Source organism: Amycolatopsis sp. CB00013, from assembly GCF_001905755.1.
Classification (GTDB): domain Bacteria; phylum Actinomycetota; class Actinomycetes; order Mycobacteriales; family Pseudonocardiaceae; genus Amycolatopsis; species Amycolatopsis japonica.
Window position 1 is genome coordinate 2,113,947 of record NZ_LIWC01000001.1, and the last position, 89,386, is coordinate 2,203,332.

At 69.3% G+C, this 89,386-nt stretch carries 74 protein-coding genes, 1 rRNA gene and 1 pseudogene (1 of these 76 running past the window's edge); 19 read left to right on the forward strand and 57 right to left on the reverse strand.

Features of this window, described 5'->3' with window-relative positions:
- A protein-coding gene (locus tag AMK34_RS09420) for a class I SAM-dependent methyltransferase (RefSeq protein WP_073844367.1) crosses the window boundary here: on the reverse strand, positions 1-609 show its 5' portion. It extends 117 nt beyond the left edge of the window; 609 of the gene's 726 nt are visible here — the first part of the coding sequence; its start codon is at positions 607-609; its stop codon lies off the left edge, out of view.
- Positions 610-742: 133 nt separating this feature from the next.
- Between AMK34_RS09420 and AMK34_RS09425 the strand changes: the two genes are divergently transcribed.
- A complete protein-coding gene (locus AMK34_RS09425) occupies positions 743-1,975 on the forward strand; it encodes a glycosyltransferase family 4 protein (RefSeq protein WP_073844369.1) in 1,233 nt (410 codons plus the stop codon).
- A gap of 925 nt (positions 1,976-2,900) precedes the next feature.
- On the opposite strand, the gene AMK34_RS09435 is transcribed toward AMK34_RS09425, so the two are convergent.
- Together AMK34_RS09435 and AMK34_RS09440 are read right to left on the reverse strand one after the other, a co-directional pair.
- Positions 2,901-3,080: a hypothetical protein gene (locus AMK34_RS09435; RefSeq protein WP_037348252.1), complete on the reverse strand. Its 180-nt coding sequence runs from the start codon at positions 3,078-3,080 to the stop codon at positions 2,901-2,903.
- Positions 3,081-3,083: 3 nt separating this feature from the next.
- Positions 3,084-4,775 (reverse strand): hypothetical protein, encoded by a 1,692-nt coding sequence (locus AMK34_RS09440; protein ID WP_073844371.1) that lies wholly within the window; start codon positions 4,773-4,775, stop codon positions 3,084-3,086.
- A 69-nt stretch (positions 4,776-4,844) separates the two neighbouring features.
- Here AMK34_RS09440 and AMK34_RS09445 point away from each other — a divergent pair, with 69 nt between their 5' ends.
- Positions 4,845-6,059 carry a lipopolysaccharide biosynthesis protein gene (locus tag AMK34_RS09445; RefSeq protein WP_073844722.1) on the forward strand — a complete coding sequence of 405 codons (1,215 nt, stop codon included), beginning with the start codon at positions 4,845-4,847 and terminating at the stop codon, positions 6,057-6,059.
- A gap of 5 nt (positions 6,060-6,064) precedes the next feature.
- On the opposite strand, the gene AMK34_RS09450 is transcribed toward AMK34_RS09445, so the two are convergent.
- Both AMK34_RS09450 and AMK34_RS09455 read right to left on the reverse strand, forming a co-directional pair.
- Positions 6,065-6,970 carry a hypothetical protein gene (locus tag AMK34_RS09450; protein ID WP_038511673.1) on the reverse strand — a complete coding sequence of 302 codons (906 nt, stop codon included), beginning with the start codon at positions 6,968-6,970 and terminating at the stop codon, positions 6,065-6,067.
- A 149-nt stretch (positions 6,971-7,119) separates the two neighbouring features.
- Positions 7,120-11,037 carry an alpha-(1->3)-arabinofuranosyltransferase gene (locus AMK34_RS09455; RefSeq protein WP_073844372.1) on the reverse strand — a complete coding sequence of 1,306 codons (3,918 nt, stop codon included), beginning with the start codon at positions 11,035-11,037 and terminating at the stop codon, positions 7,120-7,122.
- A gap of 40 nt (positions 11,038-11,077) precedes the next feature.
- Between AMK34_RS09455 and AMK34_RS09460 the strand changes: the two genes are divergently transcribed.
- Positions 11,078-11,782, forward strand: a complete 705-nt coding sequence (locus AMK34_RS09460) for a class I SAM-dependent methyltransferase (protein ID WP_073844374.1) — start codon at positions 11,078-11,080, stop codon at positions 11,780-11,782.
- Here AMK34_RS09460 and AMK34_RS09465 read toward each other — a convergent pair.
- From AMK34_RS09465 to AMK34_RS09485, 5 genes are all read right to left on the reverse strand, one after another.
- Positions 11,776-13,521, reverse strand: a complete 1,746-nt coding sequence (locus tag AMK34_RS09465) for a hypothetical protein (RefSeq protein WP_073844376.1) — start codon at positions 13,519-13,521, stop codon at positions 11,776-11,778. The genes AMK34_RS09460 and AMK34_RS09465 overlap by 7 nt on opposite strands.
- A gap of 8 nt (positions 13,522-13,529) precedes the next feature.
- Entirely contained in the window at positions 13,530-15,113 is a 1,584-nt protein-coding gene (locus tag AMK34_RS09470; RefSeq protein WP_073844378.1) for a substrate-binding and VWA domain-containing protein, read from the reverse strand.
- A 217-nt stretch (positions 15,114-15,330) separates the two neighbouring features.
- Positions 15,331-17,445 carry a putative bifunctional diguanylate cyclase/phosphodiesterase gene (locus tag AMK34_RS09475; RefSeq protein ID WP_073844379.1) on the reverse strand — a complete coding sequence of 705 codons (2,115 nt, stop codon included), beginning with the start codon at positions 17,443-17,445 and terminating at the stop codon, positions 15,331-15,333.
- A gap of 105 nt (positions 17,446-17,550) precedes the next feature.
- Positions 17,551-18,600 (reverse strand): alpha/beta hydrolase, encoded by a 1,050-nt coding sequence (locus tag AMK34_RS09480; protein WP_143202363.1) that lies wholly within the window; start codon positions 18,598-18,600, stop codon positions 17,551-17,553.
- A 76-nt stretch (positions 18,601-18,676) separates the two neighbouring features.
- Positions 18,677-20,020: a cytochrome P450 gene (locus AMK34_RS09485; protein ID WP_073844381.1), complete on the reverse strand. Its 1,344-nt coding sequence runs from the start codon at positions 20,018-20,020 to the stop codon at positions 18,677-18,679.
- Between the two features lie 171 nt (positions 20,021-20,191).
- On the opposite strand from AMK34_RS09485, the gene AMK34_RS09490 reads away from it, so the two are divergent.
- Positions 20,192-21,004 (forward strand): SAM-dependent methyltransferase, encoded by an 813-nt coding sequence (locus tag AMK34_RS09490; RefSeq protein ID WP_073844382.1) that lies wholly within the window; start codon positions 20,192-20,194, stop codon positions 21,002-21,004.
- An 85-nt stretch (positions 21,005-21,089) separates the two neighbouring features.
- Here AMK34_RS09490 and AMK34_RS09495 read toward each other — a convergent pair whose 3' ends face one another.
- The gene (locus tag AMK34_RS09495) at positions 21,090-21,578 is read right to left on the reverse strand and encodes a hypothetical protein (RefSeq protein ID WP_038511650.1); all 489 of its coding nucleotides are present in this window, start codon (positions 21,576-21,578) and stop codon (positions 21,090-21,092) included.
- A gap of 123 nt (positions 21,579-21,701) precedes the next feature.
- Between AMK34_RS09495 and AMK34_RS09500 the strand changes: the two genes are divergently transcribed.
- On the forward strand, positions 21,702-24,509 hold the full coding sequence (locus AMK34_RS09500; RefSeq protein ID WP_198941649.1) for an AfsR/SARP family transcriptional regulator: 2,808 nt from the start codon (positions 21,702-21,704) through the stop codon (positions 24,507-24,509).
- 20 nt (positions 24,510-24,529) lie between these two features.
- Here the strand turns inward: AMK34_RS09500 and AMK34_RS43415 are convergent.
- Positions 24,530-25,534 (reverse strand): annotated as a pseudogene (locus tag AMK34_RS43415) (MFS transporter); the annotation flags it as partial.
- A 96-nt stretch (positions 25,535-25,630) separates the two neighbouring features.
- Between AMK34_RS43415 and AMK34_RS09510 the strand changes: the two are divergent.
- The gene (locus AMK34_RS09510) at positions 25,631-26,542 is read left to right on the forward strand and encodes a LysR family transcriptional regulator (RefSeq protein WP_073844384.1); all 912 of its coding nucleotides are present in this window, start codon (positions 25,631-25,633) and stop codon (positions 26,540-26,542) included.
- Here AMK34_RS09510 and AMK34_RS09515 read toward each other — a convergent pair.
- The 8 genes from AMK34_RS09515 to AMK34_RS09550 all read right to left on the reverse strand — a co-directional run bounded on the left by AMK34_RS09515 (position 26,523) and on the right by AMK34_RS09550 (position 37,716).
- Complete coding sequence (locus tag AMK34_RS09515; protein ID WP_073844386.1) at positions 26,523-27,320, reverse strand: alpha/beta fold hydrolase; 798 nt, start codon at positions 27,318-27,320, stop codon at positions 26,523-26,525. The two genes, AMK34_RS09510 and AMK34_RS09515, sit on opposite strands and share 20 nt — an antisense overlap.
- A 69-nt stretch (positions 27,321-27,389) precedes the next feature.
- Complete coding sequence (locus AMK34_RS09520) at positions 27,390-28,538, reverse strand: epoxide hydrolase family protein (RefSeq protein WP_073844388.1); 1,149 nt, start codon at positions 28,536-28,538, stop codon at positions 27,390-27,392.
- Between the two features lie 342 nt (positions 28,539-28,880).
- Positions 28,881-31,223 (reverse strand): polysaccharide lyase 8 family protein, encoded by a 2,343-nt coding sequence (locus tag AMK34_RS09525; RefSeq protein ID WP_073844390.1) that lies wholly within the window; start codon positions 31,221-31,223, stop codon positions 28,881-28,883.
- Between the two features lie 106 nt (positions 31,224-31,329).
- The gene (locus AMK34_RS09530; protein ID WP_073844392.1) at positions 31,330-32,790 is read right to left on the reverse strand and encodes an aldehyde dehydrogenase (NADP(+)); all 1,461 of its coding nucleotides are present in this window, start codon (positions 32,788-32,790) and stop codon (positions 31,330-31,332) included.
- A 14-nt stretch (positions 32,791-32,804) separates the two neighbouring features.
- Positions 32,805-33,950 carry a hypothetical protein gene (locus AMK34_RS09535; RefSeq protein ID WP_073844394.1) on the reverse strand — a complete coding sequence of 382 codons (1,146 nt, stop codon included), beginning with the start codon at positions 33,948-33,950 and terminating at the stop codon, positions 32,805-32,807.
- Between the two features lie 4 nt (positions 33,951-33,954).
- The gene (locus tag AMK34_RS09540; protein WP_038511628.1) at positions 33,955-35,211 is read right to left on the reverse strand and encodes a glucarate dehydratase family protein; all 1,257 of its coding nucleotides are present in this window, start codon (positions 35,209-35,211) and stop codon (positions 33,955-33,957) included.
- A gap of 2 nt (positions 35,212-35,213) precedes the next feature.
- Positions 35,214-36,158, reverse strand: coding sequence for a 5-dehydro-4-deoxyglucarate dehydratase (locus tag AMK34_RS09545; protein ID WP_038511625.1), 945 nt, complete (start codon positions 36,156-36,158; stop codon positions 35,214-35,216).
- A gap of 46 nt (positions 36,159-36,204) precedes the next feature.
- Positions 36,205-37,716, reverse strand: coding sequence for a sodium:solute symporter family protein (locus AMK34_RS09550; protein ID WP_038511622.1), 1,512 nt, complete (start codon positions 37,714-37,716; stop codon positions 36,205-36,207).
- Positions 37,717-37,870: 154 nt separating this feature from the next.
- Here AMK34_RS09550 and AMK34_RS09555 point away from each other — a divergent pair, with 154 nt between their 5' ends.
- Both AMK34_RS09555 and AMK34_RS09560 read left to right on the forward strand, forming a co-directional pair.
- Complete coding sequence (locus tag AMK34_RS09555; protein WP_037348214.1) at positions 37,871-38,677, forward strand: IclR family transcriptional regulator; 807 nt, start codon at positions 37,871-37,873, stop codon at positions 38,675-38,677.
- Between the two features lie 37 nt (positions 38,678-38,714).
- Entirely contained in the window at positions 38,715-39,539 is an 825-nt protein-coding gene (locus tag AMK34_RS09560; RefSeq protein WP_038511620.1) for an NAD-dependent epimerase/dehydratase family protein, read from the forward strand.
- Positions 39,540-39,739: 200 nt separating this feature from the next.
- On the opposite strand, the gene AMK34_RS09565 is transcribed toward AMK34_RS09560, so the two are convergent.
- Genes AMK34_RS09565 through AMK34_RS09575 form a run of 3 tightly spaced genes read right to left on the reverse strand, consistent with a single transcriptional unit; the run spans position 39,740 to position 41,392 of the window.
- Complete coding sequence (locus tag AMK34_RS09565) at positions 39,740-40,240, reverse strand: HIT family protein (protein ID WP_073844396.1); 501 nt, start codon at positions 40,238-40,240, stop codon at positions 39,740-39,742.
- 20 nt (positions 40,241-40,260) lie between these two features.
- Positions 40,261-40,863, reverse strand: a complete 603-nt coding sequence (locus AMK34_RS09570; RefSeq protein WP_073844398.1) for a TMEM175 family protein — start codon at positions 40,861-40,863, stop codon at positions 40,261-40,263.
- A 22-nt stretch (positions 40,864-40,885) separates the two neighbouring features.
- Entirely contained in the window at positions 40,886-41,392 is a 507-nt protein-coding gene (locus AMK34_RS09575; protein WP_073844400.1) for a DUF6790 family protein, read from the reverse strand.
- A gap of 57 nt (positions 41,393-41,449) precedes the next feature.
- Between AMK34_RS09575 and AMK34_RS09580 the strand changes: the two genes are divergently transcribed.
- Entirely contained in the window at positions 41,450-41,884 is a 435-nt protein-coding gene (locus tag AMK34_RS09580) for a MarR family winged helix-turn-helix transcriptional regulator (protein WP_073844726.1), read from the forward strand.
- On the opposite strand, the gene AMK34_RS09585 is transcribed toward AMK34_RS09580, so the two are convergent.
- Positions 41,866-42,579, reverse strand: coding sequence for a MerR family transcriptional regulator (locus AMK34_RS09585; RefSeq protein ID WP_038511612.1), 714 nt, complete (start codon positions 42,577-42,579; stop codon positions 41,866-41,868). The genes AMK34_RS09580 and AMK34_RS09585 overlap by 19 nt on opposite strands.
- 43 nt (positions 42,580-42,622) lie before the next feature.
- The gene (locus AMK34_RS09590; protein WP_073844402.1) at positions 42,623-43,231 is read right to left on the reverse strand and encodes a TetR/AcrR family transcriptional regulator; all 609 of its coding nucleotides are present in this window, start codon (positions 43,229-43,231) and stop codon (positions 42,623-42,625) included.
- 92 nt (positions 43,232-43,323) lie between these two features.
- Here AMK34_RS09590 and AMK34_RS43155 point away from each other — a divergent pair, with 92 nt between their 5' ends.
- Complete coding sequence (locus AMK34_RS43155; RefSeq protein WP_073844404.1) at positions 43,324-43,635, forward strand: hypothetical protein; 312 nt, start codon at positions 43,324-43,326, stop codon at positions 43,633-43,635.
- Entirely contained in the window at positions 43,632-44,252 is a 621-nt protein-coding gene (locus AMK34_RS09600; RefSeq protein ID WP_073844406.1) for a DUF3159 domain-containing protein, read from the forward strand. The genes AMK34_RS43155 and AMK34_RS09600 overlap by 4 nt, the downstream gene beginning before the upstream one ends.
- A gap of 43 nt (positions 44,253-44,295) precedes the next feature.
- On the opposite strand, the gene AMK34_RS09605 is transcribed toward AMK34_RS09600, so the two are convergent.
- The 11 genes from AMK34_RS09605 to AMK34_RS09655 form a co-directional block, all read right to left on the reverse strand.
- Positions 44,296-45,267 (reverse strand): peptidylprolyl isomerase, encoded by a 972-nt coding sequence (locus AMK34_RS09605; protein ID WP_073844408.1) that lies wholly within the window; start codon positions 45,265-45,267, stop codon positions 44,296-44,298.
- Positions 45,268-45,327: 60 nt separating this feature from the next.
- Positions 45,328-47,619, reverse strand: a complete 2,292-nt coding sequence (locus tag AMK34_RS09610) for a glycosyl hydrolase family 95 catalytic domain-containing protein (RefSeq protein ID WP_073844410.1) — start codon at positions 47,617-47,619, stop codon at positions 45,328-45,330.
- A 2-nt stretch (positions 47,620-47,621) separates the two neighbouring features.
- Entirely contained in the window at positions 47,622-49,901 is a 2,280-nt protein-coding gene (locus AMK34_RS09615) for a glycosyl hydrolase family 95 catalytic domain-containing protein (protein ID WP_073844412.1), read from the reverse strand.
- 128 nt (positions 49,902-50,029) lie between these two features.
- The gene (locus AMK34_RS09620) at positions 50,030-50,848 is read right to left on the reverse strand and encodes a tyrosine-type recombinase/integrase (protein WP_073844414.1); all 819 of its coding nucleotides are present in this window, start codon (positions 50,846-50,848) and stop codon (positions 50,030-50,032) included.
- A gap of 101 nt (positions 50,849-50,949) precedes the next feature.
- Positions 50,950-51,921, reverse strand: a complete 972-nt coding sequence (locus AMK34_RS09625) for a hypothetical protein (RefSeq protein WP_338020556.1) — start codon at positions 51,919-51,921, stop codon at positions 50,950-50,952.
- 157 nt (positions 51,922-52,078) lie between these two features.
- On the reverse strand, positions 52,079-53,416 hold the full coding sequence (locus AMK34_RS09630; protein ID WP_073844416.1) for a M1 family metallopeptidase: 1,338 nt from the start codon (positions 53,414-53,416) through the stop codon (positions 52,079-52,081).
- Positions 53,417-53,436: 20 nt separating this feature from the next.
- Positions 53,437-57,339 carry a Pls/PosA family non-ribosomal peptide synthetase gene (locus AMK34_RS09635; RefSeq protein ID WP_073844418.1) on the reverse strand — a complete coding sequence of 1,301 codons (3,903 nt, stop codon included), beginning with the start codon at positions 57,337-57,339 and terminating at the stop codon, positions 53,437-53,439.
- 247 nt (positions 57,340-57,586) lie between these two features.
- A complete protein-coding gene (gene der, locus AMK34_RS09640) occupies positions 57,587-59,056 on the reverse strand; it encodes a ribosome biogenesis GTPase Der (protein ID WP_073844420.1) in 1,470 nt (489 codons plus the stop codon).
- A 3-nt stretch (positions 59,057-59,059) separates the two neighbouring features.
- Positions 59,060-59,734 (reverse strand): lysophospholipid acyltransferase family protein, encoded by a 675-nt coding sequence (locus tag AMK34_RS09645; protein WP_073844422.1) that lies wholly within the window; start codon positions 59,732-59,734, stop codon positions 59,060-59,062.
- On the reverse strand, positions 59,731-60,435 hold the full coding sequence (cmk, locus tag AMK34_RS09650) for a (d)CMP kinase (protein ID WP_038511581.1): 705 nt from the start codon (positions 60,433-60,435) through the stop codon (positions 59,731-59,733). Before cmk ends, AMK34_RS09645 begins: the two co-directional genes overlap by 4 nt.
- Before the next feature lie 92 nt (positions 60,436-60,527).
- A complete protein-coding gene (locus tag AMK34_RS09655; protein ID WP_073844424.1) occupies positions 60,528-61,106 on the reverse strand; it encodes a TetR/AcrR family transcriptional regulator in 579 nt (192 codons plus the stop codon).
- A 92-nt stretch (positions 61,107-61,198) separates the two neighbouring features.
- Between AMK34_RS09655 and AMK34_RS09660 the strand changes: the two genes are divergently transcribed.
- The 3 genes from AMK34_RS09660 to AMK34_RS09670 are packed head-to-tail and all read left to right on the forward strand — an operon-like array spanning position 61,199 to position 63,292.
- Positions 61,199-61,591, forward strand: a complete 393-nt coding sequence (locus AMK34_RS09660; protein WP_073844426.1) for a DUF4267 domain-containing protein — start codon at positions 61,199-61,201, stop codon at positions 61,589-61,591.
- Positions 61,592-61,606: 15 nt separating this feature from the next.
- Positions 61,607-62,089 (forward strand): cation:proton antiporter regulatory subunit, encoded by a 483-nt coding sequence (locus AMK34_RS09665; RefSeq protein WP_037348145.1) that lies wholly within the window; start codon positions 61,607-61,609, stop codon positions 62,087-62,089.
- Positions 62,090-62,095: 6 nt separating this feature from the next.
- Positions 62,096-63,292, forward strand: coding sequence for a cation:proton antiporter (locus AMK34_RS09670; RefSeq protein WP_037348144.1), 1,197 nt, complete (start codon positions 62,096-62,098; stop codon positions 63,290-63,292).
- A gap of 74 nt (positions 63,293-63,366) precedes the next feature.
- Here AMK34_RS09670 and AMK34_RS09675 read toward each other — a convergent pair whose 3' ends face one another.
- Positions 63,367-63,996: a TetR/AcrR family transcriptional regulator gene (locus AMK34_RS09675; protein WP_073844428.1), complete on the reverse strand. Its 630-nt coding sequence runs from the start codon at positions 63,994-63,996 to the stop codon at positions 63,367-63,369.
- 69 nt (positions 63,997-64,065) lie between these two features.
- Between AMK34_RS09675 and AMK34_RS09680 the strand changes: the two genes are divergently transcribed.
- Complete coding sequence (locus AMK34_RS09680; protein WP_073844430.1) at positions 64,066-64,899, forward strand: class I SAM-dependent methyltransferase; 834 nt, start codon at positions 64,066-64,068, stop codon at positions 64,897-64,899.
- A gap of 60 nt (positions 64,900-64,959) precedes the next feature.
- On the opposite strand, the gene AMK34_RS09685 is transcribed toward AMK34_RS09680, so the two are convergent.
- The 7 genes from AMK34_RS09685 to xerD all read right to left on the reverse strand — a co-directional run bounded on the left by AMK34_RS09685 (position 64,960) and on the right by xerD (position 71,706).
- Positions 64,960-66,828, reverse strand: a complete 1,869-nt coding sequence (locus AMK34_RS09685; protein WP_073844432.1) for a Xaa-Pro dipeptidyl-peptidase — start codon at positions 66,826-66,828, stop codon at positions 64,960-64,962.
- 93 nt (positions 66,829-66,921) lie between these two features.
- Positions 66,922-67,674, reverse strand: a complete 753-nt coding sequence (locus AMK34_RS09690) for a pseudouridine synthase (RefSeq protein ID WP_005153474.1) — start codon at positions 67,672-67,674, stop codon at positions 66,922-66,924.
- Positions 67,664-68,332 carry an SMC-Scp complex subunit ScpB gene (gene scpB / locus AMK34_RS09695; protein WP_073844433.1) on the reverse strand — a complete coding sequence of 223 codons (669 nt, stop codon included), beginning with the start codon at positions 68,330-68,332 and terminating at the stop codon, positions 67,664-67,666. Before scpB ends, AMK34_RS09690 begins: the two co-directional genes overlap by 11 nt.
- The gene (locus AMK34_RS09700) at positions 68,329-69,264 is read right to left on the reverse strand and encodes a segregation and condensation protein A (RefSeq protein WP_038511564.1); all 936 of its coding nucleotides are present in this window, start codon (positions 69,262-69,264) and stop codon (positions 68,329-68,331) included. The genes scpB and AMK34_RS09700 overlap by 4 nt, the downstream gene beginning before the upstream one ends.
- Entirely contained in the window at positions 69,264-69,689 is a 426-nt protein-coding gene (locus tag AMK34_RS09705) for a hypothetical protein (protein WP_038511562.1), read from the reverse strand. The genes AMK34_RS09700 and AMK34_RS09705 overlap by 1 nt, the downstream gene beginning before the upstream one ends.
- A complete protein-coding gene (locus AMK34_RS09710; protein ID WP_038511561.1) occupies positions 69,686-70,711 on the reverse strand; it encodes a ParA family protein in 1,026 nt (341 codons plus the stop codon). Before AMK34_RS09710 ends, AMK34_RS09705 begins: the two co-directional genes overlap by 4 nt.
- A 92-nt stretch (positions 70,712-70,803) precedes the next feature.
- A complete protein-coding gene (xerD, locus tag AMK34_RS09715) occupies positions 70,804-71,706 on the reverse strand; it encodes a site-specific tyrosine recombinase XerD (protein WP_038511558.1) in 903 nt (300 codons plus the stop codon).
- A gap of 119 nt (positions 71,707-71,825) precedes the next feature.
- On the opposite strand from xerD, the gene AMK34_RS09720 reads away from it, so the two are divergent.
- Positions 71,826-72,311 (forward strand): DUF1707 domain-containing protein, encoded by a 486-nt coding sequence (locus tag AMK34_RS09720; protein WP_073844434.1) that lies wholly within the window; start codon positions 71,826-71,828, stop codon positions 72,309-72,311.
- Between the two features lie 78 nt (positions 72,312-72,389).
- Here the strand turns inward: AMK34_RS09720 and AMK34_RS09725 are convergent, their stop codons facing one another.
- Both AMK34_RS09725 and AMK34_RS09730 read right to left on the reverse strand, forming a co-directional pair.
- Positions 72,390-73,016 (reverse strand): NUDIX domain-containing protein, encoded by a 627-nt coding sequence (locus AMK34_RS09725; protein WP_037348129.1) that lies wholly within the window; start codon positions 73,014-73,016, stop codon positions 72,390-72,392.
- Positions 73,013-74,713, reverse strand: a complete 1,701-nt coding sequence (locus AMK34_RS09730) for a CTP synthase (protein ID WP_073844436.1) — start codon at positions 74,711-74,713, stop codon at positions 73,013-73,015. Before AMK34_RS09730 ends, AMK34_RS09725 begins: the two co-directional genes overlap by 4 nt.
- 88 nt (positions 74,714-74,801) lie before the next feature.
- Between AMK34_RS09730 and aroA the strand changes: the two genes are divergently transcribed.
- Positions 74,802-76,088, forward strand: a complete 1,287-nt coding sequence (gene aroA, locus AMK34_RS09735; protein WP_037348127.1) for a 3-phosphoshikimate 1-carboxyvinyltransferase — start codon at positions 74,802-74,804, stop codon at positions 76,086-76,088.
- On the opposite strand, the gene AMK34_RS09740 is transcribed toward aroA, so the two are convergent.
- Together AMK34_RS09740 and AMK34_RS09745 are read right to left on the reverse strand one after the other, a co-directional pair.
- On the reverse strand, positions 76,085-77,020 hold the full coding sequence (locus tag AMK34_RS09740) for a phosphotransferase (protein ID WP_073844438.1): 936 nt from the start codon (positions 77,018-77,020) through the stop codon (positions 76,085-76,087). The two genes, aroA and AMK34_RS09740, sit on opposite strands and share 4 nt — an antisense overlap.
- A 24-nt stretch (positions 77,021-77,044) precedes the next feature.
- Complete coding sequence (locus AMK34_RS09745) at positions 77,045-77,722, reverse strand: GntR family transcriptional regulator (protein ID WP_038511546.1); 678 nt, start codon at positions 77,720-77,722, stop codon at positions 77,045-77,047.
- Positions 77,723-77,869: 147 nt separating this feature from the next.
- Here AMK34_RS09745 and AMK34_RS09750 point away from each other — a divergent pair, with 147 nt between their 5' ends.
- The gene (locus AMK34_RS09750; protein ID WP_038511544.1) at positions 77,870-79,312 is read left to right on the forward strand and encodes an NCS1 family nucleobase:cation symporter-1; all 1,443 of its coding nucleotides are present in this window, start codon (positions 77,870-77,872) and stop codon (positions 79,310-79,312) included.
- Positions 79,312-80,022, forward strand: a complete 711-nt coding sequence (locus AMK34_RS09755; protein WP_073844440.1) for an aspartate/glutamate racemase family protein — start codon at positions 79,312-79,314, stop codon at positions 80,020-80,022. Before AMK34_RS09750 ends, AMK34_RS09755 begins: the two co-directional genes overlap by 1 nt.
- 19 nt (positions 80,023-80,041) lie before the next feature.
- Here AMK34_RS09755 and AMK34_RS09760 read toward each other — a convergent pair whose 3' ends face one another.
- The 9 genes from AMK34_RS09760 to rrf all read right to left on the reverse strand — a co-directional run bounded on the left by AMK34_RS09760 (position 80,042) and on the right by rrf (position 89,289).
- Positions 80,042-80,989: a copper transporter gene (locus AMK34_RS09760; RefSeq protein ID WP_037348119.1), complete on the reverse strand. Its 948-nt coding sequence runs from the start codon at positions 80,987-80,989 to the stop codon at positions 80,042-80,044.
- Positions 80,986-82,170 carry a putative cytokinetic ring protein SteA gene (gene steA / locus AMK34_RS09765; protein ID WP_037348117.1) on the reverse strand — a complete coding sequence of 395 codons (1,185 nt, stop codon included), beginning with the start codon at positions 82,168-82,170 and terminating at the stop codon, positions 80,986-80,988. Before steA ends, AMK34_RS09760 begins: the two co-directional genes overlap by 4 nt.
- Before the next feature lie 103 nt (positions 82,171-82,273).
- Positions 82,274-84,070, reverse strand: coding sequence for a DNA repair protein RecN (recN, locus tag AMK34_RS09770; RefSeq protein WP_073844730.1), 1,797 nt, complete (start codon positions 84,068-84,070; stop codon positions 82,274-82,276).
- Between the two features lie 104 nt (positions 84,071-84,174).
- Positions 84,175-85,086 (reverse strand): NAD kinase, encoded by a 912-nt coding sequence (locus AMK34_RS09775; RefSeq protein ID WP_037303235.1) that lies wholly within the window; start codon positions 85,084-85,086, stop codon positions 84,175-84,177.
- Positions 85,083-85,898 (reverse strand): TlyA family RNA methyltransferase, encoded by an 816-nt coding sequence (locus tag AMK34_RS09780; RefSeq protein WP_073844442.1) that lies wholly within the window; start codon positions 85,896-85,898, stop codon positions 85,083-85,085. Before AMK34_RS09780 ends, AMK34_RS09775 begins: the two co-directional genes overlap by 4 nt.
- A gap of 4 nt (positions 85,899-85,902) precedes the next feature.
- Positions 85,903-86,082: a hypothetical protein gene (locus AMK34_RS09785; protein ID WP_038511536.1), complete on the reverse strand. Its 180-nt coding sequence runs from the start codon at positions 86,080-86,082 to the stop codon at positions 85,903-85,905.
- Between the two features lie 76 nt (positions 86,083-86,158).
- Complete coding sequence (locus AMK34_RS09790; RefSeq protein WP_073844444.1) at positions 86,159-87,148, reverse strand: HAD-IIA family hydrolase; 990 nt, start codon at positions 87,146-87,148, stop codon at positions 86,159-86,161.
- Positions 87,141-89,012: a hypothetical protein gene (locus AMK34_RS09795; RefSeq protein WP_073844445.1), complete on the reverse strand. Its 1,872-nt coding sequence runs from the start codon at positions 89,010-89,012 to the stop codon at positions 87,141-87,143. Before AMK34_RS09795 ends, AMK34_RS09790 begins: the two co-directional genes overlap by 8 nt.
- Positions 89,013-89,172: 160 nt before the next feature.
- Positions 89,173-89,289: ribosomal RNA gene (gene rrf, locus AMK34_RS09800) — 5S ribosomal RNA — on the reverse strand.
- Positions 89,290-89,386: the final 97 nt, after the last annotated feature.

An 89,386-nucleotide genomic window follows, 5' to 3' on the forward strand; every position in this document is an offset into this window, starting at 1 on the left:
GGCGAGCGGCGCGGCCTTCCCCCACCGGATGGCCGCGCCCGCCGAAAAGGCGAAAAGGCTCTCGCCGAATTTGTTCTTCGGCTCCTTTCCGTTCTTTTCGACATAACGCCGCCGGGCGTAGTGGCCACCGAGGAAATGCCAGGGTGCCGTCTCGTGCCCACCCCACGGCGAATACCACGGCGTGAACGAGGCGAAAACCGTTCCGCCAGGTTTGGTCACGCGGCACATCTCGGCCAGCATGACCTCGGGTTCGGAAACGTGTTCGAGGACGTTCGACGAATAGCAGACGTCGACAGAAGCGGTGCGCACCGGCAGTTTTGTCCCACTACCGCGCACCATGTTCTCCCCGGCCTCGCCTCGCGCCGTCAGCTCTCCGACGTCGGGATCTATGCCCAGGTAGGTGGCTCCGGCGGCACGGAACGCGTCGGAGAAATAGCCGGGACCGCCGCCGACGTCGACGATCGTTCGGCCGTTCAACGGAGTGTGCTGCGCCAATTGCCGGACCGAGTCCTCGGCGAGCACCGAGTAGAAACCGTCCGGATCCGTCTGTTCGGTGAGAAAAGCCCGGAACAACGTGACCGATCTGCGCAAGGTGGCGCGATGAGGCATCGTTGCTGGGGTCACCGACCGATTACCGACCATCGAACCATCGCTTTCCGAGAATGATTCATCTACCGTGTACGCACCGGTAACCTAGCATTGTCGCTAACAGGTTGGGAGAACCACGATGGAAAGGCCACGTGTGCTGCTCGTCAACTGGCGCGACACCGGGCATCCGGAGGGCGGCGGCTCCGAGCGGTACGTCGAGCGGATGGCCGAAGGGCTCGCCAAGGCCGGATACCGGGTGGAGATCCAGTGCGCGGCGTACCCGGGAGCGAACGCCGGGGAATGGCGCGACGGCGTCCGCTATCGCCGCCGTGGCAACAAGTTCGGCGTCTACCTCCACGCTCTCCGGGCGATCCGGAAGGCACACGCCGACCTCGTCGTCGACGTGCAGAACGGAATGCCGTTCTTCGCCAGGCTCGTCGCGGGCTGCCCGGTCCTCGTGCTGGTGCACCACGTCCACAAGGAACAGTGGATCAGCGCGCTCGGCGAGACGCTGGGCCGCATCGGCTGGTGGATCGAGTCACGGCTGGCGCCGTGGCTGTTCCGCCACTGCCGCTACGTCACGGTTTCCGAGATCACCAAGGGCGAACTAGCGGGTCTCGGCATCGAAGGCTCGCGGATCACCGTGGTACCCAACGGTTTGGACACGCCCCCGCGCGGCAAGGCCGTCCGGGAGGCCGAACCGACACTGGTCGCGGTCAGCAGGCTGGTGCCGCACAAACGGATCGAGCACGCGATCGACGTCGTCGCGGAACTGTCCCGGCGCTGGCCGACGCTGAAGCTGGAGGTCGTGGGCCAGGGCCCGTGGGAAGAGGTCCTGCGCAAGCACGCCCGCGACAGGGGCGTCGAAGACCGGGTTCGGCTGCACGGGTGGGTGGACGAGGACGAGAAACACGAGATCCTGGAACGCTCCTGGCTGCACCTGTGCCCGTCGGTCAAGGAGGGCTGGGGCATCGTCATCATGGAGGCCGCCGCGCACGGCGTTCCGTCGGTGGCCTACCGGGCGGCGGGTGGCGTGGCCGAGTCCATTGTGGAGGGCAAGACCGGTCTGCTGGCCGACGACTTCGCCGATTTCACCGCGCAGGTCGACGGGCTGCTCGCCGACCGGGTACGGCGGACCGAGATGGGCCGGGCCGGTGTCACGTGGGCCGGCCTCTTCGACTGGGAGCACAGCGTGAACCGCTTCGAATCACTCGTGCGCGACGTGGCCGGGGTGGCCATCCCCCATCCCAGGGTCCTGACCTCGCAGGGCTTCCACGATCCCGTCGGCCAGGTCGGCCGTGGCGGCGTCGTCGAAGTCCTTGCGGCGTGCGCGCACGGTGACGGTGCTCGTCTCGCCGACGGTCACCGCGCCGAACGCCACGCCTGAGCGGCCGCTGGCGGCGGGATAGAACGCGATCGAGGTGACCGCGTCCGCCGCCGAAACGACGCCGAGGTTGGAAACGAGATAGGTCGAACCGAGCCTGCCCGCCAGCAGCCGGGTGCCCAGCCGGGCGATCCGGCTGCTGCGGGCGGGGAAATCGGGCTCCGGCGGCTGCGTGGCCAGCAGCGCGCCGACTTCGGCGACCGTGGGTTTCCCGCCGAGCCGCAACCGGAAGAACGCGCTGTCGTGCAAGGGTTCCGGGGCGGCGCCGCCCCGCCACGACGCGCCGACCGCGGCCACCACGCGGGCGGTTTCCTCGCCATGCCGGGCATTCCACGTCTCGGTCAAGTCCGCGGCGGCCGCGGCGAAGGCGGAGGACCCGAACCGTGAGCGCGGGAGGATCCTGGCGCTGAACACGTCCCCAGGGCCGCTTTCAGCCCGTTCCGGGGTGATTCTCGCCGGGGGCGCGAAAAGCGCTTCAGCGAGCCGCTGGAAGGCGGACACGAGAAAGGATCGGTCCGCCGTGCGGGCGCCGATCCCCTTGGCGGCGGACGAAATCGGGACGTCGAGGGCCAGGCCGAGGACGGCGAGCAGGCCGAGACCGTCGAGCGCGCCGTGGTGCGCGGCGATCAGCACGACCGGTTCGTCGGTGCCGACGGCGACGCGGAGCAGCGGGGCTCCGCGTTCGTACGCCGCCTCGGCGAACCGATCGCGGACCGCCGGAAGTTCTTCACCACGAACGGCTTCGACGTCCGGAGCGGCGCCCAGCCACGGCCGTTCCTCGACCGCGACCGCCAGCCGCATCCGCGCCTTTTCCGGCGTCAGAGCCGAAGACAGCCTCGCTTCCAGGAGGATGCTCCAGGAAACGGTGGGGTCGCCGTAGAGCCCGACGACCCGGCCGGCGTGGTCGGAAGCGAGCTCGGACACCGGCTCAGCGGTTGCCGTAAATGACGTGCTCGGGGCTCGAGTTCGGGTTGAACTGCTCCTTGATCTTCGCCTGCACCTGGGGTGCGGCGTCCGGATCGGCGGAGTTCGTCAGCGCGTAACTCCCCCCTGCGGCCGTTGCGAGCCCGATGATGACGGCGGCGGCCGCGCCGATGAGGGTGCCCAAGACCTACTCCTTCCGCGACAGGGAATTCCTGCGTCGGCTCAATGTACGCACCGGTAACTTGAGGCACAACAGTGCGGCCGCGATCGTCACCAGCGCTACTCCGTTTGCCAGCAGCACGGGAACCGGTGATCGCGTCCCGGTCACGGCAGGCTCACCGGGAGTGCGGTAAAGCGTCAGCCAATCACCGGACCACACCGGTTCCGCGCCGGTCAGCAACCGCGGATCGACCCGCCCCGGCGTCCCGTGTTCGACGAGGATCCAGCCGATTCCGGCCGCCGACAGGTCTTCCGGCGACTTCGCCGCACGGACACGGTCCATTCTGGAATCCTCGCCGGCGATCTCCTCGCCGCCGACCCGCAGCGTGTCGTCGACGAGCACGGTCTCGGGGAGTGCGCGTGGCGCCGGATCCAGCTGGGTCCGCTGGTCGTTCCAGGCGAAACTCCGGAACGTGGACAGCGGCAGTGCGACGACGTCGCCGGGCCGGTCGTCTTCGGCGAGCACCCGGTGGACGGCGGTCCAGTCGTCCGGGTAGCGCACCGCTTCGAGCCTTCCCCAGCCGCCCCACGCGAGATCGGGCATGGTGAGCAAGGGAAAGAGCGCGGCGGCCACGACGAGCGCCCCACGCGCCGTACCGGTCCGGAGACGCGCGGCGGCGGCCTCGACCGCGAGCGCGAAGCCGAGCGCGACCGGAAGCGCCCACCAGGCCGCCCATTTCTGCGCGTCCCGCAGCAGTCCCGCGCCGGGTACGTGCCCCATCGCCCAGGACAGCACGGGCTCGCCGAACGGCAAGGTCGCCAGCGCGGCGAGCACGACACCGAGAACCCCCAGCGCCAGCAACGCTCTCGCCGGCGGAGTGCCCCACTTCCGCGCCAGCGGGCGGAACCCGGCCAAGGCCACGGCGACCGTGACGAGGATCAGCACCGGCGCCATCGGCGCGCCCCGGCTGCCGGGGACGACGTCGCCGTTCCAGATCCCGCCGAGCCCGAGCACGCTCAGGATGGCCGGGCCCCAGCTTTCCGCGCGGGCGCTGAACGCGGCCACCCCGGCGGGATCGGACAGCGTCCCGCCGTCGTGCAGGAGCGTCGGCACGAGCCACGGCAGGTTGAGCACGACGGCGAGACCGAGGGTGTGGCCCAGTTTCCGCGGCCCGGCCAGCGCGATCGCGGTGAGCGCGGCCAGCACTCCGCCGGGTGGGGTGAGCATCGCGGGGGCGCAGGCGAGGATCAGCCGCGCGAGCGCCCTCGGTTCGTCCCGGCGCAGGAAAAGCGCGGCGCGCACGATCCACGGGAGGCACGCGTAGGTGAGCAGGAGCGGCCAATGCCCGATGAACAACCGCTCCGCGAAATAGGCCGTCCACGCGTAACCGGTGGCGGCGACGACGCGCGTACCGAGTTGCTCCGTCGGGACCAGCCGCGCTGCGCCGTATGCCGCCCCGAAGAGCGCCAGGAACAAGACGATTTTCTGGACTATGTCGCCGGGAACGAGGGCGGTCGCGAGTGCGATCACGGCGTCGGCCGGGACCGATCGCGGCAGCGCGGAACCGAGGCCGAGCGCGTCCGGGATCAGCGACTGACGCTGGGCGAACACCATGTCGTAGCTCAGGACGAAGCCGCGTCCGAGCACCGGCAGGAACACCAGCAGCGCCAGCCCCGCCGACACCGCGGCGAGGACGAGACGTTCGCGCCGTGCGTCCAAGTGCCCTTCCCTTTCCGCCTCGATCGCGGTTATGGTCGCGGAGATTACTCGCCGGTAATGGGAGCTCTGTTGAGCGTAGACGCCGAGGTCGACCAGACCAGGACCGACAAGCGTGTCGCGGCGATCCTCGTCTCGCTCGCACTGGCCGCGAACAACGCCGGCGCCTACGCGCTGAGTATCGTCGCCGCCCGGCTGCTCGTGCCGAGCGCGTTCGGTGAGCTGAGTTCGCTACTGGCGGTGCTGGTGATCGGCGTCGTACCCGCGATGGGGCTGCAGACCGTCGTCGCGCTGCGGGTGGCCCGGCTGCGTTCATCAAAGGAGTCGCAGGACAACGGGACGCTGCTCGCGCTCGGCCTCACGACGAGCGCCATCGTCGCGGCCATCGGGCTGATCCTGGCGCCGGTGCTGGTCTTCGTGCTGCACCTGGATTCGGTGGTGCCCGCGCTGCTGCTCGCCGTCACACTCGGACCGCTCACGCTGCTCGGCCTCTTCCACGGTCTGCTGCAGGGCAGCGGCCGGTTCGCGCTGCTGGCCGGGCTCATGTCGCTCGAAGGCGTGGGAAAGGTCGGCGGCTCGCTGCTCGGCCTGCTGATCGGCGGTGACGCCACCGGTGCGCTGGCCGGGACCGCGATCGGCTCGTACCTGGTGATCTTCTGCGGGTGGGTCCTCTGTGGACGGCCACGGCCCCGCAAGGCGGGCTGGCACGCGGGCGAGGTCCTGCACGCGGCGCAGGCGATGCTGGCGCTGGTCCTGCTGGTGAACCTCGACCTCGTGCTGGCACGCCACACCCTCCCCGCTGCCGAAGCAGGTGAATACGCGCTCGGCGCGATCGTCACGAAGATCGCGTACTGGCTCCCCCAAGCCGTCGGCGTCCTGGTGCTGCCCCGCTTCGCGAACGGCGACGACCGGCGCCGGATCCTGCCCGCCGCCCTGGCCGTCTGCGCTGCCCTGGACGCCTTCGTGCTGTTGGTTTCTTTTGCTTTCGGGTCGCGTCTGCTCTCGTTCATCGGCGGCTCCGGCTACGCCGCCAGCACCATGCCGGTCTGGCCGTTCGCCCTCGCCGGCTCGATGCTCGCGCTGGTGCAGATCCTGCTGTTCTCGCGCCTGGCCGCCGGAGACCGGCGGGTGACCGTGCTGATGTGGACGACCGTGGTGGTGGAGACGGTGCTGGTGACGACTTGGCTGCACTCTTCGGCCGCTCAGGTGGTGACTGTCGCCGCTTGCTGCGCCGGGGGGTTGGCGCTTTCTGGGGCTTTGTTGGAGCTGCGGTCGCGGAGGCGGTGAGGGACTCATCCGAGGTGCACGTCGGGTCGCGGACGACGCTGGGCACTGTGGAACGCGGCTCTGAGTTCATGGAGAACCGCGTCGGGTTCGGTCCGGAGGCGGGACGGCAACGTCTGGAGAACGACGATCCCGGCCGCGGCGTAGCGCGCGTTTCGGGCGAGGGTCGCACGGAAGTGGTCGCCTTTGGCGTGATAGCCACGGGAATCGACTTCCCAGGCGAAGCCGACCTCGTCGCACCACCCGTCCGGCTTCGCGACGAACCGGCCCGCCGCGTCGAAGACCTTCACATTCCACTGGAACTCCGGCAACCCCGACCGCTTCCACAGCCTCCACGCGTCGGCCTCGGCGACCGAATGCGCACCGCCCAGGATCGGAACCAGCGCCCGTAGCAGTCTCCCGTCGAATCGAGACCGCTCGTCGATCTCGACGGCGAGCGCGTGCGGCAGACAATGACGTTCTTGCACCGCTTCGGCCATCATCGCCACGACCGAGTCCGAATCGGAGGTTCGGCGGGCCGCGTCGATCACCGCGCGCGGCACGGGAGCGGTCGGGACACCGGCTCTGCTCAGCGGCGCGGGCAGCCGCCGCGTCCGTTCGATATGGACGAACCCCGTACTGGTGATCGCTCGTTCGGCGGGTACGAGGACATGCACGTCGTCGATATCCGGAAGGTTCCTCAGCCCGTACCGCCTGAGCGCGGGCACTCCTGTGAGCACTGAACCTTCCCGCGCCAGGAGCAGGCTCGCCTCGATCCGCTGTTCCTCGGTCGGCTCGCCGTTTCCGAGCAGCACGACTCCTGGCAGGAGCCTCCGCCAGACGCCGCCGGGCTCGCACCTGCGCCAGATGGTCCTCCTGGGCACGCCGAGCTCTTCGAGTCGCTTGACCGCGGCCACGGCCGGGCCGTTCGTCATCAGTGGGTGCTGTGCCCACTCCCCTCTTCGCACTTGATCAGCTTGAACCCGGCCACCGACAGAACCCGCGGATTTACGTCGTGACCGGTCCGGTGAAGCGGGGGTGTGTGGAAATAGGGACATTCAACGTCCCTATTTCCACACACCCCTCACGTTCCGTCACCTTCAGGCTCGCGGCCCGCGAACCAAGGCACACACATCGCCACCATCGCCGCCGCCGCCAGCAGCAGCGAAGCCTGCGTCACCGGCCCATAGGCCCACTCCTGCCCATGCCCCAGCAGCCGCCCCACCACCGCGACGAGCGTTCCCACGACCATCCCACCGAAAGCGAGATACCGCGGCGCGCGTTCGCTGAACTGGCGGGCCAAAAGGACGGCGATCAGCAACACGATCGGCAGCATCCCGCCCAGTACGGCCAGCAGTCCGATCAGGACCACCGGCACCACCGGCCCGGAACCGGCTTCCACCGAAATACGACGACGGCGGACCGGCCACAGCGCACCGATCAGCACCAGCAGGATCGCGACCGCCCCGATCAGCAGACCCGACCGGTACTTCCAGTCCGGCGTGAACTCCAGTCGCACCACGCCGCCGGAGCCCGCAGGCAGGATCCACGCCTGCTGCCAGCCGTCGACGCGCGTCTTAACCAGCGGGGTCCCGTTCAGCGAGGCGGTCCAGCCCGCGTTCGCGTTCTCCGGAACGGCCAAAATGGACTCGTCACCGCCCGCCACGGTGACCGATCGGGACGTCGCGTCCCACGAGTCCACGGTGACGGCGCGATGCGCGGCGGGCGAAACGGCCCGGCCGGCGGGTTTGAGCCAGAGGTCTTGGACCACGAAGGAGTCGGAACGGTCGGTCCGCAGTTCGTGCCCGCCCGCCGCCAGGTCCACGCCGCCCGCCGAATCGGGGCACGCGGACAGCGTCAGCGGCCGGTGCGCGACGAAGTCGGCGAGCGTGCCGCGCACCGAGGTGTCGTAGTCGAAGCCGTCCAGGCGGACGTTCGGACCCGATCCGCAGGCAAGGGTGAATTCCGCGGCCGGAGCGGGAAGTTCCGCACCGGTCAGGGAAAGACTCCCGATCCCGAGCGAGTTCCGGGTCCGCTGGTCGTCGTCGAGGCCGGCGAACGCGATCTTCAGCTGCGACGTCTCCATGGGCGGGAAAGTCGCCGCGCCGGAAGCGTCGAGTTCGACGGAACGGCTCGACGTCGGCGTGGTCAGTTCCAAGCGTGCGGGAGCACGCGAGTCGGCGGCGACGCGGATTCCGGAGATCGTCTGCGGTTTCGCCCAGTCCAGCGTCATCGTCGGTCGCAGGTCCGTGATGTCGGGCTGCCAGGCGGTCGCGGGATTCCCGTCCACCGCGGCGAACGCGCTCGCGGACGGATCCCCGCCCAGCTGCGACGTCGCCGAAACCTGCAAGCCCGGAAGCGCCACCGGGACCCGTCCACCGCCCGCCGGCAGCACGGTGCCGCCGAATTCGTAGGCACTCTGCGACGTCGTCGAGAACAGCCGCCGGATCCCGTCCGGTTCCTCCCCGTCGCGGCCCGCGTTGGGGTCGCAGCGATCGGGCACGCACGCGTACCGCGGCTGCTGCCCACGCGTGAACGCGAACCCCGGAGGCGTTCCCGTTCCGAGGTCCGCGGGGACTTCCAGCGCGCGTTGCGGTTCGACGCCGGGGATCTTCAGGTCCGAGATCCCGACGTTCCCGTCCTGTCTGCCGACCACGAGCGACAGCAACGTGATCCGCACCTTGCGCGTCACCCCCGCCGGCACCGGATACGTGTGCGCCCCCGCACCGCGGACGACCTGGTGATCGACGGAACCGTTGTCCGTGGTGATCCGGATCCTGGTCGGCGGCCAGCCGACGCGGATGTCGTCGACCATCGCGAGATCGACCGAGTTCACCAGCCGCGGGGTGTCGAGTTCGACTTCGAGCCACTCCCCGATCGGGCCGGTGAAGCTCGACGAATGCCAGGCGGTACGCGGATCCCCGTCCAGCGCGGCGAACGGCTGATGGCTCGGATCCGACCCGCCGAACGCGTCCGCGAACGAAGCCGCCGTCGACGCGGTGACCGAGCGGATCCCCCGGTACGCGGCCACGGTCTGGTGCTGCTCACCCGGAAACGGCAGGACGTCCAGCGCGGCTCGTTGCTGGCGCGGGGATTCCCCGGCGGTCAGGGTCTGGCTCAGGTTGTCCCGCACGCCGCCGACGTTGCGTTCGGCGCGGCGCAGCCCGTCGGTGACCAGCCTCGGCCCCGTCGGCGAGCCGCCGTCCCCGGTCAGCACCGTCGGCGTGCCGGGTTCGAGCTGCCCGGAGTTCATCAGCGGCAACAGGTTCTCCGGGCCGCCGCTCACCGTCGGAACGTCCTTCGTGGACGTCGCGGTGACGAGCGGCACCGGACGTTTCACCTCGAAGACCTCCAGCGGCCCGAACTGGGCCGACTTCTCGATCCCCGGCGATCCCGCCAGCCCGGCGCGCAACGTCGTGAAGTCGGGCGCGCCGACCTTGGCCCGGTCGACGTCGCCGCGCAGCAGCAGGAACCGGTAGCCCGACCGCGCGAGCAGCGCCGCGAGCCCGGGATCCCCTCTGCCGTCGGCCAAGGCCGCGTCGACCGAGTCCATCAGGCGGGTGTTGCCCTCCGAGCCCAACGGCACCTGGTTACGCACCGCCCACGGGCTGTCCGCGATGGCCTGCGCCGGTTCGTCCACCGTGCGGCCCCAGTCGTACTCGCCGAACCCGGTCGCGGGCAGCAGCAACGTGCGCGCGGTCGCGTCGGTCTTGGCGACGTGGCCCATCGCGTCGTACCAATACCCCGGCACCTCGTCCCAGCCCGGCCCCGGCCGCAGCGTCAGCAGCCACACCGGCGCGGCCATCGCCACGACCAGCAGGGCGCCCAATGCGGGCCGCAGATTCCGCCGCAGCGCTGGTGCGTAGCTCGTGATGCCGTGGACGAACGCCAGCATCAACGGCAGCCGCAGCACCGGTTCGAACTTGTGCACGTTCCGCAGCGGCGCGAGCGGGCCGTCGAGCAGATGCCGCACGGGTTCCGCCAGCGGGCTGTCGAGCGTCCCGACGTAGCCGACGGTCAGCAGTGTCAGCCCGGTCAGCACGCCGAGCACCAGGAACCGCCGTTCGGGCAGCCCACGCCGCGCGAGGCCGAACAGCCCGACCGCGGCCACCAGCCCGGTCGCCGCCATCAGCACCGGATTGTCGATCAGCGCCCAGCCCGAAGGCCACCACGGCGTGCCCTGCACGACATAGGCGACCCACTGGTTCGTGCCGCGCAGCACCTCGAACAACGACATCGGTGCCGTGGTGTTAGTCGCGGACTCGATGTAGTCGAGGAACGGCAGGCTGTACTGGCCGAGCAGCACCAGCGGCAGGAACCACCACAGCACCACGCCGACGACGAAGACGAACCACCAGATGACCAGCGCGACATGCGTGCTCCGCCATTTCCGGGTCAGCAGCCACAATCCCGGGAGCACGAGCGCCATCACGACCATCGCGCCGTTGATCCCGCCCATGCACAGCACGGCGAGCGCGGACAGCCCGGCGGCACGGCGCGGCGAGCCGATGCGATCGGCGAGGATCAACGGCAGCAGCACCCACGGCAGCAGGACGGCGGGCAGCATTTCCGAGGACAGCGAACCGATTTCGGTGACCATCCTCGGCGCGAGGGCGTAACCCACTGCTCCGATCAGCCGAGTCCGTTCGTTCCCTATTTTCAGCGCGCGGGCCACGAGCAGGGCACCGCCGAACGCGACCGAGAGCAGGATCGCGCACCACAGCCGCTGCGCGATCCACACCGGTATCCCGACGGCTTGGCACACCGCGAAGAACGGCCCCATCGGGAACAGGTAGCCATAGGCCTGGTTCTGCAGCTCCCCCGCCGTCGCCTGCGGATTCCACAGGTGCAGCGCCCGGCCGAGGAAGGCCAGCGGATCCACGGCGAGGTCGAGTTTCGTGTCGAAGGTCGTCCTGCCGGGACGCTGCACAAAGGACAGCACGGTGAGTGCCAGCACGATCCACGTGCTCGGCCTCTTCACGAGCGCGCCGGGGGTTACCATCCGGTAGATACTAGGCGGAAACGTGGCTACTATGCGCCCTATGACAGACGGTTTCGAAGAAGCGTGGTCGCTCGCCGAACCCGTCAAGGGCTGGATGACGCGGGATCAAGGCCTCGCCCTGTGGAACGCCGCGTGCCGGCTCGACAAGGGCGATCTCATCGTGGAGATCGGCAGCCACCAGGGACGTTCGACGATCGTGCTCGCGAGCGCCGCCCGCACGGTCGGGGCTCGGGTGGTCGCCGTCGACCCGTTCGTCGACGGCCGGTTGTTCGGCGGATCGCCGACACGCCAACGGTTCGAGGCGAACCTGAGAAAGGCCGGCGTCGAGGACGTCGTCGAGCTCGTGGCGGAGTACAGCACGAAGCTCCGACCACGCTGGGACCGTCCGATCCAGTTGCTCTACATCGACGGCAAACACGACTACTGGACCTACACCGACGACCTGCGCTGGTCGGCGAACCTGGCCGACGGTGGGGAAATCCTGGTCCACGACTGCTTTTCCTCGATCGGTGTCACCCTGGGCACGATCGCGAAAGTCCTCTTCGGACGGCGGTACACCTATCTGGACCGCGCGACCTCGCTGGCCCGGTTCCGGCTCTCCCCGCCGTCGGCGAAGGACAGGCTGCGCGTGCTCGCCCAGCTGCCGTGGTTCGCACGCAACGTCGGGATCAAGATCCTGCTGCGGCTGCGCCTGGCTCCCGTCGCGAAGATCTTCGGCCACGACAGCCCGTACGACCCCTACTGAGTGAGCGGTCTGCCGACGTCGACCTTGGCGACGCAGACGGGAGCCCCCTTGGCGGACAACTGAAAGCCGACCTTGTCGAACAGGCCCTCGATCGGCAGGTACATCGTGTGCAGACCGGGCTGGAACCACACCGGCACGCGGGTTCCGTCGCGATCCACGAACCCTTCGCCACCGTCCGAGGTGAAGTAGTCGATCCGGAGCAGGTACCGGCCGAGAACGGGCGTGTCCAACGGAACCCGCACCAGTTGCTCGCCGACGGTGTAGCCACAGCCCGGCACCGGGCCGGGCAGTCCGCGGGAAACCGGTTCCACGCCGGTGATCGTCCTCGCGGTGCCTGAATCGTCCAAAAGGGACATCCGGCTGGTCGGTTGATCGAACTGGAACCCGGGGATCAGGCCGACCACCCGGGAGGCGCGGGCGTTCTCGCCGAACCAGCCGTGCAGGACGTCGTTCGGTACGGCCGTGTCGAACAGGACGAGGTCGGGGTCGCGTTCGATCGAAGCGCGCGCGTTGGCGAGGAAATCCCGGGAATGTTCGAACCGTAGTCCGGGAGCCAGCCGGGAGAAACCCACGGCGGAACTCGCGATCAAGGCGAGACACAACGCCAGGGCGACCGGGCGTTTCGCCGAGGACAGCACGGGATCCGACGGCCGGTCGAGCGGTTTGGGCTCCAGGAAGGCGAAAGCGAGACACAGCGCGACGACGAGCGCCAGATCGGCGACGTAGCGGGGATCGCTGCCCAGTTCCGGTCCGACTTCGGTGAGCCTGGTGGCCGCCGAAAGCCCGATGTCCGCCACGAACACCAGGCCCAGCAGGATCCACGCCTTCCGGGCCCGGAGCCCGCCGACGCGAATCCCGAAGGCCAGCACCGCGACGGCCACGAGCAGCAGCACGATCCGCACCACCACGGGGGAAGCGGCGAACGTCGCGCCGGGGCCCGGCCCCGACCAGGGCCCACCGACCAGCCCGGGGATCAGCGTGTCACCGAGCATCCGGCCCGTCATGTCCGCGACCGTGCCGACGGTGACCGGGCCGCCGCCTTGTCCGACCTGACTCGTGGTCAAGGTCAGGAACACTGCGGCGTAGCCCGCGAGGACGGCGGCGAGGACACCCATCAGGACGAGGTGGCGGCGTAAGGAAATCCCGAGCAGCACGGTGATCCCGGCGATCAGCACCGGGATGAACACCGCCTTTTCGTAGAAGGCGAGCCCGAAGACGGTCCAGGCCACGGTGGCGATCGCCCAGCGGCCGCCGTCGGCGAGATACCGCACGTGCGCATGCAATGCGGCGGTGGCGGCCAGCAGCACGGGCGCGATCTGGATGGCGTACGCCCACCACAGCGTCGGGACGAGCAGCAAGGTCGACGTCGTGAACATCGTGAACGGGACGAGAATCCCCCACCGGCGCCCGAAACAGCGCACCAGTACCGCCCACAGCAGCACCGAGGCCGCCGCTTGCATCAGCAGGACCGGTGCCATCAGCACGGCGAAGTTCAGCGGGGCCCACGCGGTCAGCACGTCGGCGAGGAGGAAGCCGCCGGGAGCGAGATGGCCGTGGTAGTCCTGGAAAAAGTAGCCGAAGTCGAACGGGCCCGCCTTCGCGGCGTGATAAGTGATGACGAAGTCGTCTTGGGCGAGGCTGCCGCGCAGAGCGGCCCACACGTGCAGGACGAACGGGATCACGCCGGCCGCGAACGCGGCGAGCGCGACCGGCGTAGGTCTTTTCCCCCGGAGAGCCACGGATCGCCTCAATTCTTGCAGGTCGGCGGCTGGCACATGATCTTGCTCAGCGCCTGGTAGAAGACGTCCGAGATCTTCCTCGGATCGGGGGTGGTGAACGATTCCCCGCCGGTGGCGGTGGAAACCTGCCACAGTTCGGACGCGTCGATATCCGGCCCGATGCCGATCCCGATGACCGGCAACGGTTTCCGCGGATCCTGCAGCTTGCCCAGTTCCTCCAGCAACCGGGGCAGCCCGATCGTCTCGCTGTCCTCGTTGCGCCCGTCGGTGAGCACGACGACCAGGTTGATCCGGCCGGGTTTCCAGTTCTGCCGGGCGTTCTGATACGCGGCGAGGATCGAATCGTAGAGCCCGGTCGCGCCACCGGCTTTCGGCCGCACGGCTTGGAGTTGCGCGACACCACCCGAGGCCTTCTGCTCGGCGATCGTCTTCATCGGCAACAGGACACGATGGTCCTTGTCACCGTCCAATTTGGTCGAGAACAGCCACAAACCCAGTTCTGTCGTGGGTTTGAACAAGCCGAGCCCCTGCGTCGCGGCCTGCAGGGTGAGGTCCATCCGGCTCTTCCCCGTGCCCGGCACGGCGGCGGCCATCGAACCGGAGACGTCGAGCAGCACCTGGACACGGGCGCTCAGGTTCGTCCCCGCCCAGGCCTGCAGTACGGCGTACAGGTCCGCGACCGGCGGAGCTCCCGGCGGGAGCGGTGCCGGATCGGTCCGGCTGTCCCGCGCCCGCGGCACGGCGAACTGACCGTTGGGAGCCCGGAATCCCGCGTCGGCGAAGATACCGCCGGCGAGCGGATCGAGCAGCAGTCGCAGGAAGCGTTCCGCCGCGGTCCTCGACGCTTCGGACGCCTTGGGCAGCACGACATACGGGTAGTCGAACCCCTGCACCGGGACGCCTGGGTACGCCGCCACCAGGTTCCGCGCGAGGACGGATTGCTCGGTCGCGGGAAAGGCGGCCGGGAACCGGTCCGGCGCCGGGTTCAGTTTCCGCATGGTGGCGGTGAACGCCGCGGCCGGATCGGGCTCCTTCTCGGTCAGCTTCCGCAGCGCGAGCAGCGTGCCGACGCCGAGCGGATCGCGCGCCGGATCCGGGATCCCGATCGGCGCGCCGTCGAGGATCTCCTGCCACGAGGGGGTTTTCCCCGGCCAGCCGAACCGCCGCGCGGTTTCGTCGGGAAGTCCCAGTACCACTGGGGAATTCGCCACCGACTGACCGGATTCCGGGAGGTTCCACGCACCGGCGTCCCTGGCCTGCGACAACATCGTGCTGGACTCGGGGATCCAGACGTCGGGCCCGCCGGAGGCGGTGGTGCCGAGCAGGTCGGCGGTCTTGGCCGATTCGCTCGCTGTCACGTTGACACTGAAGCATTCTTCCTGCGGCACGGTCTTCGCGAGCCGCGTGAGCACCGGCGCCACATCGGGCGCGGCGGTGATCTCGACCGGCGTCAGCGCGTCACATCCGTTGCCCGCCAACCGGGCCCGCAGGTAGTCGACGCCCCACCAAGCGCCGAGCGCGATCACCAGCAACAGGCTCAAGACGACGACGGGCGCGTTGAAACGCCCGGCACGCCTCGGGCCGTCCTGCATGTGCGTGCCTCCGAGGTGCGGGGTGAGGACCTGGGATGTTGCCCAATCCGCCCGCGAACGTCAACCCTCGGGTAACTTAGCGCCTCCCGTTGCGGCAAACGGCCTAACCGAACCCGGAACTCGCGTGATCGGACAACGATCTCGCGTGATTAAAGACGGAACTCACGAGTTCCGCCTCCAATCACGCGAGTCACGGCCCGAAGCACGCGTGATCGGCCTAGCCGAAATACCGTCCGGCGCCGATGTGGGCTCCGACGGACTGCCACCAGCCCGCGTCGCCGGTCGAATCGATGCCGTCCGCGATCACCGTCACGCCCGCCATGCTCGCGGTGTCGATGAGGTTCCGCAGCGTGCGTTCCGCGAGTGGTTCCGTCCGCCGCTCCACCAGCCGGGGAGCGATCCGGACCGTCCGCACGGGCACGTCGACCAGGCAGACGACGTCGCCGCCCGCGCCGAAGCCCTGCAGTTCGGCGTCCACGCCGATCTCGGCGAGGAGGTGCAGATTGTCGACCGTCTCACCCACATCCGAGAGCACGGCCTCGGCGGGAAAGCCCAGCCGGAGCCGTGACGGCCCGAGGCCGGTCGCGGCCAGGATGGCCCGCACCGACCCGACGAGATCGGGATCGGCCGCCTGATGCGGGGTCAGCCCCACCACCATCGGGAGCCTGTCGTCCGATTCCTCGCAGGCGGTGCGGATGAGCCATTCGCCGAGCGGCACGATCAGGCCGGTCTCGTCGGCGAACCGGACGCAGGTGTCGTGCCCGATCCGGCCGTGGCGCGGATGGTTCCACGCGAGCCTCGCCTCGATACCCGCCGGCGTGCTGTCCGCGAGCCACGTCAGCGGCCGGAAGCCGACCTCGATCTCACCGGTCTCCCAGGCGCCCGCCATGGAGACGGCGAGGCCGAACTCGTGCCGCTCCCGGCTGTCGAGCACGGAGTCGGACAGCGCCCACTGCCGGTAGCCGTTGGCCTGCGCCCGGCGCAGCGTCATGTCCGAGACGCGCAGCAGTTCGTTCGGCGCGATGTCCCTCGGCGGCCGGTGCACGACGCCGACACAGGCCGAAACCGCGACGCCGCTGCCGCTCTCGAGGTAGACCGGTTCGGACAGCTCCTGGTTGATCATGCCGATGACGGTGGCGACGTCCGGGCTGGTCGCGGTGTTCTGGATGAGGATGCCGAATTCGTCGCCGCCGATCCTGGCGACGAGCGCGTCCTCGCCGCCGACGACGGCCCGCAGCTTCGCGGCGACGTTCTTCAACAGATCGTCGCTCTGCTTCTGGCCGAGCCCGCCCGCGATCAGCGAGAACCCGTCCAGGTCGAGGTGGTAGACCGTGACGCCGAAGGACGGGTCGGCGTGCCGCAACGCCTTCTCCAGGCGGGTGCCGAAGCATTGCCGGTTCGGCAGGCCGGTGAGCGGATCGTGCAACGCCTGACGGCTGAGCTGCCGCTGCAGCAGCGAGACGTCCGTGTCGCCGTCGACCAGGGTGATCAGCTGCTGGGCCTCACCCGCCGGATCGCGGATGACGGCGCCGGTGAACGCGGCCCACGGCGGTTCCTCGTCCTCGGTCACGAGTCTTCGCGACAGCTCCAGCCGCTGGCTCTCGCCTTCGAGCAGCTTCCGGTAGCCCTCACGCAGGCCGTCGGCGTCGTCCGGATGCACGAAGTCGTAGAGGTTGTGCCCGTTCAGATCCGCGACGGGCCGGTTCAGCATTTCGGCGAACGCCGGGTTCACCCGCTGGACGCGGCCGTCGACCCTGGTGACGGCCACGCCGGTCGCGGAGCCGGTGAACAGCTGCTCGAAACGCGCCTGGGTCAGCACCAGCTCACGCCGCGTCTCGCGTTCGAGCGTGACCAGCGTGCGGCTCAGATCCTCTTGCTGCGTCTGGATGCTCTCGCGCAACGCCTCGCCGTAGCCGGACGCGAGCGCGCCGAGCACCTGCAACACCCGTTCGGGGAGCGACTTCACGCCCCGCAACTCCGGTTCGTGCAAAAGCCCCTTGCCGAGTACGTCCATCGTGCGACGCAGGCTGTCCGGCCCGACGCACCTGAGCGCGACGAGCCGCGCGCCGGCCTCGGTGGCCTGCGCGGGCTCGGCGTCGCCGCTCAGCACCGCGTCGAAGACCTCGTCCAGCAGAGCGGCGAAATGCTCTTCGATCTGGGCGTGGGTATACGGAAGATACGCCGTACCGGTGACCAGGTAGGCCCACTTGCGGGCCAGCGTGGCGCGGGTCGGCGCGGCGTTCTTCCGCTTCGGTGCCGCGGAGGATGAAGTTGGCTTCGGGGCGTCCGGCGATACGGGGAACTCATCGCCGTCCGGAAGTGGGGCAGTCACGTCCGCCGGTCCTGGGGTCGCTTTCGTATTCCGTGGTGGAGGAACATCCTCCACGATTCTGAAGCCGTACTCACGGTTTGACGGTCACCCAATCGGGTGGTGACCCTACGGTACTGCAACACCGACCTTTTCCCTCAGCCAATCGCGGGTGGCGTCCCGATACTGGGACGCGTTGCGATGTAACGCCAGCGAATGTCCGGCACCGGACAGAACATACGTGGAAAGCTCGGCTTCGGGCCGGTAGTACGGCGCTTCCGCCGGACGCAGCGACTCGGCGCTCGAACAGTCGCGAAGCGAGAAAAGACCGCAGAACAGGATGTCCTCCGACCCGACGGCCTGGAGAACGGGAACCCGGATCGCTTTCGTCGCGGGCAACACGATGCCGAACACGGCGACGGTCCCCATTCCCGGGACCGAAACCTGATCCTTGGTCGCCTCATCCGCCTCGATGACCTGGGGGTCGGTATTTTCCGTCGCGTAGAACAGTCCGGCACGCGCTCCCGGTTTCGTCGTGAAATAGAGCGGATCGCTGCCCAGTGAACCGAGTCGGCCATCGGTGAACGCGGGCTGAAGACCGAAAAGCACCCCGAACGTCAGCGCGGGAACCGACGGCAGATGCGTCATTCCGGTGAGGATCACACCGTCGACGTCCTGATACGTCGAGGCCTCGGCCGCCACGATGCCCGAACCGACCGAATGCCCGACGATGACGACCTTCTCGAACGGCGTGCCGCCGACCCGTCCGGCGCGCAGGTGACCGATCACCTCGTGCATCGACCGCGCCAGCACCGGCAGCAGGAGCGGAAGGCTGACCGGTTTGCTGCTCCCGCCCGAACCGAGCTGGTCCGCGGCGAACGTCGCGTAGCCGTGTTTCGCCATGTCCCGCTGGTAGGAATAGCGATCCGGGTCGTAGGGCAGGTCCCAGTAGGCGCTGTTGTAGGTGCCGCCGTGCACCAGCAGCTGGACCGCTTCGGGTGCCGGCCCCTCGGGCAGGCAGAACCGGCCGTGCACCGTGGCGGGTTCGCCGAGCGGGCCGGTGACCGGCAGATCCAGATCGGAACAGCGGACGTCGACGGCCTCGGCCGGGGCCGCGACCAGGAAACCGCCGAGGAGCACGCAGCAGGTGGCCACCGCGGTGGCCAGTTTGAGCGGCATTCTCACAGAACCCTCTCCGGAATCGGGACGCTCGGAAGGAGCATGAACCCTACACCTGGTGATCGAGCGCTCACCGTCAGCCTCGGGTTCGCGGCCGCACGATCATCGGCAACCGGTTCGGCTGCATCGTCGCTTTGATCTTGGGGAACACCTTCACCCCCGGCACCGGTTCCAGCCGCCACCGGGCGCCGATCGTCGCCGCCACCAACGCGATCTCCGTGGGAGCGAACTGATGTCCGGGACACAGCCGGGCGCCTGCGCCGAACGGGATGAACGCGCCCTTCGGCACCTCGGCTGCGCGCTCGGGTTCCCAGCGATCCGGGTCGAACCGTTCGGGATCGGGGAACCAGCGCGGATCGCGATGCACCGTGTGCTGGCTGACCGCGACCTCGGTCCCGGCGGGGATGCTTACGCCGCCGAGTTCTACGTCCTCCCGCGCCCGCCGCATCAGGATCACCGGCGGGGTCCGGCGGACGACCTCGTTGATGATCCGCTGCGTGTAGACCAGCCGCGGCAAGTGGTCGAACCGCGCGGGCCCGCCCGCCAGCACCTCGTCGACCTCGGCATGGAAGCGGCGCTCGATATCCGGCCTCGCCCCGATCTCGTGGAAGAACCACGCGAGCGCGACGGCGGTGGTCTCGGCGCCGGTGGTGAGGATCGTGATGACCTCGTCCTCCACCTGCCGGTCGGTCATCCTCTCGCCGGTCTCGTCGTCCTCGGCCAGCAACAACATCGACAGCAGATCGCCCTGATCGCCGCCCTTCTCGCGCGCTTCGAGGACGGCGTCGCCGATGACCCGCCGCAACCGCGCGGCCGCCGCGTCGAACTCGCGGTTCGCCGGGATCGGCAGGCGTTCCACGAACTTCGGCGAGAACGCCCGGACCATGACGTACTTCAACATGATCGGGATCGACCGCTGGATCTCCGTGAGCGCGTCGGCGCCGAGTTCGGTGGAGAACAGCGTGCGCCCGGAGATGGTCAGCGCGAGTTCCTGCATACGCCGGTCGAATGCGACGACCTCGCCCGGTTTCCACGAGTCGGCAAGGTCTACAGCGAGCTTCGTCATCGTCGTCTCGGCGTAGAGCGCGATCCGGCTTCGCTGGAACGCGGGCAGCATCATCCGACGTTGCCGCTGGTTGAAGGCACCGTTGGAAGTCGCGAGCCCGTCGCCGAACAACGGCCGCATCTTGTCGAACACGATGCCTTTGTCGAACTTCCCCGCGTCGACGGCGAGCAGCCGCCACGCCAGCTCCGGGGTCGTGACCAGATAGACCGGCATCGGGCCGAAGTCGAGCCGCACGACGTCACCGTGCGAACTCAGTGAGGACAACAGTTTCAGCGGGTCACGGAGCATCGGCACGGTATGCCCCAGTACCGGCCACCGGCCCGGTGCGACGGCGACGTCCGGAGGTGCTGCCATCGTGCTCGTCTCCCGGTGCCTGGACGCTGAACCCGGTCACCTTAGGACCGCGAGACCGCGGAGGGGCTTCCGCCACCGCACATCCACACGATCGGACGATGGCAGCCCGGTCCCGCGCGGCCGCTAGACTCCTGTGCCCCAACGGATCCCAACCGAACGGCGGCGACGACGGTGACTTCGAACCTGAGCTGGGTGCCTCCCGAGGTCGACACGACCGTGCCGAATCCCGCCCGGGTCTACGACTACTGGCTCAACGGCGACCACAACTTCCAGGCCGACCGTGAACTGGGCGAACAGATCCTCAAGATCATGCCGGGTATCCGCGACGCGGCCCGGCTCAACCGCGCCTTCCTGCGGCGTGCCGCGCTGCACATGGTGGAGGCGGGGGTGCGGCAGTTCCTCGACATCGGCTCCGGCATCCCGACCGTCGGCAACCTCCACGAGATCGTCCAGGGGGTCGACCCGTCCTGCCGGGTGGTCTACGTCGACCGCGAATCGGTCGCCGTGGCACACGCCAAACTGCTGCTGCGCGGCAACGACCGGTGCGCGGCTATCCAGGCCGACCTCCGCGACGCCAACGACATCCTCGACGCGCCCGAGACCAGGGAACTGCTGGACCTCGACCAGCCGATCGGCCTGTTCATGTTGCTGCTGCTGCATTTCGTGCCGGATTCGTGGGAGCCGCACGCCATCCTGGCCCGCTATCGGGAGCGGATGGCCTCCGGCAGCTTCCTGGCGATTTCGCACGTCGCCGCCGACGCGAACTCGAGCGGCCTCGACGAGGCCATCGAGGCGTACAAGAGCACCCAGAACGACCCCATCCCCCGGACCCACGACCAGGTGCTTTCGTTCTTCGAAGGCTTCGACGTCATCGAGCCCGGCGTCGTCGGCTGCGCGATGTGGAACCCCCAGGGCGCCGGCGACATGTCCGAAGACCCGGAGATCAACTCGCTGCCGTACGCCGGGGTCGGCCGGAAACCCTGAGCCCAGGATGTCAGGAAAGGGTCGTTCAGGACGAAAGATGTCCTGAACGACCCTTTCCTGACGTTTCCCCCTCGCCTCCCCCGGATCAGGGCAGCACGTCGGTCACGGTGTCCTTGATGACCTGCCATTTGCCGTGCTGGCGTACCAGCGTCAGGCTGATCGTGTAGTGCCGGTTGATGTTCTGCGACGGCACCTTGTAGTACGCGTCGAGGATCGCGAAGCCCATCTTGCAGTCCTCGACGACGGTGTGGGTCACCGTCCACGGCATGCTGTACTCGTACGGCACCTTGAACTGCTCGTTGACCACCGGGTCGACGTTGGCGTCGTAGCCGATGAACAGCTGTCCCCGGCGACCGACGGTCACCATGTCCCGGTGGATGATCGCCCGGTAACGCGCCTCGTCGCGTTTGTTGAAGCTGTCCATGTCCTCCCAGACCGCGCGGTCGAACGCGCGTTGGCAGGCCTGTCGCTCCGACTCCGCCTGCTGCTCTCCCGCCGCCGCCGCGGCGGGCACGCCGATTCCCGCCGCGGCCACGACCAGCCCGGCCAACGCCGCGTAATACCGCTTGCGCATGGGGTTCTCCTCATCACGTCCGTACTCCGTCCAGCAGGAGATTCGCCGGGCGGCGCATCACAGCTGCATCACTTCCGCACCGGCCCCGGCGCGTGGCCGGTTAACCTCGCGGAAGGGGGTGCGATGGAGTTCCGGATCTTGGGGCCGGTGCAGTGCCGGAACGGGGCACGACCGGTGAAACTGGCGGGTCCGCGGCAGGAGCGGATCCTCGCCGCGCTGCTGCTCGGCGCCGATCGCGTCGTCTCGGTCTCGCGGCTGGTGGACGTCGTCTGGGACGAGGATCCGCCCGCCACCGCCACCCGCCAGATCCGCAACCTCACCACCGCGTTGAAGCGCACGCTCGTCGCCGAGGGCGCCGCCGACGACGTCTTGACCGCCGAAGGGCCGGGCTTCGTCCTTCGTCCGGGCTCCTTCGACCTGCGCTCGTTCGAGGCGCACGTCTCGCGTGGGGAGTTCCGCGAAGCTCTCGCGTGCTGGAGCGGACCGGCTCTGTCCGGTGTGGACAGTTCGGCTTTGCGAGGCGAAGCCGAAGAACTCGACGAGCGTCGTCTGTCCGTTGTGGAACGTTGCCTCGACGAAGAGATCTCCGCTGGGGAAGACTCCGTCGCGGAGCTGACGGCCTTGGTCGCCGAACACCCGCTCCGGGAGCCGTTCTCCGGCTTGCTCATGCGCGCGCTGCACCAGCAGGGCAGGCAGGCCGACGCGCTGAACGTCTACCGGCAGGCGCGGACGCGGCTGGTGGAGGAACTCGGGATCGACCCCGGCCCGAAGCTGCGCGAGCTCTACGAGCGGATCCTGCGCGACGAGCCGGAATACGGCAAGACCCGCTGCTTCCTTCCTTACGACGTCCCGGATTTCACCGGACGCGAGGCCGAGATCCGCCGTCTGCTCGACGCCGTCCGGCTCGGGCGCCCGGTCGTCGTCGACGGGATGGCCGGTGTCGGCAAGACGTCGCTCGCCGTCCACGCCGCGCATCGGCTCGCCGCCGATTTCCCCGACGGGCAGCTGTTCGTGGATCTGCACGGCCACTCCCCAGCCCGTGAACCGCTTCCGCCCGAGGCCGCGCTCGAAGCCCTGCTCGGGCAGCTGGACATCCCGGCTTCGCGGCTTCCCGGCGGTGTCGACCGGAGGGCCGAGCTGTGGCGGACCAGGACGGCAGGCCGGTCGCTGCTCGTGGTGCTCGACAACGCCGCGAGCGCGGAACAGCTGCGGCCGCTGGTGCCGGGTTCGGCGACGGTCGCCCTCCTGGTCACCGGGAGGCGCCGCCTCGCCGCGGTCGACGGCGCCGCGTCGATCAGTCTCGAAGTGCTGCCGGACGAGGAGGCGGGTGCCCTGTTCGCGGCGGCGTCCGGGCGACCGGACACGGGGGTGGCCGCGTTGTGCGGCAACCTGCCGCTGGCGATCCGCATCGCGGCCGCCCGGCTGCAGAATCGTCCACAGTGGACCGTTCAGGCCCTGGCCGAGCGGCTGGGCTCCGAACACGACCGGCTGGCCGAGCTGAAGGTCGCCGGACGCGACGTGGCCGCGGCCTTCGCACTGTCCTATCGGGAACTCGATGCCGCGCAACAGCGTATGTTCCGTTTGCTGGGGCGCAATCCCGGTGCCGACATCGGCGTGCCCGCGGCGGCCGCGCTGGCCGGCATCGGGGAACGCGAGGCCGAACGTCTGCTGGAGGACCTGCTCGACGCCCACCTGGTCAGGCAGCCTGCGCTGGGCCGCTACGCGTTCCACGACCTGATCGCCGAGCACGCCCGCAACGCCGCCCGCGACGAGGAATCCGGTCCTGCCGTGCGTCGGCTCCTCGATCATTACCGCGACGGAGGCGGCCTTGACTGGTATCGGACGGAACGGGCGAACCTCGTCGCGGTGACCCGGCACGCGCTCGATGCCGGTCTGGACGAGTACGCCTGGCGGATCGCCGCGGACACCGCGGACCACCTCCGGGAAAGCGGGCACCTCGACGAACTGCTCGACGTGGCACGGACGGGGATCACCGCCGCCCGCCGGATCGGTGACCCGCAAGCGATCCAGCTGAGCCTGGCGAGCCTCACCCTGGCGTTCTGGGAAAACGGGCGGCTCACCGAGGGAATGGATTGCGCCCTCGAACGGCTGGACGTCGTCCGCGCGTCCGGTGACCGCGGGGCCGAGGCGATCGCGCTGTCCAGGGCGGGCGCGCTGCACGGCATGCTCGGCCGTTACCCCGAGGCGATCCGGTTCTACCGTGACGGCCTGGCCGTCGTCGGCGAGACCGGCGCCGCCACACTGTGGACCAATCTCAGCAACGCCCAGGAGGTCCTCGGCAGGCTGGACGACGCGCTGGCCTCCGCCCGGCGAGCGGTGGACCTGCGCGAGGACGAGCGCGGCGTGGTCCTGAGTTCGGCCCAGCTCGGCCTCGTCCTGTCCCGGCTCGGCCGTTTCGGCGAGGCCTTCGAGGTCATCGAACGGTCGATCACCGCCTCGCGGGATCTCGGCTACCTGTTCGGCGAGGCGTGGAGCCGGATCGACCTCGCCGACGCCCTGCTGCTCGCCGATCGCCCCGGCGACGCGCGTGAGCAGGCCGAACACGCGTGCGTGATCCTCACGCGGCTCAACCACCCGTTGTTGCTGGCGATGGCGGCCAACAGCCTGGGCACCGCCTGCCTCGCGCTCGGTGAGACGGAGACGGGCCTCAAGCGGCATCGGCTCGCGCTCGAAACGGCGAAGCGGATCGGCTACCGGTTGCAGGAAGCCCGCGCGCTGGCCGGATTGGGACAGGTCGGAGCCGCGCGGGAGCACTACGCCGCGATGGGCCTGCCGACCGAACCCACCAGCAGGGAGACCACGGCGAGCGCCGCCGTACTCCACAGCAACAGCACGACACCCGCGCCCTCGACGACCAAGCCGCCGGCGAAAGCGCCGAGGGCTATCGAACCGGTGAACACGCCGACGTAGAGACCGGTGACATGCTCGACGCGATCCGGTGCGAGGGCGGTCATCCACAGTTGCCCGCCGACCGACAGTCCGCCGTAGGCCATCCCCCACAGGGCGATCGCGACCCCGGCGATGAGCGCGGAGGCACCGAAAAGCGCCAGAAGCCCAAGCGCGACGGCGATCCCGGCCGCCAGCAGCAGCACGGTCGCCCGCGGCCTGCGCCCGGCCGCGGCTCCGGCCACGAAGTTGCCGATCAGCCCGAAGACGCCGTAGACGAGCAACAGCGACGCGATCGCGCCCGCCGGCATCCGCGGCAGTTCTTCGAGGACCGGACGCACGTAGGTGTACGCGGCGAAATGCGCGGTCACCAGCAACACCACCACGGCGAGGCCGGTGACCACGGCGGGACGGAACAACGAGCGGCGCTGTCCGGTGCCGGTCTCTTCGACGACCGCGGGACGGCGAAGCTCGGGCAAGGCCAGCAGTAAGGCGGGAACGAGCAGCGACGCGCACACCGCGAGCGACCAGAAGGCCGCACGCCAGCCGAAAGCGTTGCCCACGAACGTGCCCAACGGCACTCCGAGCACCGAGGCGGCGGCGACGCCTCCGACGGTGAAGGAAACCGCCAGTGCGCTGTCGCGAGCCGCGACCAGCCTGATGGCCACGGCCGAAGCCATCCCCCAGACGGCGCCCATGCCGACCCCGAGCACGATCCGCGCGATCATGAGCAGCCCGAAATCGACGGTGATCGCGGTCAGCCCGTTTCCGATGGCCAGTACCGCCACGGCCGCGGCCAGCACCCGGCGCCGGTCGAGATCCCCGAGCAGCCGCGGCACCACGGGAGCGGTGACCGCCGAAACCAGACCGGTGACGGTCAGGCTGAGCCCGGTCGCCCCCGCGGAGATGCCGAGACCGTCCGCCATCGGGGTGAGCATCCCGACCGGCAGCATCTCGGCGGTCACCACCAGGAACGTGCTCAGGGTCAGCACGCCGACGGCGGCCCATCGCGACAGGACCGGATCCGGGTGAGAGACAGAGGAACTCATGCCGTCCAGCCCATCACCGCGCGGCACCCGCGAACAACGACGTCTTCCTCATCGATCGATGAGGAAAGCTCATCGATCCGGTGTTATCTTCCGAGGATGCACCAGGCGCATCTGCAGCAGATCGAATGCCTGCTCACGCTGGCGGAGGAGCTGCATTTCGGGCGTACGGCGGAACGGCTCGGCTACTCGCAATCGCGAGTGAGCCAGCTCATCGCCACGTTGGAGACGAAGGTCGGCGCGCGGCTGGTCGAGCGCACGAGCCGCAAGGTCGGGCTCACCCGCGCCGGCGCGCAGTTCGTCAAAGAGATCCGGCCCGCCCATCGCACGCTGCTCCGCACCTTCGAACGCGCGCGTGAACGGGCGATGCGCGGCGCCGTCGAAGAACTGCGGGTCGGATTCACCGGCATGGTCTACGAGGAGGTCACTTCGATCTTCCGCGCGCTACGCGAGCGGCACGGCGTGGCCGTGCACACCCACGACGTCCCGCTCGGCTCACCGTTCACCGCCGTACTCGACGGCGAGATCGACGCCGTCATCGCCGAACTCCCGGTCCACGAAAGCGAGCTCACGGTCGGTTTCCGGTTCCCGCCGCAAGACCAGTACGTGATGGTCGGAGCCGATCACCCCATCGCGGAGCGCGAGTCGATCGATGCGGAAGATCTCGCGAAACTCGATCTGCTCCACCGTGCCGGTGACGGCCCCGGCTACTGGAAGGCCGCGCGCACCCCGCCCGCCACTCCGTCGGGAACGCCGATTCCCTCGACCGCGGGGATCACGACCGTCCAGCAAGGAATGGCGCTGGCGGCGTCCGGGACGCACGCGATGCTGGTGTGCCGTCCGTTGACGGAACAGCACACTCGCACCGATCTACGTTATGTCCCGGTCCGCGGCCTGGAAGAATCCAGCCAGCTCGGTCTCGTCTGGCGGACCGGCCACGTCAGCCCATCGCTGACCGCGCTGGCCGAACTCCTCGAACAGGCCGAGCCCGTCAGCCGAGAAACCCGGTAAGCAGCTCTCGCAACGTGTCCGGCTGCTGGAGGACGCCGTGGTCCTGCCCTGCGACGGTGGCATACCGAGCGCCGGGGACCGTGTCGGCGACCGCGCGGGTGCCCGCCCGCATCCAGGCGTCGCTCTCCCCGCCGTCGATGACCAGCGTGGGCACCGAGATCTTGGCCAGCCGGTCCGCGGGCAGCACGTTTCCGGGACCGCAGAGCGCGAGGTCGTAGGGCAGCGTGTGGGCGAGGCCGGTGAACCACGCCCAGAACGGGTCGTTCCGCATCCCCTTGACGACCTCTTCCGGCGTCGCGGTCCCCTCGACGAGGAACAGTTCCGCCGCGCCGTCGCGGTCGCCGTCGGCGATCAAGGCGCGGACGCGGTCGAAGAGGTCGGCCGCGGGCCTCTCCCGGCTGTCGTCGACGACGTACGGCGGCTCGTACACGGCGAGCTTGGTCATGGCGACGCCTCTGGCGGCCGCCTCCAGCCCCAGAACCGCACCCGAGGAGTGCCCGAACACCGCCGCCGAACCACCCACGTGCTCGATCAGCGCGGCGAGATCCTCGACCTCGCGCTCCACCGAATAGACCGCGCCGGCACCGCTGTCACCCCGGCCGCGCCGGTCATAGGCGATCACGGTGTGCTCCGGCGACAGGGTCGCGGCCAGCCCGGCGACGGTCGTCCGGTCGTTGAACGCGCCGCCGACCAGGATCACCGGCGTGCCTTCCCCGGTGCGATCGAAGGCGATCGGGGTGCCGTCGGCCGAAGTCACGGTCTCGAACGAGGTGGTCATCAGGTCCTCCGCAGGGTCGCTTCACTCTAGCTTCGGCACTGGGTCGGAGCGGATGACCACCGCTCGACATCACTTCCGGAGATTTCCGAAGAATTCGCGGAGTTCGGCCACCACGTCGCCCGGCACGGCCATCGCGACCATATGGCTCGGGCTCTCGTGATCCGCCCAGCGCACGACGTCGTTCTTGCGCGAGGCGATCACGCGCAACGCGGACGGCCCGCCGTGGGAGACGCCGGTCGGCACCACCGTCTGGTCCATCGGCATCGCGGCCTGCCCCTCGTAGTACGGCCACAGCGAGGTGCCGCCGGTCCCGGTCAGCCAGTACAGCGTCGCGTTGGTGAGGAGCAGGTCGCGGTCGATCGGCTCGGCGGGCGCCGTGCCGTCGGGCCAGCCGTCGAACTCCTTGAACCGTTCCACCAGATACGCCAGCTGCGCGACCGGCGAATCGAGGAAGCCGAAACTCAGCGTCTGCGGCCTGTTCGTCAGGTACGGCGCGTATCCGCTGCCGCCCGCGAAACGCTCCATCAGGCCTGCCAACTCGGCCTGATCCTGTTCGGTGAGCCCGTCGAAGTCGGCCGGGTCGCCCATCGGCACACCGAGCCCGGACGTGATGTGCGAGCCGATGACGTGCTCGGGCGCGTGCGCCGCGAGACAGGGCGTCACCAGCGCGCCGGCGTCGTTCCCGTGCGCGCCATAACGTTCGTAACCGAGGCGGCTCATCAGCTCGGCCCAGGTCCGCGCCACCCGCGCGATGTCCCACGGACGTTCGTCGGCGGGCTCCGGGAACGGCGAGAAACCGAAGCCCGGCAAGGACGGCGCGACGACGTGGAAGGCGCGCGACGGGTCGAGACCGTGGGCTCGCGGGTCGGTGAGCGGGCCGAGGACGTTCAGGAACTCGGCGATCGAATTGGGCCAGCTGTGCGTCATGATCAGCGGGATCGCGTCCGGTTCCGGCGACCGGACGTGCAGGAAGTGCACGCGCTGGCCGTCGATCTCGGTGGTGTACTGCGGGAATTCGTTGAGCTGCTTCTCCCACGCGCGCCAGTCGTAGCCGTCTCGCCAGTATTCCGCCAGGCCCTTGAGGTACGCGACCGGGACGCCCCGGCTCCACTCGGCACCGGGCAGCGCCGACGGCCAGCGGGTGCGGGCAAGCCGGTCGGCCAGGTCGTCCAGATCGGACTGCGGGATGTCGATGCGGAACTGCTCGATGTCGGTCATGAGGTGACCGTAGGGCCCATTCAGGCCAGATCCTGACCTAAATTCCCCCCGCATTTAGTCGACTAAACGCGTCCGCGTCCGCGTCCGTCCGTGAAGGCCTCCTTCCCTACCCTGAAACTAGCGAAGGGGCCCTTCACGACGAGGCCGCCGCCGTCCCTGGCGTGCTCCTCGTCAAAGGCGAAGGGAGCTTTCCCTGCATCCGATGCGACGAAAGTCCCCTTCGCAACACTGTCTTTGGCCCACCGTGGCGATCGCCGCATTCGTCCGTGAAGGCCTCCTTGAGGGACCCAGAGTCCCTCAAGGAGGCCTTCACGGACCGGCCGACTCCTCGCGTTTAGTCGACTAAATGCGGACGGTCTGCGTGGCGCCGAAGGTGTCCTTCACCGGCACCTCGAAGGTCTTCCGCCGCACGGTCACGCGCACGACTTCCTGCCGCTGCGTCGGATCCGAAACCGCCAGCCGCCAACCGTTCCCGGTCCGGCCCAGCGCCACCGACGCCGGACCGGACACCGACACCTCGTCGACCGAGCCGGCGGCGAAGAAGTTCGCCAGCAGGGTCGCGTCCCACAGCCGCACGGCCTGCACGGTCGCGGTGTTGGACCGCACGCGCCACGACCAGGCCGAAGCGATCGTCTGCAGCACCGACGCGGTCGGCAGGACAGCGTACGCGTAGGTCGCGTTCGAGGGCTTCGCGCCGTGTTCGATGACCAGCTTCTGGTAGCGCCGCGTGTACGGCACCGTGGTGCCCTTGGTGTTGGCGCCCTTGTCGATGTCGCGCCAGGTCCCCGTCCGGTCCTCGCGCAGCGCGGTGACCTCGGCGTCGTCGAGCAGGACGTAACCGCCGACCCGTTCGAGATGCAGCCATCGCTTGCGCCGCAACGACTCCGAGCCCCCGACGAGATGCCCATCGGCCAGCAGGACCCCGGTGCCGTTCTCACCGAGGTTGCGGTTCTCGATCGTGGTCCGGATCAGCTCGCCGGAGGAGTCGGTGATCCCGGCACCGAGGCACACCACGCCCGATGGCGTGAAGAACCATGACTTCTTCGCGGTCAGCGTGCCGTCCTGCGAGACGAAGTCGAGGGCGTGCGCGCCGTGCCGCGCGTCCCAGCGGACACCGCCGCAGTGGTCCTTGCCGGTCAGCGGTACCGACTCCAGTTTCGGGGTCGGGCCGCTCTTGGTGGTCGTCCCCGGCAGCAGCTGCGGATCGACCGTCGGCCAGTAGGCGTCGGTGAAGTGCCCCTTCGCCTTGGGCAGGAACAGATACAGCGAGCCGTCACCGACGTACCAGCCGTGCAGGTTCATCGAGTTGATCGACTCGTACCGCGAGATCCGCGTCGAGGCGACGCCGAGCGAGGCCGACCAGCCTTCGGTGATGTGCACCATCCGGTCCTGCTGGCCGAACACGCGATGCGTCGCGGCCGTCGGTGTCGCCCGCACCTTGGTCGCCAGCAGCTCCTGTGCGAACTCGATGCCGGGGATGCCGACGAGGTCCGGCCCCGGCGCGAACCGCTCGGGGTCGGGGATCTTGAGATACGGCGCGAAGGTGTCCTCGGTGATCCACTTCGCGGCGAGACCCCCGAGCTCCTCCTTGCGCTTCCCGCTCGCCGACCGGGCCAGCAGGACCACCGCGCCGGTGAGCTGGTGCCCGATGTCGTGCGCGGATTCCCCTTGCCGGGAAAGGAACCGGCCGCGGACCGACTCCATCAGCGCGCCCGCGTACACGAACGGCGCGAACGTGTCGGAGACCAGCGCGTACGCCGCGTCGCGGACGTCGGCGGGCAGTTCGAACTCCGTGCCCTTGGTGACGTGGATGGCGGACGCGATCGCGGTGAGCAGGATGATCCCGTAGTGCCCGGGATACGGCACCGAATCGTGCTGCAGGAACGAGCCGTCGGTGTGGAAACCGTCGCCCGCCGCGCGGTGGAGTTTGGCGATGACACTCGCCGCTCCCCCGCCTTCGACATCGGTGAACGCCGCGACGCCGCGCTTGATCCGCTCGGCGTCGCCCAGCATCGCGCCGGAGACGATGGAGATCGTCGACTTGTCCGCGCGGTTGGCGCCGGTCTCGACGACGCTCGGGTTGTTCGTGCGGAGGTTCGGGTTGCCGGAGAATTTCAGCACCGGCTTCAGATACTTGGCGAGCTCGTCCTGGGTGAGCTCGTCGGCGACCGTCGCGAGGATGTGCAGCAGGTAGAGCGGGATGCCGATCTCGTAGGTGTACCAGTTGCCGATCTCGGCGGTCTTCTCGCTGTACTGATCGCTGCTGTACAACAGTTCCAGCGCGCCCTTGATCCGGGCGAGCACTGCGGGATCACCCGCGAGCGCTCCGCCGGGAGTGCCCCAATTGACCGCGATCGCCCGGAGCCGTGCGTACATCGACGTCGTGAAGTCGCTGCCGGGGCCGAGCGGGAGGTCCTTCCACAGTGGACCGTCGCCGACCGTCATGCTGTCGTGGTAGGCCTTCGCGACCCTGTCGAGGTTCGCCAGCGCGGCCGTGCGCTCCGCCGACGGCCGGTTGATCCCGGTCTGCAGTTCGCGATAGCCGGTCACGATGGACGACGAGCCCGGAGCGACGGGCTGCGCGGACGAAGTGCCCGCGAGTGCCGAGGTGAGCGCCACCGAAGCGGCCGCTGCCGCGCCTCCCCGCAAGGCCGTTCTCCTGTCGAAGTTACCGAATCCGGGCATGACAGTGCCTCCCAAAGGGTCGAAAGACGGCGATCAAGGGCGGCGGCGGGTGCTGAGGCTCGTGAGTGGCAAGGACGGTTGGGACCGTCCTTGCCACTCATGAGGTTTACTGGCGCTTCCCGTCGGTCCTGCGGGGCAGGTCCCACGGGTTGTTCTCCTGCAACGGTTCCGGCAGCAGCGCGTCGGGGAAGCCCTGCCAGGCGATCGGTCGCAGGAACCGCTCGATCGCGGCGGTGCCGACCGAGGTACTGGTCGGCGCGGTGGTCGCCGGGTAGGGACCACCGTGTTCCTGTGCCCACGTGACGGTGACGCCGGTCGGCCAGTCGTTCCACAGCAGACGGCCGGCGACCCTGGTCAGCGACGGGAGGACCGGACGGATCCAGTCCACATCGGACTCTTCACCCTGGATGGTCGCGGTGAGCCCCGGTTCCATCACCCCGAGCAGGCTGATCAGCTCGGCCTGGTCGGTGTAGGTGACGATCAGCGAAGCCGGGCCGAAGCACTCCTCGCGAACGGTGTCGGCGTCGGCGAGGAACGCCTTGGCGGTGGTGGCGAGCAACGTCGCGCCGTGTGAGATCCCTTCCGCGCCACCGGATTCCGACAGCACCTCGACACCGTCGACGTCGCTGAGCTTCGCCAGTCCGTCGGCGAAGCCCGCCGCGATGCGCTCGTTGAGCATCGGCTGCGCCGGGATCGCCGCGACGGCCTCGCGCAGCGTGCCTTCGAGACCGTGGCCCTCGGGCAGGAACAGCAGCCCCGGCTTGGTGCAGAACTGTCCGGCACCGAGGGTGAACGAACCCGCGTAGCCCTTGGCGATCGCCTCACCGCGCGCGTCGATCGCGCCCTGGGTGACGACGACCGGGTTGACGCTGCCGAGTTCGCCGTAGAACGGGATCGGCGACGGCCGCGAGGTCGCGATGTCGAACAGCGCGCGCCCGCCCGGCACGGAACCGGTGAACGACGCCGCCTGGATCCGCGGGTCCTTCAGCGCCGTGACGCCGTTCTGCTGGCCGTAGATGACCGCGAAGATCCCTTCCGGCGCACCGGCCCCGACCAGCGCGTCGCGCAGGACCTCGCCGGTGCGGGCGGACAGCTCCGGGTGCCCGGAGTGCGCCTTGAGCACGACCGGGCAGCCCGCGGCCAGCGCCGACGCGGTGTCGCCGCCCGCGACGCTGAACGCGAACGGGAAGTTGCTGGCGGCGAACACCAGCACCGGCCCGATCGGGGTGAGCAGACGGCGGATGTCCGGCCGCGGCCCCATCGGCCACGCGGCGTCCGCGTGGTCGACGGTGGCACCGAGGAACTCGCCGTCCGCCAGCACCTCGCCGAACAGGCGCAGCTGGAACGTCGTGCGCTTCAGCTCGCCCTGCAACCGCGGGGAGGCCGGGAGGTGCGTCTCCTGGTTGGCCAGCGCGATCAGCTCGTCGGCCGCCGCGTCGAGGGCGTCCGCGGCCGCGTTCAGCCATCCGGCGCGCTGGGCTGGGGTCGCGGCCGCCGCCGTGCCTGCCGCATCGGCGGCGGCCGCGAGGATCTGTTCGAGCGTGGCGGGATCCGTTGCCTGGCTCATGATTCTTGCTTCTCCTAGAGTTCTTGCGCGGCGCTGACGGCGGCGATGAGATCCGCCCAGCGCCCCGGGCCGGCGAGGCCGAGGTGGTACAGGTGCAGCTCGGTGGCGCCTGCCTTGCCGAGTTCGGTGGTGTAGGCCTCGATGTCGGGCACCGGGCTCGCCGCCACCGCGGTGATGTAGCTGCCGACGGCGACCTTCTCCGGCAGTTTTGCCCGTGCCGCCGCGACGGCGTTCACGCTGGGGTGACCGGGTGCCCAGTTCTGCAGCACCACCGCGTCGACGTCGTCCGGGGCCGACGGCGTCAGCCCCGGCAGCGCGCCGGTGACCCACGGGTCCATCGCGCCGTGCAGCACGATCCGGGGCCCGGACGGGATCTTCTCGAGCACCGCGCGCCGGAGGGCGTCGGTCGCGTTCTGGCGCGTGTCGAGCAGGACCTGCCGCAGCGTGGGCAGGATCTTGTCCTCGGTGGCACGCAGGTCACCGCTGTCGATCAGCCGCCGGACCTCGGCCCGCAGCTTGCCCAGCGCTTTCGCCGGATCCTGGCCGGCCGCGGCCCAGGCGTCGAGACAGTCGTCGCAGCAGCAGATCGACAGCAGCCGCGCCACCGCCGGCGACCAGACACCGTCGGTCTTCTCGTGCTGGTGCTGGTGCACCGCGCCGAGCGGACCGCAGGCCTCGAGGACGACCGTGGCGAAGTCGAGCCCGGCGAGGCTCTCCGCCGCCACGTTGGCCGCGTACTCGCGGACCGCGGGTACGCCGGGACACAGTGCCCACGGATACCGCTCGCCGAAACAGTTGCGCACGGTGAAATCCGGGAATTCCGTGCCCAGCTGGGAGTTGTGCGTCAGCACGACCCACGCCGCGGCCGGGATGCCCGCCTCGTTCAGCGCCCGGACGGCGTCGCCCGCGCTGTCGCGGCTTTCCACCCAGTCCGGCTCGGCGGGCTTCAGCTCACCCCACGCCTCGTCGCGCACCGGCCGGTACAGCGCCGCGTGCCGCGCGACGACCGAGGTGCGCTCGGGCGACCAGGGCGTCGCCGCACGGGCACTGTGGTACGACACGGCGACGGCGACCTCGTCGACGCCGAGTTCCCGTACACGCTCGACGAAGCCGGGATCGTCGACGACGTCCCAGGGGTAGGCGTATCCGGTGACCTTCACCTCGTCACCACCGTGCCGTGTTCGGTTCGAAGCTTCCGACGAACTTCCGCATATAGGTCACGTCATCCCGTTTGGTCTGTCCACTTCGGACATAGTCTTCATGGGCCCGCGCCAGCGCGTCGGGGTCGAGTTCGACCCCCAGCCCCGGCTTGTCGGGCACCGCGACCGCACCGTCGACGAACTCCAGCGCACCCGGGGCGATGACGTCGGCCGTCTTCCACGGCCAGTGGGTGTCGCAGGCGTAGGTCAGGTGCGGCGTCGCCGCGGCCACGTGCACCATAGCGGCCAGACTGATCCCGAGATGACTGTTCGAATGCATGGAAAGGCCCACGTCGAAGCATTCCGCCGTGATGGAGAGGGCCTGGGTGTCCCGCAGACCACCCCAGTAATGATGGTCCGAAAGTATGACCCCGACCGCTCGCTGCCGGAATGCGGGCTCGATGTCCGCGAAGCGCACGACGCACATGTTCGTGGCCAGCGGCATGTTCGCCTTCTCCGCGACGCGCGCCATGCCCTCGATACCCGGCGTCGGGTCTTCGAGGTACTCCAGGACGCCGTCGAGTTCTTCGGCGACCCGGATCCCCGTTTCGACGGTCCACGCCGCGTTCGGGTCGATGCGGAGCGGGTGGTCCGGGAAGGCGTCCGCGAGCGCGCGGATCCCGTCCATCTCTTGGTCGGGGTCGAAGGCGCCGCCCTTGAGCTTGATGGAGCCGAAGCCGTACTCCTCCACCATGCGGCGTGCCTCGCCGACGAGCGCGTCCGGCGTGGTCACCTCGCCCCAGGAGTCCTCCTCGGCGCCGATGTGGGCGCCGAACTTGTAGAACAGGTAGGCGGAGAAGTCGACGGCGTCGCGCGCCTTGCCGCCGAGCAGGTCCACGACCGGCCTGCCGAGGTAGTGCCCCTGCGCGTCGAGCGCGGCCACCTCGAACAGCGAGTACACACTCGCCACGGTCTTGCTGACGGAGAAACCGCCGGTGAGCCCGTGCGCGTCGGCGAAGACGACCTCGCCCAGCGTGGTCGCGACCTTCCGGCGGAGGCCGGGCAGGTCGAACACGTCGTGTCCCTTGAGCTCCGGCAGCACCTTCCGCACCTGGTCGAGGAACGCGAGGTCACCATAGGACTCGCCGAGGCCGACCACCCCGTCCTCACAGATCAGCTGGACGACCCCGCGCAGCGCGAACGGCTCGTGCACACCCATCGCGTTGAGCAGCGGAGGGTCGGCGAACGCGACCGGGGTCAGGACGACGTCGAGAACCTTCATCGTCAGGCACCGGCCTCGACGGACTTGAGGACGGCGAATCCGTCGTCGATGATCTTCTCCAGGCGGGCGATCTGGTCCGAGGTGGGCTCGACCAGCGGCGGCCGTACCGAGCCGACCTTGTCCCCACGCAGCCGCGCCGCGGCCTTGACCAGCGACACGGCGAAGCCCTGTCCCTCGTCCCGCAACGCGACCAGCGGGAGGTAGAAGCCGGCGAGCAGCGCCTCCATGACGGCGTCGTCGTTCTCCGCGAGCGCGCGGTGGAACCGGGCCGCGATCTCGGGCGCGAAGCAGTGCACGGCCGAGGAGTACCGCGCCACGCCGACCGCGGCGTAGGCGCGCGCGGAGACCTCCGCCGTCGGAAGACCGTTGAAGAACAGGAAATCCTTGGCCCGGTCGGTGCCGACGGAGCGGATCGTGGTGATGATCCGGCTCATGAGTTCGACGTCGCCGAAGCCGTCCTTGATGCCCACCACCGACGGGATGTCGAGCAGTTTCACCGCCGAGTCCGGGGTGAACACGCCGGTGGAACGGTGGTAGACGATCACCGGGATCGAGGAATCGCCGACGGCGTACCGGACGTGGTCGACCAGCCCGGACGGCGGGCCGGTGACCAGGTACGGCGGCAGGAGGAGGACGCCGTCCGCGCCGCCCGCCTCCGCCGCCGCGATCCCGGCACGGGCCGAGGCCGCACCGCCGCCGGCGCCGACCCAGACGGGCACGCGCCCGGCCACGACCTCACGAGCCTTACGCAGGATCGCTGCGTGCTCGTCCGGGGACAGCGAGCTGAATTCGCCCGTACCGCAGGCGACGAACAGCGCACCGGCTCCGGCGGCCACGTGGCTCTCGACGGTTTCCGCGAACGCGTCGAGGTTGAGTTCCAGCCCCTCGGTGAAGGGGGTCAGGGGGAACGCCAGTAGGCCGTCGAGTTCGATCTTGGGCTGTGCCATGGATTTCTCTTTCGTTCTTTGTGGATGGTCCCGGGTACGGGCCCGGTCAGGCGGGCACGGTGGTGCCGTCCTGCGACTTGCGGGGTAGGACGTCGTCGTCGCGGTCGATCGTGTCGATGATCTCGTCGGTGGAGGCCTTGCGCTCGGGCATGAGGTAGCCGAGCCCGATGAACAGCGCCAGCGAGACCAGGATCGGGGTGGACACGGTGACCGCGAGGGTGGCGTTGTAGCCGTAGTAAGCGATCGCGTAGGCGATGAGACCGCCCGCCCACGAGATCAGGGCCGCGCGGGAGCCGGAGCGGCGGAACGCGGGGAGCATGCCGAGCAGCAGCGGCACCGAGATCGGGCCCATCAGGGCGGCGACCCACAGCACCACGATACCGAGCACACCACCGAGTTTCTCGGCCTGCGTGGCCACCGCCATGGTGAGCACGACGAAGATCACCGTCGAGATCCGCGCGGCGAGCAGCCCCTGCGATTCGGTGAAGTTGCGGGCCTTCTTCCACAGCACCGGCATCATGTCGCGGGTGATGACCGCGGAGATCGCGTTGGCGTCCGAGGAGACCATCGCCATGGTGTGCGAGAAGATCCCGGCCAGCACCAGCCCGACCAGACCCGGCGGGAGGAACGTCGTGGTCATGATCGCGTAGGCGTTGTTGGGGTTCGAGATGTTCGGGATCAGCAGCGGGGCGGCGAACATCGGGAACATCATCACCAGCGGCCACACCAGGTACAGGATCGAGGAGAGCCGCGCGCCGCGACGGGCCTCGTAGGTGTTCGGCGCGGCCATGTAGCGCTGCGCCAGGTTCCACATACCGCCGTTGTACTCCAGCGTCTTCACCAGCACGTAGACGAGCAACACGATGGTGGTGAACTTCGAAGTCGTCGGGTTCAGGTGGGCGGGCGGGAGGTCCCCCCACACGGTCCACAGCCCGGAAACGCCGCCGAGCTTGTCCAGCACGACCCACAGCATCACGATCGCCGCGATGGCCTGGATGACGAACTGGCCGAAGTCGGTGAGCGCGTCGGCCCAGAGCCCGCCGACGGTGCAGTAGATCAGCGTGATCGAACCGGTGATGATGATGCCCCAGGTGTAGGGCACGCCCGCGAAGACGTTGAGGATCGTCGCGACCGCGAACCACTTGGCCGCGATGTCGAAGATCTTCAGGAGGCTGCCGCTCCAGGCGAGCGCCTGCTGAGTGGGCACGTTGAAGCGCTTCGCCAGGTACTCGAGCGGCGAGGCGACACCGAGCTTCGACCGCAGGCGGTTCCACCGCGAGGCGAACAGCCAGCTGCCGATGCCGACACCGATGCCGATACTGGCCATGCCCCAGAAGTAGACGGTGATGCCGTCCGTGTACGCGACGCCCGCGTACGCGACGAAGAGCACGGCGCTGTAGCCGGACATGTGGTGGGAAATACCGGCCAGCCACCACGGCATCTTGCCGCCGGCCGTGAAGAAGTCACTGACCGTGTTGACGCGGCTGTGCGACCACAAGCCGATCACCACCATCAGGACGAAGTACGCGGACACCATGATCCAGTCCAGTAAATGCACCGCTGACTCCTTTCCGCGTTCACGAAGGCCCAGCCCGACCTGTTCACATCCATGAACGGAGTCTGTTATAGTGATTATGTTCATCCATAAGAACGCTGTTCGGGACGCTAATATGGCCGGAGTCACAAGTCAACGGCCGGATGGAGGAGCGCGGATGCCGCAGCAGGAAGCCGCTGTCACGGTGGCGAACGGCGCGCCTGAACCCGCCGGAGTGAAGTCGGCCAGGCGGGCGATCGACCTCATCGAGACCTTCGCCGCGAACGACGTGTGGCTTTCGCTGTCCGATCTCCACGCGCGGACCGGCTTCCCCAGGTCGAGCTTGCACGGCCTGCTCCGCACCCTGCTCGAAGCCGGCTGGCTGGAAGTGGACACCAACACCGCCCGCTACCGCCTCGGCGTCCGCGCGCTGATCTGCGGCACGGCTTATCTGGACCGCGACCCGGTCGTCCCGTACGCGACCGAAGCGCTGGAGCGGATCCGCGAGAAGACCGGCTACACGGCGCATTTCGCGCGCCGCGAGGGCACCGACGTCGTGTATCTGGAGACGCGCGAGTCCCGGCACTCGACGCATCTCGTGTCCCGTGTCGGCCGCACGCTGCCCACCCACGCGACCGCGCTGGGGAAGGCGTTGCTGGCCGAACTGACGCACGACGAGATCGACGGCCTCCTGACCGGAGAGCTGTCGGCGCTCACGCCGAACACCATCACCACGGCGGACGCGCTGCACGCCGAATGCGCGAAGACCCGCGAACGCGGCTATGCCTCGGAAATCGAGGAAGGCAGCCTCGGCGTCCGCTGCGTCGCGGCCGTCATCCCGTACCGCATCCCCGGCACCGACGCGATCAGTTGCTCCATGCCGGTCACCGAAGTCACCGACGCCGACGCCCAGCGCGTCGGCGAACTCCTCGCCGAAATCACCGCGGAACTCGGCCAGCAACTGCGCCGCGCCGGCATCCGCTGACCTGATTCGTACTTTCCTTCACTGACAAGGGGTTCCCATGGCAGACCAGCGCGTCCTGATCACCGGCTCGGCGGGTATCGTCGGCACCCTGATGCGGCCGCGGCTGCGCCGTTCCGGACGGGTGCTGCGCCTGCTCGACCTGGCCGCGCAGCCCGAAGCCTCGGGCGGCGAGGACGTCGAGCTGATCACCGCTTCGGTGACCGACCCGGAAGCGATGGCGAAGGCCTGCGCCGGCGTCGACGCGGTGATCCACCTCGGCGGGCACAGCCGAGAGAGTTCGTGGGAAGCCACGCTCGACGTGAACATCAACGGCACCCACACCGTCCTCGAAGCCGCGCGCGCCGCCGGTGTGCCGCGCGTGATCTTGGCTTCCAGCAACCATTCCGTCGGTTTCCGCCGCAACGACGAGGCAGGCGCCGACGGCCTCCCCGCCGACTCGACGCCCCGCCCCGACACCTACTACGGCGTCAGCAAGGCGGCCATCGAAGCGCTCGGCAGCCTGTACCACTCGCGGTTCGGCATGGACGTGATCGTCATCCGGATCGGCTCCTGCTTCGAAAGCCCGCTCGTCCTCGGCCCGCGCGGACTCACGACGTGGCTCTCCCCCGACGACGGCGCCCGGCTGTTCGAGGCCTGCCTGAGCTACCCCTCCCCCGGCTACCGGCTGATCTGGGGCGTCTCCGACAACACGCGCCGGATCTACTCGCTCGCCGAAGCCGAGGAACTGGGCTACAAATCGCTCGACAACGCGGAGACCTACGCCGATCAGCTGGCGGACCTGCCCGCGCCGACCGGGGTGGCGGCGGAGTACGTCGGTGGGCCGTTCTGCACCGCGCCGCTGGGGGCGCACAACCCGCTCTGAGGTCCTGTCGCGCGTGGGCTGAAGGCTCCCTTCACCGCGTCTGATGCGGCGAAAGGAGCCTTCGGCCTCGGCGACACGCGTGTCGTCCATCCAGTCACGCGTGTCGTCCACCTGATCACACGCGCCGTCCCCTCAGACACGCACAACCGCCGAAGGGAACCGGCACCTCTCCGTGGCACGGTCGAGCAGTGTCCCGATTCCTACATCGACGAACTGTCGGCCATGCGTTCGCCGAGCCGACGAGCAAGATCCGCCAGTTCGTCATCGGGGACGTCCAGGTGGCCACGCGCAGGATCGAACACCGCGGTCTGCTGCTGTTCGTACGGAACGCCGGGCGGCAAGGGCGCGAGGTGCCAGTGGACGTGCCGGTTGGCCTGTTGGCTGCCCAAGGACAAAACGTAGAGCCGTTCGACAGTCAGCAAGCCGCTCAATGCGCTGCCCGCAAGGTGCACAACACGCTGGATGGCCAAGTACTCGTCGGCGGTGAAGTCGCCGATGGCGTGCTCTCGATGCTTGATCGGCGCGATCAGAAAGTGCCCGAGCACGGACGGGAAACGACTGGCGAAGACCACCGCGTCGGCATCGCGGTAGGCGATGTGATGCGGATAGTCGGGGTTGCCGTCGAGAAGTTCGCAGACGAAACAGGCTCGGCGGGCGAGATCGAGATAAGCGTCGGCCTGCCACGGAACACGGTCGGTCATGCCACCATGCCTACCCGACCTCACCGCGCTCGCCCCTGAACCCGCCCGGCCACCGCCAACACAAGCGGCGCCGCCACCCAGCACAAGTAAGCCCAAGTACCCGAAGTAACAAACGAAACAGGAATCGAAACCCCGAACACCGCCGCCAGGCACACACTGCGCACCAGGTTCTGGCTGAACGCCCACGGCGGCGTGTCCGGGCGGTAAAGGTGTTCGCGCCGGATCTCCCGGATGATCAGCGCGAACGACGCGGACGCCAGCACCTGCACGATCGCGTACAGGCTGAACCGGGGCGGGAAGGCGCCGTCCGCGGTGATCACCCGGGTCGCGAACGGCGTCAGCACCTGCATGAACAGCCAGGCCAGGGTGAGGCTGATCAGACGGCTGTTCAGCGAGCGGACATGGCCGAAGATCTCGTGGTGGGCGCGCCAATGGGCGGCGATCACCACGAAGCTGACGCCGAACGCCAGATACTCCTTGCCGTGGTCCGCCACAGAACTCAGCATCGCCTCGGTGGTGTCGCCGGTGGGGACGGGAAGTTCCAGCGCCAGCAAGGTGAGCGCGATCGCGATCACCGCGTCGATGAACATGGTGAGCCGCTCGGGAGGGGCCTGAGTCGCCATGATGCGGAAATCTCCCTCTGGGTCAGGCGACGGTCGCCGGGCGGAGCTTCCGGGACCACACGGCCAGGATGATCATGACGGCGGGGATGAGCAGGTCGTTGGCGAGGACACCGCCGGTGTTGCCGGGACTGTGGACGCCGTTCGCGAACCACTGGTAGACGTGGCCGACCAGGGCTCCCCAGAGGAACATCCCGGCGCCGAGCCCGATGGTGACGCGTTCGTGCGCGGACGCCGAGGCGGCGCGGAATCCCATGACGGCCAGTCCGAGGTTCGCGAACGCGATCTCGAACAGGAAGGGCGTCCGCTCGAAGCCGATGGCGGTGGCCATGACCTCCGGGAACGCGAGGAACGCGACCGTCATCCACAGGCTGCCGAAGCCCAAGGCGCCGATCGCCCACCAGCGCTGCCAGATCTCCAGCCGTTCCCGGGTCGTCGGGGCGTGACGAGCCCGCAGGAAGGCCCCGATGGCCGGCACCAGCATCCAGACCAGCGGGAAGGCGGATTGGGCGAGGTAAGAGAAGTTGTCCATGCCTTCAGTCTTACCTAGTTAATATTAACTCGTCAACAATCAGGTATAGTGATCCTCGTGGATGACGGACTCGCAGACCTGTTGCACCGCGTGGTCATGCTGCTGGGCGAGAACGCCCGGCGGCGCACCGAAGACACCGACGGTTTGACCTACAGCCAGATACGGCTTTTGGGCACGCTCGAGGAGATCGAGCCGGCGACGCAGCATCGGCTCGCGCAGGCGCTTTCGGTGTCCGACCCGGCGATCAGCCGGGCGCTACGACCACTCGAGGCGGACGGCCTGGTACAGATCGCCGTCGACCCCGAACACGCGCGCCGACGGCTCGTCCGCCTCACCGCGGTCGGCCGGAAAGCCTTCCACGCCGCCGGAAAACCGCTCTACGACGAGTTCCGCGCCGGGCTCATCGCGGCGGGCTTCCCCTACGAGCGCTACCTCGAAGACACCCTTCGGCTTGCCGAGATCCTCTCCCCCGATCAGGGAACGCGGCGGTGATCCGGAGCCGCCCACCCGTTGATCACGGCGAGCAGCTCGAGATACCGCTCCCGCCGGGGATCGTCGGCGATGTCCAGCCAGGGCAGATCTCGCCGCGGGGCCGCGTCGTACCCTTCGGCGAGGCGTCGCATGAGGGCCCGGAAATCCGGATCCCTGGCCAGCCCGGCGAGTTCCACCCAGGCGTCGACCTGTTCGACCGCGGGACTTTCGGGTAGTTCGGGCGTCATCGAGCGGGCGATCCCGGCGAACCCGGGATGCTCGAGACCGCCGAAGACGGCGTCGAGGAAGTCGTCGATCAGACGGCGGCGCTCTTCCTCGGTCAGCTTGGCAAGATCGTGCATGAGAGTGATCTCCTCGGGAGTGGTTCCGCGCCGGGTCACGGCTTTCAGCACCGCATGACGGAGACGCAGCACGTGGATCTGCGCTTCCAGCGCCCGCAAGTGCGCCTCGGCGACATCGGGAAGGGTGGCTTCGCTTTCGACGACCTTCCGGATCGTGGCCAGGTCGAGTCCCAGCTCACGCAACGTGCGCACGAGCTCCAGGCGCGCGAGCGCGTCGACGCCGTAGCGGCGGTGCCCGGACGCGGTGCGGCCCGACGGGGCCAAGATGCCTCGGTCGGAGTAGAAGCGGATGGTCTTGACGGTCAGCCCGGTCCGCCGGGACAGCTCGCCGATCGAGTACCGGGGGTCGTCCATTCGCCTACCCTCGCACCTCCCCTCGGGGGAGATACAAGAGCGATCACGCGCGTGTCGCGGGCCCCGTCAGGCAGTGCTGCACGAGCGGGCCGAACGTGGCGACCAGGTCGTCGACGGACGACGACGCGATCGGTTCGATGCGCATGATGTACCGGGCGACCGCGAGCCCCAGGATCTGCACGTTGACCATGCCCGCCCGCTGCGCGGCGTCCGGCGTGTCGAGCAGCGCGGCGAGCCTGCCGGTGATCTCCCGGTCGATGAACTCGCGCAGCAGCGCTTCGGACCGGGAGTCGGTGGGAGCCGACCGCGTCAGCATCATCAGCGGCGTGCGGTCGGATTTGTCGAGGTTCTCCACCAATGTCCGGACGAGGCGCTCGCCGATGGTGTCGAGGCCGCCGTCGAAAAGGGCTTCGACGGCGGGCGGGACATCGCCGGAGATCTCGATCGCGGCGCTGAACAGGCCTTGTTTGGTGCCGAAGAAGTAAAAGACCATCGCCGGGTCGACCTCGGCGGCGGTGGCGATCATGCGCACGGTCGTGCCGCCGTAGCCGTGCTCGTGGAACAGCTCACGAGCGACGCGCAGGATCCGCTGCTTGCTCTCCGCGCCGGACCGCCAGCGCCCGGAGCGGCGGTTGTTCTCGTGTTCCGTCATGACGAGCCGAAGCCTAACACCGCTTTCTTCACCACTCGGTGAAGTTTTCGGTACCGTGTTCTTCATCAGCCGGTGAAGAATGGGGTGACGCCATGAAGGTGAACGTGATCGGCGCTGGTCTCGGCGGGTTGACGCTCGATCCGGCCCATTTCGCGATGGTCGAGGCCACCACGGGAGGACCGCGCGAACAGACGCTGAAACTGTCCGATGTGGACGGAGAGCTCACGGTCACGCTGCGCTGCGGCATGATTCCGCCACCGCCGGTCTGGCCGGCCCGTCCGGTGACGCTCCTCGGCGACGCCATCCACCCGGCCCCGGGCCGTGGACGGCTCGGCCTGCTCGACGCGATCGGTGCCTACGAGGACACGATGCGCCGCAACGGTTTCGCGAAGGCGAGCACATGAGCCTGAACATGCTGACCCAGAAGTCGCTCTCGTTGTTCAGCGCGGTGGGCGGCTGGCGCACGGTCGCCGAAGGTATCGCGTCACGGGTGGTATTCCTCGTCGCATACCTGGTGACCGGGCAGGTGCTGACGTCGGCACTGATCACGGTCGGCGGCGTGGTCGTACTGGCCGTCGTGCGGTTGTTCACCGACCGCAAGGTCTGGCAGCCGGCGATCGGAGTGATCGTGGTCGGGGTGTCCGCACTGCTGGCCGGGAATTCCGGCCACGTGGCCGACTTCTACCTGAGCACGATCCTCTGGCAGGCGGGAGGCGGAGTGCTGTTCGGACTGTCCATCCTGGTGCGACGGCCGGTCATCGGGCTGGTGCTGGGCAGGCTACGCGGCGAACGTCAGACCTGGCGGCGTGATCGACGGCAGCGTCGGCGGTACTACCTGTGCACGGCGGTGTTCCTCGCGAAGTTCGCGATCGCCACGGCCGCGCTGGTGCCGCTGTACCTGGCGGGGACGGTGATCCCGCTCGGCATCGCCGCCACCCTGCTGGGTGGTGCGCCCGCGGCGGGCGTTTGCCTCTATCTGTGCTGGCGGATCCTGCGCGAAGAACCGCGAACCGCCGGGTGAGACGACGGTTGCCAGGAAAGGTCCTTTCCTGGCAACCGCGGGTTCAGCCCACCGCGATGGACTGGAACTTCACCTCGATCCGGGGCGGACCCGTCCCGTCTCCGGACCCCTTCTCGGCGTCCACGCCACCGCGCGCGACCTTGTCGAGTGTCTGGAGGCCCTCGTCGGAGATGCTCCCGAACACCGTGTACTCCGGCGGCAGCGGCGCTTCACCGAAGACCATGAAGAACTGGCTGCCACCCGAGTCCGGGTTCTGTGTCTTCGCCATCGCGATGAGCCCGCGGCCGTACTTGAGCTGGGGGAAGATCTCGTCCGGGATCGTGTAGCCCGGTCCGCCCATTCCGGTGCCCTCCGGGTCGCCGCACTGGAGCATCTGCAGCCCCGAAACGCCGAGCCGGTGGCACGAGGTGCCGTCGTAGTAGCCCTGCTGCGCCAGCGAAAGGAAGTTCGCCACGGTGCACGGCGCGAGACCGCGGTCCAGCGTCAGTCCGATGTCACCCGCGGTCGTCTTGACCGTGACCGCCGACGTGCCGGAAGCCGGAGTCGGTCCCGCCGCCGGCGGGTTCACCTTCTTCGCCGCCTCCTTGGAGGTGTCCGCCGGGTAGGCGCACTCCGTCGGATCCGCGAGCGGCGTCGTGCGTTTCGGCAGTTCGGTGCGGGCGGACGGGATGTCCACCGGGCTCTGCGTCGCCGTGTCCTGAGTGCTGGACGACGCCGGAGCCGACGAGGACGACGCGACCGCGTTCTCGCCCTTCGTGTCCGACAGGAAAAACCCTGGCGCCACGAACCCGAGGATCGCCACGACGGCGACCACCACGACCAGTCCCAGCACCCCGAGCCCGACCCACAGCGCCGTCTTGTTCGAAGACGGCGGCGGCTGCTGCGGCGCGCCGTACCAGCCTTGCTGCTGGTAGGGCTGCTGCGGATAAGGCTGCTGCGGGTACGGCTGCCCCGGCTGAGAGCCTGGGTCGGGCGCCTGGCCTTCGGGCTCGCCCGGCTGCGGCGGCTGGGACATCTGTGCTCCTGTCGTCCGGAGGAAGTACGGGAACACTCTTGCGTATCGCCGTTCAGGAGGTCACGGCATCCCCCACGGTGCGCCGTCCCCGTTCGCCGGGACGGGCCGGAGCTCGAAATCCGGCCGGTCGCCCGCACGGTGCACGACGGCCTCTTCACCGCGCCGCAGGTCGATCCGGACGTCCCCGTTCGGCAACCGCCGCCAGCGTTTCGGCCTTCCCCACCGGTCACGGACGGTCAGCTCGCCGTCGAGATCCGTCCGCAGCACGCACGGCGCCCCAGCCTCGCTGGTGATCTTGACCCACCGGGTCTTCCCGCCCTGCCGAGAGGCGCTGACCAGGAACGCTCCCTCCGTGCGGAAGTCGCGCAGCGCGGCGTCCGCCCATTTCGCGGGCACCGCCGGGAAGAGCCGGATCACGCCGCCCCAGCTCTGCACGAGCATGTCGTGCAGCGACTGCGCGGCCGAAAGCGGCGTCTCGATCACCGGACCGGATTCCTTGTACATCGTGTTCGGCTGGATGTAGCGCCGCTGGAGTTCGCCGAGGTAGAACTCCGCCTTCTCGCCGCGCAGCATCTGCGCCGACATCGACGCGGCGCCGGTGAACGTGTAGCCCTGCAGCGCCCCCTCGAAGCCCACCCAGTGATCGAGCGAGGTCTCGATGATCCGCCGGTGCTCCGGCCGCTCCCAGGTGATCTCGTACAGCGGGTAGATCTGCAGCAGATGCGAGTAGTGCCGATGCGACTTCGCGAACGGCACACCCGCGCCGATCATGTAGCCGTTGGCATCGGCCGGATACGGGACGAGCGTGGCCAGGACCTCCCGCCACCGTCGCGCGAGCGGATCGTCGACGCGCAGTTCCGCCGCCGCCTCCAGCAGGGTCTTGCAACCCCAGCGGATCAGCGCGAGGTCGTAGTTGCAGTCGGGCGCGTTGACGCCGTACTCCGGGGAGAACGTCGCCGGAAGGTGCAGCTTCCCGTCCGCGCCGGGCGTCAGGAAATGGAGGTAGTAGTTGATCGCCTTGCGCAGCAAGGGGAACAAGGTCTCCCGTAGGAGCCGCCGGTCCATCGTGTGCCGATAGGACAGCCAGACGTTGTGCAGCGCCCAGGTGAGGTTCCCGACCTCCGGCGTCGGCGTCTCCTTGCCGGGGATGCCGACCGGGAACCCCGCGTTCGTCCCGACCGCGCCGTTGAGCAGGTTCATGTCCGTCGTACGCGGGATGCCCGCCGAATCGTGCTGGTACGGCTCGGCGACCTGGCTCGTCAGGTTGGCCCGGTACTTGCCGAGCGCGTGGCCGACGGCGTCCAGTTCGAGATGGTTGGAGCCGTGGATGAGCCAGTATTCGAGCTGGACGTTGAGGTTCCACCACGTCGCGGGCCACGGGGTCGGCTCCAGCCACGGCCCGCAGGTCGCCATCACCGGAGCTTCGCGGCGCGCGGCGGAGGCGATCTTGTACAGCTGGATCCAGTAGAAGCTTTGGAGCCGGGTGTCCGGAATGGACAGGAAGCCGTGCCGATAGTAGTCATGCCACCAGCGGCGATGTCCCGCCGTCAACGCCGAGAACGGCTCGACCCGGCGGACCGCCTTCAACGCCTCTCGCGCGGCGGTCCGCTTCGGAAACGACCAGGCCACGGACGTGTACAGCGTCCGCTTCGAGCCCTGGGCGACCTCGCGCCACGCCGTGACATGCTCGCCGCCCGCCAGCAGGCTCTGGACGGAAAGCCTGCTGTCACCACTGTTTTCCAGCCTCGCGGGCGGGTTGGCGACATACCCGGCGGGCGGCGGCTTCCCGAACTTCGGATCCGTTCTCGGGCTCACCGCCTCGGCCGGATGGAAGACCCACGCGAAACCGCGCTCCCCCTCGGTCGGCTCGACCTCGACGGCCAGCAACGACTGTCCGGTGTGGACGATCGCCCGCAGCGACAGGCTGCCCGCGGCCGTGGTGATCGTGCCCCTGAGTTCGGCGTTCCAGAGGTCCATCCGCCAGTCGATCCCGGTGATGGCGCCGACCGGTTCGAGGGTGAAATACCCGATCGGCAGCCGCGCGAGCCCGAACAGGGAGCCGAACTCCGGCCGGTGGTCCTGTACCTCGCTGTGCTGGACGTTGAACCGGACGGCGTTCCGGCCGGGTTCGGCGTAGATGCCCGAGCCGAGGAAACCGTTGCCCAGAAAGGGGCCTTCGTACCAGGTCTTCGGCATCCGGCGCCAGATCAGGTCGGCCGTGCCGAGGAAACCGGGCCAGTCGAGGCCGCCGAGCGCGAAGTCGTTCTCCACCGCCGACGCGGACGGCGTGAGGCCGGCCGCGGCCACGCCTGCCAACGCCCCGCCGAGCACCGTCCTGCGAGTGATGTCCATGCTCAGATCCCCCAAGCCGGAGTTCCACGGTCGCCGGGCACGTCCCGCGGCTCCGGTTCCGGACGCGTGCCGCGCGGCGAGACGACGGCCGTCCCGCCACGGCGGAGCGGAATCGAGATCGTGCCGGGACCCGTTTGACGCCAAGGAAGCCGCCGTCCGCGCGCGTCGCGAACCTCGATGTCTCCGGGGATCCCGTGCCGCAGGACGAGCGGCTCCCCCGCCTCGCTGTGGACTCGGATCCATTCGGTCGCGCCGTTCCGCCGGGACGCGTCCACGAGGAACGCCCCCTCCGCGCGCAGGCTTTCGAAGGACGCGTCCGGCCACGTCGACGAGACCGACGGGAAGACCTTGAGCACGCCGTGATCACCCTGCAGGAGCATGTCCACAACGGACTGCGCGGCGGTGATGGGACTCTCGATCGCGAGGTTCGCCCCCTCGCGGTACATCGTGTTCGGCGTCAGCTGGGTGTTCGCGACGACGGTTCCGTCGAGGAAGATCTTCAGATAGCGCAAGGCCTCCTCGGGCTCGTCCATCACGGAACTCATCGACGACGCCGCCGCGAAGCTGTAACCGTGCCATTTCTCCTGCGCGCTCGACCAATGCGCGAAGGTACGGCGCATGATGTCCCGGTCGCCGGGACGGTCCCAGAGTTTCTCGCGCAGCGGATAGAGCCAGAGCAGATGCGAGAAGTGCCGATGCGATTCGGCCAGCGGGACACCGTCGCCGATCAGCACGCCTTGAGCGGGATCCTGGTGGTACGGCACCAGTTTCTCGCCGATCTCCCGCCACGCCGGCACCCGCGGATCGTCGATCCGCAGCTTCGCCGCCGATTCGACGAGGGTGCGCGCGGCCCAGCGGATCAACGACAGGTCGTAGGTGCAGTCGGCCGCGTCGGCGTACTCGGGCGACCTCGTCATCGGCAGATGCAAGGCGCCGTCCGGGCCCGTCGCGAGGAAATGCCGGTAGTAGTTGAGCGCTTTGGCGAGCGTCGGATACAGGACTTCGCGCAGGACCCGGTGGTCCATGCTGTGCCGGTACGCGAGCCAGACGTTGTGCAGGCCCCAGATCAGGTTCCCGGTCTGGTCGTTCTTGGTGGCGGGCCCGGGGATCCCGACCGCGCGGGTGCCGCCGGGCCGCAGCCGCCAGTCGCCCGGATGCGAAAGCGCGTACGTTTCGCCGTCCCGGTAGGCGGGAGGTACCGAGAGTTCGAGGTTGGCGTGGTCGCGGCGGAAGGTCGCGGTGACGGCGTCGAGTTCGGGATGGTTGCTGCTGTTGACGATCGGGTAGGTGACCTGGACGTTCAGGTTCCACCACACCGCCGTCCAGCTGTTGCCGACCTCCGGGAACCACGGCCCCCATTCGGCGACCACCGGACCGTCCGCGCGGGTGGCGCACGCGGTCTTGTACAGCTGGATCCAGTAGAACCGCTGGATCCGTTTGTCCGGAATGGACACGAAACTGCGCCGGTAGAAGGCGTTCCACCAGCGCCGGTGCCCGGCGACGAGCCGATCCGGGTTCGCCGCCGACGCCCGATCGACCCTCGTGATCGCTTCGGCGGTGTGCGTCGGCTCGGGGAACCCGTACGCGACCGTCGCCGCCAGGAGCCGTCGCGTGCCGATGGTCCGCTCACGCCACGCCGTCGTGTACCCGCCACCCGCGTGCAGCGGCTGCTCGCAGTACCGGACGGCGCCCGCGCTGCCGAGCTTCGGATCCGGATTGGCCGTGTACTCGGGCGGTTTGCGGATCGTCCGCGTTGTCGCCGACGTGAGCGGCGTGAACCCCCAGTCCGCCGCCGCCTCCCCGGTGAGCGAGACAAGGAGGAGGTCCTGGTCGTTGTGGACCAGCGCGGAGAAGCGCACCGAGCCGCGAGTGGTGGTGATCGTGCCGCCGAGTTCGGCGTTGTACAGGTCGAGATGCCAGTCCACCGCCGTGATCGCGCCCTCGAAGGTGAGGGTGAGGTAGCCGATCGGGAGCCGCGAGTACCCGATACCCGCTTCCCACTGCCCGCGCTGATCCTGGACGCGCGAATGGCTGAGCATCACCTTGAGGACGTTCGGCTGCGCCCCCGCGTAGAACTGGACGCCGAGGAAGCCGTTGGCGAGGAACGGGCCCTCTTGCCAGCCCGTCGGCATCCGCTTCCAGACCATGCGCGCGTCGTCGACGATCCGGCGGTGGACGTCTTGTCCGGCGAGCGCCGGTGGCGCCCCCTGAGCCCAGAGGCCACCGAGCGCCGCCGCCCCCGCCGCGACCCTCAACATCGATCGCCTGGACAGCTCGGCCATGGGTCGCCTCCAGATTCATACTACGTTTACCGCAGATCAAGTCCTGGCGACCGGCATGTTTCCAGAGATCAGCGCACTTTGACCAGTACGCTCACCCGGAAAGCGGCAGATACATCCGACCTATCGGGTCAGCGGGCGAGGTAAGCACGAGTAGCGTCAGGCGAGGCGTGACCGAGCATCTCGGTGGCGGTGCCGAGGTCGGCTCCGGCGCGGAGCAGGTCGATGGCGAAGGTCTTGCGCAGAGTTCGCGCGGAGAGCCCTGGCATGCCGATCAAGGTCCCGAATGTGGCCACGACGTCATTGACCGACCTCGGAGACACTCGGCAGCCGAAAGCGTTGAGGAAGTACGCCGGTTCCTCGTCAGCACCCGGTCGCTCGGCACGGACCCGGAGATAGGCGTCGAGCGGAGGCCGAAGCTCGGGCGGCAGCGGAATCGTCCGCCGTCGCCCGCCGCGCACGATGACCGAGCCGGTCGACACGTCCCGCAGATCCAGTGCGGAGAGTTCGGTGACCCGAACACCAGTGTGCGCGAGGAAGTGCAGGACCGCCACGTCCTTGGTCGACAAAAGGTGCGCCGCCGCGGAGAGCATCTCGCGCAGTTCGCCGTCGGCCAATGGGGACAGTGTTGCCGCCTCGAACGACCGGCGCACATCGATCCGGTCCAGCTTTCCCCGCACTATCCCGCCCAGCGGGGTATCGGGCCATTTCCGCCACCGCCGGGGCCGGATCTTCAGCAGGTCCTCCTCTGCGGTCGCCGCATGTTCGAGATCCACCGGTCCGCGGGCCGCGGTCAGCATCTGGTGATCGCGGTTCCGGTTCGCCTGGTTCACACGGCGTTTGTGCCTCGGGAGGTTCTTGCGCGAAGACTTGTCGTTCGCGCCGTAATCGTTGCGACGGTCCTTGGCGTAGCTCAGCCGCTTCTTCTCCTGCGGACTCTTCCGTCCCATACGTCTCCCCTCGAGGTCGGCGGAAGGACGATAACCAGACGTCCGAGCCGCCGACCACCGATTTACCGGGGCTGCCGCACGTCTGAAACCAGTGCAGGGCCCTAGCCGGCTTGAGCGTCCACCACAGGTTCAACCGAGGTTTCGCGCGAGGCCGCGGCGTCGTACGCGGCGACGAGCTCGGCGGCGACCTTGCCGGGCTCGGATCGCAACCGGCTGGGCAGGGTCTGGAGTACGAGGATCCCCTCGGCGGCGTACCGGCTGTTCCTTTCGAGCGTGCCGGCATACTGCTCCCGCGCGAAGTGGAAGTCGTACGAGTCGACCTCCCAAGCGAGCCGGACCTTCTTGAAGTAGCCATCGGGGGTTCCGATGTAGCGGCCGGATGCGTCCCGCAATTCGTGGTTCCACAACGGCTCCGGGAGCCCCGTTCTCCGCCAGACCGCCATCGCGTCGACCTCGGCCACCGACCGCGCTCCTCGCAGGACGTCGCGCAGCACTTCACGCGGCAGCGCGCTACCGCGGTCACTTCCCGCTTCGAGCTCCCTGATGAGAACCTCGGGATTCAGCCTTCCTCTTTGGACGGCTTCGGTCAGCAATGCCCGGACCGGGTCACGAACGCTGAAGCGACGGCACTCGTCGAGAACAGCCCGGCAGAGGGGCGCCATCGGCACTCCATCCACGACGACGGGCCGGGGCATTCGCGTGGACCGCTCCACGGTGACCGAGCCGACGCTGCTGACCTTGCAGGAGTCCGGTATCAGAAGATGGATCCCGTTCGCCGCGATTCCCGATCCTCGCAAGCCCTGACGACGGCAAGCTTCGAGACCGGTGACGAGTGCCTGCGGCCCGCCGTAGAGCAAGGCCCCATCGACCAGCTGACGCCTGGTCGGCTTACCCGAACCGAGCAGCAGCACTCCCGGAAGCAACCGCTGCCACGGCTGCCCTGGCCGACAACGCCGATAACACGTCTTCCTGGGAACGCCGAACTCCACCAGCCGCGCGACGGTGATAACACCACCGCGACTGAGCTCCCACAGAGCCTCGCGTTCGCTTCGCCATTCGCCGGTTCGCACCACATACGCGATCGTGGATCTACCGGCCCGCTCCGCGCCAGGCCCGATCCGCTCCCCTGTGGACAACTCGCCCCGTCGGCGTCCCCTGTGGACAACTCGCGAGGTGTTCCCAATGTCGCATTTGGGACGCTGAGCGTCTCAAATGCGACATTGGGAACCTTCACACGGGAGGAAGTGGAGGCAGCGCCGGAGCGTCCAGCCAAGCATCGAAGAACGAAGCAAGCGAACGCCCGGCAAAGCGTTCGGCGAGCGCCACGAAACCACCGGTGGTCACCAGACCGTGCCGGTTCTCCACCGCCCAAGCCTTCACCAGCGGGAAGAAGACCTCGTCGCCGACGGTACAACGCAAGGCGTGCAACAAAAGCCCGCCTCGTTTGTACACTCGCTCGTCGAACATCCGCGCCACCCCGGGGTCGGCGAGACGCAGGTCCGCGGGCTTCGCCTTCATCCGCGCGTGCCACGTCTTCGCCCACGCGTGCGCGCTCTGTCCGCCGGATTCCTCGGACCAGAGCCATTCCGCGTACGTCGCGAAGCCTTCGTTCAGCCAGATGTGCCGCCAATCGGCGACGGTCAGGCTGTTGCCGAACCACTGGTGCGCCAGTTCGTGGACGACGAGGCGTTCGTGCGTGCGCCGTCCGTCGACGTGGTTGGCGCCGAAGATCGACATGCCCTGCGCTTCGATCGGGTCGTCGAGGTCGTCGTCGGTGACGACGATGACGTACTCGCCGAAGGGATACGGCCCGAACAGCCGTTGCAGCGACTCCATGATCTGGCCCTGTCGCCCGAAATCGCGCGAGAAGGCCCGGCGCAGGCGCGGCGGCACGGCGGCCCGCTGCGGGACGCCGCCGGAGGCCAGCACGATGTCGTCGTACCGTCCGATTTGGACACTCATCAGATACGTCGGCGTCGGCTCGGGCCGTTCGAAGACCCACTGAGTGGTGCTCGCGCGCGTGTACCGGGAGACGAGATTCCCGGTCACGGCCACGAGATACGGCGACGACGTCGTGAGCGCGACACGGTACGTCGCCTTGTCCGCCGGATGGTCGTTGCACGGGAACCACGACGGCGCCCCGACCGGCTGACTCGCGACGAGTGAGCCGTCGGTCAGTTCGTCCCAGCCGATGTCGCCCCACAGCCCCGGAAGCGGCCGCGGATTCCCGACGTAGTGGACCTCCACCAGGAACTCGCTGCCGAGCGCCAACGACTTCGCCGGCTTCACCTGCAGCTTGTGCGCGCGGCGCGTGTACTTGGCCGGTTTCCCGTTGACCAGCACCCGGTTGATCCGGAACTCGCCGAAGTCGAGCGTGAACCGCGACAGCGCCTGCGTCGCCTCCGCGGTGATGGCCGCGGCGGCCGACAACCGGTTGGGACCGATCTTGTAGTCCAGCTCCAGATCGTAGTGCCGGACCCGGTAACCGCCGTTACCGTGACGGGGCAGATAGGAGTCGCCGGAGGTTTCCGCGCCGGGCGAGGGCTGCACGGATGCCTTCGAAATCACCCGCGAAAGACCCCGCTTTCCTACTTCGTCCAGGCCGAGATGGGATTACCCAGCCAGCGCGAGTCGGCGGGAACCGCGTCGCCCCGGGTCACCAGGGAGCCAGGTCCGACGGTCGTCCGCGCGCCGATGCTCGCGCCAGGCAGCACGATACCGTGTGGCCCGAGCGTCGCTCCCTCGTCCAGGGTCACCGGCGACATCGTCATGATCCGGTCGTGGAACAGGTGCGTCTGCACGACACAGCCGCGGTTGATCGTCGCGCCGTCACCGAGGCTCACCAGGTCCGACTCGGGCAGCCAGTACGTCTCCAGCCACACGCCGCGCCCGATCTTGACGCCCATGGTCCGCAGCCACGCCGGCAGCAGCGGCGTGCCGCCGAGCGAACCGATCAGCCACGGCACGGCGAGCGCTTCGACGAAGGTGTCGGCGAGCTCGTTGCGCCAGACGAACGAGCTCCACAAGGGATGGTCGACCGCGCGGAACCGGCCGACCAGCAGCCACTTCATCGCGGTGGCGGTCAGCGCGGCGACGGCGCCGGCCGCGAGCAGCAGCGGCCCGCCGAGCAGCACCGCGACCAGGAAGCCGAACGACGACGCCAGCGCGAAGATCCCGGCGGCCACGAGCACGGTCAGCGCGACACCGCACATCACCGGCACGATGCGGCAGAGTTCGACGAGCGCGCGGGCCGCCTTCAGCCGCAGCGGCGGCGTGAAGGTGCGGCTCGTGTCCGCCTCGCCGACCGACCGGCGGACCGGCAGCGGCGGCATCCCGAGGTACGACGAGCCCTTCTTCGCCTTGAGCGGGGCCGACGACAGCACTCCGACCAGACCGCGTTTCGGCACCGAACGTCCCGGCGCGGCCATCCCCGAGTTGCCGAGGAACGCCTGCTTGCCGATCCGCGCCGGGGCGACGTGCAGCCAGCCGTGGCCGAGTTCGTAAGTGGCGACCATGGTGTCGTCCGCGAGGAACGCGCCACTGTCCACCTGGGTCATCTTCGGCAGCGCGAGCACGGTGGACGCCTCGACGTTGCGGCCGACCTTCGCGCCGAGCATCCGGAGCCACACCGGGGTGAACAGGCTGGCGTACAAGGGGAACAGCCCTTCACGCGCCATGCCCATCAGCCGCTCCGTCGCCCAGACCTGCCACGCGACGCGGCCGTGCACCGGGTGGTAGCCCTCGACCATGCCGATGCTCAGCGAACGGACGCCGACGAGCACGAGCAGGGCGTACGTGAGGAAGTACGCGACGGTCGCGAGTGGCGTGAACAGCAACGCCTGGCCGAGCGCGGCACCCAGCGTGGGCGCGCCGGCGATCGCGTAGCCCAGCACCGCGACGGCGGGCAGGGCGGCGACGGCGGGCAGAAGCCCCAGCGCGACCGAAGTCGCGCCGTAGACCGAAGACCAGAACCGCGAGCGCGGCGGGCGGCTCGACGGCCACTTCAGCGCGTCCTTGCTGGCACGGGCCGCGGGGGCACCGGCCCAGCGCTGTCCGGCTGGCACGTTGCCGCGGACGGTCGACCCGGCCGCGATCTCCGCGCCCTTGCCGATCCGCGCGCCGGGGAACAGCGTGCTGCGCGCGCCGATCCGCGCGTCGGCGCCGATCCGGATCTTGCCGATGTGCACGAGATCGCCGTCCACCCAGTGCCCGGACAGGTCGACCTCGGGTTCGACGGCGGCACCCCGGCCGAGCTTCAGCATGCCGGTGACCGGCGGCGGGGAGTGCAGGTCGACGTCCTTGGCGATCCGCGCGCCGAGGGCCTTGGCGTACGTCGTCATCCAGGAAGCGCCCGCGACACTGTCCGCGCCGCTGAACTCGGCGAGTTTCTCGGCGGTCCACAGTCGTAAGTGGACACTCCCGCCGCGCGGGTAGCTGCCGGGACGAACACCGCGCAGCAGCAGCCGGGAGCCGGTCGCGGAGATCGCGATCCGCCCGGCCGGGCTGAACAGCACGACCCACGCGACGGCGATCCATGCCCAGTTCAGCGTCGGCGCCCAGGCGAACCCGGCCAGCGAAAGCACGTTCGACAGCGTCGCGGCGATCGTCGTCCAACGCAGGCCGACGAGACCCATCAGCGGGATCATCAGCAGCGACTGGATGATCCCGGCCTTGCGCGGGGTTGGCGCGATGTCCCGGCGTTCGGTCTTCTCGCCGCTCAACGCGTCCAGCATCGACGCGAGCGCGCCGAGCTTCGGGTTGGCGTAGATGTCGCTCACCGACACCTGCGGGTGCCGGGTGCGGATCCGCGCGATCAGCTGGGCGGCGGTCAGGCTGCCGCCGCCGTTGGTGAAGAAGTCGGCCTTCGGGTTGTCGACCGAGACGCCCAGGATCTCCGCCCAGCCTTCGGCGAGCCAGCTCTCCGTCGGCGACAGACCGGATTTCGCGGCGTCCACAGTGGACAGCGGCCAGGGAAGCGCGTTGCGGTCGACCTTGCCGGAAGTGCGCGTCGGCAGATCGTCGATCAGGGCCAGCAGCGGGACGAGCGCGGCGGGCAGCTGCTCGCGCAGCCGGGTCGCGGCCTCGTCGTGGTCGAACTTCGTCCCCTCGGCGGGCACGACGTATCCGACGAGCACCTGGTTGCCCGCCTTGGTGCGGCGCACCGCGGCGGCGGCACCCTGCACGCCGGGCAGCGCCTGGAGCGCGGCGTCGACCTCGCCGAGTTCGATCCGGCGGCCGCCGAGTTTCACCTGCTCGTCGAGGCGCCCGAGGAACAGCAGGCCCTCGGCCTCCGCGCGGACCATGTCGCCGCTGCGGTACGCGCGGCGCCAGCCCAGCGAAGGCAGCGGCGCGAACTTCTCGGCGTCCTTCTCGGGGTCCAAGTAGCGGGCGAGGCCGACGCCGCCGATGACCAGCTCGCCGGTCTCCCCCATCGCGACCGGTTCACCCGCCTCGTTCACGACGGCGAGCTGCCAGCCCACCAGCGGCAGGCCGATACGGACCGGGCCTTCGCCGGTCATCTGCGCGGCGCAGGCGACGACGGTGGCCTCGGTCGGTCCGTAGGTGTTCCAGACTTCGCGGCCTTCGACGGCGACGCGTTCGGCCAGCTCCGGCGGGCACGCTTCGCCGCCGAAGATCAGCAGGCGGACGTCTTCGAGCGCGTCGGCGGGCCACAGCGCGGCCAGCGTCGGCACGGTCGAGACGACGGTGATGCCCTGCGCGACCAGCCATGGGCCGAGGTCGACGCCGGTGCGCACGAGGGAACGCGGAGCCGGGACCAGGCAGGCGCCGTGGCGCCAGGCGAGCCACATCTCTTCACAGGACGCGTCGAACGCGACGGACAGCCCGGCGAGCACGCGGTCTCCGGGACCGATCGGCTCCTCGGTGAGGAACAGCTGCGCTTCGGCGTCGACGAAGGCGGCGGCCGAGGCGTGCGAGACCGCGACGCCCTTCGGCTTCCCGGTCGAACCGGAGGTGAAGATGATCCAGGCGTCGTCGGTCGGCGCGGGCGAGCCCTCGACGCCGCCCGGCGAGCCGAGCACGGTGATCGCGCCGCCGTCGGTGACGACCGCGGCGACGTCGGCCTCGCCGAAGACCAGTTCGGCGCGCTCCTCCGGATCGTCCGCGTCGACCGGCACATAGGCGGCGCCGACGGACAGGATCGCGAGGATGGCGACGTAGAGCTCAGCGGTACCGGAGGAGATCCGGACGCCGACCCGGTCGCCGACGCCGACACCGTTGGCGGTCAGCTTGCGGCCGTAGGCGTCGATCTCCTCGACGAGCTTGCGGTAGGACAGCGTGGTCTCGCCGTCGTCGATCGCGCCCGCGTTGGGGTGGCGGGCGGCGGTCTCGGCGAGGATGTCGATCAGGGTGCGCTCGCCCGCGCCGAGACCGGACCAGAACAGGGCGCGGTCGGCGACCGGGGCGGGCGACGGCGCGACGGTGACGTCCGCGACGCAAGCGATCGGCCGTGAGTCGGCGGTCAGGGTCATCGTGAGATCACCACGGGCACGGCGGAACCATGGGCGCGCAAGCCCATCACACACCTTTCGCGAAGTGCGTCATTCGGGCTCGCTCTCCGAATGAGGCGCCCGCTAGCAGACCATCGACTTTACCGCAGGTGAACGACATATCTCGGGAGGGTCTCGGCAGAGTGTCGAAACTCACCGGTGGACACGCCGAAACCCGAGGTCATCGGCGTGTCCACCCAGTGAAATAGTCACCTACATCGTGAGAAAATCAGCGGGTCTTCGGTTTCCCTGCCGCTTTACCACCGGCCTTGGGCTTTTGCTTCTTTTCCCGCACCCGGACATTCACCCGGACGGGTGTGCCTTCGAAACCGAAACGCTCACGGAACTTCCGTTCGATGAACCGCCGGTAGCCCGCCTCGAGGAAGCCGGTGGTGAACAGGACCAGCGTCGGCGGCCGGATACCCGCCTGGGTCGCGAACAGCACCTTCGGCTGCTTGCCGCCGCGCACGGGCGGTGGGGTCGCGGCGATGAGGTCGGCCAGCCAGCCGTTCAGCTGACCGGTGGGCACCCGCTGGTCCCAGGACTTCAACGCGGTCCGCAGCGCGGGCGCGAGCTTGCGCACCGACCGGCCGGTGAGGGCGGAGATGTTGACCTTGTCCGCCCACGGCACCCGCACCAGGCCGCGGTCCAGCTCACGGACCATGGCGTGACGGCGGTCCTCGTCGACGAGGTCCCACTTGTTGAAGGCGAGCACGCAGGCCCGGCCGGCCTCGACGACCATGGTCAGCACCCGCAGGTCCTGCTCCGAAAGCGGCTCGGCCGCGTCCAAGAGCACGATCGCGACCTCGGCCGCGTCGATCGCGGTCTTGGTCCGCAGCGACGCGTAGTACTCGGCGCCGTTGGCCGAGTTGACCCGCTTGCGCAGACCGGCGGTGTCGACGAACCGCCAGGTCTCGCCGTCCAGCTCGACCAGCGAGTCGACCGGGTCGACGGTGGTGCCGGCGACCGAGTCCACGACGGACCGCTCCTCGCCGGAGAGCTTGTTCAGCAGGCTGGACTTGCCCACGTTCGGCTTGCCGACCAGCGCGACCCGGCGCGGGCCGGTGGTGGCGCGGTCGCCGTCACGCGGCATCGACGGCAGTGCCTTGACGATGGCGTCGAGCAGGTCGCCCGAGCTGCGCCCGTGCAGCGCGCTGACCGGGTACGGCTCGCCGAGGCCGAGCGACCACAGCGACGCGGTGTCGGCGAGCAGGCGGTCGTCGTCGACCTTGTTGGCGGCGAGCAGCACCGGCTTCTTCGAGCGGCGCAGCACCTTGGAGACGGCCTCGTCGGTCGCCGTCGCGCCGACGCTGGCGTCGATGACCAGCAGCACCGCGTCGGCGGTGGCCATCGCCATCTCGGCCTGCGCGGCAACGGAGGCCTGCAGCCCGGTCGCGTCCGGCTCCCAGCCGCCCGTGTCCACCAGCGTGAACCGGCGGCCCGCCCAGAACGCGTCGTAGGCGACGCGGTCCCTGGTCACGCCGGGGACGTCCTGCACGACCGCCTCTCGGCGGCCGAGGATGCGGTTGACCAGGGTCGACTTGCCGACGTTCGGCCTGCCGACGACGGCGAGGACCGGCTGCGCGAGCTGCGCCTCCTCCTCGGCCTCGCCCGCGGCGATCTGCGCGTCGAGCGCGGTGAATTCGGACTCGTCGGACCAGGAGCCGTCGATCTCGCCGACTCCGTCAAGCTCTGTCATCAGTTACTTCACATTCTGTCGCGTGTCTTGGAGCCCGTGCTCCAAGCGCCATTCGTCCAGCGCCTTCACGAGGTCCGCGAGCGCGATGCGAAGCCGCTCGGTTCCCTCCTCCAGCCCTGTCCTTCCCTTCCCGATCTCGGGAGTGAAAGGTTCGCCGACCATGATGTCGACGCGTGGCCGCCAACGCCGTTTGGCGCCGGCGGGTTTGTACGTCCCCCGAGTGGCGACCGGAACCACGGTCGCGTTCCCGGCGCGGACCAGGAAGGCCACGCCGCGCTCGAAGTTTTCGGCGTCACCGAGGCCGCGGGTGCCTTCGGGGAAGATCCCGACCGCGCCACCGTCCTCGAGCACCTTGACCGCCGCCATCAGCGGTTTGCGGTCCACCGCGCCCCGTTTCACCGGGATCTGGCCCAGTTTCGGGAAGAACCAGCCGACGAAGCCCTTGAAGAGCTCCGCCTTGACCAGGAACGCCGTGCGCCGCGACAACATTCCGAACAGCAGCGCCGGTTCCGTCATCGAACTGTGGTTCGCCATGAACACCACCGGCCCGGAGGCCGGTATCCGCTCGGCACCGTGCACCCGGACCCGGAACGCGGGCCGGACGAGGAACTTCGAGATCCCCCGGCCGAAGGTGTGGAACGGGTCGCTCGCGCCTTCGGGAAGTCCCTTCGCGCTCACGTCGTCGCCTCGGCGGGGCAGCCTTCGAGAAGACCGCGGTGCAGCGCGAGTTCCGCCAGCGCCACGATCACCTGGTCGATGTTGAGCGCCGAAGTGTCCACCTCGACGGCGTCGTCGGCCGCGCGCAAGGGCGAAGCCGCCCGCGTCGAGTCGAGGCGGTCGCGCCGTTCCACCGCCGCTTTGGCGACATCCACCGTGGACTCGCGACCGGCGGCGGAATCCTGGGCGCTGCGGCGTGCGGCGCGGACTTCGGCCGACGCGGTGAGGAAGATCTTGAGCGGGGCGTCCGGCGAGACGACGGTGCCGATGTCGCGGCCTTCGACCACGATGCCGCCGACCCGGCCGAGCACCTCGGCGATGATCTCGCGCTGCCGGGCGACCAGCAGTTCGCGGACGGCGGGGACGGCCGAAACCGGCGACACCGCGGTGGTGACGTCCGCGCCGCGGATCTCGGCGGCGACGTCTTCACCCGCCAGGGTCACGGTCGCTTCGTCCGGGCTGGTCCCGATGCCGAATTCGGCCTTCCGGGCGACATCGGCGATCGCGTCCGCGTCGGTCAGGTCGGTCCCGGCGCGCAGGACGGCGAGGGTGACCATGCGGTACATCGCGCCGGTGTCGAGGTAACCGGCGCCGAGCTTCGTCGCGAGCTTCCGCGAAACCGTGGATTTCCCGGTTCCGGACGGGCCGTCCATCGCGACCACACCACGCAGGGCTCCCGCCACCGAAACACTCCTCAGCTCATCCGTCGCTCATCTGATCGACGTTCATTCTGCCTGGTGGTACGCGACACGCCTCAGCCGCCCACGGCGAACCGGTCGACGAGCATGCGGATCCGTTCCGCGCGCGCGTCCGCCGGGAGCCGCCTGCTGCGTTCGAGGGTGACCAGGCCGTGCAGGGCGGCCCAGAAGGTCTCGGTGTAGAGGGCGGGGTCGTCTCCGCCGGCGACCGGACCCACGACTTCGAGCAAGGCACCGAACGCGTCCTTCAACGGCTCCGGACTGTCCGGGCTGGCGAAGCTCAGTTCACTGGCGAGGGTGAAGATCGCGTCGTAGAGCGCCGGTTTGCGGTCGGCGAAGTCGAAGTAGTTGTCGGCCAGCCGCAGCAGAGCGTCTCGCGCACCTTCCTCCGCCACGGCCCCCTTCCGCATGTGGACGGCCATTTCGGTGCACCCTTCGAGCGCCGCGGCCGCCATGATCGCCCCCTTGCCGGAGAAATGGCTGTAGAGCACGGGCTGGCTGTACTCGATCTTCGCCGCCAGCCGCCGGGTGGTGACCGCGTCCCAGCCCTCTTCCTCGGCGATTTCGCGGGCGGTCGTGACGATCAGCTGTTCGCGTTGCGAGCGATCCCGCTCGCGCCGGGGGTTCGTGACCATACGGACATGCTAGCACCGCTAGACAAGCTAGCAGTGCTAGCGCTAGTGTCGGCATCGTTCCTAGCACTGCTAGATTTTTGGAGTCGGAGACCATGACCCGCATCAAGATCGCCTACATCCTGTCCGCCGCCCTCGTGCTCTTCGTCCTCTACTTCGGGAGTGGTTACGTGTTCTTCCCGGCGACCCAGACGGGTGGCTTCGGGCTGCCGGTGATGCCGTCCGAGGGCGATCCGATCCTCGCGGTCAAGGGCGTCCGGGACATCGGCACGGCGCTCGTGGTGCTCGCGCTGATCCTGTTCCGGAACGCCCGTGCGCTGGGCTGGGCGATGCTCGCGCTGGCGTTCATCCCGTTCGGCGACATGCTGATCGTGTTGACCCACAACGGTTCCATGGGTGCCGCGCTCGGCATCCACGGCGCGACGTGCGCCCTCATGGTCGTGATCTCGGCGTTGTTCCTGATCCGTCCCGCGCAAAACGGACAGTGAGTTACTGTTGTTCACGTGAACGTCGAAGTGACCCCGCTCCCCGGAATAGGCGTCCGCAAGGACTTCGCCACCCGCAACGGCCGCCGTGTCGGGGTGGTGACCCATCGCGATGGACACGTCGAGCTGATCGTGTCCAAAACGGACGATCCCGACGCCTGCCTGGCGTCGCTTCCGCTCACCACCGACGAGGCGGGCGCGCTGGCGAACCTGCTCGGCGCGCCCCAGCTGGTCGCCCAGCTCACCGAAGAGCACCGGGACCTGCCCGGCATCAACACCAAGCAGCTGCCGATCAAGTCGTCGTCGCCGTTCGACGGGCGGACGCTGGGCGACACCGCCATGCGCACGCGGACGAGCGTCTCGGTGGTCGCGGTGATGCGGGCCGGTCAGGTCCACCCCTCCCCCAACCCGGACTTCAACCTCACCGCGGGCGACGTGCTCGTCGCGGTCGGCACCTCCGAGGGTCTCGAGGCCGCCGTCAAGATCTTGAAGTACGGCTGATCGCGGATGGATCACACCGCACTGTCCTTGATCGAACTCGGGGCGGTCTTCTTCGGGCTGGGCGCGTTGGGACGCCTCGCCGGGAAGATCGGGATGTCCCCGATCCCGCTGTACCTGATCGGTGGCCTGTGCTTCGGGCAGGGCGGGCTGATCCCGCTCGGCGACATCGGCGACTTCACCCATCTCGCCAGCGAGATCGGTGTCGTCCTGCTGCTGCTCCTGCTGGGCCTGGAGTACTCGGCGGCCGAGCTGTTCACCGGGCTGAAACGCTCATGGGTGGCGGGCCTCGTGGACATCGTGCTGAACGCCGCGCCGGGGGCGATCGTCGCGCTCATCCTCGGCTGGGGGCCGATCGGCGCGATCGTGATGGCAGGCGTCACCTACATCTCGTCGTCCGGGATCATCGCGAAGGTGCTCGGCGATCTCGGGCGGCTCGGTAACCGGGAAACCCCGGTGGTGCTGTCGATCCTGGTGTTCGAGGACCTGGTGATGGCGCTGTACCTGCCGATCCTCACCGCGGTGCTCGGCGGGGTCAGCTTCCTCGGCGGGATGAAGGCCGTCGGGATCTCCCTGATGGTCATCACCGTGGTCCTGGTGATCGCGCTGAAGTTCGGCCGGTACGTCTCCGCGGCGGTGGACAGCCCGGATCGCGAGGTGTTCCTTCTCAAGGTCCTCGGCGCGGCGCTGCTGGTCGCCGGTGTCGCTTCGGCGATGCAGGTTTCGGCCGCGGTCGGCGCGTTCCTGCTCGGCATCGCGATCTCGGGTTCGACGGCGGAGAACGCGACGCACATGCTCGAACCGCTGCGGGACCTGTTCGCCGCCGTGTTCTTCGTGGTGTTCGGCCTCAACACCAACCCCGCTTCGATCCCGCCCGTGCTCGGCTGGGCGGTGGTGCTGGCGGTCGCGACCACGCTCACGAAGGTCGGTACCGGCTGGTGGGCCGCGCGGCGGCAGGGCATCGGGAAGATGGGCCGCGCTCGTGCCGGAGCCGCGTTGGTCGCGCGAGGCGAGTTCTCGATCGTCATCGCCGGGCTGGCGGTGGCGGCGGGCGCGGTGACCGGCGAACTCGCCGCCCTCGCGACGGCGTACGTGCTCCTGATGGCGATCCTCGGCCCGACGGCCGCGCGGATCGTCGAACCGGTCGCCCGCGCTCTGCAGCGGAAGCCCTTCGGGTCGAAGAGCCCGGCCTCCCAAACCGGCTGACCCCGCCCCGCACGCGCCATGAAAGGTCCTTTCCTTGCAAATTTCGCGAGGAAAGGACCTTTCCTTGCATTCGGCTAGCCGCGATCGAGCAACTGCGCGGCGAGCGTCTCCTCCGCCCAGCGCTCCCATACGTCCAGCGGCCAAGCGCGATCACGGGTGAGGATCAGGAACATCTCCGGGCTGAGGAGCGCGTAGAGGACGTCCGCCGCCCTGTCGACGTCGAGACCGGTGACCGCGCCCGGTTTCCCCATCAGCGCCTTCGCCGCCGCCGCGTGCACGGCGTGGCGCGGATCCTCCTGATCCGGCCACAGTTCCCGCAGTTCGGGGTGCGCCGCCGTCGCGGTCGAGACCATGTCGGTGACGGCGGCGACGCGTTCGAGGACGGCCCGGCTGCCGGTGACGAGCGCGGCCAGCGCCTCGCGAGCGTCCGGCGCGTCCGTCACCCGCGCGAACCACGGCCGCTCCATCGTCGCCAGTGGACCGTCGTCGCCGGCGATCGCGACGTCGACCAGTTCCTTCAGCAGCGTCTGCTTGTTGCGGAACGTGAAGTAAATCGTTTGGACCGCCACGCCCGCCCGGTCCGCGACCTGCTGAAGCGTGGTCGCGCCATAGCCGTCGGCGAGGAAGAGCTCCGTGGCGGCCGTGATGATCCGCCGCCGGGTTTCCGCCGCCCGCCGGGATCGGGCGCCCTTGACACCACTCATGACTGGAGTCTATCTCTAGAGTCAATCACTAGAGTTCAACTCTAGTAACGATGCGAATGGGGTGCCGCCATGACGGCGATCGTCAATCAGCAACAGGCCGAAGCGTGGAACGGCTGGGAGGGCAAGCTCTGGGCGGATCGCCCGGATCGCTACAACGGGATGATGGCGGCCTTCGACGCGCCGCTCTTCGAGGCGGCGGACATCCGCGACGGTCACGCCGTCCTGGACGTGGGCTGCGGCGCCGGGCTCACCACCCGGATCGCCGCGAAGAAGGCCGGAAACGGGCACGCGCTGGGCATCGACCTTTCGGCGCCACAGCTGAAAAGGGCTCGCTTCGACGCGGCGGCCGAAGGGATCACCAACATCGCGTTCGAGCGGGGAGACGCGCAGGTGCACCCGTTCGACGGACCCGGCTTCGACGTCGTCATCAGCCGAGGCGGCGTGATGTTCTTCGCCGACCTGGTCGCGGCGTTCACGCATCTCCGCGAAGCGATGGCGCCGGCCGGGCGGCTGGCCTTCGTGGGACCACGGTCAGGCGACGTCGACAGCGCGTACGCCCGGGCGACGGCGGCGCTCGCGCCCTACCTCCGTGAACCCTCCCCCGCCGCCCGCGGGATGGGTTCACTGCTGACGCCCGAACGGATCACCGAAGTGCTCACGGCGGCGGGCTTCCGTGACATCGGGATCAAGCCGGTGGACGCGGACATGGGCTTCGGGGCGGACGCCGTCGACGCGACGGACTTCCTCTTCTCGATGGCCCCGATCCAGCACAACCTGCGGAACGTGGAGGCGGCTTCCGTCGCCGGACTTCGCGACCAGGTCCGCGACGCGCTCGGCGAGTTCGAGACCCCGCAAGGCGTGCGGATCCCCGGCGGCGTCTGGCTCGTGACCGCCGCCCGCTGACGCTAGGAACGGTCCTTTCCTTGCGAAATTTGCCAGGAAAGGACCGTTCCTAGCATTCGGCTAGCCGCGCTCAAGCCCCGAAACGGTGGCGGGAGCGATCTGCGCCGGAGCCACCGGGAGCGCCGCCGGCACCGCCGACGGACCCGCGCCCGCGACGGGCAACGCCAGCGACGTCTTGCCCAGATCCACCGTGATCTTCGGGTACTGCGCCGGTCCCGAGATGAACGAGCCGTCCGTCCCGCCGATGATCAGCGCGAGCTGATGTCCCTGCGGGACGACGTGATCCGTGCTCGCCAGCCGGAACGTCATCGTGTACGGCTGCCCCGGCGTCAGCGGCGACTCCTGGCTCAGCGAACCGTGGTTGGCCAGATCCGCCCAGCCGCGGCTGATGATGTTCAGCCCCACGGAAACCGCGTCGGTGCTCGTGTTCAGGTAGCACGCGTCGTTGCCCGAAGCGCTCGAACCCCAGCACGACTGGGTCAGCTCGTTCTTGATGCCTTCCTTCGGTCCGGTGTAGTTCCGGATGGTCGCCGGACCGTAGTCCACCAAGATCGCCGAAAGCCGCGCAGTGGACGTCGACGGCGTCGCGGTCACAGTCACCTTCGCGGTTCCGGACACGTGAAGGTCCTTCGCCAGCGCGCCCGTGCTGAACAGCACTCGCCCGTTCGAAGTCTCCGTCGGCTTCGCGGCCCAGCCGTTCGAAGACTGGCCGGAGGAGTCCGTGAACGACACCGTGCCCGTGCCAGGAGAGCTGCCGAGCGTGCCGACGCCCGGAGTGGTTCCGGACGCGGGGCGCAGGGTGACGGCGCTGCCCGCGGGCCACGCCGGCTGGTCCACCCAGACATCGGGCTCGCGTTCCACACTCGCGCCCGGGGTCTTCTCGATGCCGTTGTCCACACCGAGCAGGTAGTGGTCGAACCACTTGTGCAACGTGTCGACCCAAGCCGAGCGCCGGTAGTCGAACGGGTCGACGTGACCGGCCTGCGTCAGCCAGATCTTGCGCTCGACGTTCAGCGCTTCCCACCACTGCCCGAAGTTGATGGTCTTGACGTTGAGGTCGCCGAGACCGTGCGAAGCGAGCACGCTCGCCTTCACCTTCGAGGCGCTCTGCACGTAGTCCCGGTCGAGCCAGAACGCGTTGTAGTCGCCGTTCGACGTCGCGCCCGCGGTGAGTTTGCGGTTGGCCGCACTGCAGTTCTGTCCGCCGTTGCGCTGCGAAACAGTCTGCGCGAGCCCCGCCGGGCTGCCCTGGCGCAGGTTCGCGCCGTCGGAACGGTAGTAGTCGTACCAGGAACTGATCGCGCCGATCGGCACGATGGTCTTGAGCCCCTCGACACCGGTCGCGGCGACGCCGTTGGCCACCGTGCCGTCGTAGGACTTCCCGATCATGCCGACCGCGCCCGTCGACCACGTCGCGTTCGTCCTCGCCGGACCGGTAGCCGTCGTGTAGCCGTTCGCCCGGCCGTTCAGCCAGTCGACCACCTTGCGCGCCGATTCGATGTCCGACGGCCCGCCGATGTCGGTGCACCCGCGGGATTTGTTGGTACCGGCCAGATCCACCAGGACCACGGCGTACCCGCGGGGGACGAAGAAGTTGTCGTAGTAGAGCGGGAACCCGACCGGCCTGCCCGCCGAATCGTAGGTCTTGAGCTCGCTCTCGTTGCCGCGTCCGCAGCACGAGTAGTACGGGCTCGCGTCCATGATGACCGGAACCTTCTTGCCCTGCGCCGCCGGTTCCTTCGGGCGGATGATGTCGGCGGCGACCCGGTCCGAACGGCCGTCGCCGTCCCCGTCGAGCCCGATGTCCACCCAGGCCGTCTCGCGGACGGCCTGGGCGAAGTCGTAGACCGGTTCGCTGCCCCGCGGTTTCGCCGCGGACTGCGGTGCCGCGACCACGGCCGCGGCCACCGCCAAGATCCCTGCCAGCACAACTGTTTTCACGGTTGAGCCCTTCCCCGTCGGCTGAAAGCCCGTCAGGGAGAGCTAAACGCGGAGATCAGTTGTGCAGTAGAGCGGAAAGTCTTAGAGATCGACGGCGCGGTACAGCGAACCGACCTCGCCGCGGTTCAGCCGCCGGATCGAACCCGACCGCTGGGCCCCGAGCTGGACGTCGCCGAGCGCGGTCCGGACCAGTTTGCGCACCGGGTGCCCGGTGGCCGCCATCAGCCGCCGCACGATGTGCTTGCGTCCCTCGTGGATGACCAGCTCGATCTGGGTGCGCCCGGCCAGCATGTCCTTCACGCGGAACTGGTCGACCTTGACGATGCCGTCCGGCAGCTCGAAACCCGCGCGCAGTTCCTTGCCGAGTCCGCGCGGGACGATGCCCTCGACCTCGGCGAAGTAGGTCTTCAGCACGCGGAACGACGGGTGCATCAGCCGGTGCCCGAGGTCGCCGTCGTTGGTGAGGAGCAGCAGGCCTTCGGTGTTCTCGTCGAGCCTGCCGACGTGCACGATGCCGGGCGTCTCCTCGTACCGGCCACGCAGGTAGTCGCCGACGCACGGACGGCCGCGGTCGTCGCTCATCGTGCTGTGCACGCCCTTGGGCTTGTTCAGCAGGAGGTAGACGAGGTCCTCGCGGACCTGGACGCGGGTGCCGTCGACGTGGATCACGGAGTTGTCCGGATCGACCCGGCGGCCGAGTTCGGTGACCACCTTGCCGTCCACGCTCACGCGACCGCGCACGATCAGGTCCTCGGCCGCGCGCCGCGAGGCCACGCCCGCCTGCGAAAGGACCTTCTGCAGCCGAATGCCGTCGGGATGCGGGTCAGATGTCATCGATGGTGTCCACTTCGGGTAGCAACGGAGCGATGGGCGGAAGGTCGGCCAGGGACGACAGGCCCAGTCGCTCCAGGAACAGCTCGGTCGTCACGTACAGCGTGCCAGTGGTTTCGGGGTCGGTCCCCATCTCCTCGATCAGGCCGCGCGCCAGCAGCGTCCTGATCACCCCGTCCACGTTCACCCCTCGGACGGCGGCGACCCTGGCCCTGGTCACCGGCTGCCGATAGGCGATCACGGCGAGGCTCTCCAGTGCGGCTCGCGTCAGCTTGGAACGCTGGCCGTCGAGCAGAAGCTTCTCCACGAACGGGGCATAGACGTCCCTAGTGTAGAACCGCCACCCTTCGCCGACTCGGCGCAGGTCGATTCCGCTGGTCCGCTCGGTGAACTTCTGCGCCATCGTGCGCAGCGCCACGGTCACCCGCGACACCGGCTGCGCGACCGTCTCGGCGAGCGATTCCTCGCTGATCGGCGAGTCGACGACCAGGAGCAACGCCTCCAGCGCCGCTTCGAGCGCCTCGTCCGAGGTGACGTCGGGATAGTCGCCGTCGCCGGCCGCGACGAGACCTTCGTCGGCGGGCGGTTCCGCTTCGGCGGCAGGAGTCTCCGCCTGGACGTCTTCGGTCTTCTCTGTCTCTTCGGTGTTCTCCGGGGTCACCCGTACTCCTCGTCCTCGACGGCGGCGCGGTCCTGTTCGGCCGCCACCGACGCCTCCGCCACGGACCCGCCGGTCCAGCGCACGTGCAGTTCGGCGAGCGCCTCCAGCTGCTCGAACTGGACCGAGGACTCCCGGTACAGCTCCAGCAACGCGAGGAACCGCGCCACGATCTCGACGGTGTGCTCGCAGTCCTCGACCAGTTCGCCGAAGGTCGCTTCGCCTCGTTCCGCGAGCTTGAGCCGCAGCAGCGCGGCATGCTCGCGCACCGAGACCCGGCCCATGTGGATATGCGCGATCGACACCGTCGGCGGCGGCTTCGGTTTGAAGACCGCGACCGCGATCTCGGAGAACTTCCCGACGTCGACGCCGAGCATCACCTCGGGCAGCAGCCCCATGAACCGGTCTTCGAGCGCGACCGACCGCGGATACCGCCGCAGCGCGCCGGCCTCCAGCTCGCCGAACAGCGCCGCGACCTGCTTGTACGCCCGGTACTGCAGCACACGCGCGAACAGCAGGTCCCGTGCTTCGAGCAGGGCGAGGTCGTCTTCGCTCTCCACCTCGGCGGCGGGCAGCAGACGCGCCGCCTTGAGGTCGAGCAGGGTCGCCGCGATGACCAGGAACTCGGTCGTCTCGTCGAGGTTCCACTCCGTGCCGAGCGCACGGGTGTAGGCGATGAAATCGTCCGTGACCCGGTGCAACGCGACTTCGGTGACGTCGAGCTGGTGCTGCGAGATCAGCTGGAGCAGCAGATCGAAGGGGCCCTCGAAGTTCTCCAGGTGCACCTTGAACTTGGACGTGCTCAGCTCTTCACTGGCCAGTCCTTCGGGGACCATCCCGCCGTGCACGGTTTCGTGCACGACGGGGGTCTCGTCTGCCTCTGTCCGCTCGACCGGCTCTGAGCCGCTGGGAGCAGCCGCGGCCGGGTCGTCCATCAGTTCTCGGTCTCTTTCCCGTCCTCGCTGCCCGCCCGCAGGCGTTGGACGAGGACCGAGTCCTCGCCCGCCGCGTCGAAGTCGGCCAGCAGTACGGCCACCGCCTCGCGGACCAGCCTGCCGCGATCGAGCACGAGACCGTGCTTCGCCCGGAGGTTCAGCCTGGCCTGCTCCATCGCCAGCAGTTCGTCGCCGGAGACGTAGACGGTGATCTTCGCGTCGTGCTTGGTCCGCCCGGAACCGCTGCGCGCGGCACGGGTCAGCTGATCCTTGTGCGCGTGCCCAGGCTCGGTCCCGGATCCGTTCCCGTTGCCGTTCCCCTTCGCGGGGGCGGGCTGTTCGGGCGCGGGCGGGAGATCGAGGGCGGGGCTGGAGGTGATCCTGAAGAGTTCGGACGCTCCGGGCAGGGAAGCTCGCCTGCTCACCGAGCGATCACCTCGCGTGCCAGCGCGCGATAAGCCGCCGCGCCCGCTGATTTGGGAGCCCAGGTCGTGATCGGCTCGCCCGCGACCGTCGTCTCGGGGAACCGCACGGTGCGGTTGATCACCGTGTCGAACACGGTGTCGCCGAATGCCTCCACCACTCTCGCCATGACCTCCTTCGAGTGCAGGGTTCTCGGGTCGTACATGGTGGCGAGAATCCCGGTGATGTCCAGTTTGGGGTTGAGGCGTTCCTGCACCTTCTCGATGGTGTCGATCAGGAGCGCTACGCCTCGCAGACTGAAGAACTCGCACTCCAGCGGGATGATCACACCGTCCGCGGCGGTCAGTGCGTTCACCGTCAGCAGGCCTAGCGAGGGCTGGCAGTCGACAAGAACATAGTCGTAGTCGTTCATGACCGGACGAAGGACCCGTAACAAAGTGTGTTCGCGTCCTACCTCTGCGACCAACTGGACCTCGGCCGCGGACAGGTCGATGTTGCTCGGCAGCAGGTCGACGCCGTCCACCCGGGTCTTCCGGATGACGTCGGTGATGCTGACCGAGCGCTCCATGATGACGTTGTAGACCGTCTGGTCCAGCTCGTGCGGCTGAATGCCGAGGCCGACCGAGAGCGCGCCCTGCGGATCGAAGTCGACCAGCAGCACCCGGCGGCCGCATTCGGCCAGCGCCGCGCCGAGGTTGATGGTCGAGGTGGTCTTGCCGACGCCGCCCTTCTGGTTGCACATGGCCATCACCAGTGCGGGGCCGTGCCGGTCCAGCGGCGGCGGGTCGGGGATCTCGCGATACGGACGGCCGGTGGGCCCGATGCCGTCCTTGTCGCGTTCTTGCTGCTTGACGTCTTTGGCTTCTTTGGCGCGCTTGGCCTTGCGGCCGCGGGAAGAGATCGTGTCCTCCGACGGTTCGTCGCCGTCGTGTTCGGCGGGGGTTGCGATGGTCACCTGGCTGAGGCTCGCGGCAGCCGAACCGGCGGACGCGGACGGCTTCGCCGGCTCGTTCGGTGTCGACATAACGCGAAAGCTCCTCTTCGGCAGGATCCTCGGCAGCCTATGCGCGATTCGGGAGTCGAGCCAACGAGGCACGCCGGGACTGACCGGGTCGATTAGCCGAGCGCGCGGGGATGTGCTGTCGCGTAAACCTCGCGGAGCGTGTTGACCGTGACCAGCGTGTACACCTGGGTGGTGGTCACGGAAGCGTGGCCGAGCAGTTCCTGCACGACGCGGACGTCGGCGCCGCCTTCGAGCAGATGCGTGGCGAAGGAATGGCGCAACGTGTGCGGCGAAACGCCCGCCGTGATCCCGGCGGATTCCGCGGTGTCCTTGAGAACCTGCCACGCGCTCTGCCGGGAAAGCCTGGAGCCGCGGGCGTTCAGGAACATCGCCGGCGTCCCCCGGCCATGGGTGGCGAGGGCGGGCCGCGCGCGGACGAGGTACGCGTGCACCGCTTCCAGCGCGGGACGGCCGATCGGCACGATGCGCTGTTTGCCGCCCTTTCCGTCGAGCAGCACGGTCCGTTCGGCGTCGTCGATGTCGTCGACGTCGAGCCCGACGGCCTCGGAGATCCGCGCGCCGGTGGAGTAGAGCAGTTCCAGCAGCGCCCGGTCCCTCAGTGGCCGTTCGCCCTCGGGCGGCGGGGTTTCCAGCAGCTTCAGCACGTCGCCGACCGGCAGCGCCTTGGGCAGCCGTTTGGCCGCGGCGGGCGGCCGGACCTCACGGGCCGGGTCGTTCTCGGTGATGCCGTCCGCGTGCGCGAACTTGTGCAGCCCCCGCACCGCGACCAGCGCGCGGGCCGCCGAAGACGCGGCCAGCGGGCGATGCTCTTCGTCGCCCTCGCGCAACGCCGCGCCGAACGAGGTGATGTGCGCGGAGGTGACGTCGGCGAAGCGCTCGACGTCCGCGTCGCCGAGGTACGCGATGTACCGGCGCAGGTCACGGGAGTAGCTGTCGAGGGTGTTCCTCGCGGTTCCGCGCTCGACCACCAGATGGTCGAGGTAAGCGGCGACCACCTGGGCGACTCCGCTACCGCCGGCCCGTGACACACGGACACTCTAGGACCACCCGCGACCCGATCGGGGGTTCGCCGCGCGTACCGCGCCGCGGGTGTGAAACGGGCTACCTTGGGAGCATGTCGCAGCAACCGGACCCGGAGGAGATGCGCGTCGGCACGGCCGAGCGCGAAGAGGCCGCGCGGCTGCTCGGCGACCACTACAGCCAGGGCAGGCTCACCCCGGACGAGTACGAGGGCCGCGTCCTCGCCGCGTATGAGGCGGTGACGCTCGGCGAACTCCGGCCGCTGTTCCAGGATCTGCCCGCGCCACTCCCGAAGTACCTGGCGCCGCGGTTCGACCCGCCGCCGTTCGTACCCGTGTATCAGCGGCCCGCCGCGGTCCTGCCCTACTCGCCGAAGTCGAAGATCGCCGCCGGGGTGCTGCAGATCGTGCTGCCGTTCGGGATCGGGCGGTTCTACACCGGCCACATCGGTCTCGCCCTCGGCCAGCTGGCGGTCGTGCTGGTCACCTGCGGCGTCGGGGTGGTCTGGCCGATGGTCGACGGGATCGTGCTGCTGGCGAACGGCGGCACGGACGCGCAGGGCCGCCGTCTCCGCGACTGACCCCGCTCCCGAATGCAATGAACGGTCCTTTCCTTGCAAAATTTGCAAGGAAAGGACCGTTCCTAGCGCGCGAAGGGCCTAGAGGCCGCGCGAAGCGAACTTCGTCGGCCGGTCCTCCCAAGGAGCGTCCGAAGGCCGCGACGAGGCCGCCCCCGAAAGCACCGCGTGCGCGGCGAGCACGCCACCGACGGTCGCCCCGTTCACCAGCTCACCCGCCAGCGCCATCCGGACCGCCTCGGCGAGCGGGAACTTCCGCATGACGAGGTCGGCCTCCTCCTCGCCGAGCATCTCCCTGTCCACTTCGGACAGTTCGCGGGCGAGGTAGACGCGGACGACCTCGTCGGTGAAGCCGGGCGACGCCGCGACGTCGACCAGGGTCTCCCAGCGCTCGGCGCTGAGCCCGACCTCCTCGACCAGTTCGCGTTTGGCCGCGCCGACGGGGTCCTCCCCCGCCTTGTCGATCAGCCCGGCGGGCAGTTCCCACAGCCGCCGCCCGATCGGGTGGCGGTACTGGTGGATCAGCGTCACCATGCCGTCCGCGTCCAGCGCGACGACGGCGACCGCGCCGAGGTGCTCGACGACCTCACGGCGGGCCGTGCCGCCGCCGGGCATCACGACCTCGTCGACCCGCAGTCCCACGACGCGTCCGATGTGGACGTCCCTTGTGGACGCGACGGTGAACTCGTGCTTGCCGGGCTCGGTCACCGGGCTCCCGTCTGAGCCGTCTCGGGCAGCTCGACCGGCAGCCGCTCGGCGACCTTGCGGTCCACGACGGCCTTCACGAACGCGCTGAACAGCGGGTGCGGCCGGGTCGGACGGCTCTTGAGCTCGGGGTGTGCCTGGGTGCCGACGAAGAACGGGTGCTTGTCGGCCGGCAGCTCCACGAACTCGACCAGGTGGTCGTCGGGCGAGGTGCCCGAGAACACCAGACCTGCGTCGGAAAGGCGCTTGCGGTAGGCGTTGTTGACCTCGTAGCGGTGACGGTGCCGCTCGGAGACCTCGGTGCTGCCGTACGCCTTCGCGACCTGCGAGCCCGGCTTAAGCTTCGCGACGTAGGCGCCCAGACGCATCGTGCCGCCCATGTCGCGCTCACCCGCGACGACGTCGCGCTGGTCGGCCATCGTGGAGATGACCGGGTTCGGGCCGTCCTCGAACTCGGCCGAGTTCGCGTCCTTGATCCCGGCGAGGTTCCGCGCCGCGTCGATCACCATGCACTGCAGGCCGAGGCACAGGCCCAGCAGCGGCAGCCCGTGGGTGCGGGCGTAGGCGATGGCGCCGACCTTGCCCTCGATACCGCGGATGCCGAACCCGCCGGGGATCAGCACACCGTCCACATCGGACAGCGCGGCCGCGGCACCGGCCGGGGTCTCGCAGGAGTCCGACGGAACCCAGGCGATCTGGACCTTGGCGCGGTGGGCGAACCCACCGGCGCGCAGCGCCTCGGTCACCGACAGGTACGCGTCCGGCAGGTCGATGTACTTGCCGACGACCGCGACCCGCACCGTCTCCGACGGGTTGTGCACGCGGTCGAGCAGGTCGCCCCACACGGTCCAGTCGACGTCGCGGAACGGCAGCCCGAGACGGCGCACCACGTAGGCGTCGAGCGCCTCACGGTGCAGCACCTTCGGGATGTCGTAGATCGACGGCGCGTCGGGGCAGGCGATGACGGCCTCGGTGTCGACGTCGCACATCAGGCCGATCTTGCGCTTGAGGTCCTCCGGCAGCTCCCGGTCGGCGCGGCAGACGAGCGCGTCGGGCTGGATGCCGATGTTGCGCAGCGCGGCGACCGAGTGCTGGGTCGGCTTGGTCTTGAGCTCACCCGACGGGGCGAGGTACGGGACCAGCGAGACGTGGAGGAAGAAGCACTGGTCGCGGCCGACGTCGTGGCGGACCTGACGGCAGGCCTCCAGGAACGGCAGCGACTCGATGTCGCCCACGGTGCCGCCGACCTCGGTGATCACGACGTCCGGGCTGTTCCCGTCCTCGTCGGCGCCCGCCGCGGCGGTGATCCTCGCCTTGATCTCGTCGGTGATGTGCGGGATGACCTGCACGGTGTCGCCGAGGTACTCACCGCGGCGCTCCTTGGCGATGACCTCGGAGTACACCTGCCCGGTGGTGACGTTCGCCTTGCCGTCGAGAGCCCGGTCGAGAAAACGCTCGTAGTGCCCGATGTCCAGATCGGTTTCGGCGCCGTCGTCGGTGACGAACACCTCACCGTGCTGGAACGGGTTCATCGTGCCCGGATCGACGTTGAGGTACGGATCCAGCTTCTGCATCGTGACCCGGAGCCCACGTGCGGTAAGGAGCTGACCCAGGCTGGAAGCCGTGAGTCCCTTACCCAGAGAGGAGGCAACGCCTCCGGTGACAAAGACATACTTGGTAGCCCGCGACTGAAGTCCCACGGGCTTCCACCTTATCGCACGCCCGCCGTAGCGCTCATCGGCCACGCCGCAAGCGTCCGATGGAGTGGAAAACCGCTACCCTCGCGGCGTGACAGACGCGCACGACACCTGGACCGCACCGGTCGCGGAAGGCCCGCTCGACGCGGACATCCGCGTCCCCGGTTCGAAGTCGATCACCAACCGGGCCTACGTCCTCGCCGCGCTCGCCAGCGCGCCGACGCGGGTGCGGACCCCGCTCGACTCCCGGGACGCGCGCCTCATGCTCGGCGCCATCTACGCCCTCGGCGCCCACTCGCAGGGCAGCATCGGCGGCTACCTCGTGCATCCGCTCGGCCCCGGCCGTGTCCATCCCGACGAGACCGTCCGGGTGGAACTCGGCAACGCGGGCACGGTCGCCCGGTTCACCCCCGCGCTCGCCGCGCTGGGTACTGGCCCGGCTTTGTTCGACGGCGACGAGGCCATCCGCCGCCGTCCGATCGGGCCGCTGCTGAAGGCGCTGCGCGACCTCGGCGCCCGTATCGACGACGACCGCCGCGAGGCGCCGCCCTTCACCGTCCACGGCGAAGGCGGTCTGCGGGGCGGCAGGGTCGATCTGGACTCCTCGGCGTCGAGCCAGTTCCTGTCCGCGCTGCTGCTCGCCGGGCCGTCGTTCCAGCAGGGTGTCACCGTGCGCCTCGTGGGCGGCCAGGTGCCGAGCGAACCGCATATCGCGATGACGGTCGAGATGCTGCGCCGGTTCGGGGCCACTGTGGACCGCGAGGGCACCGAGTTCCACGTCGCCCCGACACGGCTCTCCTGCCCCGAGTACATCGTCGAGCCGGACCTCTCGACGGCGGCGCCGTTCGTCGCCGCCGCGATCGCGACCGGCGGCACGGTGCGGATCGCGGGCTGGCCGCAGCGGACGACACAGCCCGGGGACTGGCTGCGCAGCCTGGCGCCCGTCTTGGGCGCCACCGCCGAACTCGACGCGGGCGGCCTGACGGTCACCGGCGGCGGCACGATCCCCGGCGTCGAACTGGATCTGCACGACGTCGGCGAGCTGACGCCGGTGATCGCGGCGCTGCTGTGCCTCGCCGAGGGACCGTCGGTCATCTCCGGGGTGGCGCATCTGCGCGGCCACGAGACCGACCGGCTGACCGCGCTCGCCACCGAACTGTCGTCGCTCGGCGCCGACGTGCGCGAGACCGAGGACGGCCTGCGGATCACGCCGGCGCCGCTGCACGGCGGGAAGTTCCATACCTACGACGATCACCGGCTGGTGATGGCGGCCGCGGTGCTCGGGCTGAAGGTCGAGGGCGTCGAGGTGGAGAACCCGGGGACGGTCGGGAAGACCTTCCCCGGATTCGCCGAGGCCTGGACCTCGATGCTCGGCTAAGCGAGCCCGCCGGCGAACGGCGTCGCCCGCCACTGATCGATCATCGGTTTCATGCCGTCGACCAGCATCGGCAGTTCGGGCGCCATCGACAGGCACGCGATCACCTGAAGCAGGCCCAGCGCCTCGAAGGTCCGCAGCACGTCTTCGTCGACCTCGCGCAGACCGAGTTCGACGGCGGCGGCGTTGTAGGCCGCGATGCCTTCGGGTCCGTTGAAGGCGAGGTCGCGTTCGATCGGGCCACGGTTGACCAATTCGAAGTCGGAGTACAGCTCGCCTTCGGTGGTGACGATCAGGTTGTAGCCCGGCGAGTCGCCGTGGACCGGTTGCACGGTGGCGTTCGGGAACGCCTTGGCGAAGGCCTCCTCCGATTCCAGCAGCGGCCGGAAGACCTCCCATTCGCGGCGCGCGCGGTCGAGGTCGGCCGCGTCGAGCAGGTCGGGCCTGCCCTCGAGCTGCGCGAGACCGTCGGGGATGAACGGGTCGAGCCCGTTCAGGAACGCCAGCTCGCCGGGATAGTCGCGGAGCGTCGCGTGCAGTTTCGCGACGAGCTCGGCCGAGTGCTCCACGGCGAGGTTCGCGTCCTCGACGAACTCGATCAGTTCCCAGAAGGTCATCGAGAAACCGTCGCGCTGAACCGGTTCCGCCGGCGCGAGCAGGCTCGGTTTGACGACCGGAAGCCCCTTCTCGCCGAGCCAGCCGGCGACGGCGAGCTCACGCCGCTGATCGGTCAGCTGCGTCTCCGGTGTCGTCGTGCGCGGCAACACGGTCGGCACCCGCACGACGACCGGCGAAGGCGCCAGCCGCACGATGACGGAGAAAACGTCGTACAGGACCTCGGGTTCGGTGACGGTGATACCCAGGTCGCGTCCCGCGGAGACCGCGGCGGCCACCGCCCGCGCGGTGCGGGCGGCCCGTTGTTCGTCGGTGATCATGTCCGCGAGTCTGACATGTCCGATTCAGCCCGCGGAGCGTTCTCCGCCATCCTCGGGGAACAGCGTCTTCAACGTCACTTCGCGGTTGACCCGCACATGCTCGACGGCATGGGCCCGCGCGCGGTCGGCGTCCCCTGAAGCGATCGCGTCGTAGAGGCGACGGTGCTCGTCGAGCAGTTCGCCCCAATGTTCGTTCTGGCTGGTCAGCCAGCGCAGCCTGCCCTCGAGCGGGCGGAGGATCTCGTGCAGCAGGCCGTTGCCCGCGAGCGCGACGATCTGGTCGTGGAAGCGGGTGTTGAGCTGGGTGATCCGGGCCGGGTCGCCGCTCTCGGTCGCGCGGGCGGCGTCGGTGAGCAGCCGTTCGAGCGCGCGGAGTTCGGCCTTGCCCGCCCGTTCGGCGGCCAGCCCGGCGGCGAGTCCTTCGAGCGCCTCACGGACGTCGAAGAGCTCCTCGACGTCGGCCTTGGCCAGCTGGCGCACGACGATCCGGCGGGGCGACTGGACGGCGAGGAATCCTTCGGCCTCCAGGCTGCGGATGGCTTCGCGCACCGGCACGCGCGAGACGCCGAGATCCTCGGCGAGTTCGCGTTCGACCAGCCTGTCCCCCGGCTTCAGCCGTCCGGCGAGGATACGTTCACGCAGCTCGTCGCGGACCCGCTGCCGGGTCGCGGCCAGCGGCTGACGCTGTCCTTCCTCGGCCACCTGACCCCCTCTTCAACACCGCCGTAACAGCTCGTAACCCGAGTTTATCGGCAGAAACCTTGACGACGGGCCACCGCGGGGTGATATTTGGGATGCCAAATTTTGGGATACCAAATCGACCGGACTCCCCGTCGATCGGAGGCCCGCATGACCGCCGCCCCAGCAACCCGGTCCGAAGCGCCTACCACCGAGAACGCCGATCCCCGGCTCTGGAACGAAGATCTCGCGCCGGCGAAAGAACGCCGTTGGAAGGTCTACGACATCTTCGCGCTGTGGATGTCGGACGTGCACAACCTCGGCAACTACACCTTCGCGGCGGGCCTGTTCGTCCTCGGGCTTTCGGCGTGGCAGGTGTTCACCGCCCTGCTGACCGGTTTCGTGCTCATCTACTTCGGCATGAACCTGATGGGCCGGATCGGCCAGAAGACGGGCGTCCCCTTCCCCGTCGTCGCCCGCATCAGCTTCGGGACCTTCGGCGCGAACCTGCCCGCGCTGATCCGCGCGATCATCGCGATCTTCTGGTACGGCATCCAGACCTATCTCGCTTCCGTGGCCATCACACTGCTCGTGCTCGCGATCGATCCGGGACTGAAACCGTTGACAGAGGTCGGTTTCCTCGGCCTGCACGCGCTCGGCTGGATCTGCTTCATCGCGTTGTGGCTCGCGCAGGCGCTCGTGCTCACCCGCGGTATGGAGGCCGTGCGCAAGTTCCAGGACTGGTGCGGTCCGGGTATCTGGGTGGTGATGATCGCGCTCGCCGTGTGGGTGCTGGCCGCCGCCGACTGGAACATCTCGTTGACCAGCAACCCGAAGGCACTGTCCACAGGGGAGCAAGTGCGGCAGTGGTTCGGCGCCGTCGGGCTGATCCTATCCATCTACGGCACCCTGATGCTCAACTTCTGCGACTTCTCCCGGTTCGCCCCGAACCAGAAAACGGTGCGGCGCGGGAACTTCTGGGGCCTGCCGATCAACTCGACGGCGTTCGCGCTGCTGTCGGTGCTGGTGACCGCCGGCAGTCTGCAGGTGTTCGGTGAGGCCATCACCGACCCCGCCGAACTGCTGGCCCGCATCGACAACACGCCCGTGCTGATCATCGGCGCGCTGACCTTCGCGATCGCCACCATGGGCGTGAACATCGTCGCGAACTTCGTTTCCCCCGCCTACGACCTGGCCAACATCTGGCCGAAACGGATCACCTTCACCATCGGCGGGATGATCAGCGCGGTCGCGGCGTTGTGCGTGCTGCCGTGGAAGCTGTACTCCTCGCCCGCGGTGGTCAACTACTTCCTCGGCGGCCTCGGGGCCTTCCTCGGTCCGCTGTTCGGCATCATGATCGTGGACTACTACCTGGTGAAACGCGGCCGGATCGACGTGGACAAACTGTTCGTGGCCGGACCCGATTCGCCGTACCACTACAAACGCGGCTTCAACCCGAGGGCGATGGTCACCTTCCTGCCCACGGCGGCGCTGTCCGCGATCATCGCGCTGGTGCCGTTCTTCGCCCCCGCCGCGCCGTACTCGTGGTTCATCGGCACCGCTTCCGCCGCGGCCCTCTACTTCGCGGTGTCGCGCAAGCAGCGGGTCGCGTGATGCGGATCCTGGTCACCAACTGCAACACCACCGAGGCGATGACCAAGGAGATCGAGGCGGGCGCCCGCGCCGCCGCGAGCCCCGGTACCGAGATCCTGGCCAGAGCACCGTTGTGGGGTCCGGAATCCGCCGAGGGCTGGCTGGACAGCTTCCTGAGCGCCGCGGCCGTCCTCGACCTTCTCAACGGGCTGGACGAGCCCTTCGACGCGCTCGTGATGGCCGGTTTCGGCGAGCACGGACGGGAAGGCGCGAGGGAACTGCTCGACGTCCCGGTCGTCGACATCACCGAGGCCGCCGCGCATCTGGCCTGTCTGCTGGGAAGACGCTACGGCGTCGTGACCACATTGGACCGGACGTGCGGGCTCATCGAGGACAGCCTGCACGCCGCGGGCGTCGCGCAGAACTGTGTCGGCGTCCTCGGTGCGGGGCTCGGCGTGCTCGAACTGACCGACGAACGCCGGACGGAATCGGCCTTGCTGACCGCCGGACGGCGCGCCAGGGACGCGGGCGCGGAGGTCCTCGTCCTCGGCTGCGCCGGGATGACCGGCCTCGATCGCCGTATCTCGGCGATGCTGGACATCCCGGTGATCGACGGCGTCGCCGCCGCCGTCCGCCTGGCGGAATCCCTCGTGGCCCTGAACCTCAAGACCAGCCGGACCGGTTCCTACGCCCGCCCGCTCCCGAAAACCCGCCTCTGGCCCCGCATTTAGTCCTCTAAATGCGGGCGGGCTAGTTGCCGGCGGCGGCGATCCCGGGGGCGGGAGCCTGGGCGTTGCCCGCGATGCCGTAGCGCCCGGCGCCGCCTTCGAGCTGCTCCCGCAGCGCCATGATCGTGGTGACCCGGCCCGCCGCGGTCTCCGCGTTGTCCACAGTGGACAGGATGGACGTCGACGAGGTGTCGGCGCGGACGACGCCGATCGCGCCGGTGCCGTCGGCGGATCCCGCGTCGCCCGCCAGGACGGTGCCCGCACCGGAACGGTCGAGCTGCGCGGCGAACCGCGCGACGGTCGAGGCACGGTCACCGGCGCCGTCACCGGTGTACTTGGAACCGGTGAGCACGATCGCGAGCTGCGCGGGCTTCACGTCCCCGCCGGTCTTGAGGAAACCGCCGTCGGTGAGCCCGCCAAGCGCGGCCGCCAGCTCCACCGGAGTGGACTGCGGCTGCGCGTTGTCCTTGTTCAGCAACGCCACGGAGCCGATCAGCGCGCCCGCGAGGGTGCCCGGGTCGCCCGCGGTCGGGAACTGGACACCGGCCGGCTGCAGACGCGACACGACGTCACGCAGCTGGTCCGACCGCATCGGGTCGGAGAACGCCTCGGTCAGCTGGATCTCACCGGTGACCGAGGCGCCGGCCTGACCCACGAGCTGCTTGAGCGCGTCGCGGTCCGCGGGCTTCGCGTCCTCGGTGGTCACCAGCACCACCGAACGCTTGTCCAGCTGCCCCGCGACGACCTTCGGCCCCATCGCGCCGGCGAACGCGTCCGCGTCGCCGAGCCTGGCGTTGAGCGAATTGCGCTGTGCCTCCAGATCCGCGACCTGGGAACCCAGATCCTCCTTCTGGCTGGCGAGACCCGAAAGCAGGGAACCGTTCAGCGCCGTCGACCCGAGCACCACGCCGATGGCGAGCGCCAGGAAGCAGGCGGCGATGGAAACGATGTGGTATCGCAGTGAAATCACGTGAAGAGTCCCTTGCCCCAGGCGATGAACGAGTTCCAGGTGTCGCGGATCCAGTCGAGGTACACCGAACCCACATCGGACACCAGCAGCGCGGCCGCGACGGCCACCAAGGTCGCGACGACCAGCAGGACGATGGCGCCGATGGACACCCGGCTGCGGTGCAGGGTCGCGACCGCCTTGCCGTCGACCAGTTTCGTGCCGAGCTTGAGCCTGGTGAGGAACGTCGACGGATTCGACCCGGACCGGCCGTGGTCGAGGAATTCCCGCAGTGTCGCCTGGAATCCGACGGTGACCACCAGGCTCGCCTCGTGCGCGTCGGCCAGCAGCAGCGCCAGATCCTCGGCGTTGCCCGTCGCGGGGAAGGTGACCGCGCCGATTCCGAGGTCCTGGATGCGCTCGACACCGGGCGCGTGCCCGTCCGGCTGCGCCGGGACCACGACCTCGCCACCGCTGCGCAGCGTCTCGGCGCCGATCCCGTGCGGGTCGCCGACGATGACGTCCGGCTGATAACCCTGCGCGCGCAAGGTGTCCGCCCCGGCGTCGACGCCGATCAGCACCGGCCGGTGCTCGGAGATGTACTTCTTCAGTTTCTTGAGGTCTTCGGCGTGCCCGTTGCCGCCCGCGACCACGAGGGCGTGCCGGTCCCGCAGCGGGACACGGATCTCCGGGACGCCGACGCCGTCGAGGATGAGGCTGCGTTCCCGGCGGAGGAATTCGATCGTGTTCGCGGAGAACGCCTCGAGCTGGGTGGACATCCCGGCCTTGGCCTCGATCATCTGGTCCGCGACGCTTTCCCGCGTCTGCTGGACACCCGAGCCGAGCTGCCGCTCTCCGATGTAGACGACGCCCTCGTGCAGGCGGAGTTTCGTGCCGTCCTTGACCTTGCGCAGCAGTTCGCCGCCGACCGAATCGACCAGCGGGATCCCGGCTTCGAGCAGGATCTCCGGGCCCAGGTTGGGGAACCGGCCGGAGATCGACGGCGAAGCGTTCACCACCGCCGCGACTTCGGCCTCCACCAAGGCATCGGCCGTCGACCGGTCGAGGTCGAGCTGGTCGAGGACGACGATGTCGCCAGGGCTCAGCCGGCGGAGCAGCTCACGCGTACGCCTGTCGACCCTGGCGACGCCGGTGATCCCGGGGAGGGTCTCTTGGTTACGCGAGAGCAAGCCGGTGAGCTTCATGCGACCGATAGTGACAAATCCGCGCGGGCTTCCGTGTCCGCCACGCCGATGGAAACACGCCGATTAACCCACACCGGATCGGGCTACCCGGTCGCGACAGGCACTACTTCGCCTTCTTCCGCTTCCCGCCGCGACGGGCTTTGGGCTTGTCCGGCGCGCTCTTGTCGGCCTCGGCGACGGCGAGCAGTTCTTCCGCGTGCGCCCGGCCGGTTTCGGTGCTTTCCATCCCGGCGAGCATGCGCGCGAGCTCGACGACGCGCTCCGACTGTTCGAGCACGCGCACCCCGCTGCGGGTCACTCCGCCGCTGGTGCCCTTGTCCACGACCAGATGCTGATCGGCGAACGCGGCCACCTGCGGCAGGTGCGTGACCACCAGGACCTGGTGACTGCGCGCCAGCCGCGCGAGCCGCCTGCCGATCTCGACCGCGGCGCGGCCGCCGACCCCGGCGTCGACCTCGTCGAACACCAGTGTCTGCACGGTGTCCGCGTGCGCGAGGACGACCTCGATCGCCAGCATCACGCGGGAAAGCTCACCGCCGGAAGCCGCCTTGTGCACCGGGAGCGGCGGGGCGCCGTTGTGCGCCCGCAGCAGCAACTCGACGTCGTCGACGCCGTCGGGCCCGGCGTGCACGAGCCTGCCGCCGACCTTCACGGCGTGCGCGTCGCTCTCGTCGACGGTGCGCCGCTCGACGGTGATCTCGATCTCGGCCTGTCCCATGGCGAGCCCGGACATCTCGGCGGTGATCGCCTCGGCGAGCTCGGCGGCGGCCTCGACGCGCGCCTCCGACAGCGTGAGCGCGTGTTCGGCCAGCGTGACGGCGAGTTCGTCGCGGCGCTTGGCCAGCTCGGCCAGCGCCTCCTCGGAGGTGTCCATCGTGGACATCCGGCGACGGGCGTCGTCGGCCCAGGCGAGTACGCCGTCCACGTCCGCCGCGTATTTGCGGGTGAGCCGCTTCAGATCGGCCTGGCGCGCGAGCACCTTTTCCAGCAACGCGGGATCGGCGTCGAGCGTTTCGAGGTAGCTGCCCAGCTCGGCGCCCACTTCGGACAACAGCACCGAGGCCTCGTCCAGCCGGGGACCGAGCTCACGCAGGACGGCGTCCTCGGAGCCGGTCAGGTGGCGGCTCGCCTCCCCGATCAGCCCGACCGCGCCGGGCGCGTCCGGGTCGCCGTCGGGCGAACCCGAGACGGCGGCCTGCGCGGCGCTCGCCGCGGACCGCAGTTCGTCGACCGCGGCGAGCCGCTTGATCTGCTCGGTGAGCTCGGTGTCCTCGCCGGGTTCCGGCGCGACGGCGTCGATCTCGGTGAGCCCGTGGCGCAACAGGTCGGCCTGCTGGGCCATCTCGCGGGAGCGGGTGGAGCGCTCGGTCAGTTCGGCGACGACGGCGAGCCATTCGTCCCGGACCGCGCGGTACTGCTCGAGCGGCTCGGTGACGGCCTCACCGGCGAACCGGTCGATCACCGCGCGCTGCTCGGCGGGCCGCAGCAGCCGCAGCTGATCGTTCTGCCCGTGGACGGCGATCAGCTGCTCGGACAGATCGGCCAGCACACCGACCGGCACCGAACGGCCGCCGAGGTGGGCACGGGACCGGCCGTCGACCGAGACCGCGCGCAGCGCGATGACGCTGCCGTCCTCGTCGACCTCCGCCCCGGCGTCGGTGACGATCCGGGTGGCGCCCTCGGCACCGCCCAGCTCGAATCGGCCTTCCACGAAGGCCTTCAGCATTCCCGTCCGCACCTTGGACACTTCGGCTCGGCCGCCGGAGAGCAGGTGCAACCCGCTGACGACCATCGTCTTGCCCGCACCCGTCTCACCGGTGACCACGGTGAAGCCCGCGTGCAGTTCCAGCAGGGCGTCCTCGATGACTCCGAGGCCCTGGATGCGCATCTCGGCCAGCACGACGCCCACCGTAGCGGCCCACCCCGACCATTCCCGCACCCGGCACGTCATGAAAGGGCCGTTCAAGACGGAAATTGTCCTGAACGGCCCTTTCATGACATCCGTCAGCGGGCGTGTCGCTCCCGCCAGCCCTTGATCGGCAACGAGAACTTGTGCACCAGCCGGTCGGTGAACGGGCCTTCCCACAACCGGATCAGCCGCACCGGCACCCGGCCGCAGGTGACCCGCACGGCCGCGCCGGCCGGAAGATCGAAGGTCCGCGATCCGTCGCAGGTCAGGACCGCGGGCGAACCGTCGGGATCGATGGCGACGGTGATCTCCGAGTCCCGCGAGACGACCAGCGGCCGCGAGAACATCGCGTGCGCGTTGCTCGGGACCACCAGCAGGGCCTGGACGTCCGGCCAGATGATCGGCCCGCCCGCGGAGAACGCGTACGCCGTCGAGCCGGTCGGAGTGGCGCACAGGACGCCGTCGCAGCCGAAGGAGGACACAGGCCTTCCGTCGACCTCGATGAGCGCGTCCAGCACCCGCTCGCGCGAGCTCTTCTCGACACTGGCCTCGTTGAGCGCCCACGTGTTGACGGTCTCTTCGCCGTCGACGGTGACGACGACGTCGACGGTCATCCGCTCTTCTACCTGGTAGTCGCCGTCGACGGCCCGCTGGACGGTGTCGGCGAGCTTGTCCGAATCGGCCTCGGCCAGGAAGCCGACGCGGCCGAGGTTCACGCCGAGCACCGGGACGCCGTTCGGCCTGGCCAGTTCCGCGGCCCGCAGCAGCGTGCCGTCGCCGCCGAGCACGAACACCAGCTCGGTGCCGGCGGCCGGATCCTGTTCCGGCGCCATGACCGTGCAGGGCGCGCCGATCCCGCCGTCCGCCTCCAGCATCTCGCGGACGTCCTCGTCGAGTACCCGCAGCCGCACACCGGCCTTGGCGAACCGGGCCGACACCTCGCGTGCCGCGTCCCGGGTCGCGTCCCGGTCCGGGTGCACGACGAGCAGCACCTCGCGATCGCTCATTGGGGTCCCTCCAGGACTGCGGTCCGGACGAGCCGCTCGGCGTCGGTGCCGGCGGTCTCCCCCGCCCCGCGGGTAAGCCAGACGAAGTATTCGACGTTCCCCGACGGCCCGGGAAGCGGGCTCGCGACGACGCCGCGCAGGCTCAGGTCCAGCTTCTCGGCCTCGGCGAGCACGGCGAGCACCGATTCGGCCCTCAGCTCCGGGTCACGGACGACGCCGCCGCTACCGAGCCGGTCCTTGCCGACCTCGAACTGCGGTTTCACCATCGGCACCAGGTCCGCGCCGTCCCGCGCGCAGGCGGCCAGCGCGGGCAGCACGAGTTTGAGCGAGATGAACGAGAGATCCCCGACCACGAGGTCGACCTGCCCGCCGAGGTCTTCCGAGGTCAGGTTGCGGACGTTCGTCTTGTCGAGGACGACCACACGGTCGTCGGTGCGCAGCCGCCAGTCCAGCAGGCCGCGGCCGACGTCGGCCGCGATCACGGTGGCGGCGCCGTTGCGCAGCAGGACGTCGGTGAAGCCGCCGGTCGAGGCGCCCGCGTCGAGGCAGCGCTTTCCTTCGGTGGAAAGACCTTGCGGGGTGAAGGCTTCGAGCGCGCCGAGGAGTTTGTGCGCGCCGCGGGAGGCCCAGCCGGGGTCGTCACCGTCGCGCACCACGATCGGCGCGCCGGACTCGACCCCGGTCGCGGGTTTGGTGGCCACCATCCCGCGCACGGTGACCTTGCCCTCGGCGATCAGCGCCGACGCCTGCTCCCGGGACCGGGCGAGACCCCGCCGGACGAGCTCCGCGTCCAGGCGGGCGCGTTTGGGCACGCGGTCAGACCTTGTCGATGGTGGACAGCGCCACCGTCAGCTCGGTGTGCACGGCCTCGAAACGGTCGACGTGCTCCGAAAGCGGAAGCGCCGCGAGGTCGTCGAGACCCGCCACGGCTTCGTCGATCCCGGCCCGGGGATCCGTGTCCTGCTGCGCGAACTGGTCCGGCGGCGGTCCCGGCACCGGCGGCGGGCCGGGAACCGGGGGTCGCGGAACAGGGTGGAAGTGGTCTTGCACCCCACCAAGTTAGCAGCGCTGGTCAGCCGAGGCGCAGCTCACCGAGCGCGGCGCGGGCGGTGTCGCCCACACCACGGACCTCGGTGATCCCCGACTCCCAGGCCGCCGCGCACAACGCGCGCAGCAGGTCGAGGGAGTCGCCTTCACCATCGGCTTCGAGCACGTCACCCTGTGCGGTGACGCGCCAGCCGTCCTTGGGCCCGATCTCGAGCAGTTCCGCCCGGCTGCTCAGCCCGGACAGGTCCGCCGCGAGGTAGCGCGGACGCTCCTCGGGCCTCGCCGCGATCAGGGACGCCGCGTCGGCGACGCCGGTCAGGACGCAGAGCGCGTCGATCCCGGCCGCGACCGCGCCCTCGATGTCCGTGTCCAGGCGGTCGCCCACGACGAGGGCCCGCTCCGCGCCCGCGTCCCGTGCCGCCGTCGTGAACAGTCCCGGCGCCGGCTTGCCCGCCACCAGCGGTTCGGCGCCGGTGGCATGGCGCAACGCGGCCACCATCGACCCGTTGCCCGGCAGCAGACCGCGTTCGCTCGGCAGGGTCGCGTCGACGTTGGTCGCCACCCAGAGCGCGCCCGCGCGGATGGCGAGGCACGCCTCCGCGAGAGCGGCCCAGGTGTTCTCCGGGGAATGCCCCTGGACCACGGCGGCCACGTCCGGACCGGCTTCCCGGACCGTCCGGAGGCCGACCGACTCGATCTGAGCGGCCAGCGAGTCCGTGCCCACGACGAGGACCACCGCGCCCTGAGGCAGCCGCTCACCCAGCAGGGCAGCGGCGGCCTGAGAGCTCGTGTGGACCTCTTCGGGGGTGGCGGGCAGTCCGAGTGCCTCCAGGTGCGCGGAGACCTCCGCGGGCGCCTTGGAGGCGTTGTTGGTCACCCACCGGACGGCCGTGCCGTGGTCCCGGAGTGCCCGAAGCGCTTCCGGTGCGCCCGGGACCACCTTGCTGCCGTGATAGACCGTGCCGTCGAGGTCGAACAGGACCGCGTCGTACCCGGCCGACAGGGCGTCAGCCATTCGTGAGCTCCGCGGCGCGCTCGGCGGCGTCGGTCTCGTCCTCCTCGTCGGCCTCCGCCGCGTTCAGGAACCAGCGGATCGCCTCGTCCTTGCGGTCGGCCGCGGCGAGGTTGTCGGCGTAGGCGTAGAACAGCCGGGCGCTCCACGGGTCGCGCTTCTCCGCCTTGAGGTCGTCGCTCTGCAGGGAGACGACGGCCGCGTCCAGCTGACCGAGGTCGCGCCGGGCGCCGGCGGCGACGATCGCGAGCTCGATCTGGGTCGCCTTGGACAGACGCTCCTTGTCGACCTCCTTCGCGAGGTCGAGCGCCCGCTCCGGGCGGCCGATGGCGCGCTCGGCGTCGGCGATGATCGCGATGTGGTCGTCGGTCCGGGTCATCCGGCGGACGGCCCGCAGCTCCGACAGCGCCTCGGACCAGTTGCCCGCGTGGTAGGCCACCAGGCCGAGCGCCTCACGGACGATCGGGACCCGCGATGCCTTGGCCTTCGCGTACTTGGCGTGCTCCATGGCGGCTTCGGGGTCTTCGTCGACGAGGCCGCCGGCCGCTACGAGGTGCTTTCCGACGGTCTCCGCGAGCGCCTTGGGCAGGGTGCGGAGCTCCCGGCGGACCTCTTCGTCCAGATCAGAGAACTCGATGCCCTCGGGCAGTTCCGGAGCCTCGAGCAGCTCACGCGCCAAGGTCTCGTCGTCGACCGGCCTGTCGTCGGTGCGCGGCGAGGAACGGAAGTCCTTGCGGCCCTCGGAACGGTCACGCTGGGGACGGTCGTCGCGCTTGCGCTCGAACCGGCCTTCGCCGCCACGGGAGTCGCCGCGCCGGTCGTCGTACCGCTTCTCCGGACGGTCGCCGGAAGGGCGACGGTCTCCGCGGTTGTCGCGGTCGCCGTAGGACTTGCGCTCGTAGCCACCACCGCTGGGACGACGGTCGCCCGAGGACGAGCCCGAGCCGCGCCGGTCGCCGTTGTACCCGCCGGAACGGGAGCCGCCGCGATCGTCACGGTCGCGATAGGACGGACGACGGTCGTCGCCGCCACGATTGTCGCGGCTGTCGCGGTCGCCATAGGACTTGCCCTGGGGGCGTCCTTCGTAGCGGTTGCCGGAGGGGCGGTCGTCGGACCGGCCGCGGTTGTCCGAGCCGTAGCCGGAACGGGCCGGGCGGCTGTCGGAGCGCTTCTCGTAGCGGCCCTCGGAACGGTTGTCCGAGCGGCTGTCCGAACGGTTGTCGTAGCGACGCTCGGGACGGCTGTCGGACGAGCGGTATCCGCCGCGGTCGCCACCACGGTTGTCGGACCGGTAGCCGCCGCGATCGTCGCCGCCCCGGTTGTCCGAGCGGTACCCGCCACGGTCGCTGCCGCCCCGGTATCCAGCACGGTCGCCGCCGCGGTTGTCCCGGCTGTCGCGGTTGTCGGACCGGTAGCCACCACGGTCACTGCCACTACGGCTGTCCGAGCGGTAGCCGCCACGGTTGTCGCCACGACTGTCGCCGCCGCGGTAGCCGCCCCGGTTGTCCCGGCCGCCGGATCGGTCGTCACGACGGTCGCCGCCGCCGGGGCCACGACGGTCGTCGTTGTTGTAGCGAGAGCGGTTCTCGTCGCGGCCCTGGCCGCCGAACCGGCCGCCGGAGCGCTGGTCGCGGGAGCCTTCGCCGCTGCGCGCGGGATAGCTGCCGGAACCGCGGGCACCGCGGTCGTCACGACGAGGGCGGCCCTGGTAGCCGCCGTCGCGGCCGCCCCGGTCCTGCCTGCCGCCGGCGGAACCGCGCCGGTCACCTCGCTGCGCGTCAGACCGGCCTCCGCGGGGACTGTCGTCCCGGCGACCCGACCGGCCGGACGCGCCATCATCTGAGTCACGTCGACCGAACTCGGACACCTGGCCTCCTGCCACTATTGAAAAGTTTCGACATACGCCCACCACGAGGCGGGCCAACGGACCATTCTAGTCCGTGCCTGGACATGAAAAGAGACAGGGCCCTGACCGGGGAGAACCTGTTGGGGTTCTCGACCCTGGTCAGGACCCTGTCCTGAAGTTAGTCCGGCGGTGTCCTACTCTCCCACAACCCTTCGGTTGCAGTACCATCGGCGCTGTCAGGCTTAGCTTCCGGGTTCGGAATGGGACCGGGCGTTTCCCTGACGCTATAACCACCGAAACACTACGAAACAACACACACTGTCTGTTTCCAGAACGGTGTGGTGTTTCAGAGCTGTAGAGTGGATGCGTAACATCTTTGTGGGCAAGTCCTCGGC

Excerpts from the sequence above, each read along its gene's own strand:
- AMK34_RS09450 (WP_038511673.1), bottom strand. The coding sequence starts at position 6,970 with ATGACGAACGGCCCGGCCGTGGCCGCGGTCAAGCGACTCGAAGAGCTC.
- AMK34_RS09455 (WP_073844372.1), bottom strand. The coding sequence starts at position 11,037 with ATGGTAACCCCCGGCGCGCTCGTGAAGAGGCCGAGCACGTGGATCGTG.
- AMK34_RS09460 (WP_073844374.1), top strand. The coding sequence starts at position 11,078 with ATGACAGACGGTTTCGAAGAAGCGTGGTCGCTCGCCGAACCCGTCAAG.
- AMK34_RS09470 (WP_073844378.1), bottom strand. The coding sequence starts at position 15,113 with ATGCAGGACGGCCCGAGGCGTGCCGGGCGTTTCAACGCGCCCGTCGTC.
- AMK34_RS09480 (WP_143202363.1), bottom strand. The coding sequence starts at position 18,600 with ATGCCGCTCAAACTGGCCACCGCGGTGGCCACCTGCTGCGTGCTCCTC.
- AMK34_RS09485 (WP_073844381.1), bottom strand. The coding sequence starts at position 20,020 with ATGGCAGCACCTCCGGACGTCGCCGTCGCACCGGGCCGGTGGCCGGTA.
- AMK34_RS09495 (WP_038511650.1), bottom strand. The coding sequence starts at position 21,578 with ATGCGCAAGCGGTATTACGCGGCGTTGGCCGGGCTGGTCGTGGCCGCG.
- AMK34_RS09500 (WP_198941649.1), top strand. The coding sequence starts at position 21,702 with ATGGAGTTCCGGATCTTGGGGCCGGTGCAGTGCCGGAACGGGGCACGA.
- AMK34_RS09510 (WP_073844384.1), top strand. The coding sequence starts at position 25,631 with ATGCACCAGGCGCATCTGCAGCAGATCGAATGCCTGCTCACGCTGGCG.
- AMK34_RS09515 (WP_073844386.1), bottom strand. The coding sequence starts at position 27,320 with ATGACCACCTCGTTCGAGACCGTGACTTCGGCCGACGGCACCCCGATC.
- AMK34_RS09520 (WP_073844388.1), bottom strand. The coding sequence starts at position 28,538 with ATGACCGACATCGAGCAGTTCCGCATCGACATCCCGCAGTCCGATCTG.
- AMK34_RS09525 (WP_073844390.1), bottom strand. The coding sequence starts at position 31,223 with ATGCCCGGATTCGGTAACTTCGACAGGAGAACGGCCTTGCGGGGAGGC.
- AMK34_RS09530 (WP_073844392.1), bottom strand. The coding sequence starts at position 32,790 with ATGAGCCAGGCAACGGATCCCGCCACGCTCGAACAGATCCTCGCGGCC.
- AMK34_RS09540 (WP_038511628.1), bottom strand. The coding sequence starts at position 35,211 with ATGAAGGTTCTCGACGTCGTCCTGACCCCGGTCGCGTTCGCCGACCCT.
- AMK34_RS09545 (WP_038511625.1), bottom strand. The coding sequence starts at position 36,158 with ATGGCACAGCCCAAGATCGAACTCGACGGCCTACTGGCGTTCCCCCTG.
- AMK34_RS09555 (WP_037348214.1), top strand. The coding sequence starts at position 37,871 with ATGCCGCAGCAGGAAGCCGCTGTCACGGTGGCGAACGGCGCGCCTGAA.
- AMK34_RS09560 (WP_038511620.1), top strand. The coding sequence starts at position 38,715 with ATGGCAGACCAGCGCGTCCTGATCACCGGCTCGGCGGGTATCGTCGGC.
- AMK34_RS09565 (WP_073844396.1), bottom strand. The coding sequence starts at position 40,240 with ATGACCGACCGTGTTCCGTGGCAGGCCGACGCTTATCTCGATCTCGCC.
- AMK34_RS09570 (WP_073844398.1), bottom strand. The coding sequence starts at position 40,863 with ATGGCGACTCAGGCCCCTCCCGAGCGGCTCACCATGTTCATCGACGCG.
- AMK34_RS09575 (WP_073844400.1), bottom strand. The coding sequence starts at position 41,392 with ATGGACAACTTCTCTTACCTCGCCCAATCCGCCTTCCCGCTGGTCTGG.
- AMK34_RS09585 (WP_038511612.1), bottom strand. The coding sequence starts at position 42,579 with ATGGACGACCCCCGGTACTCGATCGGCGAGCTGTCCCGGCGGACCGGG.
- AMK34_RS09590 (WP_073844402.1), bottom strand. The coding sequence starts at position 43,231 with ATGACGGAACACGAGAACAACCGCCGCTCCGGGCGCTGGCGGTCCGGC.
- AMK34_RS43155 (WP_073844404.1), top strand. The coding sequence starts at position 43,324 with ATGAAGGTGAACGTGATCGGCGCTGGTCTCGGCGGGTTGACGCTCGAT.
- AMK34_RS09600 (WP_073844406.1), top strand. The coding sequence starts at position 43,632 with ATGAGCCTGAACATGCTGACCCAGAAGTCGCTCTCGTTGTTCAGCGCG.
- AMK34_RS09605 (WP_073844408.1), bottom strand. The coding sequence starts at position 45,267 with ATGTCCCAGCCGCCGCAGCCGGGCGAGCCCGAAGGCCAGGCGCCCGAC.
- AMK34_RS09610 (WP_073844410.1), bottom strand. The coding sequence starts at position 47,619 with ATGGACATCACTCGCAGGACGGTGCTCGGCGGGGCGTTGGCAGGCGTG.
- AMK34_RS09615 (WP_073844412.1), bottom strand. The coding sequence starts at position 49,901 with ATGGCCGAGCTGTCCAGGCGATCGATGTTGAGGGTCGCGGCGGGGGCG.
- AMK34_RS09620 (WP_073844414.1), bottom strand. The coding sequence starts at position 50,848 with ATGGGACGGAAGAGTCCGCAGGAGAAGAAGCGGCTGAGCTACGCCAAG.
- AMK34_RS09635 (WP_073844418.1), bottom strand. The coding sequence starts at position 57,339 with ATGACCCTGACCGCCGACTCACGGCCGATCGCTTGCGTCGCGGACGTC.
- der (WP_073844420.1), bottom strand. The coding sequence starts at position 59,056 with ATGACAGAGCTTGACGGAGTCGGCGAGATCGACGGCTCCTGGTCCGAC.
- AMK34_RS09655 (WP_073844424.1), bottom strand. The coding sequence starts at position 61,106 with ATGGTCACGAACCCCCGGCGCGAGCGGGATCGCTCGCAACGCGAACAG.
- AMK34_RS09660 (WP_073844426.1), top strand. The coding sequence starts at position 61,199 with ATGACCCGCATCAAGATCGCCTACATCCTGTCCGCCGCCCTCGTGCTC.
- AMK34_RS09670 (WP_037348144.1), top strand. The coding sequence starts at position 62,096 with ATGGATCACACCGCACTGTCCTTGATCGAACTCGGGGCGGTCTTCTTC.
- AMK34_RS09675 (WP_073844428.1), bottom strand. The coding sequence starts at position 63,996 with ATGAGTGGTGTCAAGGGCGCCCGATCCCGGCGGGCGGCGGAAACCCGG.
- AMK34_RS09680 (WP_073844430.1), top strand. The coding sequence starts at position 64,066 with ATGACGGCGATCGTCAATCAGCAACAGGCCGAAGCGTGGAACGGCTGG.
- AMK34_RS09690 (WP_005153474.1), bottom strand. The coding sequence starts at position 67,674 with ATGACATCTGACCCGCATCCCGACGGCATTCGGCTGCAGAAGGTCCTT.
- AMK34_RS09700 (WP_038511564.1), bottom strand. The coding sequence starts at position 69,264 with ATGGACGACCCGGCCGCGGCTGCTCCCAGCGGCTCAGAGCCGGTCGAG.
- AMK34_RS09710 (WP_038511561.1), bottom strand. The coding sequence starts at position 70,711 with ATGTCGACACCGAACGAGCCGGCGAAGCCGTCCGCGTCCGCCGGTTCG.
- AMK34_RS09720 (WP_073844434.1), top strand. The coding sequence starts at position 71,826 with ATGTCGCAGCAACCGGACCCGGAGGAGATGCGCGTCGGCACGGCCGAG.
- AMK34_RS09740 (WP_073844438.1), bottom strand. The coding sequence starts at position 77,020 with ATGATCACCGACGAACAACGGGCCGCCCGCACCGCGCGGGCGGTGGCC.
- AMK34_RS09750 (WP_038511544.1), top strand. The coding sequence starts at position 77,870 with ATGACCGCCGCCCCAGCAACCCGGTCCGAAGCGCCTACCACCGAGAAC.
- AMK34_RS09755 (WP_073844440.1), top strand. The coding sequence starts at position 79,312 with ATGCGGATCCTGGTCACCAACTGCAACACCACCGAGGCGATGACCAAG.
- steA (WP_037348117.1), bottom strand. The coding sequence starts at position 82,170 with ATGAAGCTCACCGGCTTGCTCTCGCGTAACCAAGAGACCCTCCCCGGG.
- AMK34_RS09775 (WP_037303235.1), bottom strand. The coding sequence starts at position 85,086 with ATGAGCGATCGCGAGGTGCTGCTCGTCGTGCACCCGGACCGGGACGCG.
- AMK34_RS09790 (WP_073844444.1), bottom strand. The coding sequence starts at position 87,148 with ATGGCTGACGCCCTGTCGGCCGGGTACGACGCGGTCCTGTTCGACCTC.